The 112679-nt window shown below is 61.0% G+C and carries 96 protein-coding genes, 3 tRNA genes and 1 pseudogene (1 of these 100 running past the window's edge); 44 read left to right on the forward strand and 56 right to left on the reverse strand.

All coding sequences use genetic code 11. From position 1 onward, the window contains the following. The 3 genes from ACEN2R_RS06060 to ACEN2R_RS06070 form a co-directional block, all read right to left on the reverse strand. A protein-coding gene (locus ACEN2R_RS06060; protein ID WP_442040245.1) for a response regulator crosses the window boundary here: on the reverse strand, positions 1-75 show its 5' end (the start). It extends 309 nt beyond the left edge of the window; the window shows 75 of its 384 coding nt (coding positions 1-75); the start codon lies at positions 73-75; its stop codon lies off the left edge, out of view. Positions 76-100: 25 nt separating this feature from the next. After that, the gene (locus tag ACEN2R_RS06065) at positions 101-1738 is read right to left on the reverse strand and encodes an ATP-binding protein (protein ID WP_442040247.1); all 1638 of its coding nucleotides are present in this window, start codon (positions 1736-1738) and stop codon (positions 101-103) included. A gap of 201 nt (positions 1739-1939) precedes the next feature. After that, positions 1940-4759 (reverse strand): CHASE domain-containing protein, encoded by a 2820-nt coding sequence (locus ACEN2R_RS06070; protein ID WP_442040249.1) that lies wholly within the window; start codon positions 4757-4759, stop codon positions 1940-1942. A gap of 337 nt (positions 4760-5096) precedes the next feature. Between ACEN2R_RS06070 and ACEN2R_RS06075 the strand changes: the two genes are divergently transcribed. Both ACEN2R_RS06075 and ACEN2R_RS06080 read left to right on the forward strand, forming a co-directional pair. Beyond that, positions 5097-6386: a PQQ-dependent sugar dehydrogenase gene (locus ACEN2R_RS06075; protein ID WP_442040251.1), complete on the forward strand. Its 1290-nt coding sequence runs from the start codon at positions 5097-5099 to the stop codon at positions 6384-6386. A gap of 104 nt (positions 6387-6490) precedes the next feature. Further along, positions 6491-7111: a TIGR02466 family protein gene (locus ACEN2R_RS06080; protein WP_442040253.1), complete on the forward strand. Its 621-nt coding sequence runs from the start codon at positions 6491-6493 to the stop codon at positions 7109-7111. Positions 7112-7155: 44 nt separating this feature from the next. Here the strand turns inward: ACEN2R_RS06080 and purU are convergent, their stop codons facing one another. The 12 genes from purU to ACEN2R_RS06140 all read right to left on the reverse strand — a co-directional run bounded on the left by purU (position 7156) and on the right by ACEN2R_RS06140 (position 19795). Continuing rightward, positions 7156-8013 carry a formyltetrahydrofolate deformylase gene (gene purU, locus ACEN2R_RS06085; protein WP_442040255.1) on the reverse strand — a complete coding sequence of 286 codons (858 nt, stop codon included), beginning with the start codon at positions 8011-8013 and terminating at the stop codon, positions 7156-7158. A gap of 65 nt (positions 8014-8078) precedes the next feature. Beyond that, the gene (gene iolB / locus ACEN2R_RS06090) at positions 8079-8879 is read right to left on the reverse strand and encodes a 5-deoxy-glucuronate isomerase (protein ID WP_442040257.1); all 801 of its coding nucleotides are present in this window, start codon (positions 8877-8879) and stop codon (positions 8079-8081) included. After that, positions 8876-9088, reverse strand: a complete 213-nt coding sequence (locus tag ACEN2R_RS06095) for a hypothetical protein (protein WP_442040259.1) — start codon at positions 9086-9088, stop codon at positions 8876-8878. Before ACEN2R_RS06095 ends, iolB begins: the two co-directional genes overlap by 4 nt. Further along, positions 9088-9987 (reverse strand): myo-inosose-2 dehydratase, encoded by a 900-nt coding sequence (gene iolE / locus ACEN2R_RS06100; protein ID WP_442040261.1) that lies wholly within the window; start codon positions 9985-9987, stop codon positions 9088-9090. The genes ACEN2R_RS06095 and iolE overlap by 1 nt, the downstream gene beginning before the upstream one ends. Continuing rightward, positions 9984-11813: a 3D-(3,5/4)-trihydroxycyclohexane-1,2-dione acylhydrolase (decyclizing) gene (iolD, locus tag ACEN2R_RS06105; RefSeq protein ID WP_442040263.1), complete on the reverse strand. Its 1830-nt coding sequence runs from the start codon at positions 11811-11813 to the stop codon at positions 9984-9986. Before iolD ends, iolE begins: the two co-directional genes overlap by 4 nt. After that, a complete protein-coding gene (locus ACEN2R_RS06110; protein WP_442040265.1) occupies positions 11810-13723 on the reverse strand; it encodes a bifunctional 5-dehydro-2-deoxygluconokinase/5-dehydro-2-deoxyphosphogluconate aldolase in 1914 nt (637 codons plus the stop codon). The genes iolD and ACEN2R_RS06110 overlap by 4 nt, the downstream gene beginning before the upstream one ends. Positions 13724-13735: 12 nt before the next feature. Next, positions 13736-14740 (reverse strand): inositol 2-dehydrogenase, encoded by a 1005-nt coding sequence (iolG, locus tag ACEN2R_RS06115; protein WP_442040267.1) that lies wholly within the window; start codon positions 14738-14740, stop codon positions 13736-13738. 48 nt (positions 14741-14788) lie between these two features. Beyond that, positions 14789-15559, reverse strand: a complete 771-nt coding sequence (locus ACEN2R_RS06120) for an ATP-binding cassette domain-containing protein (RefSeq protein ID WP_442040441.1) — start codon at positions 15557-15559, stop codon at positions 14789-14791. Positions 15560-15586: 27 nt separating this feature from the next. Beyond that, positions 15587-16600: an ABC transporter permease gene (locus ACEN2R_RS06125; protein WP_442040269.1), complete on the reverse strand. Its 1014-nt coding sequence runs from the start codon at positions 16598-16600 to the stop codon at positions 15587-15589. A 119-nt stretch (positions 16601-16719) separates the two neighbouring features. Then, a complete protein-coding gene (locus tag ACEN2R_RS06130; RefSeq protein WP_442040271.1) occupies positions 16720-17664 on the reverse strand; it encodes a sugar ABC transporter substrate-binding protein in 945 nt (314 codons plus the stop codon). Between the two features lie 86 nt (positions 17665-17750). Next, complete coding sequence (locus ACEN2R_RS06135) at positions 17751-18545, reverse strand: TIM barrel protein (protein ID WP_442040273.1); 795 nt, start codon at positions 18543-18545, stop codon at positions 17751-17753. 218 nt (positions 18546-18763) lie between these two features. Then, positions 18764-19795, reverse strand: coding sequence for a LacI family DNA-binding transcriptional regulator (locus ACEN2R_RS06140; RefSeq protein ID WP_442040275.1), 1032 nt, complete (start codon positions 19793-19795; stop codon positions 18764-18766). Positions 19796-19929: 134 nt separating this feature from the next. Between ACEN2R_RS06140 and ACEN2R_RS06145 the strand changes: the two genes are divergently transcribed. From ACEN2R_RS06145 to ACEN2R_RS06160, 4 genes are all read left to right on the forward strand, one after another. Further along, on the forward strand, positions 19930-21009 hold the full coding sequence (locus tag ACEN2R_RS06145; protein WP_442040277.1) for a fatty acid desaturase family protein: 1080 nt from the start codon (positions 19930-19932) through the stop codon (positions 21007-21009). A gap of 48 nt (positions 21010-21057) precedes the next feature. After that, positions 21058-21372, forward strand: a complete 315-nt coding sequence (locus tag ACEN2R_RS06150; protein WP_442040279.1) for a MocE family 2Fe-2S type ferredoxin — start codon at positions 21058-21060, stop codon at positions 21370-21372. Positions 21373-21376: 4 nt separating this feature from the next. Beyond that, positions 21377-22576 carry an NAD(P)/FAD-dependent oxidoreductase gene (locus tag ACEN2R_RS06155; protein ID WP_442040281.1) on the forward strand — a complete coding sequence of 400 codons (1200 nt, stop codon included), beginning with the start codon at positions 21377-21379 and terminating at the stop codon, positions 22574-22576. 82 nt (positions 22577-22658) lie between these two features. Beyond that, the gene (locus ACEN2R_RS06160; RefSeq protein WP_442040283.1) at positions 22659-23399 is read left to right on the forward strand and encodes a 3-methyl-2-oxobutanoate hydroxymethyltransferase; all 741 of its coding nucleotides are present in this window, start codon (positions 22659-22661) and stop codon (positions 23397-23399) included. Positions 23400-23719: 320 nt separating this feature from the next. On the opposite strand, the gene ACEN2R_RS06165 is transcribed toward ACEN2R_RS06160, so the two are convergent. The 5 genes from ACEN2R_RS06165 to pdxH form a co-directional block, all read right to left on the reverse strand. Beyond that, a complete protein-coding gene (locus ACEN2R_RS06165; RefSeq protein WP_442040285.1) occupies positions 23720-27415 on the reverse strand; it encodes a vitamin B12-dependent ribonucleotide reductase in 3696 nt (1231 codons plus the stop codon). A gap of 522 nt (positions 27416-27937) precedes the next feature. Continuing rightward, positions 27938-28014 (reverse strand) — tRNA-Pro (locus ACEN2R_RS06170). Between the two features lie 51 nt (positions 28015-28065). After that, positions 28066-28539 (reverse strand): DUF192 domain-containing protein, encoded by a 474-nt coding sequence (locus ACEN2R_RS06175; RefSeq protein WP_442040287.1) that lies wholly within the window; start codon positions 28537-28539, stop codon positions 28066-28068. Beyond that, complete coding sequence (locus ACEN2R_RS06180) at positions 28536-29099, reverse strand: cold-shock protein (protein WP_442040289.1); 564 nt, start codon at positions 29097-29099, stop codon at positions 28536-28538. Before ACEN2R_RS06180 ends, ACEN2R_RS06175 begins: the two co-directional genes overlap by 4 nt. Positions 29100-29238: 139 nt before the next feature. Continuing rightward, a complete protein-coding gene (gene pdxH, locus ACEN2R_RS06185; RefSeq protein WP_442040291.1) occupies positions 29239-29844 on the reverse strand; it encodes a pyridoxamine 5'-phosphate oxidase in 606 nt (201 codons plus the stop codon). Between the two features lie 134 nt (positions 29845-29978). Here pdxH and fabI point away from each other — a divergent pair, with 134 nt between their 5' ends. From fabI to trpE, 6 genes are all read left to right on the forward strand, one after another. Then, positions 29979-30785: an enoyl-ACP reductase FabI gene (fabI, locus tag ACEN2R_RS06190; protein ID WP_442040293.1), complete on the forward strand. Its 807-nt coding sequence runs from the start codon at positions 29979-29981 to the stop codon at positions 30783-30785. A gap of 4 nt (positions 30786-30789) precedes the next feature. Continuing rightward, entirely contained in the window at positions 30790-31404 is a 615-nt protein-coding gene (locus ACEN2R_RS06195; RefSeq protein WP_442040295.1) for a LysE family translocator, read from the forward strand. 25 nt (positions 31405-31429) lie between these two features. Beyond that, the gene (gpt, locus tag ACEN2R_RS06200; protein ID WP_442040297.1) at positions 31430-31930 is read left to right on the forward strand and encodes a xanthine phosphoribosyltransferase; all 501 of its coding nucleotides are present in this window, start codon (positions 31430-31432) and stop codon (positions 31928-31930) included. Positions 31931-32080: 150 nt separating this feature from the next. Then, entirely contained in the window at positions 32081-33259 is a 1179-nt protein-coding gene (locus ACEN2R_RS06205) for an aminotransferase (RefSeq protein ID WP_442040299.1), read from the forward strand. Between the two features lie 62 nt (positions 33260-33321). Then, the gene (locus tag ACEN2R_RS06210) at positions 33322-35172 is read left to right on the forward strand and encodes a SurA N-terminal domain-containing protein (RefSeq protein ID WP_442040301.1); all 1851 of its coding nucleotides are present in this window, start codon (positions 33322-33324) and stop codon (positions 35170-35172) included. Between the two features lie 11 nt (positions 35173-35183). After that, on the forward strand, positions 35184-36695 hold the full coding sequence (gene trpE / locus ACEN2R_RS06215) for an anthranilate synthase component I (RefSeq protein ID WP_442040303.1): 1512 nt from the start codon (positions 35184-35186) through the stop codon (positions 36693-36695). Between the two features lie 117 nt (positions 36696-36812). Here trpE and ACEN2R_RS06220 read toward each other — a convergent pair whose 3' ends face one another. After that, the gene (locus ACEN2R_RS06220; RefSeq protein ID WP_442040305.1) at positions 36813-38255 is read right to left on the reverse strand and encodes a divergent polysaccharide deacetylase family protein; all 1443 of its coding nucleotides are present in this window, start codon (positions 38253-38255) and stop codon (positions 36813-36815) included. A gap of 123 nt (positions 38256-38378) precedes the next feature. On the opposite strand from ACEN2R_RS06220, the gene ACEN2R_RS06225 reads away from it, so the two are divergent. The 6 genes from ACEN2R_RS06225 (at position 38379) to lexA (ending at position 43270) form a co-directional block, all read left to right on the forward strand. After that, positions 38379-38984, forward strand: coding sequence for an aminodeoxychorismate/anthranilate synthase component II (locus ACEN2R_RS06225; RefSeq protein WP_442040307.1), 606 nt, complete (start codon positions 38379-38381; stop codon positions 38982-38984). Continuing rightward, positions 38981-40000: an anthranilate phosphoribosyltransferase gene (gene trpD / locus ACEN2R_RS06230; protein WP_442040309.1), complete on the forward strand. Its 1020-nt coding sequence runs from the start codon at positions 38981-38983 to the stop codon at positions 39998-40000. Before ACEN2R_RS06225 ends, trpD begins: the two co-directional genes overlap by 4 nt. Then, complete coding sequence (gene trpC, locus ACEN2R_RS06235; RefSeq protein WP_442040311.1) at positions 40000-40809, forward strand: indole-3-glycerol phosphate synthase TrpC; 810 nt, start codon at positions 40000-40002, stop codon at positions 40807-40809. Before trpD ends, trpC begins: the two co-directional genes overlap by 1 nt. Further along, positions 40809-41285, forward strand: coding sequence for a cyclic pyranopterin monophosphate synthase MoaC (moaC, locus tag ACEN2R_RS06240; protein ID WP_442040312.1), 477 nt, complete (start codon positions 40809-40811; stop codon positions 41283-41285). The genes trpC and moaC overlap by 1 nt, the downstream gene beginning before the upstream one ends. Next, the gene (locus ACEN2R_RS06245; RefSeq protein ID WP_442040314.1) at positions 41285-42457 is read left to right on the forward strand and encodes a molybdopterin molybdotransferase MoeA; all 1173 of its coding nucleotides are present in this window, start codon (positions 41285-41287) and stop codon (positions 42455-42457) included. The genes moaC and ACEN2R_RS06245 overlap by 1 nt, the downstream gene beginning before the upstream one ends. Positions 42458-42562: 105 nt before the next feature. Next, the gene (lexA, locus tag ACEN2R_RS06250) at positions 42563-43270 is read left to right on the forward strand and encodes a transcriptional repressor LexA (RefSeq protein WP_442040316.1); all 708 of its coding nucleotides are present in this window, start codon (positions 42563-42565) and stop codon (positions 43268-43270) included. Here the strand turns inward: lexA and ACEN2R_RS06255 are convergent. Next, on the reverse strand, positions 43264-45321 hold the full coding sequence (locus ACEN2R_RS06255; RefSeq protein ID WP_442040318.1) for a ComEC/Rec2 family competence protein: 2058 nt from the start codon (positions 45319-45321) through the stop codon (positions 43264-43266). The two genes, lexA and ACEN2R_RS06255, sit on opposite strands and share 7 nt — an antisense overlap. Positions 45322-45408: 87 nt before the next feature. Here ACEN2R_RS06255 and gltX point away from each other — a divergent pair, with 87 nt between their 5' ends. Together gltX and gltA are read left to right on the forward strand one after the other, a co-directional pair. Continuing rightward, positions 45409-46812: a glutamate--tRNA ligase gene (gltX, locus tag ACEN2R_RS06260; protein WP_442040319.1), complete on the forward strand. Its 1404-nt coding sequence runs from the start codon at positions 45409-45411 to the stop codon at positions 46810-46812. Positions 46813-46912: 100 nt separating this feature from the next. Then, entirely contained in the window at positions 46913-48208 is a 1296-nt protein-coding gene (gltA, locus tag ACEN2R_RS06265; protein ID WP_442040321.1) for a citrate synthase, read from the forward strand. A 64-nt stretch (positions 48209-48272) separates the two neighbouring features. Here the strand turns inward: gltA and ACEN2R_RS06270 are convergent, their stop codons facing one another. The 12 genes from ACEN2R_RS06270 to ACEN2R_RS06325 all read right to left on the reverse strand — a co-directional run bounded on the left by ACEN2R_RS06270 (position 48273) and on the right by ACEN2R_RS06325 (position 60365). Continuing rightward, on the reverse strand, positions 48273-49049 hold the full coding sequence (locus ACEN2R_RS06270; RefSeq protein WP_442040323.1) for an enoyl-CoA hydratase-related protein: 777 nt from the start codon (positions 49047-49049) through the stop codon (positions 48273-48275). An 83-nt stretch (positions 49050-49132) separates the two neighbouring features. Further along, on the reverse strand, positions 49133-49585 hold the full coding sequence (locus tag ACEN2R_RS06275; protein WP_442040325.1) for a cytochrome c-type biogenesis protein: 453 nt from the start codon (positions 49583-49585) through the stop codon (positions 49133-49135). After that, positions 49582-51555, reverse strand: a complete 1974-nt coding sequence (locus ACEN2R_RS06280) for a heme lyase CcmF/NrfE family subunit (RefSeq protein ID WP_442040327.1) — start codon at positions 51553-51555, stop codon at positions 49582-49584. Before ACEN2R_RS06280 ends, ACEN2R_RS06275 begins: the two co-directional genes overlap by 4 nt. A gap of 84 nt (positions 51556-51639) precedes the next feature. Further along, a complete protein-coding gene (locus ACEN2R_RS06285) occupies positions 51640-52065 on the reverse strand; it encodes a hypothetical protein (RefSeq protein ID WP_442040329.1) in 426 nt (141 codons plus the stop codon). Between the two features lie 115 nt (positions 52066-52180). After that, positions 52181-52372, reverse strand: coding sequence for a hypothetical protein (locus tag ACEN2R_RS06290; protein WP_442040331.1), 192 nt, complete (start codon positions 52370-52372; stop codon positions 52181-52183). Next, positions 52362-52889, reverse strand: a complete 528-nt coding sequence (locus ACEN2R_RS06295) for a holin family protein (RefSeq protein WP_442040333.1) — start codon at positions 52887-52889, stop codon at positions 52362-52364. Before ACEN2R_RS06295 ends, ACEN2R_RS06290 begins: the two co-directional genes overlap by 11 nt. Further along, positions 52880-53491: a holin-associated N-acetylmuramidase gene (locus ACEN2R_RS06300; protein WP_442040335.1), complete on the reverse strand. Its 612-nt coding sequence runs from the start codon at positions 53489-53491 to the stop codon at positions 52880-52882. Before ACEN2R_RS06300 ends, ACEN2R_RS06295 begins: the two co-directional genes overlap by 10 nt. Before the next feature lie 53 nt (positions 53492-53544). Continuing rightward, entirely contained in the window at positions 53545-54015 is a 471-nt protein-coding gene (gene ccmE, locus ACEN2R_RS06305; RefSeq protein WP_442040337.1) for a cytochrome c maturation protein CcmE, read from the reverse strand. A gap of 6 nt (positions 54016-54021) precedes the next feature. Beyond that, complete coding sequence (gene argC / locus ACEN2R_RS06310; RefSeq protein WP_442040339.1) at positions 54022-55050, reverse strand: N-acetyl-gamma-glutamyl-phosphate reductase; 1029 nt, start codon at positions 55048-55050, stop codon at positions 54022-54024. Between the two features lie 79 nt (positions 55051-55129). Then, positions 55130-55957, reverse strand: a complete 828-nt coding sequence (locus tag ACEN2R_RS06315; RefSeq protein ID WP_442040341.1) for a glutamate racemase — start codon at positions 55955-55957, stop codon at positions 55130-55132. A 1-nt stretch (position 55958) separates the two neighbouring features. Next, complete coding sequence (locus ACEN2R_RS06320) at positions 55959-56837, reverse strand: lysophospholipid acyltransferase family protein (protein ID WP_442040343.1); 879 nt, start codon at positions 56835-56837, stop codon at positions 55959-55961. 105 nt (positions 56838-56942) lie between these two features. Next, on the reverse strand, positions 56943-60365 hold the full coding sequence (locus tag ACEN2R_RS06325) for an indolepyruvate ferredoxin oxidoreductase family protein (protein ID WP_442040345.1): 3423 nt from the start codon (positions 60363-60365) through the stop codon (positions 56943-56945). Positions 60366-60522: 157 nt separating this feature from the next. On the opposite strand from ACEN2R_RS06325, the gene ACEN2R_RS06330 reads away from it, so the two are divergent. The 4 genes from ACEN2R_RS06330 (at position 60523) to grxD (ending at position 64553) form a co-directional block, all read left to right on the forward strand. Beyond that, a complete protein-coding gene (locus tag ACEN2R_RS06330) occupies positions 60523-61443 on the forward strand; it encodes a LysR family transcriptional regulator (protein ID WP_442040347.1) in 921 nt (306 codons plus the stop codon). Between the two features lie 276 nt (positions 61444-61719). Further along, positions 61720-63882: a phosphoribosylformylglycinamidine synthase subunit PurL gene (gene purL / locus ACEN2R_RS06335; RefSeq protein ID WP_442040349.1), complete on the forward strand. Its 2163-nt coding sequence runs from the start codon at positions 61720-61722 to the stop codon at positions 63880-63882. A 62-nt stretch (positions 63883-63944) separates the two neighbouring features. Beyond that, the gene (locus ACEN2R_RS06340) at positions 63945-64187 is read left to right on the forward strand and encodes a BolA/IbaG family iron-sulfur metabolism protein (protein ID WP_442040351.1); all 243 of its coding nucleotides are present in this window, start codon (positions 63945-63947) and stop codon (positions 64185-64187) included. Between the two features lie 3 nt (positions 64188-64190). Next, entirely contained in the window at positions 64191-64553 is a 363-nt protein-coding gene (gene grxD / locus ACEN2R_RS06345) for a Grx4 family monothiol glutaredoxin (RefSeq protein WP_442040353.1), read from the forward strand. 126 nt (positions 64554-64679) lie between these two features. Here grxD and ACEN2R_RS06350 read toward each other — a convergent pair whose 3' ends face one another. Further along, entirely contained in the window at positions 64680-65078 is a 399-nt protein-coding gene (locus ACEN2R_RS06350; RefSeq protein WP_442040355.1) for a cell division protein ZapA, read from the reverse strand. Then, positions 65078-65572: a hypothetical protein gene (locus ACEN2R_RS06355; protein ID WP_442040357.1), complete on the reverse strand. Its 495-nt coding sequence runs from the start codon at positions 65570-65572 to the stop codon at positions 65078-65080. Before ACEN2R_RS06355 ends, ACEN2R_RS06350 begins: the two co-directional genes overlap by 1 nt. Positions 65573-65778: 206 nt before the next feature. On the opposite strand from ACEN2R_RS06355, the gene tkt reads away from it, so the two are divergent. Together tkt and ACEN2R_RS06365 are read left to right on the forward strand one after the other, a co-directional pair. Continuing rightward, on the forward strand, positions 65779-67803 hold the full coding sequence (tkt, locus tag ACEN2R_RS06360; protein WP_442040359.1) for a transketolase: 2025 nt from the start codon (positions 65779-65781) through the stop codon (positions 67801-67803). 236 nt (positions 67804-68039) lie between these two features. Then, on the forward strand, positions 68040-68528 hold the full coding sequence (locus ACEN2R_RS06365) for a hypothetical protein (RefSeq protein ID WP_442040361.1): 489 nt from the start codon (positions 68040-68042) through the stop codon (positions 68526-68528). A 23-nt stretch (positions 68529-68551) separates the two neighbouring features. Here ACEN2R_RS06365 and ACEN2R_RS06370 read toward each other — a convergent pair whose 3' ends face one another. Next, positions 68552-69526, reverse strand: a complete 975-nt coding sequence (locus tag ACEN2R_RS06370; protein WP_442040363.1) for a DUF808 domain-containing protein — start codon at positions 69524-69526, stop codon at positions 68552-68554. 304 nt (positions 69527-69830) lie between these two features. Here ACEN2R_RS06370 and gap (ACEN2R_RS06375) point away from each other — a divergent pair, with 304 nt between their 5' ends. From gap (ACEN2R_RS06375) to gap (ACEN2R_RS06385), 3 genes are all read left to right on the forward strand, one after another. After that, a complete protein-coding gene (gene gap / locus ACEN2R_RS06375) occupies positions 69831-70835 on the forward strand; it encodes a type I glyceraldehyde-3-phosphate dehydrogenase (RefSeq protein ID WP_442040365.1) in 1005 nt (334 codons plus the stop codon). Positions 70836-70865: 30 nt separating this feature from the next. Beyond that, complete coding sequence (locus ACEN2R_RS06380) at positions 70866-71009, forward strand: hypothetical protein (protein WP_442040367.1); 144 nt, start codon at positions 70866-70868, stop codon at positions 71007-71009. A gap of 106 nt (positions 71010-71115) precedes the next feature. After that, on the forward strand, positions 71116-72117 hold the full coding sequence (gap, locus tag ACEN2R_RS06385; protein WP_442040369.1) for a type I glyceraldehyde-3-phosphate dehydrogenase: 1002 nt from the start codon (positions 71116-71118) through the stop codon (positions 72115-72117). Positions 72118-72168: 51 nt separating this feature from the next. On the opposite strand, the gene coaD is transcribed toward gap (ACEN2R_RS06385), so the two are convergent. The 3 genes from coaD to ACEN2R_RS06400 all read right to left on the reverse strand — a co-directional run bounded on the left by coaD (position 72169) and on the right by ACEN2R_RS06400 (position 74138). Further along, positions 72169-72663: a pantetheine-phosphate adenylyltransferase gene (gene coaD / locus ACEN2R_RS06390; protein ID WP_442040371.1), complete on the reverse strand. Its 495-nt coding sequence runs from the start codon at positions 72661-72663 to the stop codon at positions 72169-72171. Between the two features lie 81 nt (positions 72664-72744). Beyond that, a complete protein-coding gene (locus ACEN2R_RS06395) occupies positions 72745-73179 on the reverse strand; it encodes a CBS domain-containing protein (RefSeq protein WP_442040373.1) in 435 nt (144 codons plus the stop codon). Positions 73180-73241: 62 nt separating this feature from the next. Then, positions 73242-74138, reverse strand: coding sequence for a LysR family transcriptional regulator (locus tag ACEN2R_RS06400; RefSeq protein ID WP_442040375.1), 897 nt, complete (start codon positions 74136-74138; stop codon positions 73242-73244). Positions 74139-74236: 98 nt separating this feature from the next. Here ACEN2R_RS06400 and ACEN2R_RS06405 point away from each other — a divergent pair, with 98 nt between their 5' ends. The 6 genes from ACEN2R_RS06405 to ACEN2R_RS06430 all read left to right on the forward strand — a co-directional run bounded on the left by ACEN2R_RS06405 (position 74237) and on the right by ACEN2R_RS06430 (position 80196). Next, positions 74237-75739, forward strand: a complete 1503-nt coding sequence (locus tag ACEN2R_RS06405) for a CoA-acylating methylmalonate-semialdehyde dehydrogenase (protein ID WP_442040377.1) — start codon at positions 74237-74239, stop codon at positions 75737-75739. A gap of 152 nt (positions 75740-75891) precedes the next feature. Further along, positions 75892-76497: a L,D-transpeptidase gene (locus ACEN2R_RS06410; protein WP_442040378.1), complete on the forward strand. Its 606-nt coding sequence runs from the start codon at positions 75892-75894 to the stop codon at positions 76495-76497. 174 nt (positions 76498-76671) lie between these two features. Next, on the forward strand, positions 76672-77814 hold the full coding sequence (locus ACEN2R_RS06415; RefSeq protein WP_442040380.1) for an acyl-CoA dehydrogenase family protein: 1143 nt from the start codon (positions 76672-76674) through the stop codon (positions 77812-77814). Continuing rightward, positions 77811-78854 carry an enoyl-CoA hydratase/isomerase family protein gene (locus tag ACEN2R_RS06420; protein WP_442040382.1) on the forward strand — a complete coding sequence of 348 codons (1044 nt, stop codon included), beginning with the start codon at positions 77811-77813 and terminating at the stop codon, positions 78852-78854. The genes ACEN2R_RS06415 and ACEN2R_RS06420 overlap by 4 nt, the downstream gene beginning before the upstream one ends. Further along, a complete protein-coding gene (gene mmsB / locus ACEN2R_RS06425) occupies positions 78851-79726 on the forward strand; it encodes a 3-hydroxyisobutyrate dehydrogenase (protein WP_442040384.1) in 876 nt (291 codons plus the stop codon). Before ACEN2R_RS06420 ends, mmsB begins: the two co-directional genes overlap by 4 nt. A gap of 59 nt (positions 79727-79785) precedes the next feature. Then, complete coding sequence (locus ACEN2R_RS06430) at positions 79786-80196, forward strand: RcnB family protein (RefSeq protein WP_442040386.1); 411 nt, start codon at positions 79786-79788, stop codon at positions 80194-80196. Between the two features lie 144 nt (positions 80197-80340). On the opposite strand, the gene uvrA is transcribed toward ACEN2R_RS06430, so the two are convergent. From uvrA to ACEN2R_RS06465, 7 genes are all read right to left on the reverse strand, one after another. Continuing rightward, on the reverse strand, positions 80341-83199 hold the full coding sequence (uvrA, locus tag ACEN2R_RS06435; RefSeq protein WP_442040388.1) for an excinuclease ABC subunit UvrA: 2859 nt from the start codon (positions 83197-83199) through the stop codon (positions 80341-80343). A gap of 169 nt (positions 83200-83368) precedes the next feature. Beyond that, complete coding sequence (locus tag ACEN2R_RS06440) at positions 83369-84553, reverse strand: MFS transporter (RefSeq protein ID WP_442040390.1); 1185 nt, start codon at positions 84551-84553, stop codon at positions 83369-83371. A gap of 119 nt (positions 84554-84672) precedes the next feature. Further along, on the reverse strand, positions 84673-86067 hold the full coding sequence (gene lpdA, locus ACEN2R_RS06445) for a dihydrolipoyl dehydrogenase (RefSeq protein WP_442040392.1): 1395 nt from the start codon (positions 86065-86067) through the stop codon (positions 84673-84675). Between the two features lie 112 nt (positions 86068-86179). Continuing rightward, the gene (locus ACEN2R_RS06450) at positions 86180-86752 is read right to left on the reverse strand and encodes a DUF924 family protein (protein WP_442040394.1); all 573 of its coding nucleotides are present in this window, start codon (positions 86750-86752) and stop codon (positions 86180-86182) included. An 84-nt stretch (positions 86753-86836) separates the two neighbouring features. Next, a complete protein-coding gene (locus ACEN2R_RS06455; protein WP_442040396.1) occupies positions 86837-88093 on the reverse strand; it encodes an MFS transporter in 1257 nt (418 codons plus the stop codon). 71 nt (positions 88094-88164) lie between these two features. After that, positions 88165-89232: a tRNA preQ1(34) S-adenosylmethionine ribosyltransferase-isomerase QueA gene (gene queA / locus ACEN2R_RS06460; protein WP_442040398.1), complete on the reverse strand. Its 1068-nt coding sequence runs from the start codon at positions 89230-89232 to the stop codon at positions 88165-88167. Beyond that, positions 89229-92516, reverse strand: a complete 3288-nt coding sequence (locus ACEN2R_RS06465) for an AsmA-like C-terminal region-containing protein (protein WP_442040400.1) — start codon at positions 92514-92516, stop codon at positions 89229-89231. The genes queA and ACEN2R_RS06465 overlap by 4 nt, the downstream gene beginning before the upstream one ends. A gap of 104 nt (positions 92517-92620) precedes the next feature. On the opposite strand from ACEN2R_RS06465, the gene ACEN2R_RS06470 reads away from it, so the two are divergent. From ACEN2R_RS06470 to ACEN2R_RS06485, 4 genes are all read left to right on the forward strand, one after another. After that, positions 92621-93082: a peroxiredoxin gene (locus tag ACEN2R_RS06470; RefSeq protein WP_442040402.1), complete on the forward strand. Its 462-nt coding sequence runs from the start codon at positions 92621-92623 to the stop codon at positions 93080-93082. Beyond that, positions 93082-93897: a ferritin-like domain-containing protein gene (locus ACEN2R_RS06475; RefSeq protein WP_442040404.1), complete on the forward strand. Its 816-nt coding sequence runs from the start codon at positions 93082-93084 to the stop codon at positions 93895-93897. The genes ACEN2R_RS06470 and ACEN2R_RS06475 overlap by 1 nt, the downstream gene beginning before the upstream one ends. Before the next feature lie 210 nt (positions 93898-94107). After that, positions 94108-95448 carry a DUF5930 domain-containing protein gene (locus ACEN2R_RS06480; RefSeq protein ID WP_442040406.1) on the forward strand — a complete coding sequence of 447 codons (1341 nt, stop codon included), beginning with the start codon at positions 94108-94110 and terminating at the stop codon, positions 95446-95448. Next, on the forward strand, positions 95438-95941 hold the full coding sequence (locus tag ACEN2R_RS06485) for a bactofilin family protein (RefSeq protein WP_442040408.1): 504 nt from the start codon (positions 95438-95440) through the stop codon (positions 95939-95941). The genes ACEN2R_RS06480 and ACEN2R_RS06485 overlap by 11 nt, the downstream gene beginning before the upstream one ends. An 81-nt stretch (positions 95942-96022) precedes the next feature. Here the strand turns inward: ACEN2R_RS06485 and ACEN2R_RS06490 are convergent, their stop codons facing one another. The 4 genes from ACEN2R_RS06490 to ACEN2R_RS06505 all read right to left on the reverse strand — a co-directional run bounded on the left by ACEN2R_RS06490 (position 96023) and on the right by ACEN2R_RS06505 (position 101974). Next, positions 96023-96805, reverse strand: a complete 783-nt coding sequence (locus ACEN2R_RS06490; RefSeq protein ID WP_442040443.1) for a DUF2189 domain-containing protein — start codon at positions 96803-96805, stop codon at positions 96023-96025. Between the two features lie 82 nt (positions 96806-96887). Continuing rightward, positions 96888-98012 (reverse strand): peptide chain release factor 2, encoded by a 1125-nt coding sequence (gene prfB / locus ACEN2R_RS06495; protein ID WP_442040410.1) that lies wholly within the window; start codon positions 98010-98012, stop codon positions 96888-96890. Positions 98013-98076: 64 nt separating this feature from the next. Beyond that, positions 98077-100626 (reverse strand): penicillin-binding protein 1A, encoded by a 2550-nt coding sequence (locus ACEN2R_RS06500; RefSeq protein WP_442040412.1) that lies wholly within the window; start codon positions 100624-100626, stop codon positions 98077-98079. Between the two features lie 130 nt (positions 100627-100756). Further along, entirely contained in the window at positions 100757-101974 is a 1218-nt protein-coding gene (locus ACEN2R_RS06505) for an N-acetylmuramoyl-L-alanine amidase (RefSeq protein ID WP_442040414.1), read from the reverse strand. A gap of 254 nt (positions 101975-102228) precedes the next feature. Between ACEN2R_RS06505 and ACEN2R_RS06510 the strand changes: the two genes are divergently transcribed. Both ACEN2R_RS06510 and ACEN2R_RS06515 read left to right on the forward strand, forming a co-directional pair. Further along, on the forward strand, positions 102229-103572 hold the full coding sequence (locus ACEN2R_RS06510) for a M48 family metalloprotease (RefSeq protein WP_442040416.1): 1344 nt from the start codon (positions 102229-102231) through the stop codon (positions 103570-103572). Between the two features lie 15 nt (positions 103573-103587). After that, positions 103588-104337 carry a DsbA family protein gene (locus tag ACEN2R_RS06515; RefSeq protein ID WP_442040418.1) on the forward strand — a complete coding sequence of 250 codons (750 nt, stop codon included), beginning with the start codon at positions 103588-103590 and terminating at the stop codon, positions 104335-104337. Between the two features lie 87 nt (positions 104338-104424). Here the strand turns inward: ACEN2R_RS06515 and ispG are convergent, their stop codons facing one another. The 3 genes from ispG to hemA all read right to left on the reverse strand — a co-directional run bounded on the left by ispG (position 104425) and on the right by hemA (position 108203). Further along, the gene (ispG, locus tag ACEN2R_RS06520) at positions 104425-105570 is read right to left on the reverse strand and encodes a flavodoxin-dependent (E)-4-hydroxy-3-methylbut-2-enyl-diphosphate synthase (RefSeq protein WP_442040420.1); all 1146 of its coding nucleotides are present in this window, start codon (positions 105568-105570) and stop codon (positions 104425-104427) included. Positions 105571-105651: 81 nt separating this feature from the next. Continuing rightward, complete coding sequence (locus ACEN2R_RS06525) at positions 105652-106863, reverse strand: helix-turn-helix domain-containing protein (RefSeq protein ID WP_442040422.1); 1212 nt, start codon at positions 106861-106863, stop codon at positions 105652-105654. 116 nt (positions 106864-106979) lie between these two features. Further along, entirely contained in the window at positions 106980-108203 is a 1224-nt protein-coding gene (gene hemA, locus ACEN2R_RS06530; protein ID WP_442040424.1) for a 5-aminolevulinate synthase, read from the reverse strand. Between the two features lie 407 nt (positions 108204-108610). On the opposite strand from hemA, the gene ACEN2R_RS06535 reads away from it, so the two are divergent. Next, positions 108611-109984, forward strand: a complete 1374-nt coding sequence (locus ACEN2R_RS06535) for a M20/M25/M40 family metallo-hydrolase (protein WP_442040426.1) — start codon at positions 108611-108613, stop codon at positions 109982-109984. Positions 109985-110145: 161 nt separating this feature from the next. On the opposite strand, the gene ACEN2R_RS06540 is transcribed toward ACEN2R_RS06535, so the two are convergent. Together ACEN2R_RS06540 and ACEN2R_RS06545 are read right to left on the reverse strand one after the other, a co-directional pair. Next, positions 110146-110222: transfer RNA gene (locus ACEN2R_RS06540), tRNA-Asp, on the reverse strand. Between the two features lie 419 nt (positions 110223-110641). Beyond that, positions 110642-110717, reverse strand: a tRNA-Val gene (locus ACEN2R_RS06545). Positions 110718-110963: 246 nt separating this feature from the next. On the opposite strand from ACEN2R_RS06545, the pseudogene ACEN2R_RS06550 reads away from it, so the two are divergent. Continuing rightward, positions 110964-111128 (forward strand): annotated as a pseudogene (locus tag ACEN2R_RS06550) (DUF6538 domain-containing protein); the annotation flags it as partial. Between the two features lie 195 nt (positions 111129-111323). Beyond that, positions 111324-112373, forward strand: coding sequence for a tyrosine-type recombinase/integrase (locus ACEN2R_RS06555; RefSeq protein ID WP_442040445.1), 1050 nt, complete (start codon positions 111324-111326; stop codon positions 112371-112373). Positions 112374-112679 lie beyond the last annotated feature (306 nt).

Below are 112679 nucleotides of genomic sequence, written 5' to 3' on the forward strand. Positions count from 1 at the left end.
GCCGGACATTTCCAGCGACATCATGGCGATTTCCTGAATGTCCAGGTCGTCCTCTACATGCAAAATGCGCGTCATGGTTGCTCCCTTACAGATCAATCAACTATGCAGCGCGAGAGCTACCAGATGCAACCCCTTCGAGTAGCAACGGCAGCTCGAAGTAGAACTTTGTGCCGTGCCCGTCTTCGCTTTCAAAGGCGATCTGGCCACCATGGCTTTCGACAATCGCCTTCGCGATGCTCAGCCCAAGGCCGGTGCCGCCCGCCGCACGGCGATCATTGTTTTCGGCCTGTGTGAAACGTTCAAAAATCTTCGATTGTGCCTCTTTGGGAATGCCGTCGCCAAAATCCTGCACCGTGACACGGTAGCGATCATCAAGGGTCTCTACGATGACGTGCACCTCGCCGCCGGGGTTGGAGAATTTCGCGGCATTGGACAGCAGATTGTTCAAAACCTGCAAAATCCGATCTGGATCAAAGGTCGCCCTGGCGGTGCCTTGCAGCCCTTTTGTCACAATCCGCACGTCGAAGCGGTCGGCGAACTGCTGGTTAGCGATCACCGCCTCATTGACCACCGACACCAGATCGTTGGCTTCCATCCGAAATTCCATCTGGCCTGCGGCGATCTTTTCAAGGTCGAGAATGTCGTTGATAATCAACACCAGCCGGTCGGCATTTCGATGGGCAATTTCCAGCATTTTCCGTGATTTGTCGGTCAGATCACCGGCGGCACCGGACAACAGCAGACCCATCGCGCCCTTGATCGACGTCAAAGGCGACCGCAGTTCATGGCTGACCGTCGCGATGAATTCATCCTTGGTTCTTTCGATCGCGATCCGTTCGGACACATCGCGCAGAACCGCAACGCATCGCATATCGCCAAGTTCGGGCCGGATCAGTTGCAACGAAATGTCGAACGGAACGCCCCAGACGGAAATCGAGCCCTGGAACCGCTCGACCTTGTCATCGACAAGGGTTGCGATCTTTGCCCGGAATTCATCCGCGTCCAGATCGGGCACATCATCCACAAAGGTCTTCTGAAGGTAGGTCTGGCAATCATGGCCATGCCGTTTCATCGCGGCTTCGTTCATGTAGGTATAGCGCAGGGTCACAAGATCGAAGATATAGATTTCGTCCGACAGCTTATCCAGCATCATGCTGACATCGCGCTGTGCCGCATCCATTTTCGTCGAGGTGATATCGGTCCTGACAGAGATCGCCCCAAGGAAAACGCCACCATCCCCAAGGCGCGGCATGATTGTCGCGCGGGTCCAGATCGTGCCGCCGTCGCGGCGCAGAATCCGCGTTTCGCCCGACCAGGTATTACCCTTTTCCAGCTCTTGCCTGATATGGACAAAACGTTCGTTTTCGTCTTTCGGATACAGCACATCGGCGCTCTGTCCGATCAGTTCCCCCGGTGCGTAGCCCGTCGCCTCGGTGAATTTTTCGTTTGCATAGGTGATCCGCGCGTCCGTATCCGTCAGGGTTACAATCGCATGAGAGTTCAGCGCAGCCACTTCATGCGCAAGTTTAGAATGTTGTGTGGACAGGCTTCTGCGATCTGCGCGTGACCGCATCAACGACCAAAGCCCAAGCCCGAAAAGCGTTGTCGTCGACACCGCAAGCGATGACAGTGTCGAATGGAACTGGGTCGGCGTTAAGGTAAAAGCATGGGCGGCGGTCCCGCCTTGAAGACTGAAGAAGGCAATGCCCCCGAAAGAGTAATTTTTAAATAAATTCAACACTAAGCTTGCCTCTGTTCAGATGGGCAATCGCGCGCATTCAATACCGCATCTGCCGTTTCTCTAAGATCCTTGCCTCAATGCCAGGCCTCATTATCATCAATCTGCAAGCTCATGATGCCGGAACTATTGGCTATTTTCATGCTCGAAAAATGACCAAAACAAGACATCAAGGCCAAAGGAACGCCGCAGCCTTGCCGGTCAGCCTGCAACATTTTCCTGGGTGGCGCCCTCTGTCGCCTTCGGGCAGGTGAACCAGAACGATGTCGGGGCGCCCTTGACGCTGTCAAACCCGATTTGGCCGCCCATTTGCTCGATCAGCTGCCTGCAAATGCTCAGTCCCAGGCCGGTGCCACCCTTGGCCCGTGTATCGGAACTGTCGGCCTGCGAAAACGGCTGGAATATCTTGGCTCTGAAGGCGTCAGGCACCCCTGCCCCGTCGTCCCTGACCGAAACCTTCTGCATCGCGCCGTCGTCTTCGATGGTTATTCGGACCGTGCCGCCCTCGTCCGAGAATTTGCAGGCATTCGACAAAAGGTTGATGACAACCTGCGACACGCGGTTGCGATCAACCCAGGCCGGATCGCCGCGCGACTGTGTCTTGACCGATATATGGATCGCGCGTGCGGCGGCCGCAGGTCTGATCAGATGCACTGCGTCCTCGACAATTGCAGTCAGGTCTTCGGCCCGGAACGTAAAGTCTATATTCCCGGACGAGACCTTTTCCAGATCAAGAATGTCATTCACCAGATCAATCAGACGGTCCGTGTTGGTCAACGCAATTTCCAGCAGGCGTTCGCCCGATTTGGGTAGTTTGTCGCGCATCGTGCCCAGCATCAGCCCGATTGCCCCCTTGATCGAGGTCAGAGGCGTGCGCAACTCGTGACTGACGGTTGCGACGAACTCGCTTTTGATCCGCTCCACCTGCTTTTTCTCGGTGATGTCGTTGACCTGCGCGATAAAGACCTGCCCGCCGTTTCCAGGGTCGGTAACCCGCGAGATGCTGATCAGCCCCCAGGCCAGTTCGCCGTTCTTTTTCATGATCCGGTGCTCGCCCTGATAGGTCTCGGGGCTGTCGATGGTCAGCTTGGCAATGTTTTGCGCGATGACGTCATAGGCCTCGGGGAACACGATGTCCTGCGTCGACATATGAAGCAATTCGACCTCGGAATAGCCGGTCAACTGGCACATCGCGCCATTCGCGCCCACGATATGCCCTGTTGCCTCGAACTGCGCCATGCCAGCGGGGGCGTGGGCAAGAAGCATGCGGAACCGTTCTTCGCTTGCGTGCAGCGCATCGCGCGTTTCGCGAAGCGAGGTCACATCGGTCTGCGCCCCGACCAGCCGCAGCGGCGTGCCATCGGGGGCGCGTTCTACCACGACGGCATCGCACCGGTGCCACCGCCAGCCCTTGTCACCGAAGTCAATTCTGATTTCGGAAATGGAACGCTCTGTCTCGCCGCGCAGACAGGCGGCATCTGCCGCCTCCAGTTGCGCCCTGTCATCGGGATGAATCCGCCCGAAAAAATTGCTCTGGTTTGCGATGGTCATGTCACCGACGGGCAAATCCATCAGCGACCGCCAGGTGTCGGACACAACCGACACCCCCGTCACCAGATTGACGTCGAACACACCGATTTCGGCCCCTTGCAGCGCAAGGTTCCAGCGTCTCTCGGTCTCTTGCAGGTGCCGCGCACTGGCCTCTTGCTCTGTGACGTCCCGCGCAACGGCGGTATACCGCGTCTCTCCGGCGGCGGTGGACCAGGTGTTCATCTGCACATCCAGCATCAATGCAGACCCGGTCTTGGTCCTGCATCTGGCCGGCAGCGCGGTGCCCCAATGATCAGAGGTGTCCTGCGGAACCAGATGGTCAAACGGCAGGCCGCCCATTTCAGCAGCGGAATAGCCGAACAGACTCTCGGCGGCCTGATTGGAGCTGATGATTTCGCGGCTTTCATTCAACACAAAGATAGAAACCAAGGCGTTCTCGATCACCGACTGGTTCTCTTCCTCGCGCGAGGTCAGCTCTTTGGTTTTTTCATCGACAAGCGCGGTGGCAACCTGTTCCCTTTGATAGGTCAAAAGCAGAAACGCGCCGAAAAGACCGGTCAACCCGAAGCCGACAAGCAAAACGCCCCAGGCCGCCGCCCCTTGCACGGGGTGTTCGAAGGCCTCTGTGCTTGCCCATTCCAGCGTCCATTCCCGGCCGAATACCGAAATCACGGCCGTCCGCACAAGCGCAGAGGCATAGGCTGCACTGCCTGCGGGCCTGCTGTCATAGACAAGCATTCCGGCATCGGTGGTCCGGCCGTCATAAACCCTCAGGTCGAAATCAACCCCTTGGCTGAGCGTCAGCTGGTCCAGCACGCGGGCCCCGGTGAAGGGGGCATAAATCCATCCCACAAAGGCACCGCGGGTGCCATCTTGATTGGGAAACGCCTCATAATGTGGATACAACAGCAAAAACCCCGGAAGGTTCGTGCCATCCTGCACCAGATCAATCCGCCCCGTCAGGCGTGCGGTTCCGGTGGCCCGGGCCAGTTCGGCGGCGGTTCGTCGCTCTGCCTCGAAGGTAATATCCAGACCGACAGCAGGCGCGTTTTCCGCCAAAGGTTCGATGTATTTGACAACCATCTTTTCCGTCGAGGACGTGTCCGGATGGATCTTCAGATCGACGATGCCTGCCTCTTTTGTTTGCGCGATAAAGGCCTCTGTCTTGTCGTGGGCCACCGGAACGATCAGACCGATCCCGCTGATACCCGTCAGCTTGTTGCCGATATCCAGCGCGTCGACGTAAACCCGCCACTCGGCCAGATTGACATCCTCGGATGCCCCCAGAAAGCCGCTGATCCCGCCCAGACTTTGACGATAGCTTTGCAACCGCACCAGCAACGCGCCGCGGCTGTTGTCGATGATGCGCTGGAATGCGTTCTCCTGGCGTGCGGTCTCGAAGGATCTGACCCCCAGAAATGCGAAAACGGACAGGCTGACACAGGCGACAAACAGGGACAAATGCGCCATGCGCGACCTGGCTCTCACGCTTTAACACCAGTTATTTGCTTGCGCGCCATATGTATCCGAACCGTGCTGTTTGTTTCTAATAGATTTATTCCGGGCAGATTTGATTATAACCATAGGTTGTTTTGCGCGATAGCGAATTTTGAACAAGCCGCGGCAGTGTTGCGACAGTGTTGCATTCCCCGACGTATTGGTCGTGCAGCATGATCGCAACCAACATTCCACGCACCGTCAAGGCAATTAGGCGGCCCACAGAGGGCGGGTTGAAACACCGGAATTCGGCCTTTGCCTCGCTCTGGCGCTGCGCTAGGCTGGACCTGAAAAATCATCGGGGCATATCATGGACTTTCTGGCACGCGCGACGGCTATTGTGGGCGGCACAATGGTGCTACTCAGACGGATGGGGGCGCCCGACACACAGGCTGTCGGCACGACACCAACAATCCCAGAGGCAAAGAAACAGGGGATCATGACCCTGAAAATGCCCACCGCAAAAGGCTGGGCGCCGGGTCAGGTGCCGTCGGCGGCTCCGGGGCTCAAGGTCAATGCCTTTGCGTCGGATCTGCAACATCCGCGCTGGATCGAGGTGCTGCCGAACGGCGATGTTCTGGTCGCCGAGGCGCTGCAACAGGCCAGCCCGCCGAAAAACCTGATGGACCGCGTCACCCAGGCCACGATGCGCCGCGCCCGTGCGCTGGGGAACAGCGCCAACCGGATCACGCTGTGGCGCGACGAAGACGGCGACGGCGTGGCCGAAACCCGCAAGGTGTTTCTGGAAAACCAGAACCAGCCCTTCGGTATGGCGCTGGTGGACGGCACATTCTATGTCGGCAACACCGACGGCATCGTTGCCTTTCCCTACAAGGACGGCGACACCCGTCTGGCAGGTCCGGGCCACAAGCTTGTCGCGTTCAAGCCGGGCGGGCATTGGACCCGCAGCCTGATTGTCTCGCCCGACCGAACCAAAATCTATGCCGGTGTCGGATCGCTGACCAATATCGCAGATGACGGCATGGACGCCGAGGAAGGCCGCGCCGCGATCTGGGAGCTTGACCTTGCAACCGGAAAGGCGCGCATTTTCGCGTCCGGCCTGCGCAACGCCGTGGGCACGGCCTGGGAGCCGGAGACAGGGGCGCTGTGGACCGTGGTGAACGAGCGGGACGGCCTTGGCGACGAGACCCCGCCGGATTATCTGACCTCGGTGCAGGATGGCGGGTTCTACGGCTGGCCCTATTGCTATTGGGGCAAGACGGTGGATGACCGTGTGCCGCAGGATCAGGCGCTGGTGGATCGCGCGATCACGCCCGATTACGCGCTTGGTGGCCATACCGCGTCGCTGGGCCTCTGCTGGATGCCAGAGGGCACCCTTCCCGGCTTTTCTGACGGGATGGTCATCGGTCAGCACGGCTCCTGGAACCGCTCCACATTGAGCGGCTACAAGCTGATCTTTGTGCCGTTCGAAAACGGCCACCCGTCGGGGCCGCCCCGCGACATTCTGTGGGGATTTTTGTCTCAGGACGAAAAAGTATCGTTCGGGCGTCCGGTCGGTGTCACTATCGGCCCCGACAAGACCTCTTTGCTGATGGCCGACGATGTTGGCGATGTCATCTGGCGGGTCACCGGGGCGTAGCGCCCGAAGTTGGCGCAGGCGGGCGGCGTTCGGGGTGCATATCAATTCACGCCGAACGGGCCGGACTGCTTTGCGCGCCCCAAGGCGCTGGGGTAAGACGGGTCATGTCACAGATAGAATCACTTTTCGTCACCCGCCTGTACCGCGCCGCACTTGCCGAACTCGGCAAGGCGCCCGACGCGGCAGAGCTTGAAACCACCTGCCTGTCGATTGCCGAGGATGACGAGGCCGGACAGGACTGGTGCGAGAAACACGGCTATCCGGGCTATACCAGCTATGCCTCGCTGGATGATCTGGCCTGGCGGTTCCCGATCTTCAAGGATCTGGTCAAGGTGCTGGACAAGCATGTTGCGGCCTTTGTCAAAGACCTTCAGTTCGATCTGGGCGGCAAGAAGATCAAGCTGGATTCAATGTGGATCAACATCCTGCCCACAGGCGGCGTGCACACATCGCATCTGCATCCGCATAGCGTGATCAGCGGCACCACCTATGTCACGATGCCCACAGGCGCCAGCGCCATAAAGTTCGAGGATCCGCGGCTGGCGATGATGATGGCCGCGCCTGTGCGCAAGGCCAAGGCGCGGCCCGAATTGCGCACGTTTACCTATGTCGCCCCCGAAGCGGGCGAGGTTCTGCTGTGGGAAAGCTGGCTACGCCACGAGGTGCCGCTGAACATGGCCGACGAGGAACGGATCAGCGTCAGTTTCAATTACGCCTGGGGCTGAGGCGCGACAGGATCACCGCCGCGCCCATGCGCCGCCGCGTCGCTTCAGGTTCTGAACACCACGGTTTTGGTCCGGTTCAGCAAAACGCGGTCCTGCAAATAGTATTCGACCGCCCGTGCCAGAACACGCCGTTCAATATCACGACCCTTTTTCACCAGCTCATCGGGTTGGTCCGCATGGGAAATGCGCTCGACGTCCTGCTCGATGATCGGACCCTCATCCAGATCCTCGGTCACGAAATGCGCCGTCGCGCCAATCAGTTTGACCCCGCGCGCATGGGCTTGGTGATAGGGTTTCGATCCTTTGAAACCGGGCAGGAAACTGTGGTGGATGTTGATACACCGTCCCGACAGGAATGCCGAAAAATCATCGGACAGGATTTGCATATACCGCGCAAGAACCACCAGATCGGCACCTGAATCGGTGATCAACTGCTTCAACTGCGCCTCTTGCTGCGGCTTGGTTTCTTTCGTGATGGGGCAGTAATGGAAGGGAATGCCGTGAAAATCCAGCCCGACGAAACTTGTGGCGGGGTGGTTGGCGCAGATGCCGACAACATCCATTTCAAGTTCACCGATCCGGTGGCGATACAGCAAATCGGCCAAACAGTGATCGAACTTGCTGACCAGTATCATCACCTTCTTGCGCGCCGTCGGTGTTTTGAATCCAAAGTCGAGGCCATGCGGCCCGGCGACATCCCCAAATCCGGCCAGAACCGCGTCGAACCTGTCTTCGGCGACAAAATCAAAAGCGATCCGCATGAAAAAGTTGCCGGTGTCGGTGTCGTCGTATTGCTGTGCCTCGACAATATTCGCGCCACACTGCGCAAGAAACGTCGAGACAGCCGCAACGATACCTGCATGGTTCTTGCACGACAGCGTCAGAATATAGGGAGCACTCATGCTGGTTTGTCCAGTTCTGGGATAGGGTAAGGGGGGATGATCCGGCGTGCGGGCCTGACGCGGGGTTACTGGTCGCGCTCGTAGATCCAGTTGTGGTCGGGATGGTTCTGGAACCGCCATTTGCGGATCGGGCCGGCCATGACGTTCAGGTAATACATCTCGTAACCGTAGGGCACGCCGCAAGGGTGATGGCCGCGGGGCACCAGAACGACGTCGTGGTTGCTGACGGCCATCGTCTCGTCAAGGCTGCCGTCCTCGGTCCAGACCCGCTGGATGCCATAGCCCTGTGCGGGGTTCAGGCGGTGGTAATAGGTTTCTTCCAGATAGGTCATGTTCGGATAGTCGTCTTCGTCATGGCGGTGCGGCGGGTAGGACGACCAGTTGCCTTGCGGGGTGAAGACCTCTGTCACCAGCAGGCTGTCGGCGACATCAATGCCTTCCATGGCGATGTTGTTGATATAGCGCGTGTTGGCCCCCTGCCCGCGCGGGGTCAGTTCCGGCAGGTCCAGAACCCGCGCCGCATGGCCGCCTTTGCCCGGCGCAGTGCAGACCGCCAGCGTGCATTCGGTGGTGGCGGTGGCCGACCAGTCGGACCCGTTGGGAATATAGACGCAATGCGGCGGTGTGCGCTCGAACACATCCATCCGGTCGCCCAGTTCGCCGAAATCCTGATCGCCGGCGCCGATGCGGGCCTTGCCCTCGACCAGCACAAGTATCACTTCGGTGTCGCCCGTGGGTTCGGCGACGGTTTCGCCTTTGGCCAGACGATACAGCCCGAACCCGACATAGCCCCAGCCCGCATCATTGGCGGTGATGTCATGAACCTTGCCAGTGGTCCCCGAAGGTTTGCGCAGCAGGTCGGTCATTGGTCAGGGCCTTTCGCTTTATCGGTTTTCTGCCGGAACACAAAGAAGAACTGCCATGCGCAGTAAACCCCCAATGCCCCGAACAGGATCGCCCAGAACGGCTCGTTACTGCGGAGTTCCACAGCGCCCCACCCCAGACAGAACACGACGACCGCGATCCGCCGCCAAAGCGGTCGGAAGAACGGATGTTGCACATCAAGTATCTGCATCAGCTTTTGTCCAATCCGGCCCCTTTGGCCATCTCGCGCAGGGATTTCAGACCCAGCGACTGATAGTCGAACGGGTTGCGCAGGGCGGGGTCCTGCTCTGCCTCGATCACCAGCCAGCCGTGATAGCCCGCGTCCGCGGCGACCTTCAGGACAGCGGGAAAATCAACGCCGCCTTCGCTATCACCCGGCACGGTAAAGACGCCACGGCGCACGCCCTCAAGGAACGACAGCCCCTGTTCGCGCACCTCTGCCATAACCGAAGGACGCACGTTCTTGGCATGCAGATGCCCGACGCGGCCCGCGTGGCGCGCCAGAACCTCTGCCGGGTTTCCGCCGCCGAAATAGCAATGCCCCGCGTCGAACAACAGCTTGGTTGCAGGTCCGGTATTGGCCATGAACAGGTCGATTTCACCGGGCGTTTCCACGATGGTGCCCATATGGTGATGGTAAACAAGCGTCAGACCCTGCGCCTGTGTAAAGGCGGCAATCGCCTCGACCTTGGCACCGAACTCTGCCCAGCGATCCGTCGCCAGAACAGGGCTGTCCGCCAGCGGCGCGCTGTCCTTGCCGTGAATCGCATTAGAGGTCTCGCAAGCGATGCAAACGCTGCATCCCATCGCCTTCAGGCGGTCCAGATGCGGCTGCATCGCCACTTTCTGTTCCTCGACAGACAGTTCCAGCAAATCCAGCGAATACCACGCCGACACGAACCGCAGCCCGTGCGGGTCCAGCACCGCCTTCAGCGCAACCGGGTCCCATGGCATCTTGTGGCCATTCTCGATCCCGTCAAAGCCGATCTTGCCTGCTTCGGTCAGGCACTGCGCCAGCGGGATATCCGCGCCCAGCGTCTGGTCGTCGTCATTGGACCATGCAATCGGGTTTGTGCCGTAGCTAATCATCTTGCGTTACGCTCCTTTAGCGCGGCCTCGTAGGCGGTGCGCGCTGTGTTGACATCTTTGCGGACCGAGACCTCGGGCACCGCGACGTCCCACCATGTGCCACCGTCCGGCGTGCTTGGGTAGGGGTCTGTGTCGATCACCACGACAAACGGTCCCCTGACCGTTTTCGCGTGTTCCAACGCCGCCGAAAGTTCGGCGATGGATCCGGCCTTGACCGCCTCGGCCCCCATGGACGCGGCATGGGCGACAAAGTCGATATGGCTGGGCTGGGTATGATAGGAGTGGTCAAGCAGGTTGTTGAACTCTGCCCCGCCGGTGCCCATTTGCAGCCGGTTGATACAGCCGTAGCCACGGTTGTCGGTCAGGACGATGGTGATCTTGATCCCCATCATCACCGCCGTCGCCAATTCCGAGTTCATCATCATATAACTGCCGTCGCCGACCATGCAGATCACATCGCGATCGGGTTGGGCCATCTTGATGCCCATGGCACCGGCCATCTCGTAGCCCATGCAGCTAAACCCGTATTCCATATGATAGGCCCCGGCGCGTGGCGCTTTCCACAGCTTGTGCAGCTCTCCTGGCATGGTGCCTGCGGCGGACATCACGACCGTATCGGGGCCAGCGCTGCGTTGCACGGCACCGACGACCTGCATGTCGCTGGGCAAGGCCTTGGCGTCTGCCGGCGCGTCTGTCAGCGGGTCAACGGCGGCAAACCATTTGGTTTTCAACGTGCCATCGGGGGCTGGTGCCTTATGCCCGCCCAATGCCTCTGTTACCTCGGCCAGACCAACCAGCGCATCGCAATTCAGCGGCAGTGCGCCGTGTTTCACCGCATCATAGGCCGCGACGTTGATCGAGATCAGGCAGCGGCCTGCGGTCTGGAACAGGTTCCTGCTGCCGGTGGTGAAATCCTGAAACCGTGTCCCGACCCCGATCACTACATCGGCCTTTGCGCAGATCTCGTTGGCCGAGGCGGCGCCGGTGACACCAACCGGACCGAAGTTCAACGCATGGTCCCACGGCAGGGCGGATTTGCCCGCCTGCGTTTCGACGACCGGAATCCGGTGCGCCTCGGCAAAGTCGCGCAGGGCATCGGTGGCCCCTGCATAATGCACGCCGCCGCCTGCCACGATCACTGGCGTTTTGCCCGCCTTGATCGCCGCAACGACATCGGCCAGTTCCGCCAGATCGGGCCGGACCCGGCGCTGGCGCCAGACCTTGGGCGCAAAGAACGCGTCGGGATACTCATAGGCCTCGGCCTGAACATCCTGACAGAAAGCCAGGGTGGCCGGACCGCAGGCCGCAGGATCGGTCATCACCGCCATCGCGCGGGGCAAGGCGGTCAACAGCTGTTCGGGCCGCGCGATCCGGTCGAAATAGCGGCTGACAGGGCGGAAGCAATCATTGGCGCTGACCGTGCCATCGCCGAAATCCTCGACCTGCTGCAAGACCGGATCGGGGCCGCGATTGGCAAAGACATCACCCGGAATGAACAGCACCGGCAAGCGGTTCACATGCGCCAAAGCGGCGGCGGTCACCATATTGGTCGCCCCCGGCCCGATAGAGCTGGTCACAGCCATCGCGCGCTTGCGGTTCGACTGTTTGGCAAAGGCGATGGCGGCATGGGCCATGCTTTGCTCGTTCTGGCCGCGATAGGTCGGCAGCGTGTCGCGTATGCCATACAGCGCCTCGCCCAGTCCGGCGACATTGCCGTGACCGAAAATGCCCCAGACGCCCGCAAAGAACGGCACACCGTCCTCGTTCATCTGCACACTCAGATACCGCACCATGGCCTGTGCTGCGGTCAAACGGGTCGTGGTCATGCTGCTTGCTCCTTGGTGGCGGCGCGCGTCTTGTCCCAGACATCGCAAAGACGTTTATAGTTGGCGGCCATTTCGGCAATCGCATCGGCGTCGGACAAGGTATCCGTCATCCAGCGCTTTGCGACATCGCCAAAAATCGTGCGGCCCACGGCGAACCCCTTGACCAGCGGATACTTAGAGGCAACGGCAAAGCTGGCCTCCAGTTCGGCTGCGGGGGCATCAAGACCCAGCACCACAATCCCGCGGGTGTTCGGGTCGTTGCGGGTGATCGCATCCACCGCATTGCCCCAGGCCGCATCGGTCTTGAACGGCTCCAGCTTCCACCAGTCAGGGTAGACGCCGATATCGTAGAACCGCTGGATGATCCGGGCGGTGGTCATGTCGTCGACCGCGGCGACCTTTGACGGGATCACCTCCAGCAACAGCTCCAGCCGGTTGCGACGGGCAGAGGCGAACAGGCGTTTGACCGTTTCCTCTTGTTGCGCCTTCACGGCGTCGGTGTCGTCGGGGTGGTAGAAGCACAAGACCTTGACGACCTGATCCAGCGGCCATTCGCGCAATCCGCCAAAATCCGGCCCAATCTCGGGTTCCAGCGTCAGGGGGCGCGATCCGGGCCATTCGACCGGGCGACCGATCCACAACCCCTGCCCTTCGGCCTTGAACAAAGCGTCGCGGCCAAGCCGCCCGTCGCACAAAAGCCCGTACCCCTTGCGCCCGTCCGCGACCTGCGCGGCGGCGGCAAGGCACAGCGTCTTGAACTGGCCGATTTTTGCGATTGTCGCCCCCTGCATCGTTTCCAGCTGCATCCGGTGATCGAAGGCAAAAACCCGCATCAAGGACCAGTCGCCCTTGCGGTTCGTGGCCCAATGGATCTGCTCCAGCGCCGCATCATGGCGCAGTGCGGGTGTGACCACGCCGCGTTCCAGAAAGAACTGCAACTCCGCCCAGCTTGGATAGGCGGGGGTGCAGCCATGGCGCGAGACGGCGAAGGCCCCGCAGGCATTGGCATAGGTCAGCGCACGCGGCCAGGCCTCGCCATCCAGCCAGCCCTTCAGCAGCCCCGACATAAAGCCGTCGCCCGCGCCAAGCACGTTGAACACCTCGATCGGAAAACCCGGACCGCTTTCGCCCTGATCCAGCGTATCGGGGATCGCTGCAGTAAACGCCGCAGCCCCCATCGGGCCGCGTTTGCACACCAATGTGGCATCCGACACCGCCCGCACCGCGCGCAGCGCCGCGATGGTATCGGTGGTGCCGCCCGCGATGTGGAACTCTTCCTCTGTGCCGACGATCAGATCGAACAGCGGCAGCGTCTTTTGCAGTTTGGCGGTGACGGCCGCGCTCTCGACAAAGCGGCTTTCCCCGTCGCCGTGCCCCGCAAGCCCCCAAAGATTGGGGCGGTAATCAATGTCCAGCGCGGTTTGTGCGCCGGTTTCGCGGGCGATGCGCAGGGCCTTCAGCACGGCGGCCTCTGTTCTGGGGTTCGACAGATGGGTTCCGGTGACCACAACCGCGCGGGCCGATCCGACAAAGGCCGGATCAATGTCGTCCTCGCACAGCGCCATGTCGGCGCAGTTCTCGCGGTAGAAAATCAGCGGGAACTGCTCCTGATCGCGAATGCCAAGCAGCACCAGCGCGGTCAGGCGTTCGGGGTCGGTCTTGACACCTTGCACATCAACGCCTTCGCGCTGCAATTCCTCGCGGATAAAGCGGCCCATATGCTCGTCGCCGACACGGGTAATCAGGGCGGATTTCAGCCCCAACCGCGCCGTGCCGGCTGCGATATTGGTCGGCGATCCGCCGATATATTTCTCGAAACTTCCCATGTCCTCCAGCCGACCACCGATCTGTGCGCCGTAAAGGTCGACCGATGATCGGCCAATCGTAATCAAATCAAGCTTTTTGGTCATGGGATATTCCGATCAATCCAGAAGTTCGGACAGACGCACAACGCGCCCTTCGGCGACAGACAGCAGCGCCGCATCCGCCAACGCCAATGCGACAAGCCCGTCGTGACCGGTTGTGGGCGGCACCGACTTTTCCGTTACCGCCTTGACGAAGGCCGCGATTTCAGCGGCATAGGCGGCGGTGTAGCGGGTCATGAAAAAGTCCAGCAAGGGCGGGCGAGTGAATCCCTTGGCATTTGCCAACTCGATATTCACCTCGCGCATGTTTTCTGCGGCGACCATACCGTCAGAGCCCAGAACCTCGACCCGCTGATCATACCCGTAGGTCGCACGCCGAGAGTTGGTGATGACGCACTGGCGGCCCGATGCGGTGCGCAGGATGACATTGACGCTGTCAAAATCGCCCAGCTTGCCGATTTCGGGATCGACCAGAACCGAAGCGGCGGCCTGCACGGTTTCGATTTCTTCGCCCAGCACGAAGCGGGCCATGTCGAAATCATGGATCGTCATATCGCGGAAAATACCGCCAGAGCGCGAGATGTAATCACAAGGCGGCGCGCCGGGGTCACGGCTGGTGATTGTCACCATTTCGACCGCCCCGATTTCGCCCGCGTCTATTGCCGCCTTCAGCGCACCGAAATGCGGATCGAACCGGCGGTTGAACCCGACCATCAGGGTGGCTTTTTCCGCAGCGACGACCTTCAGGCATTCCTTGACGCGCTGAACGCTCAGATCGACAGGTTTTTCGCAAAAGATGGCTTTGCCCGCCCGCGCGAAACGCTCGATCAGGTCGGAATGGGTATCGGTGGGCGTGCAAATGACGACGGCGTCGACGTCAGCTGCCGCCTCGATCTGTTCGATCGTGCGGATATCGCAGCCGTATTCGCCTGCAACGGTCTGCGCCGCCGCCGCGACCGGATCGGCGATGGCGGTCAGAACCGCCCCGGATGTCGAGGCGATTGCCTTTGCGTGAACGCGCCCGATACGGCCTGCGCCTAGAACGCCAAAACGTAGTGTCATATGAGTGTCTTTTCTGGTTGGAGGCCCGCCGGTGCGACGCGCCGAAAATTATGCAAAGCTGGCTTCGGTCGTGTCGCCTTTGACACCTGTAATATAGGATACGATATCATTGCCATCGGTTTCATCAACCCGAAGCGAGGCCACAAGCCGGCCGCGGCGGAACACGATGATGCGGTCCACAAGATCGAACACCTGCCGCAGGTTATGGCTGATCAGGATCAGCGGAACGCCCTGCTCTTTCAGGGTGCGGATGATGTTTTCGACCTGTCCGGTTTCCTGAACGCCCAACGCGGCGGTAGGTTCGTCCATGATGATCAGTTTCGACGCGAAACTGGCCGACCGCGCAATGGCAACGCACTGGCGCTGGCCCCCCGACATGTTGCGGATCGCGTTGTTCAGATCGGGAATTTTCACCGCCGTCTTTTTCAGCGCCGCCTCTGTGGCCACCCGCATGGCGCGGCGGTCCAGAATGGAAAACGGCCCGAGATTGAGCAGGATCTTTTCGCGCCCCAGAAACAGGTTCGACGGCACGTCCAGATCATCGGCCAGAGCGAGGTTCTGGAACACCGTTTCGATGCCCGCCTCGCGCGCCGCGATCGGGCCGGTGAAATGCACCTCTTGCCCATCGAACCAGACCTTGCCCGAGGTGCGCTGTTCCACGCCGGTGATCTGCCGCACAAAGGTCGATTTGCCCGCACCGTTGTCGCCCACGATGGCAACATGTTCGCCCGCGCGCAGCTCGAAATCCGCGCCTTCCAGCGCATGAACCCCGCCATAACGCTTTGTCAGGCCCTCGGTCTTCAGGATGATGTTCTGCATAGTCATGATCTTGTCCTTTCCTGAACCTTAGCTGCCCGAAATCGCACGGCGCTTTTGACGCCAGACGTCGGCAACAACCGCAGCCACGATAATCACGCCCTTGATCATTTCCTGATAATAGGCGTCGAGACGCAGAAAGGTGAAACCGGATATGATAACACCGAATATCAGCATACCGATTGCCGTGCCTACGATAGACCCGCGCCCGCCCGCAAGCGACACGCCGCCGATCACCGCCATCGCAATGGCGTCCAGTTCGTACATCTGGCCCATGCCCGCCTGCGCCGTCAGACCCCGCGCGGCAATCACCATGCCCGCCAGACCGGCAAGAACGCCGGCAATCGAATAGACCAGCACCAAATGACGCTCTACCTTGATACCCGACATCCGCGCGGCATCGGGGTTGGACCCGATGGCGTAGGTGTGTTTGCCGTAAAGTGTGTATTTCAGGATCAGATGAAACAGCAGTGCGATGACAATAAAGATCGCGACGGGCATCATGCCCTTGCCGATAGCCGCAAAACCGTCGGTCGGAAAAGAGACCGGCTGCCCCTTTGTATACCATTTCGCCAGACCGCGCGCCGTGACCATCATGCCAAGTGTTGCAATGAACGGCGGGATCTTCGTGTAGGCGATCAACATGCCGTTCACGAACCCCGCGAACAGCCCGCAGCCAAGACCCACAACCAGCGGCACAATCACCGGAAGGTCGGTCAGGTTCGGATAGACCGCCCGCGGATAGGTGGACACCTGCGCAAGGCTCATCGCGATCATCGCCGTCGCCCCGACAATAGAACCCGAAGACAGGTCGATGCCGCCGGTGATAATCACCTGCGTCACGCCGATGGCGATAATGCCGATCACCGACACCTGAAGGATCATGATCGAAAGACGCTGGGTGTTCATCAGAAAGCTTTGGTCTTGAGTCATCCAGCCCAGAACCTCGAAGATCAGCGCGATGCCGATCAATCCGAGAAGCGCGTTAAGTTCTGCGGGCCAATACCGCTTCGGCTTTGGGGGTGTTTGTGTCGCAGTTGCCATGAAATGTCCCTGTCATATTCTTTCGGCCAACCAGACGCCCTAGAGCCGGTCCGCCCGCTTTTGGCAGGTTCGGGGCGCAAGGACATTCCCCCTGCGCCCCGTCCTGAATGCTTGACCTATCAGTTCTTGGCTGCGTATTCGGCCAGGTTTGCAGGGGTCACCAACTCGAACGGGATATAGACCTTCTGCGCAACCTCGGCACCCTTTGCGAGAGCAAGGGCCGCATCAAGCGCGCCTGCCCCCTGACCTGCCGCGTTCTGGAACACGGTCACGTCCAGTTCGCCTGCGGCCATCGACGCCAGGGCGTCTTGCGTGGCGTCAACACCGCCGACAATCATGTCATCCATCGAAATGCCTGCAGCTTTCAAAGCCTGAAGCGCACCCAGTGCCATTTCGTCGTTGTTGGCGACGACGGCGTCGAACTGGATCCCTGCGGACAGCCAGTTGGCCATCAGATCGGCCCCCTGTGTCCGCGACCAGTTCGCGGTCTGCTCTTCGACGATGGTCATGAATTTGCACTCGTCGGTTGTGATAACGTCATGTACGTCCTGGGTCCGCTGGCGCGCGGCCTGGTTCGACAGTTCGCCCATCATGACGATGATGTTTGCTGCGTCGCCTTTGCCCTTTTCCTTCAGCAGGCGGCAGATTTCCAGCGTTTCCAATGTGCCGGACTCGACCTCGTTCGATGCGACGAATGCCTGATTGTCGGGCAGCGTATCGACGTTGACAGGCTGGCGGTTGACATAGACCAGCGGAATTCCGGCGGCTTCTGCGGCTTGCGACATGGCGACCGTTGCGTCGGTGTCGACCGGGTTCACGATGATCGCGTCAACGCCGGACGCGATGAAGTTCTGGATCTGGTTCAACTGCTTGCCCACGTCGTTCTGCGCGTCTTCAACCTGAATATCGACGCCCGGCAGGGTGCCGGCATAATCCGTCATGCCGTTGCGCAGAACGGTCAGAAAGTTGTCATCGAACAGCGCCATGGAAACGCCGACGTTCTCTGCCATGGCAGCCGTTGACAACAGCGAAGCAAGGCCAGCGGCCACAAGTGTCTTTTTCATTGTATTCCTCCCGATATGGTGTCCGGCTCACCACAATTGATTTTTCCGGAAGCCCGTTGAGGGCGTTGCAATCATCGTTGCCCGTTTCAGGCGGCCTTGGCGGCCAAACGGCTGGCGATGAAATCGAAGGACCGCGACAGCTCTGCTTTCGGGTCGGTAAAGGCGTGAACAACAGGCGAGAACGGCTCGAACGAGATCGGTCCGGTATATCCGGTGGCCATCAGCGCCTCGATCTGGTCGATGTTACCCAACCGGTCCTGCGCATCCACCAGAAGGCGGTGCGCATCCTGCATGTCCGATACCCGCACCGCGCCGTCTGTGACGCCTGAAATATGCACGATACCAGTATGTTCGGGAAACAGCGGACCGCCCCCCGCAAGATGATGATGGAACGTGTCATGGACCAGTTTGAACTGACCGGCGGCATCCATCGCCTCGATCGCATCAACCGCTTCGGATTTGTAGCGCAGCGCGCAAACCTCGAAACCAAGCGGCTCTACCATGCCGATCAGGTTATACTCTTGCAAAAGCGGTTTCAGTTCCCGCAGGGCAACCCGAAGGTTTGCCTGACGCTCGCCGTTGCCCATGCCCAGCCCGTCATTGCGCGGGATCAGGCTGACGGCCTCTGCCCCGCAGGCCGATGCGATTTCCATCAACGCCCGCGCCTCTTCGCGTTTTTCGTCGGACCAGTCGTTGAACCGCTTCACCTCGGCCAGGGCAAGGATACGCACGCCCGCCTTTTTCGCGGCCCCGCGCACCGCTTCGGGGCTGTCGCCGTCGAACAAGGCGCCGGGCAGATCATTGCGGAACTCTACCCCGACGCAACCCAGCGCGGCGGCCAGATCAAGAAATGCGTCGTAGCGCATTGCCGGTGCAGTCATGTGATTTAGTGCTTTGGGCAGCATGGCTACCGTCTCCTCCCGTGACACCGCGTCTTGCGGTCGCGCCCTACGACCTGAAGCCGCACAACGCTATTGGGGGGAAACATGGCCGAGGCCCCGATGTTGGGTCAAGACGGCGGCAATCATTCGGTATCATAGATGAAATATTTCCCATCATGTAAATGATGTTTTTCTATCAAGCAGAGAGCCCCTGACCCCTAGATGGATTCCGGCAAGGATATATGCGGCTCCAGAAAATGCTGGCTTGGGACCAAAGAGCCTTCGCCCAATTTCGCCTCGGTCATCAGCCGCACAAGATCCCTGCACAGCAACGGCAAGGGCGTGCTGCCGACCATTGTCACATAGCGGTCGAACAGGGCAGTGCGCGATTCCGGCGTCAGTTCGTTCACCACAAGCGCCACCTGCCCCGGTTGCCGGACCTCGCGCAAAGCGGAAAATGCCCCCTCCATCCCGCCACCGGCAAGATATATGCCCACCAGATCCGGGTGCCGCGACAACAGATCCAAAGTGGCCTCGTAGGTCAGCAAGCGCGTTTCCAGATTGACCAAAGTGTCCAGCAACTGGAACTGCGGCATGGATTCGCGGAAATAGCTGCGAAAGCCGGCCTCGCGCATTTCATGCCCGTGCCAGCGATGCCCGCCGACAAAAATGGCGATCTTTCCGGGCTTGCGCGCCGCAGTGGCCAGCATCCACGCGGCAACCCTGCCGACCTTCAAGTTATTGAGACCAATGTAGTTTATCCGCTCTCCTTGCGCGAAGTCGGACAACAGGGCGAAGGTGGGAATGCCGCTTGCCTTCAAATCCCGCACCGCCTCGGAGGTCAGGTGATGGTTGACCGCCGTCGCCGCGACAGCATCGACGCGCCCCTTCATGGACAGCAATATCTCTGCAACATCTGTCGGCGATTGAGAGGTCGAGAATTCGATCACCGCGCGGCCCCGGATGTTGGGTGCATTGCGCACCGCGTGTTCGATTTCGGCCGCGAAGTTACGATAGAACGCCTGCTTTTCCTTTTGCAGAACAAAGCCGAAGCGCATTTCCGGCAGATCGCCGCGCAGACGCTGTTCGATCAGATTGGTCGCGTGATACCCGATTCTATGGGCCGCGTCAGAGACCCGCCGCGCCGTTTCCTCGCGCACTTTAAGGCGGCCGTTCAAAACCCGGTCCACTGTTGCGACGCTGACGCCCGCCTCTTTCGCAATATCGTGAATCGTCGGTCTGCCAGCCATGATGCCCCCTGATGATGTAAAGCTATCATTTACGATGATCAATATTGATGGATATTGACTGAAATTCAATCCCCCAATCTGGTCACACGATAAATGCCCCCCTATCGTCGCCTTCAAAGACGGGAGGGTCCGAGATGACGAAACGTGACTACAGTATGCTTGGGAAAGACGCGCAGCGCGCGGTAGAGACAGGTCTGTCTGCGGCCGAATGGTATCACACCGATGTCCCCCGCAAAGAGATGAAGGCGCTGATGCAGCGCAGCAATGGTCCGGCGATTCGCGACAGCATCGTGCTGTTCGGATTGATGGCCGCCTTTGCCGCAGCGGGCGTGACCTTGTGGCCCTCGTGGTGGTCCGCACCGTTCTGGCTGGCCTACGGGGTGCTTTACGGGTCGGCAATGGACAGCCGCTGGCATGAATGCAGCCACGGCACGGCGTTCAAGACCGGATGGATGAACGACATCATCTACCAGATCGCCAGCTTTATGATGGTCCGCAATCCGGTGTCATGGCGGTGGAGCCATGCGCGGCACCACACCGATACCGTTATCGTCGGTCGCGACCCCGAGATCGTCGCGATGCGCCCGCCCGCCCTGATGCGGATCGTGCTGAACCTGTTCGGGATTGTGGATGCGGTGAATGGCTGGGCGCGCATGCTGCTGAACGCAAGCGGACGCCTTGACCCCGAAGAGGCCACCTATATTCCGGATACGGAAAAACCCAAGGTCATTTCGGTCGCGCGTCTCTGGGTTGCGATCTATGCCGCTGTCATCGCGCTGGCGCTTGCGACCCAGTCAATCCTGCCATTGATGATTGTCGGCCTGCCCCGGCTTTACGGCGCCTGGCACCATGTCATGACCGGCGTTCTACAGCATGCGGGGCTGGCCGATAACGTGCTGGACCATCGCCTGAACAGCCGCACGGTTTACATGAATCCCGTCAGTCGGTTCATCTATTGGAACATGAATTACCACGTCGAACACCACATGTTCCCAATGGTGCCCTATCACCGTCTGCCAGAGCTGCACGCGCGGATCAAGGCAGACCTGCCCGCCCCGAACACCTCGATCTGGCAGGCCTACAAACAGGTCATACCCGCCCTGAAGCGACAGCTCTCTTACGAGGATTATTTCCTGAAACGGGATCTGCCAGCGACGGCAAAGCCCTATCGCGACGATTTTCACCAGACCGCGCTTGGCGTGCCCGCAGAATAAATGCCCCAAAAACACCGAAGAAACGCCGCACAACAAGGACAGACGACTATGACCAACTGGATCGAAGCCTGCGCAACCGACGACATCGACGAAGAGGATGTCATCCGCTTCGACCACGGCGGCAGGACCTATGCAATCTACCGCAGCCCGGAGAATGGTTTTTTCTGCACCGACGGGCTTTGCACCCATGAAAACGTGCATTTGGCCGATGGACTGGTCATGGATTACGTCATCGAATGCCCGAAACATAACGGCCAGTTCGACTATCGCAGCGGCGAGGCAAAACGCGCGCCGGTCTGCGTGAATTTGGGAACCTATCCAACCAGAGTCGACGGCGACCGCGTTCTGATCCAGGTTGCCTGAGCGTATGGACCGGATTTGCATCATCGGTGCGGGCGTGTGCGGCACCCGCGCCGCCTTTGCCCTGCGCGAGGCCGGATTCGCCGGTGACGTAATGCTTGTGAGCGCAGAGGCAGGTTTGCCCTACGACCGCCCGCCGTTGTCAAAGCCGAACGCGCAGGGCGGATTTCTGACAGAGATCGCGACGGCGGACAGTCTTGAAAAGGCTCGCATAACCTTGCTGTCCGGCGTCACTGTCACCGCGATTGATCGCCCGAACGCGTTCATCGCCCTGTCGGATGGCAGCAGTCACACCTATGACAGGCTGTTGCTGGCAACCGGCGCAACACCGCGTTCCTTATCTTGCGACCCGCAGGGCCATGCCCTGATGATGCGCACGAAAGACGACGCAGACCGGATCTATACCCGCGCACAGTCAGCATCCCGTGCCGTCATCATCGGTGCCGGCCTGATCGGGCTGGAACTTGCCGCGGAACTGCGCCGCCGCGACATCGCCGTGACCGTCGTTGAAATGGCGCCGCGCGCCCTTGGTCGGGCCGTGCCGGACGCGACGGCGGACAGGATCGTGGCCCGCCACCGCAACGCCGGTGTTGAATTCCGATTCGATGCCGGGATTGAAAGCATAGCGGCCGGTTCCGTGACCCTGAGCGGCAACGAGATCCTGCCTGCCGATCTGATTGTCGCCGCCGTTGGCGTGATCCCAGACACAGCCCTTGCCGAGTCGGCGGGTCTGGCCTGCGCAAACGGCATCACCGTATCCGCGACTTTGGCCACAAGTGATCCGCGCATTTTTGCCGCCGGAGATTGCGCGAATTTCGATCATCCCGACCTTGGGCAGATCCGGCTTGAATCGTGGCGGAATGCACAGGACCAAGGCGGTTGGGCCGCGAAAGCCATGCTGGGCGCGGATGCCCCCTTTCGCCAGACCCCGTGGTTCTGGTCCGATCAATACGAACTTGGCCTTCAGATCACAGGGCACCCCGACCCGCAGAACACCGCAACGATCCGCGATCTTGGGCAGGGTGCGACCATCACGTTTTTCAGCGCGCCGGATGGCACCCTGACCGCAGCCGTCGGTTTAGGCCCCGGTAATGCTGTGGCCAAGGATATCCGGCTTGCCGAGATGATGATCGCCCGAAGCTCCACACCGTCACCCGACGACCTTGCAGACCCATCCGTGACCCTCAAGACCTTGTTGCGGTCTTAGCGCGGCACGATAAAGGAAAGAAAAATTGGCCCTATCCAGAATGACCGTCGCAGATGTGCGTGCCCTGAAAGGTAAACGGCAAATGACCATGCTTTATGTCGAAACGCTTGACGAAGCCCGCGCAGCGGCAGCCGCAGGTATCGACATGTTGTCGATCATCGCGCCGCTCTGGACGCCGGAAATGCGTCAGGCAGCGGGCAATTGCTTTGTGCAGGTAGGCCTGCTGTATGGCGAACTGGTCACAACCGAAGATTACCTGCGGGCGGCCCATGCCGCTGTCAGGATCGGGGGCGACTGCGTGTATTGCGCCGCAGGGCTGACCACAGTTGCGGCCCTCGCCCATGAAGGGATTCCCGTTGTCGGGCACGTCGGCCTTATCCCGTCCAAATGCACATGGACCGGAGGGTTCAAGGCTGTCGGCAAAACGGCAGGTTCGGCCCTGTCGGTCTGGAACGACGTAAAGGCGCTTGAAGATGCGGGGGCCTTCGGCGCCGAATTCGAGGTGGTCCCGTCGCGCGTCGCCTCTGAAATTGCGAGACGCAGTTCGCTGGTCTTGTTGTCCATGGGGGCCGGTGCCGGCGCAGACGCCCAGTATCTGTTTGCCGAAGACGTATTGGGCTGCACCCGCGGCCATCGCCCGCGCCATGCAAAAACCTATGCCGATTTCGCAACCGAATACGAAAGGCTTCAGGCAATGCGAATTGCCGCGTTTTCGACGTTCCGCGCAGAGGTAGACACCGCGCTTTATCCCGGTGCGGAACATCAGGTTCAGATAAGCGATGCCGAATTCGACGCGTTCATGGCGCAATTCGAATCCGCCTGATAAAGCACGGGGGGCCTGAAGGTTTCAGAATATCTTCAGGCTCTGCAAAAGGCGCGCGGGTGACTTCGCAACAACCATGCCGCCAAACAGAAGAAGGGGCCCCCGAAGGGACCCCAGTTTCGCAAATCAGGCTCATTCTCTGTACCGCCCGGTTTTCTGCCTGCGGCCTGATCGGCGTCAAGGGCGAGCGCACCCGCCCCGGAACTCGTATTCACTTATCCCCGAAGGCTCTCCGAAATATCGAATTCAGGACCACCCCGCGCGCCTTGTTTTCATAGCCCCGGACAATCTTTGCCCCGACCTACACCAACCCCAATTCGTCAGCTACATCCGCTAGTGCCGCCGCAGGTGTTGCACTTCATGCAGGTGCCGTTGCGCACCAGCGTGTAGTTGCCGCACTCGCCGCAGGCCTCACCCTCATAGCCCTGCATCTTGGCCTTGACCCGCGCATCCATCGAAACGGTGCCCGAACTGATCGACGTCGTAGACACGGACGATACAGAGGCCCCTATCTCTGGCACCAGTGTTTGCAGGCTTGCCATCGGGTCCATAGCGGTATCGAAGGCCACCGCGTTCATGCTCATTCCACCCTGGAACACCATCAGTTCCTGTGGAACCCGCTTGCGCAGGTAGCCGGTAGAGCTGATCTGGCGCAGCACATCCAGCGACTTGGACGCGGCACTTTCGCTGACTTCGCCAAAGTTGCGCTTGCCCTCTTCCTCGCCACGGCCCAGATCGTCGAACGTGGCGCCTTGCGGCTGGACATGGGCCAGATCGGTGCGATCCAGATAGGACACGGCCAGTTCGCGGAAGATATAGTCAAGGATCGAGGTCGCGTTCTTGATCGTCTCGTTGCCCTGAACCATGCCAGCCGGTTCGAACTTGGTAAAGGTAAAGGCGTCGACGAATTCTTCCAGAGGCACGCCGTATTGCAGACCGACCGACACCGCGATGGCGAAATTGTTCATCATCGCGCGAAAGCCGGCGCCCTCTTTGTGCATGTCGATGAATATCTCGCCAAGCTGGCCGTCCTTATACTCGCCGGTGCGCAGGTAAACCTTGTGACCGCCGACGATGGCCTTCTGGGTATAGCCCTTGCGCCGCTCGGGCAGCTTTTCGCGGTGCGATTTGATGATTTCCTTGATGATGATTTTTTCGACTATCTTCTCGGCCATCACCGCCGCTTTTTCGTGGTTGGACCCGTTCAGCATGATCTCTTCGGCGTCTTCGTCGTCCTCGACAAGGGACGCGGCCAAAGGTTGCGACAGTTTCGATCCGTCACGATACAGCGCATTCGCCTTGATCCCCAGCGACCAGCTCAATTCATAAGCCTTCTGGCAATCCTCGATCGAGGCGGTGTTCTGCATGTTGATCGTCTTGGAAATAGCGCCGGAAATAAACGACTGCGCGGCGGCCATCATATAGATGTGGCTGTTCACGCTGAGAAAGCGCTTGCCCGTTTTGCCGCAGGCGTTGGCGCAATCGAAGATGCTGTAATGCTCGGTTTTCAGGAACGGCGCGCCTTCCAGCGTCATCGTGCCGCAAACATGATCATTCGCCGCCTCGACTTGCGCGCGGGTGAAACCAAGGTGCTTCAGCAGATCAAAGGTCGGGTCGTTCAGCTTGGTCGCGGGAATGCCCAGCGTGCCGGTGCAAAAGTCCTCGCCCAGCGTCCACTGGTTGAACACAAAGCGGATATCAAAGGCGGATGGCAGCGCCGCCTCGATCTTTTCCAGTTCTCTCGGGCCGAAACCATGACCGATCAGCGCGGTGTGGTTGATGCCGGGCGCGTTGCCAATGGTGCCATGCCCCACGGCATAGGCGACGATTTCCTCGATCTGGGCCGAACCGTAGCCCTGCTTTTCCAGGGCGGCCGGAACCGACTGGTTGATGATCTTGAAATAGCCGCCACCGGCCAGCTTCTTGAACTTCACCAGCGCAAAGTCGGGCTCGATGCCGGTGGTGTCGCAATCCATGACCAGACCGATGGTGCCCGTCGGGGCGATGACCGACACCTGCGCGTTGCGGTAGCCGTGTATCTCGCCAAGGCGCAGCGCCTCGTCCCAGCTGGTTTTTGCCAGCGCGATCAGACGTTTGTCGGGGCAGTTCGCGTGGTCAAGCGCGACCGGCTTTATTTCCAGCGCCTCATAGCCCTCGGTTTTGCCATAGGCGGCGGTGCGGTGGTTGCGGATGACGCGCAGCATGTGCTCTTTGTTGCGGGCATAGCCCGAGAACGCGCCCAACTCGCCCGCCACTTCGGCAGAGGTCGCGTAGGAAACGCCGGTCATGATCGCGGTCAAGGCACCGCAAAGCGCCCTGCCCTCGTCGCTGTCATAGCTGTAGCCCATGTTCATCAACAGGCCGCCGATGTTGGCATAGCCCAGACCCAGCGTGCGGAAATCGAACGACCGCTGCGCGATTTCCTTTGACGGGAACTGCGCCATCATCACCGACACTTCCAGTGTCAGGGTCCAAAGGCGGGTCGCATGCATGTAGTCCTCTGCCTGAAACACGCCGTCCTTCAGAAAGGTCAGCAGGTTCATCGACGCAAGGTTACAGGCGGTATCGTCCAGGAACATGTATTCCGAACACGGGTTCGATCCGCGGATCGCGCCGTCTTCGGGGCAGGTGTGCCAGGCGTTCACGGTGTCGTGGTACTGGATGCCCGGATCGGCACAAGCCCAGGCGGCGTGGCCGACCTGTTCCCACAGATCGCGGGCGGAAATGGTTTTGGCGACCTTGCCATCGGTGCGGCGGATCAGTTCCCATGGGGCGTCGTCCTTGACCGCCTTCAGGAAGGCATCTGTCACGCGGATCGAGTTGTTAGAGTTCTGGCCGGACACGGACGAATACGCCTCGGAATCCCAATCGGTGTCATAGGTCGGGAATTCGATGCTGGTGTAGCCCTGCTTGGCATAGTCCAGAACGCGCTTGACGTAGGTTTCAGGGATCGCAACCTTCTTGGCGCCCTTGATCGCGGCCTTCAGGGTTTCGTTCACCGATGGGTCAACCGCGTCTTCGGCCTTGCCGTCCCATGCTTTGATCGCGGCGAAGATTTCGTTCAGGTGCCGCTCGTGCATCTTGGAACCGGCGACGATAGAGGCCACCTTTTGCTCTTCGATGACCTTCCAGTTGATGAAGGCTTCGATGTCGGGGTGGTCGGCGTCGATGATCACCATCTTGGCCGCGCGACGGGTTGTGCCGCCCGACTTGATCGCGCCCGCCGCACGGTCCCCGATTTTCAGAAAACCCATCAGGCCGGATGATTTGCCGCCGCCCGACAGTTTCTCGCCGTCCGCGCGCAGCGACGAGAAATTGGTGCCGGTGCCAGAGCCGTATTTAAACAGCCGTGCCTCGCGGACCCAAAGATCCATGATGCCGCCGTCGCCGACCAGATCGTCCTTGACCGACTGGATAAAGCAGGCGTGCGGCTGCGGATGCTCGTAGCTGGACGCGGATTTGGTCAGTTTCTCGGTTTTGAAATCAACGTAGTAGTGACCCTGCGCCGGACCGTCGATGCCGTAGGCCCAGTGCAGGCCGGTGTTGAACCACTGCGGGCTGTTCGGTGCGGCGCGTTGCGTCGCCAGCATATAGCGCATCTCGTCGAAATAGGTGCGGGCATCTTCCTCGGTGGTGAAATAGCCACCCTTCCAGCCCCAATAGGCCCAGGCACCGGCCAAACGGTCGAACACCTGACGGGCCGAGGTCTCGCCGCCGAAGCGATCCTCTTCGGGCAAGTCGGCCAGGGCCTCTTCGTCCGCGACATACCGCCAAAGGAATTCCGGCATACCCTTTTCCCTGATCTTTTTCAGAACAGCCGGAACACCTGCCTTGCGGAAATATTTCTGGGCTATGACGTCGGATGCGACCTGGGACCAGCCCTCTGGGATCTCGACCTGATCAAGGCGGAAAACGATGGTTCCGTCAGGATTGCGAATCTCGGAAGCCGTGGTCGCGAATGGAACATCTGCATAAGCGCCCGCACCCGATTTCGTGAAATTACGTTCGATTTTCATAGCATCTGCCCCATCGCAAATTTTTTTCTACAGTTCGCGGTTCACATCTCGACGGACGATTGCACCGCACTCTGCCGTATCTTCAAATTCATGGCCCTTGTGGCGGCAATTCCTTCGCCGGGCGCGTCCCGTCCTATGACCGGCCGCTTATATCAGGGTCTATGTTTTAAAGTTTGGCAACCACAACATTTAGTGGCGTCATATCCAGCAAACACAAACTGGCGTAGTTTGCCCTATCTGGTCAACGGAAATATTGAACGGAAATGTGATTATTGGTGATTGACCAAGGCCGATTATTCTGACCCGCCCCGAACTGGATGATTCACCCCTGTGGATGGTTTCAAACCCGCAGGCCAGAGGCGGCAAACGCCACATGGCATTTTCCATTTGGTCAGGTCTGGTTACGGGATTTTGTTGACGTGATCGCGCACCAGCACGGCGCCCACACGGGGGTGGATCGATACACAACTACCAAGGTGGATCTGTTTTATTCTGTGCTGCATAAAAGCAACATCAGAAGGGTGGTCGGGGCGATAGGATTCGAACCTACGACCTACGGTTCCCAAAACCGCCGCGCTACCAGACTGCGCTACGCCCCGCTCACAGCGTCCTAATACGCACAGATTATCCGGATGAAAAGCCCTAACCGACTATTCTTTTTCACAAGACCAAATTGCTTTGTCCTGCGCAAAGGCCGGATGCCGGATTACAGCGCCTTCGGTGATGCCAAGCGCCCCGGAAAGGCCGCCGTTTATCTCTAGAACTGCAAAAATCCCGTCGCCGCCGTCGATCGGTGTCAGATCGTGCGGCACGGCATTGGAATGGACGCGGCGCACCCGGCCGTCCGGCCCGGCAAAAATCATATCAAGGGGAATCAATGTGTTCTTCATCCAGAACGCCACGGCCTGTGGCCGGTCATAGACGAACAACATGCCAGAGCTTTTCGGCATCGTCGCGCGGTTCATCAAGCCCAAGGCCCGTTCGCCCGCGTCATCGGCGATTTCGACGTTGAAGCGGACCAGCCCCCCCGCGCCCCGGATATCCACCCGCGACAGCGCACAATCCGACGCCCCGACAGAGGTTGCACAGAACAAGGTACACAGAACCACAAAACCGAACTTCATTCGTTTATGACAGCCTCGTTCGCAACCGGCGCATCGACATGACGGATCGCCGCGTCCCAGCTTAGCACATAAACGGCCATGCGGCCCCGCTGTCCGTCAATCACACGCAGGCAGACCGCCTCGCCCGGTTGCAAATCCGCAAAGCCGGAACTGCGCAAAACCTCTGCGTGGATGAACACATCTTCGGCTTTTCCGTAAACATTCGCAAAGCCGAATCCCTTCGCCTTGTCGAACCACTTGACCCGTGCGGGCACAATTGGAATCAGGTCAAGCTCGGCTGGGGACAGATACGCCATGTCCTCCATCTGGTTGGACAAGGTCACCGGCGGATCAATCCGAAGGACTTCAACAGCTTGCATGCCGCGATCCGTCTTTTGCACTGAAATCTCTATTCCGGTCGCATCCGCGATCGAACTTTGGCCAAAATTCCTTAGAACATTGGCGTGCAGCAAGATATCCGGCCCGCCCTCGCTGGACACGACAAAGCCGAATCCCTTTGAGGGGTCGAACCATTTTACCTGTCCGTATACGGTCTTTATGTCTAAATTCTCGGTTGTCATGTCTACCCGCTGATTGTGCGAAACAAGTTTACTTTTCGATCAATCGTTACTCAGGCCACCTGCACTGTGTTTACTGACAAAACCGACGATGCAAGTGGAAAACCGCTGCATTAATGCCAGTCCGCCGTGTCATTGCGGCTCAAGGGTTGAGCCTCTCTACATCCCAGTCATCCACAACACTGTCGCGGGACCATTTGAATCTGTCATGCAAACGGAACGCTCCGTCTGCCCAGAACTCTATTTCAACGGGCCTTATCCGTATACCTCCCCAAAAGGGTGGTCTTGACGGGTTCGTCCCTTTCGTTGCCGTTATCTTAGCAACTTCGCCAAGCAGCGCCGCACGCGACCGCAAAGGTCTGGATTGTTTTGATGCCCATGCCCCGATCCTGCTTTGCAGCGATCGGGACGCATAATAGGCATCCGCAAGCGGCCCGTCTTCCTTTTCGACAAGTCCACGCACACGGATTTGTCGACGCAGTGACTTCCAATGAAGAACAAATGCCGCTTTCCCGGAGGTCAACACCTCGCCTGCCTTCACGCTCTCATAATTAGTATAGAACACAAAGGCTTCAGGCTCAATCTCCTTCAACAGCACCATCCGCACGTTTGGCAATCCGGCGGCATCGACGCTTGCCAAAGCGATGGCATTGGGGTCGTTCGGCTCTGTTGCCTCTGCCTCGGCCAACCAGGCGCGCGCGATCTCGAAAGGGTCGTCGCCCGCGAAAATACCACTCCGGTCGGCCATTGATTTCTCCTGAGTTCCGGTGCCTGGGGCACGCGTTTCGAATAGCGACATCGCTACATCTGTCGCCGCACTTGAAGCAACCCGATCTATCGCCTAAACGTCACGTCAACACTATCGTGACTTAGGGGCGGCGAATGTCAATGAAACTGATGGACGGAAAACGCGGGCTGATTATGGGCCTTGCGAACGACAAGTCGATCGCATGGGGCATTGCCCGCGCGTTGGCCGATCAAGGGGCCGAGCTGGCGTTTTCCTATCAGGGCGAACAACTGCTGAAACGGGTGACCCCGCTGGCCGCCGAAGTCGGGTCCGATATCGTCGTGGAATGCGACGTGAACGACGAGGCATCGCTGGACGCGCTGTTCGCGACCTTGCAGGAAAAATGGGGCAAGCTGGACTTTGTCGTGCACGCCATCGGCTTTTCCGACAAGAACGAGCTGCGCGGGCGTTACGTTGACACCAGTCGCGCCAACTTCAACATGTCGATGGACATCTCTGTCTATTCCTTCACAGCAGTCGTGCAGCGTGCGGAAAAGATGATGACCGACGGCGGGTCCTGTCTGACCCTGACGTATTATGGTGCCGAAAAGGTCATGCCGCATTACAACGTCATGGGCGTCGCCAAGGCCGCGCTGGAGGCATCGGTCCGTTATATGGCCGAGGATCTGGGTAAGAAGAATATCCGTGTGAACGCGATTTCGGCGGGCACGATCAAGACGCTGGCCGCATCGGGCATCGGTGACTTCCGCTATATCATGAAATGGAACGAGTATAACTCGCCCCTGCGGCGCACCGTGACAACAGAGGAAGTCGGCAAATCCGCACTGTATCTGCTGTCGGATATGTCCTCGGCGGTGACGGGCGAAGTGCATCATGTGGATTCGGGGTATCACGTCGTCGGCATGAAAGCCGTTGACGCCCCCGATATCGAAAAGGGCTGATCCGGTGACGCTGGCCGCCTTTCTTGCTGTTGCAGTCCTGCACCTGATGGCGGCCATCAGCCCCGGCCCCGCCGTTTTGATGGCGGCACGCACCGGCGTCACCGAAGGGCTGCGCACCGGCGCGTTTCTTGCGGCGGGCATCGGTGTCGGCGGCGTGATCTGGGCGGCGGCGGCGCTGTTCGGTCTGGCGCTGGTGTTTCAGGTCGCGCCCGCGCTTTTGTGGGCGCTGAAGATTGCCGGTGGGATCTACCTGATCCGCATGGCCTATGGCATGTGGCGCAATGCCGATACCCCGCTGGATATGGGTGCCGCCAACCGCCTGCCACGCTCTGCGCGATCGGCATTTCGCCTTGGCGTCATGACCCAGCTTGCCAACCCCAAACCCGCGATCCTGTTCAGCGCGATCTTTGTCGGAACCGTCCCCGCGGGCACCTCTCCTTGGGTGATCGCCGCCCTTCTGACCGTGGTGTTCCTGAACGAGACCCTGTGGAATATCGCGGTCGCCCGTCTGTTCTCGTTCGAGCGCACGCGGCGCGGCTATATCAGTCTTAAATCCGTCATCGACCGTGCCTTTGGCGGGCTTCTGGCCCTGCTTGGCCTGAAAATCGCAGCCACTTAAACCAAAGTTCCCTCTGGAGATCACCATGACAGACCGCCTGCCCCACGAAAAAGGCTTTCACATCAGCTGGGATCAGATCCACCGCGACAGTCGCGCGCTGGCATGGCGGCTGGACGGGCATGGTCCGGCAGACGGCGGATGGAAAGCGGTTGTCGCCATCACCCGTGGCGGCATGGCCCCCGCGATGATCGTCGCGCGCGAACTGGACATCCGCACGGTTGATACGATCAGCATCAAATCCTACGACCACCAGTCGCAAGCGGATGCCAGCGTCCTGAAATACCCCGACGAAAAGATGATGGGCGACGGCACCGGCATCCTGATCGTCGACGATCTGGTGGACAGCGGCAAAACCCTTGAAATCGTGCGCGGCCTTTACCCCAAGGCGCATTTCGCAACCGTCTACGCCAAGCCAAAGGGCCGCCCGATGGTCGATACCTTTATCACAGAGGTCAGTCAGGACACCTGGATATTCTTCCCCTGGGATATGGCGCTGCAATACGTCGAACCCTATCGCGGCAAATAGGCCAGCGTGGCTGCGACAGGGAAACGCAGATCATCGGCGACGGTGCGGCATGATCCGCCCGAATGCCGACAGGATATCCTGATCGCCGGGCCTTTCCCTGCCCGGACCCCGCTGCTAGGCTGAGCGCACCCTGACCTTATGCGTGGCCCCATGACATTCACATTGAACCCCCGTTTCGCCGCTACCTTTCCGCCCCCCGTGATGGAGGCGCGCCGCTGGCTTGACGGGGTCATTCATCCCGACGACCGCCCGCTGATCAACGTCAGTCAGGCCGCGCCGGTCGCCCCCCCGCCCGAAGCGTTGCGTGCCGCGATGGCGGACGCGCTGATGACGCAACCCGAAAGCCATCTTTACGGCCCCGTCCTTGGCCTGCCCGCCCTGCGCGCGCGCGTGGCCGACGAATGGACCCGCAGCTATGGCGGCACGGTTCAGGCGTCGCAGGTCGCGATCACCTCTGGCTGCAATCAGGCCTTTGCGGCGGCGATTGCCACACTAGCGGGAGACGGAGATGAGGTTATCATTCCAACCCCTTGGTATTTCAACCATAAAATGTGGCTGGACATGCAGGGCATCCACACTGTTCCGCTGGCAACGGGCGACAGTCTGCTTCCCGACCCGGACGCGGCAGAGGCGCTGATCACGCCGCGCACACGCGCGATTGTCCTTGTGACCCCGAACAACCCCGGCGGCGTCGAGTACCCGGCGGGCCTTGTCCACGCCTTTTATGACCTTGCGCAAAAGCACGGGCTGGCGCTGATCCTTGATGAAACCTACCGCGACTTCGACAGCCGCACCAGCGCGCCGCATGATCTGTTCAGCGACCCCGACTGGGCCGACACGCTGATCCAGCTTTACTCGTTCTCCAAGGCGTACCGGCTGACCGGCCACCGAGTGGGTGCGATGACCGCCAGTGTGAAACGGCTGGCCGAGGTCGAAAAGTTTCTGGATACGGTCACCATCTGCCCCAGCCAGATCGGCCAGATCGGCGCGCTTTGGGGGATGGAAAACCTCGGCCAGTGGCTGGCCGGCGAGCGGGCCGAAATTCTGGACCGCCGCGCCGCCATGGCCGAAGGATTTCCCGCGCTGGACGGCTGGCGCCTTCTGGGCTGTGGCGCCTATTTCGCCTATGCCGAACATCCCTACGACCTGCCCTCGAACGAGGTGGCGCAACGGCTGGTCGGGGCTGCCGGCCTTTTGATGCTGCCCGGCACCATGTTCATGCCCGAAGGCAGCGCCGGGGGAAAACGCCAGATGCGCATCGCATTCGCCAATATCGACCGCGCCGGCGTGCAAGAGCTGTTCCGGCGATTGTCGAACCTTTCGATCTGACGCTTGCCCCCCGGACCCGCGCAGCATAAACATCACCTTGGTAAAACAGGAAGGGCGTCAGCATGGCCAAAAGCCTTGGCAAGAAAAGCGGCAACATCTTGGTGTGGATCCTTATGGTCCTGCTTGTGGTGGGTCTTGGGGGCTTCGGCGTCGGCAATTTTGGCGGCGCGGTCCAGACGATCGGCAAGGTCGGCGATCAGGACATCACCACCGGCGCCTATGGCCGCGAACTTCAGCAGGAAATGCGCGCGATAGAAGCGCAGACCGGCCAGTCCATGACCCTTTCGCAGGCGCAGCAGTTCGGCATAGATCAGGCCGTGATCCAGCGTCTTGTGTCCAATGCCGCCCTAGACGACGAGGCCAGGACGATTGGCGTATCGGTCGGCGACGAAAAGGTCCGCGAGCAGGTTCTGGCAATCCCGGCCTTCCGCAACCTTGACGGCAGCTTTGACCGCGACGCCTATCGCCAGTCATTGTCCCGCGCCGGAATGACAGAACCGGAATTCGAGGCCGGCATCCGCAGCGACACCACACGCAGCCTGATGCAGGGCGCAGTCGCGGGCGGCATCGTGCCCGCGGACACTTATATCAACACGCTTTTGTCCTATGTGGGCGAGCGCCGGAGTTTCACCTGGGCAAGGTTCGACGACAGCACCCTGCCAGAGCCGATTGCGGCACCGACGCAGCACCAGCTGACCGCCTATTACACCGCCAACGCGCCGCAGTTCACCCTGCCGGAGTCCAAGCGCATCACCTATGTGTGGCTTGCGCCAGAGATGATACTGGACAGCACACCAGTCGACGAGGACGCGCTTCGCGCCCTTTATACCGAGCGCCGCGATGAATATCAGCGCCCCGAGCGCCGACTGATCGAACGTCTGGTCTTCCCGACCGAGGAAGACGCGACCGCCGCAAAGGCCCGCCTTGACGATGGCACCGCCGATTTTGACGCTTTGGTGGCAGAACGCGGACTGAAAATAGACGATATTGACCTGGGCGACCTTGCGCAGGGCGATCTTGGCGCGGCCGGTGACGCGATTTTCGCGCTAACCGAACCCGGCGTCGTCGGCCCGTTGCCGTCAAGTGTCGGACCGGCGCTGTTCCGCATGAACGGCATCCTTGCCGCCCAGAACACCAGTTTCGAACAGGCCCGCCCCGATCTGGTCGAAGAATACGCCATCGACGCCGCCCGCCGCCGCATCGACGGCGAAATAGAGACCATCGACAACCTGCTGGTTGGCGGTGCGACACTGGAAGATGTGGCAAAGGAAACCGACATGCAGGTCGGCACCATCGACTGGTATGACGCCATGAAGGACGGCATCGCCGCCTATGACACCTTCGCCGTTGCCGCCGCAAACCTGACCGGGGATGACTACCCCGTCGTCACCCGGCTGGACGATGGCGGCATCTTCGCGATGCGCCTGGACGACACCATCCCCCCCGCCCTGCAACCGATGGACAAGGTCCGCGATGCGGTCGTCGCCGGCTGGCAGACACAGGAAACCGAAACCCGTCTTGACGCGCTGGTCACCACCCTGATCCCGCAGATCAAGGATGGCGCGGACATCGCAGGCTTCGGCGTCACCGCCACAGTCGAGACCGTCATGACCCGCGATGCCTTTGTCGAGGGCACACCGGCCGACTTTATGGTGCAGGTGTTCGACATGGCGCAGGGCGAGGTCCGCAGCCTGAAGGGCGATGGCGCGGTGTTTGTGGTCAAGCTGGACGCGGTTATGCCCGTCGATCCGGCCAATCCGGATATGGAAGGGGTGAAAACCGCCCTGACCACGCAATCGGCACAAGGCATCGCACAGGACACATTTGAATTCTTCTCGCGTGCGCTGACCGCAGAGGCCGGCATCACGCTTGATCAAGCGGCGATCAACGCCGTTCACGCCCAGTTTCCGTAAAGACGTATACAATGGCCCTGACCCCAAGTTTTGACAGTTTCGAGGCCGGATATTCCGCTGGTCGCAATCAGATCGTCTATACCCGCCTTGCCGCCGATCTGGATACGCCGGTCTCCTTGATGCTGAAACTTGCGGGGGCCCGCAAGGACAGCTTCATGCTGGAATCGGTGACCGGAGGCGAGGTGCGCGGGCGCTATTCCATCGTCGGGCTGAAGCCCGATCTGGTGTGGCAGTGTCACGGCACCGTCGCCCGCCTGAACCGTCAGGCCCGCTTTGACGAGGACGCCTTTGTCACGCAGGACGCCGCGCCGCTGGACGGCCTGCGCGCGCTGATCGCCGAAAGCCGGATCGACATGCCAGACGACCTGCCCGCCAGTGCGGCGGGCCTGTTCGGCTACCTCGGCTACGACATGATCCGCCTTGTGGAACATCTGCCCGATGTGAACCCCGATCCGCTGGGCCTGCCCGACGCGGTGATGATGCGCCCCTCGGTGATCGCGGTTCTGGACGGCGTCAAGGGAGAGGTCATCATCGTTTCCCCCGCCTGGGTCGCCAGTGGTCTTGGCGCACGCGCGGCCTATGCGCAGGCCGCAGAACGCGTGTCAGACGCGCTGCGCGATCTGGAACGGAACGCTGCGGGCGAAACCCGCGATCTGGGCCAGATCACGCCGACAGAGCCGCCCGTGTCGAACTTCACCCCCGATGGCTACAAAGCTGCGGTGGAAAAGGCCAAGGACTACATCCGCGCGGGCGACATATTTCAGGTGGTGCCCAGCCAGCGCTGGACGCAGGCCTTCACCCTCCCCCCCTTCGCGCTCTATCGCAGCCTGCGGCGCACCAACCCCTCGCCGTTCATGTTCTTCTTCAACTTCGGCGGTTTTCAGGTGGTCGGCGCCAGCCCCGAGATCCTTGTCCGGGTCTTCGGCTCGGAAATCACCATCCGCCCGATCGCGGGCACAAGGCCCCGCGGCAAAACCCCCGACGAGGACCGCGCGCTGGAAGCAGACCTGCTGGCCGACAAAAAGGAACTGGCGGAACATCTGATGCTGCTGGATCTGGGCCGCAATGACACCGGCAAGGTGTCAAAAATAGGCACGGTCCGCCCGACCGAACAATTCATCGTCGAACGCTACAGCCATGTGATGCACATCGTGTCGAATGTGGTGGGTGAACTGGCAGACGATCAGGACGCGCTCGATGCCTTTTTTGCAGGCATGCCCGCAGGCACCGTATCCGGCGCCCCCAAGGTCCGTGCGATGGAAATCATCGACGAGCTGGAACCCGAAAAACGTGGCGTCTACGGCGGCGGCTGCGGCTACTTCGCGGCGAACGGCGATATGGACATGTGCATCGCCCTGCGTACGGCGGTGATCAAAGACGAAAAGCTTTATATCCAGGCAGGCGGCGGCGTCGTCTACGACAGCGACCCCGAGGCCGAATATCAGGAAACCGTCCATAAATCGAACGCGATACGCCGCGCCGCCGAGGATGCAGGGCTGTTCGCCCGCAACGGCAACGCCTGATCCGGTCAAAAGAAACCGCCGTTTTCTTTGTTCCTTAAATATACACGCGCGAAACGCAAAAACACGAGCCCCCGCGCCAGCGGGGGCGAGACAAAGGGAATGGCGCGGAACGCGCCGCTATTTTGTCGAAAGAACTGCTGACACGGGCGCCATCACCACACCGCCGGCGCGCTCGTCGACACCCCATTCCAACACCGTTGTGATCGTATCCGGATAGGTATGGCCGATCACGATTACCCCCCCTTCCTGACCTGCACGGAACGCAGCCTGATCCAGCGCGCGGCGCAATACGTCGGGGGCGGGTTTGTCATTGTCCACCGACCGGAAAATCAGCGCGGTCTTGACGCCTTCGCGCTTGGCCTCCTGCTGGGCCGAATTCAGCCCCTTGGGAAAGGTCACCAGACCGTGACCGCTCGCGACAAGGATCTGCGCCAGTTGCTTCGCAAGGTCGCGGCTCTTCTGCACGGCGCTGACCGGAACATCCAGAACGCCGACCGCATCGGGGATCATCGACAGATAGGACTGGAACGCCACCTCCAGATCGGCGGGCATTGACCCTTCGGGCAGGTTGGTCAGGATCAAGACCTCGGCCCCCGCCGCGCGGTAAAAGGCGGCGGCCTCGGCGGCATCTGGGCGGACGGGATCAATCGCGATGGTCAGTGCGAAGGGAAATGCCTTCAGCGTCGCGGCGTCGGGTCTCGGCTCTCCCATGTCGATCAGGACGACCGACATCAGCGGGCCATCCTCTGTCGGCTCGAACGCCACAGAATTGGCGATCAATGCCGGCACGGCGCCATTGTCAGCCACCTGCCCCGCACCCGCAGGCGCATCGCCGATCCGCGGAAGACGGTTTGTCAGGACACCGGGGGCAAGATCGCCGATCCCCGGCGCGGGCGTCAGAACACCTGTTGGTGGCGCGGGGGCCTCCGGTGCGGTCCCGGCGTTCTGATCCGGTGTCACGGCAGGCTCTGTTTGTGGCTCGGGAAGCGGGGCGGTCTGCGGCGTTTCAGCAGTTTGCGGTGTTGGCGCAGGCTCCGGCTCTGGCGCAGCCGCTGGCTCTGGCTCTGGCGTGATCTTTACGACAGGTGCCGCAGGGGTCGCGGGCACCTCTACCCCCGGCGCAACGGGCGCATCGGTGGCGGGGGCATCGGGGGCCATTGCCTGCGGGCTGGGCAAGACCGGCTCTTCGGGTGCGGTGTCTTGCGGCAGATTGGGGGCGACAATGTCCGGCGTCTCCAGCGCGGGCACCATCGGTGCGTCGGGCTGGTTGCCGGGCGCCGTATCGGCGACGGGCGCTGATGTCGCGCCCGTTGTCGGGGCTACGGTCGGGGCCACGGCGGGCATGCTGGTTGCGTTTGTGTCATCGGTCGGCGCGGGCATCTGGGGGGGCGTATCGGCGCTGTCGCCCGAAAACCCTGTGTCCGGCACCTCGACTTTGGCCGGCTCTGGGGGCGTCGATGACAGCAACCGAGGCTCCGCCCCCATCAACGAGGCCACCGCCGCGACAACGACCGAGACGACACCGCCCCACAGCATCCCTGAAAACAATCCTCGTGCCACCGCTCTCTCCGTCTTTTAGGTCTTGATTCACGCCGGCTTGGCCTTGACCCTAAGCGCCAAGCCTGAACATGTATACCGCGACAATCCCTCGGGTTCACCCCTTAGTTAACGAAAGACGGGATCATGCTGCTTCTGATCGATAATTACGACAGTTTCACTTATAATCTAGTGCATTATCTGGGCGAATTGGGCGCAGATGTGGTTGTGAAACGCAATGATGCGCTGGATGTGCAACAGGCGATGGCGCTGAACCCGTCGGCAATCGTGCTGTCCCCCGGTCCTTGCGACCCTGCGCAGGCGGGTATCTGTCTGGCACTGACCGCCGCCGCCGCCGAGACAAAGACCCCGCTTCTGGGCGTTTGTCTGGGGCATCAGACGATTGGCGAGGCGTTTGGCGGCAAGGTTGTGCGCTGCCACGAGATTGTGCACGGCAAAATGGGGCAGATGCACCACGCGGGCAAAGGCATGTTCAGGGGGCTGCCCTCGCCGTTTCAAGCAACGCGCTATCACTCGCTGGTGGTGGAACGAGAGAGCCTGCCCGACTGTCTGGACATCACCGCCTGGCTGGAGGATGGCACGATCATGGGCCTGCGTCACAAGACCCTGCCGATCGAGGGCGTGCAGTTCCACCCCGAAAGCATTGCGTCCGAACACGGGCACCAGCTTTTGAAAAACTTTCTTGATTCTGTGCCTGATTTTGTGCCTGATTTTGTGAAGGTTCCCGCATGAGTGACGCGCTTAAACCCCTGATCGGGATCGCCGCAGACCGCCCTCTGACCCGCGCCGAGGCGGTCACCGCCTTCGAGGTTCTGTTCAACGGCGAGGCGACGCCTGCCCAGATCGGTGGCCTGTTGATGGCGCTGCGGGCGCGGGGTGAAACGGTGGACGAATTCGCCGCCGCCGCCGCCGTCATGCGCGCGCGCTGCAACAAGGTTGACGCCCCTGCCGGTGCGATGGACATTGTCGGCACCGGCGGCGATGGCAAGGGCACGCTGAACATTTCCACCGCGACGGCCTTTGTCGTGGCGGGCGCAGGCGTCACCGTGGCCAAGCACGGCAACCGCAACCTGTCATCCAAGTCGGGCGCGGCGGACGCGCTGGGGGCGATGGGGATCAAGGTGATGGTGGGGGCAGAGGTTGTCACCCGCGCGATCAACCAGATCGGCATCGGGTTCATGATGGCCCCGATGCACCACCCCGCGATGGCGCATGTCATGCCCGCGCGGACCGAACTGGGCACGCGCACGATCTTCAACATCCTCGGGCCGCTGACCAACCCTGCGGGCGTCACGCGCCAGTTGACCGGCACGTTTTCCCGCGCGCTGATCCGGCCGATGGCGGAAACGCTGTTACAGCTCGGCTCTGAAAAGGCGTGGCTTGTGCACGGGGCAGACGGCACGGACGAGCTGTCGATTGCGGGCGTCTCCTGGGTTGCAGAGCTGAAGAACGGCGCCGTGACCGAATTCGAGATTACCCCCGCCGATGCCGGTCTGCCGGTGCATCCCTTCGAGGCCATTCTGGGCGGCACGCCACAGGAAAACGGCATTGCCTTCGGCAAGCTACTGGCGGGCGAGGGATCGGCCTACCGCGACGCGGTCCTGCTGAACGCCGCAGCCGCGCTATTGGTTGCGGACAAGGTGCGTTCCTTGCCGGAAGGTGTTGAACTTGCGGCACAAAGCATTGACAGCGGTGCGGCAAAATCCAAAATCGAACAGCTTGCAAAACTAACGACAGAGGCCGCGTGATGAGTACAATTCTGGACAAAATCAAAGCCTACAAGCTGGAAGAGGTCGCCGCCCGCAAAGAAAAGCGCCCCCTGTCGCAGGTCGAGGACGCCGCGCGCGCAGCCCCCGCCACGCGCGGCTTTGCCAAGCACCTGATCGACGCCACCAACAACGGCTATGGCCTGATCGCCGAGATCAAGAAAGCCAGCCCCAGCAAGGGCCTGATCCGCGCCGATTTCGACCCGGTCGCCCTTGCCAAAGCCTATGAGGCCGGTGGCGCGACCTGCCTGTCGGTGCTGACCGACACGCCAAGCTTTCAGGGGGCCGACGACTATCTGACCGCCGCGCGTGACGCGGTCAGCCTGCCCGCCCTGCGCAAGGATTTCATGTATGACACCTATCAGGTCGCCGAGGCCCGCGCGCTGCATGCCGACTGCATCCTGATCATCCTTGCCTCTGTCGACGACGCGCAGGCGGCAGAACTGGAACAGGCCGCGACAGACTGGGGCATGGACGTTCTGATAGAGGTCCACGACGAGGCGGAGCTGGAACGCGCCGCCTTGCTGAAATCGCCGCTGATCGGGATCAACAACCGCGATCTGAACACCTTCGAGACCTCGCTTGATACGACCCGCCGGCTGGCCCGGCTCGCCCCCGAGGACCGCACGCTGGTGTCCGAAAGCGGGCTGAACACGCCCGAAGATCTGGCCGGGCTGGCCAAATACGGTGCCCGCGCCTTTCTCATCGGGGAAAGCCTGATGCGGCAAGCCGATGTCGAAACCGCAACGCGCAAGCTGCTTGCCAATCCATTGACCGCAAGGGGCATGTGATGTCGGGCCTGACCCATTTTGACAATGATGGCCATGCACATATGGTCGATGTCTCGGACAAGGACGTGACCAGCCGCACCGCCATTGCGCGAGGCTGCATCAAGATGTCCGCAGAAACGCTTGAAATCATTACCGAAGGTCGCGCCAAAAAGGGCGATGTTCTGGGTGTGGCACGTCTGGCGGGCATCATGGGGGCCAAGCAGACCTCTGCCTTGATCCCGCTGTGCCACCCGCTGCCGATCACCAAGGTCGCGGTTGATCTGGTGCCGGACCCGTCGCTGCCCGGCGTATGGATCGAGGCAACCGTCAAGACCACCGGCCAGACCGGCGTCGAGATGGAGGCGCTGACCGCTGTGACGGTTGCGGCCCTGACCGTTTACGACATGGTCAAGGCCGTCGAGAAAAGCATGGTGATTTCCGACGTTCGTCTGGTGATGAAAGAGGGCGGAAAATCGGGCCGGTTCGAGGCCGAGTGATGATCACCGTCTCGCAGGCCCTGTCCCATGTGTTTGATCTGGTCCGCCCTCTGGACATCGAACATGTGCCCCTGGCGCAGGCGGCTGGCCGGACTTTGGCCGCCCCCCTGACGGCCACGCGCAACCAGCCGCCCTTTGCGTCCTCGGCGATGGATGGCTACGCGGTGCGCAACGTGGATGTCGCCGCCGGTGCCGTCCTGCATGTGATCGCAGAGGCCGCCGCCGGTCACGCCTTTGACGGGGTCGTCGGTGCCGGACAGGCGGTGCGCATTTTCACCGGTGCGCCCGTGCCTGCCGGGGCAGATCGCATTGTGATCCAAGAGGATGTCACACGAAGCGCAGAGACAATCACCATTGTGCAAAGCCTTGACGCCGCGACCCATGTGCGCCCTGCCGGTGGCGACTTCACCGTTGGCCATACCCTGACAGCGCCGTGCGTGTTGGGGGCAAATGACATGACCCTGATCGCCGCGATGAACATCGGAATAGTGCCGGTCACGCGCCGCCCTGTCGTGGCCCTGATCGCCACAGGCGACGAATTGGTCATGCCCGGAGAGGCCCCGCGCGACGACCAGATCATCGCATCGAACTGCTTCGGCCTGAAGGCGATGATAGAGGCAAACGGCGGTATTGCACGCATCCTGCCCATCGCCCGCGATACCGGCGCCTCGTTGCGGATGGCGTTCGATCTGGCCGCCAGCGCCGACCTGATCGTGACAATCGGCGGCGCGTCGGTGGGCGACTATGACATCGTCAGCACCGTCGCCACGGATCTGGGCATGGAACGGGCGTTCTACACAGTCGCGCTGCGCCCCGGAAAACCGCTGATGGCGGGCCGGATCAACGGGATTCCGATGATCGGGCTTCCGGGAAACCCCGTATCTTCAATGGTTTGCGGTCACATCTTCATCCGTCCCGTGCTTGACGTCATGCGGGGCCTGCCCGCCCGAGCAACCCCGCGCGTGGCGCTGCCACTTGCGCGGCCCCTATCCGCCAACGGCCCGCGCGAACACTACATGCGCGCCCATGAGGCTGACGGCGCTGTCACGGTTTTTGACCGGCAGGACAGCTCTCTTATGGCGGTTCTGGCAGGAGCCAACGTGCTGGTCGTGCGCCCTGTGGGCGACGCGGCGCGGGTGGCGGGCGATCTGGTGGATGTGATCCGCCTGTAAATCGGGCCCGATCCATGACCGTTGACATAAAACGGGAACAGGGATAGAACATACCCCGAACGCCGGACTGATCGGCCCACGCAATCTGACCGAAGGATGCAGGACATGCTGACCAAGAAACAGCTGGAATTGCTGAAGTTTATCGACAAACGCGTGCAGCGTGACGGCGTCCCGCCCAGTTTCGACGAAATGAAAGAGGCGCTAGATCTGCGGTCCAAATCCGGCATCCACCGCCTGATCACGGCGCTGGAGGAACGCGGGTTCATCCGCCGACTGGCTCACCGCGCCCGCGCTCTGGAAATCATCAAGCTGCCCGATGCGATGGGCGGCGGTGCCGCTGTCACCGAAAAAGCGGGCTTTACCCCGCGTGTGATCGAGGGGGACCGCCCCGCGCCGCGACGCGACGCCCTGCCGATCGAGACTGTCGATGCGATCGAATTGCCGGTCATGGGCCGCATCGCTGCCGGCACCCCGATCGAGGCGATCAGCGAGGTCTCGCATAATATCGCCGTGCCGGGCAGCATGCTGTCAGGCAATGGACACCACTATGCGCTGGAGGTCAAAGGCGATTCGATGATCGACGCGGGGATCAACGACGGTGACGTTGTGGTGATCCGCGAAACGAACGTGGCCGACAACGGCGACATCGTTGTCGCACTTGTCGAAGGGCACGAGGCGACGCTGAAACGGTTCCGCCGCAAGGGTGACGCCATCGCGCTGGAGGCGGCGAACCCTGCCTATGAAACCCGCGTTTTCCGTGGGGATCAGGTCAAGGTGCAGGGGCGTCTGGTTGGGTTGATCCGCACCTACTGACGCCTTTGCGGAGTATTCCAGAGGCGGCGACCGGCCGCCTCTTTTGCTGAGACCAATCGCAGTGCGCCGCCCGTGTCATATGCCGCCAATGCGCCCGATTTTCGCAAGGTTGCAGCATCCCAAAGGGTGCAATTGCCTGCGGTGTCCGGGCGCGGGTCGATCTTTGCGGCGGTGAAAATCCAGATACCGTCGCGGCACAGTTCCTCCGCCCGCGCCACCGCGCCTTTTCCCGACAGATGCACAATGCGTTGCAACCCGATGCGGGCCTCGAACCGGCCTTTGGCCGATTGCGGCACTCCGCGCTCGAACGCGGCCAGTTGCGTGGCGGGATCGCCGTCATCCTCCAGCCAGTTGTCGGCGGAAAATCCGTCACCCTTTGGTTTGCTCAACACGCGCCCCTGATCCGTCAGCACCCCCACCAGCCCGCCTGTCCCGGACACCAGCAGCATCGGGCGCTCCGTCTGCACCCAAAGCCCCAAAGCCACAGCGACAGCCAAGACCCCGCCCCAGCGCAACCACCCCTGCCACAGGATAAGCCAGAGCATCCCCAACGCGAAGACCGGCAACACCGCAGCAGCCGGGCTGACCACCTGCGACACGGCCCCGTCCAGATGCGCAACATACCGGGCAACGCCCAGAATCCACACCAACCCCCAGCGCATCACCTCAAGCGCGAGCCAGGCCAACCCAAAGGGTGCAAGGCAGGCGGCAACCACGGCGGCGGGAATCACCACCGCGCCCATCAACGGCACCGTCAGCAGGTTGGCCAGCAGGCCAAAATGCGAAATCTGGTTGAAATGGGCGGCGGCGATGGGGGCTGTCGCCGCCCCCGCCACAGCCGAGGACAGCACAACCGCCACCAAGGGCCGCAGCACCGCGGGCAGACGTGGCCGATCCCGTCCCCGCAGCGCACCGAACACCGCGACAAGCGCCGTAGTCGCGGCAAATGACATCTGGAACCCCGGTCCGATCAAGGCCTCGGGGTGGAGCAGCAGAATGATCAGCGCGGCGATGGCCACCCCCCGCAGGGTCAATGCGCGGCGGTCGGCCAGAACCGCACCCAGCATGACCGCGACCATGACAAAGGCGCGTTCAGTGGCAACATTGCCGCCCGACAGCGCCAGATAGCCCGCCGCAGCGACCAAAGCGACACCGGCGGCCAGCTTTTTCACCGGAATACGCAGGGCCAGGGGCCGGAACAGGCTCAGGCCATAGCGCAGCGACCCAAAGATGAACGCCGTCAGCAACCCCATATGCAGCCCCGAAATGGCCAAAAGATGCGCCAGGTTCGACGCCCGCAGATCGGCAAGGGTGGCTTGCGACATACCAGAGCGGTCGCCGGTCATCAGGGCGGCGGCAAAGGCGCCCTCCTCCTCTGGCATGGCCGATTGAACGGCCGCGCTGAGGCGCAGGCGCAAGCGATGTATCATCAACCCCGCGCGCCCCTGTTCGGCAGGTGCCAACACCAGCGCCGGCGTGCGGGAATAGCCGACCGCGCCCAGCCTTTGGAACCAGGCCATGCGTTGGAAATCGAACCCGTAGGGGGCGACCGGACCGGCGGGGGGCGACAGATTGGCGGTCAGGATCACCGTCAGCCCCGGTTCCGCAGATAGCCACGACATATCGCCGTGCAAGGTGATGCGCACACGTGCGGGCGTTCGGTCCGGTGCCAGATTGTGCAAAACCACGCGATCCAGCGTCAGGCGCGGCTGGTCACTGACAGAGCGGTCGATCGCGACGATCCGCCCCTCGACCGGACCGTAGTAGCGATAGCCAAGCACAGGGGCCGCGACATGGTTGGCCCGAAATCCGGCCAGACACACACCCGACAAGACCAGCCCGACCCCAAGGCACAGCGGAAAGACCTGCGGACCACAGAAACGGGCGGCAATCCCCAGACACAGCAGCGCGGCCCCGATCATCAGCCATCCGGTTGCAGAGGGGTCGCCCGCAAGCGAGAAATACGCACCGATGCCAATGGCAAGGCAGACCGGCACCCATGGAAACAGATGCCCGCGCTGCGCCAGAATCACCCCCATGGGATGCCTCATATCGTCGCCACCCTTGTTCTTACGAGACCCGTTCGTTAAACCTGCGGCAACGTTATTCCCCCTTTAGTTAGCCGAAGGTTAATACCTATGTCCGATACCCCCGTTGTCACCCGCTTTGCCCCGTCACCCACGGGCTATCTGCATATCGGGGGGGCGCGGACCGCGCTGTTCAACTGGCTTTACGCCCGCGGGCGCGGCGGCAAGTTCCTGCTGCGGATCGAGGATACCGACCGCGAACGCTCTACCCCCGAGGCGACAGCGGCCATTCTGCGCGGCCTGACATGGCTTGGGCTGGACTGGGACGGCGACGCGGTCAGCCAGTTCGAGGGCCGCGACCGCCACGCCGAAGTTGCGCATGAAATGCTGGCGCGCGGACACGCCTACAAGTGTTTCTCGTCGCAGGACGAGATTGCCGCCTTTCGCGAGGCGGCACAGGCGGCGGGAACATCGACCATGTTCCAAAGCCCCTGGCGCGACGCCGATCCGGCAAGTTTTCCCGATGCGCCCTATGTGGTGCGCCTGAAAGCCCCGCGCGACGGCCAGACCATCGTCGAGGACCGCGTGCAGGGAACGGTCACCTTCCAGAACGAACATCTGGATGACATGATCTGTTTACGATCCGATGGTACACCGACCTATATGCTGGCAGTTGTTGTGGACGATCATGATATGGGTGTGACGACCGTGATCCGCGGCGACGATCACCTGTCCAATACCGCGCGCCAGATTCTGGTATATCGCGCAATGGATTGGGATATTCCGGTTTTTGCCCATATCCCGCTGATCCACGGGCCAGACGGCAAGAAGCTGTCGAAGCGCCACGGCGCGCTGGGGGTCGAGGAATATCAGGCGATGGGCTATTGCGCCGCCGGCATGCGCAATTATCTGGCCCGATTAGGTTGGAGCCATGGTGACGACGAGTTCTTTACCACCGAGCAGGCGATGGAATGGTTCGATTTCAATGGAATCGGAAAATCACCCGCCCGGTTCGATTTCAAAAAGCTCGAAAATGTCTCGGGTCAGCATATCGCCGTGATGGACGATGCTGCACTGCTGCATGAATTGGAGGGGTATCTGGCGATCAATCAGCAACCCGCCCTGACTGGCACACAAAAAGACGGGCTGCTGCGCGGCATGTATTGCCTCAAGGAACGCGCCAAGACAATGCCGGAACTTATTGAAAAGGCGTATTTTATTCTTGCCACACCATCAGTGGAGCGGGACGCGAAGGCCGAAGCGGCGCTTGATCCGGTATCCCGTGGTATACTGGCGGAATTGACGCCGCACCTGCAAAATGCTAGCTGGAACCGTGAAACGCTTGAGGCTATCGTGGCCCAAGTTGCAGATGCTCATGGCACAAAGCTTGGCAAACTTGCGCAGCCCTTGCGGGCCGCCCTGGCTGGCAGGTCGGTGTCACCAAGCGTTTTCGACATGATGCTGGTCCTTGGACGCGACGAGACACGCGCGCGCCTTGCAGACGCAGCCGCCTGAGACACGGGGAGCCCTGAAAAACAGGGGTAATCCGCCTCTCGGCACCGATGATATATCAACCGTCGCAAACCGTGCGACGGTTTTAGCAAGAGGGACTGATATGGCTGATACCCCAAGAACCGCAACCCTGACGCTGGATGGCAAGACCTACGAATTGCCGATCCATTCGCCAACCGTTGGCCCCGATGTCATCGACATTCGCAAACTCTACGCGCAAGCGGGCGTGTTTACCTATGATCCCGGCTTCACCTCTACTGCGGCCTGTGATTCGACGATCACCTATATCGACGGCGATATCGGAGAGTTGCTGTATCGTGGCTATCCCATCGAACAGCTGGCAGACAAATCGCATTATCTAGAAGTGTGCTATCTTCTGCTATACGGCGAGCTTCCAACCCCCGAAGAAGCCGAAAAGTTCGAAACGCTGGTCACTCGCCACACCATGGTGCACGAACAGATGCACATGTTCTTTCGCGGGTTCCGCCGCGATGCGCATCCGATGGCCACGATGGTCGGTGTGGTCGGCGCGATGTCCGCATTCTATCATGACAGCACCGACATCACCGATGAATACCAGCGCGAGGTTGCGTCCATTCGCATGATCGCCAAGCTGCCGACGATTGCCGCGATGGCCTACAAGTATTCGATCGGCCAACCCTTCGTCTATCCGCGCAACGATCTGGACTATGCTTCCAACTTCCTGCGCATGTGTTTCTCGGTTCCCGCCGAGGAGTATGAGGTGGACCCGATCCTGTCCCGCGCAATGGACCGGATTTTCACCCTGCACGCTGACCACGAGCAGAACGCATCGACATCCACGGTGCGGCTTGCCGGGTCATCGGGCGCCAACCCCTTTGCCTGCGTCGCGGCCGGTATCGCCTGTCTTTGGGGTCCGGCCCACGGCGGCGCAAACCAGGCGTGCCTGGAAATGCTGCGCGAAATCGGCACCGTCGACCGTATTCCCGAATTCATCGCCCGCGCCAAGGACAAGGACGATCCGTTCCGCCTGATGGGCTTTGGTCACCGCGTCTACAAGAACTTCGACCCCCGCGCAAAAGTGATGAAGGAAAGCGCCGACGAGGTGCTGGGTCTTCTGGGGATCGAGAACAACGAGACGCTGAAGGTTGCCAAGGAACTGGAGCGTATCGCGCTTGAGGATCCGTACTTCATCGACAAGAAGCTGTATCCGAACGTCGATTTCTATTCGGGTATCATTCTGGACGCGATGGGCTTTCCCACCTCGATGTTCACGCCGATCTTTGCGATGAGCCGCACTGTTGGCTGGATTGCACAGTGGAAAGAGATGATTGCCGATCCACAGTTGAAAATCGGGCGGCCCCGGCAGCTTTATATGGGCGATACCGCCCGCGATTATATCGACGTCGAAAAACGCTGAAAAGTGAAGGGCCGCCCCGGAGGGCGGCCTTTTTCTTTGGATATTTAAGCCAAAAAGACGGGGATCAACGGCCTTCGAATTGTGCCGGGCGCTTTTCCAGAAACGCGATGACGCCTTCCTTGAAGTCCCGCGTCTGGCCGCAGTCGCCCTGCAACTTTGCCTCGAGCGCCAACTGCTCGTCGAGGGAGTTGTTGAAGGACTGACGCAGCGCGGCTTTCACATTCCGGTAGGCCACTGTTGGCCCTTTGGCCAGTTGCGTCGCACGGCCGAACCAATGCGTATCAAACTCTTCGTCGGGCACGGAGTCCCAGATCATGCCCCAGTCGCTGGCTTGATCCGCCGAGATTTTATCGGCGAACAGGGCGGCGCCCATCGCCTTGGCAAAGCCGACCTGGCGCGGCAACCAATAGGTGCCGCCCGCGTCGGGAATCAGGCCGATCCGGGTGAAAGCCTGCGAAAAGAACGCACTTTTGCAGGCAATGACGACATCTGCGGCAAGGGCAAGATTGGCCCCTGCCCCGGCGGCTGCGCCGTTTACCGCAGAAATGGTCGGGATGGAGCAATTGAAGATCGCGTCAAGCATCGGGACATATTCGTCACGCAACGTGCGTTCCAGATCAATGTCGGCGGCATTGGCGCGGTCGCCCAGATCCTGACCGGAGCAAAAGGATTTACCCTTGCCGGTGATCACCAGAACACGGGCGGTTTTCTCTGCCTCTTTCACCGCATGCAGAATTTCGGCCCGCATCTGGGTGTCGAGGGCGTTCATCACCTCGGGGCGGTTGAGGGTCAGGATGCCGATGTTGTCGCGCACCGCAAATCGGATGGTTTTGTAATTCATTGCTTCCGTTCCTTGTCCGGATCAGGGGGCCGGTTGCCCACAAGGATAGTGAACCGTTCCGTTTAGGAAAGGGAAACCGAGCGTCACTGCTCAAGTATTTTTTTAAGCTGCGACGCTTCATCAAGCGAAAGCGCTGCAATCGGGGTTTCGGCCGTATTGCGCCTGCGGCGCACATAAAGCCCGGCAACACCAAGCCCGAGGATCAGCATCACAGGCCCCGCGATCCAGAGCACGATGTTAGAGCCGGATACAGTGGGACGCAGCAGGACATATTCGCCGTAGCGGTCAACGATAAAGGCGATGGCCTGTTCGTCGCTGTCACCCGCCGCAATGCGTTCGCGCACCAGAAGGCGCAGGTCGCGGGCCAGTTCGGCATTGGATTCGTCGATGGACTCGTTTCGGCAGACAAGGCAGCGCAGCCCTTTGGACAGGTCGCGCGCGCGGGCCTCCTGCACCGGATCGGTCATCATCTCGCCCGGTTGCACGGCAAAGACAGGCGATGCCATAAGGCACAGGATCAGGACAAGGCGCTTCATTCGGCAGGCACCGCCTTGATCGCGGCCTTGCGGGCGCCGGCAGCCACACGGTAGCGCCGGTCGGTCAAGGACAGAACCCCGCCTGCGGCCATGACGATGCAGCCGAACCAGATCCAGAAGGCGAAGGGTTTGATATAAGTTCGCACGGCCCAGCTGCCATCAGCCTGTGGATCACCGATCACCAGATAGACATCGCGCAGCACTGTCGTGTTGATCGCGGCCTCTGTCGTGGGCATCGCCGATACGGGGTAAACGCGCTTTTCGGGGAACATGGTGGCGACCACGGTACCGTTCCGGCTGATCGTCATCTCTGCCATGGTCGTGATGTAGTTCGGGCCATTCTTGCGTTGAACATCCACCAGACCGATATCGAATGCGCCAACCGTATAGCTGTCGCCGATGCGGGCCGTGCGGATGTCTTCCTGTTGCCAGGCCGTCAGCGCCGAGATGCCAAAGATCGTCAGGCCAAGTCCCGCATGGGCCACGGCCTTGCCCCAGTCGGCACGCGGAAGGTGCATCAACCGGCGTGCTCTGGACATCAGCGACCCGCGACCGGATCGCACCATGAGCTCGACAGCCGCCCCAAGAACCGTCCATGTTGCCAGAACGATCCCGACAGGCGCAAGGATCGACCGACCGGTCTGCATGGTCCACACGAATGCGCCCAGCACGATCGACAGAACCAACACGCCCCACAATGGCCGCATCGAACGGGTCAGGCTGGCGCGTTTCCACGGCAGGAGCGCACCAAGTGGCAGTAAACAGGCCAGTGCCACCATGAAGGGGGTGAAGGCCGCGTCGAAAAACGGCGCCCCGACCGACAGTTTGCGGTCAAACAGCAGCTCTGCGAACAGGGGCCAGATGGTGCCGATGAACACCACAAAGGCTGCAACGGCCAGCAACACGTTGTTGACGACCAGCGCGCTTTCGCGACTGACAAGGGAAAAGACGCCCTTCGCCTCCATCGCGCCGGCACGCAGGGCATACAGCATCAAGGCACCGCCCATAAAGATGCCAAGGATCATCAGGATGAATACCCCGCGTTCGGGGTCATTGGCAAAGGCGTGGACGGACGTGATCACCCCCGACCGGACGATGAACGTGCCAATCAGCGAGAACCCGAAGGCAAGGATCGCCAGCAGGATCGTCCAAGCCTTCAGCGCCTCGCGTTTTTCCACCACGATCGCCGAATGTAACAGCGCAGCGGCGATAAGCCAGGGCATGAAACTGGCATTTTCGACTGGGTCCCAGAACCAGAAGCCGCCCCAACCCAGTTCGTAATAGGCCCACCAAGACCCAAGCGCGATGCCGACCGTCAGAAACAGCCAAGCGGTCAGGGTCCAGGGGCGAACCCAGCGGGCCCAGGCGGCATCGACGCGCCCCTCGATCAGGGCGGCAACGGCAAAGCTGAAGCTCATCGAAAGGCCGACATAGCCAAGATACAGGAACGGTGGGTGAAACGCCAAACCGGGGTCTTGCAACAGCGGATTCAGGTCCTGCCCGTCAAAGGGTGGCACAACCAGACGCAGGAACGGGTTTGATGTGAACAGGATAAAGGCCAGAAAGGCGACGGCAATGCTGGCCTGAACGCCCAGAACACGGGCGCGCAGGGCGGGCGGCAGGTTGCCCCCAAACCACGCACACAGCGCACCATAAAAGGTCAGGATCAACACCCACAACAGCATAGAGCCTTCGTGGTTGCCCCAGACCCCGGTGATTTTATACAGCATCGGCTGCGCCAGGTTCGAGTTGTTGACGACCAGTGACAGCGAAAAATCATCCGTCACAAAGGCATACATCAGCGATGCAAAGGAAAACCCGACCAGCAGGAACATCGCGGTGGCTGCGGGCTCTGCCACGGCCATCCAGGACTGCCAGCCCTTATGGGCTCCGACAAGCGGTGCGATTGACGCCACAAAGGAAATGGCGAAGGCAAGGGCGAGGGCAAAATGACCGAGTTCTGTAAACATGCGCCAAATATAGACCGAACCCCGACCTGCGCAATTGGTATTACGCACCCGCGACACTGATGCACAGCCTCGATCACACAGGTGTTATCGCAGCCCCAGCCACAGCCCCCCCGACACCAGCGTCGCAAGCCCCACAGGCACCCAATGCCCGCGATTGTCCGCAACAACAGCGGCCCAGATCACCCGGCTGTGAATGGCCGCGCCGCCAAGATAAACCGCCAGCGGCACGAACAACAGGCGGTTGCCCGACATCCACACAGGCTGACCCAGAAGGGCATAGACATACCACCACCCCATGATCAGCGCGGCCCCCGCCCAGCCGAACACCATCCCAAGCGCCAAAGGCGTTGCCCGTTGCAGCCAAAGCCACAGAAATGTCAGCGCGATCCAAAACGCCATCAACGTCAAGACGCCGTATCCGATCAGATAGGCCGCAGCATATCCACACCGGGCCGACACCAGAAACAAAGCCACCACAGGCAACAGAAAACCGAATATCGCCTGTTTCATGGATTCAGCATCTCCCTGACCGCGCGGTCCAGATTTTCGGCCGCGGATGTGTTGCGGCGGATCGCATTGCGCAGCCGCCTGTTGCCGAGAAAGTCCAGAAAAGCCCGCCAAAGCCTCATTGCGACACCCCGCTGCGCGGCAGCCGCTCGCGGATCATGGTTGTCATCTCGATCAGCACCTCGGTATTCTTGTTCAGGACATCGCGCGTCACCTGATCCTTTTGCAAATCGCGGTAGAGCAGGTAGAACACCAACATCACCCAAGGCCCGTTTTCCGACACCAGCGTCACCCAGACACTATCGGGCATTCTGCGCCCTCCAGTCCAAAAGGGCCGCGTTGGCATCGGGCGCATGGTTCGCCCCGAGATCCGACAGGACAGCAAGATTGGCCGTCACCTGCGGCACCAACGCCATGGTCTGTGCGACAGAGCGTTGAAACTCCTGCCCTTTTACCTGATACCGTGCGCCGAAATAAAACGACACGATCGCCCCCATCAGCCACCACAGCGGTTCCGGCACCAGCGCCAGACCCTGCATCCGGCTGGCAAACCACACAGGATCGACCATCGCCGCCCCGAACAGCCCAAGCGTGCCAAGCGCCAGCATCGGGCGCGGCAGACGGTTCACGCCATCCATGAACCGATCAAACCCGCCCTGACGCGGAGCGGCGAATTCCGCCCCGAACTGCCCCAGGGCCCCGGTTCGCGCATCTGCCTCGCGGGTGGCGGCGAATTCGGCGTTTTCGCGGAACACCTGCGCGGTTTCCACGACCACATTGTGCCCGCCGCCGAAAAGCGCAGTGAAAATGCTGCCAATCACGCCCATGCCGACACCCTTGCGCGATGCTGCGCCTCTGTCAGATGGTATTTCGGGGCGATGAACTCTTCTGCGCGGGTGATCCAGCCGCCCTTGCCCCCGTCGCGCCGCCGCGCATATTTCCGGCTGGCGGGGCGGGCATCGGCCAAAGCATAGTAATAGTTGCGCCGCGCAATGCCGTAGGCGTCGGCCAGATGATCCGGTGCCAGATCAAAGGCCAGGCCCGCAGCCAGCGCCGTTTTCGGCCCGATCACACCGTCCGCCGTCAGGCCCCGCCCCATCTGGATCAACAGGCGCTGCAACACCCGAACGGCGCCCGCGCCCGCGTTGACATACATGTCAAACACAGACGGTTGCAGTGCCTCTGGCAATAGATCCAATCGCGGGGTCTGGAAATAGTGGCGGAGGAAAATGTCAGACGCCTGCGCCCGCGTCAGCGCCTTCAGGTCGGCCACCGAGACCTTGCCGTCGCCGTTTGCATCAAGACCAAGTGCCGCCAGCGTGCGCAACGTAACACCGTATTTTGTCGGGCCACCCGGGTCAGATGGATCATTCACAAAGCCACCCTCGCGGGCGACAATCTGGTCAGCGATATCGCGAACTGAAATCAAAGCGGGCCTCCCAAGGCATGAGAATTCTCATGTGGAAGGCTGCTTAACTCCGGTTAATTAGTTGCTGCCTCGGCGTTCGGGGTGGCGTTCGGGTCGATGTAGACGCCCTGATCCTTCAGCGCGTCGATGACCTCTTTCGGCATATAACTTTCGTCATGTTTCGCAAGGATTTCAGTCGCTTGGAATGTGCCGTCAATGTAGCGCCCCGTGCCGACCATACCCTGACCCTCGCCGAAAAGATCCGGCAGGATGCCTGTAAACGATACAGGCACCACGGCCCCGCCGTCGGTCACGCTGAAAGTGACGGTCTCTCCCTGACCGCGCACGATAGAGTCGTCCGCGACCAGACCGCCGATGCGGAACACCTCGTTCGGGGGGGGTGGGGCTGCAATGATCTGGCTGGGCGCACGAAAGAAATTGATCCCGTCGCGCATCGCATAACCGATCAGCGCGGTTGACAGGCCAAGGGCCACAACCGCCAGGGCGATAATCTGTATTCGTCTTGTTTTTTTCAATCCGCGCATGATGTTTTACGGGAACAGCGGGGCCATCATCAGCCCCCGTGTTTCCGCCTCTCCCAGCATAAGGTTGGCATTCTGCAACGCCTGACCGGACGATCCCTTTGTCAGGTTGTCCAGCGTCGCGATTACGATTGTCCGACCGGGCATGCGGTCCGCCACCACGCCGATATGGCAAAAGTTCGACCCGCGGATATGGCGGATCGACGGATGCTCGCCCAGCGGCAGCACCTGCAAGAACGGCTCTGTCGCGTAGCGGGCCGCCAGCGCCTGATGGATCGCGCCCGCCTCGCCATGAACATAGACCGTCGCAAGGATACCGCGGTTGGCGGGGATCAGATGCGGGGTGAACTGCACTTGAACCGGACGACCGGCAATCGCCGAGAATTCCTGATCGAACTCTCCAAGATGGCGATGCACACCGCCCACAGAATAGGCATGCGCCCCTTCGGACAGTTCCGCATGCAGCAGGTTTTCCTTCAACGACCGCCCCGCCCCCGACACAGCCGCCTTCAGGTCGATGATGATATTGTCCAGATCTATCACCCCCGCCTCGATCAGCGGGCGCAGCGCGAACTGGCCCGTCGCAGCGTTGCAACCGGTGCCGGCCACAAGACGCGCACCGGCAATCTGGTTGCGGTAGAATTCAGTCAGGCCGTAAACGGCCTCTTTTTGCATCTCGGGTGCGGCGTGCGGTTTGCCGTACCATTTCTCGTATGCGGCAGGGTCGCGCAGCCGGAAATCAGCCGACAGATCGACGATCTTCAGATGGCGCGGCAGCTCTTTGATGACGGCCTGACTGGTCGCATGGGGCAAGGCACAGAACACCAGATCGACATCGTCAAACCGGATATCCTCGATCATCTGCAACCGTGGCAGATCCAGATGGCGCAGATGCGGAAACACGTCGCGGTATTCCATGCCCGCCTTGCGGTCGCCCGACAGCGCCACAATTTCCATCCCGCCATGGGTCGAAATCAGTCGCACCAATTCCGCGCCCGTATAGCCGCTGGCCCCCAGAATCGCGATTTTATGCGTCATGATTTTCTCCGGCTTTTGTCTGAGTGGAATGTAGGAAACCTGCGGCGGGTTTCAAAGGCCGTATATCGCCGCAGGTCAATTATGTCGCTGCGGGATAGGCCGCCTCGAAGTCGATCTTGCGTCGCAAGAACTGGGTGGCCTTGTTTGCAACGCGTGCAGGATCACCCGTCGTCAGGAATTTCGACTCTGTTCCGGTGCCCAGCATTTCGGGGCGTCGCGCCAGATAGTCGGCCAGGCTTTCGGCCACCAGATTGGCCTGCGAATACACCGATACATCCGGCCCCAAAGCCGCGCGAAAGATGTCTTCCATCAGCGGATAATGCGTGCAGCCCAGAATGGCCGCCTCGGGTTCCGGCATCCGGCGTTGCAGTGCCTCGACATGGCTGCGCACAAGCGCCTCTGCCAGCACCATATCGCCCTGCTCGATCGCATCGACAACGCCGCCGCAGGGCTGCGCCTCGACATCGACGCCGATCGCGCGATAGGCCAGTTCGCGCTGGAACGCGCGGCTGGACACGGTCGCGGGCGTCGCAAACAGCGCCACATGCTTGACCGACACCTCGCGCGGCGGGCTGTTGTCGCCCCACTGGCGTTCGGTCAGCGCCTCGATCAGGGGCACGAATACTCCCAGAACGCGCTTGTCCTTCGGGATCCAGGTTTCCTGCATCCGCTTCAGCGCGGCGGCCGAGGCGGTGTTGCAGGCAAGAATCACCAGATTGCATCCCTCGTCCCACAACCGCTCTGTCGCGGCACAGGTCAGGTTGAAAATATCGTCCGGCGTGCGCACCCCGTAGGGCGTGTTGGCATTGTCGCCAAAATAGACAAAAGGCACATCCGGCAAGCGCCGCTGCACCGCGTCCAGCACGGTCAACCCGCCCAAACCACTATCGAAAACGCCCACCGCCATGTCAGGTCCTGTATTTCTGCTCGAACTCGTAGCCGTAGTCATAAGACTTCAGCGGCACGGGCGATAGGTCATACGTCGAACGGCGCAAAAAATCCATCATCGCCTTGGGGTCTTTTGCCCGCAGCGCCAGTTCGTCCGGCGGGATCGGTGTGCCGATGACCACCCGAACGGGTTCGTCGATGCGCGAGCGGAACTCTTTTATCAACAGCCCAAGCCGCAGTGTGGAATGCAAATGGCTTGCCATCTGGAACAGCCGGCTGTTGTGCCCCTCGAAATAGACCGGCACCACGGTCGCCCCTGATTTCGCCACCATCTTGGCGGTAAACTTGCGCCAGCCGGGGTCCATCGGGCGGGCAAAGGGCGTGGCCGCCGTAGACACGGTGCCGCCCGGAAATATCCCCATCGCCCCACACTCCGCCAGATAGCGCAGCGCCTCGGCGCGGGTTTCAAGGTTCTGCCGCACCGCCTCTTTTGTCTCGTCAAAGCTGATCGGCAGGATGATCTTGTTCAACTGCTCTGCCTTGCGGAACACATGGTTTGCCAAAATCCGGAAATCACCACGCGCGCGGCTCAGGATATGGCCCATCATCAGGCCGTCCAGAATGCCGTAGGGGTGGTTGGCGATCAGGATCAGCGGGCCGGTTTTCGGGATATTATCCAGACTGCCGCCGACAACCTCAAGGCTCAGGCCATAGCGTTCCACCATGACCTCCCAGAAATCGCGCCCCTGCTCTACGTCGATCTCGTAGCCCGCAGCGCGCTTGATCAGGCGCAAGCGTCCGGTCGCATTCTCCAGAACACGGATCAAGGCCCGCCCGCCCCGCGTCGCGGCAGAGCTGGCGTAACTGATCTCGCGCGCAACCTCTTTCCGGTTTGTCATCCGCCGCCCCCTTGCAACGCCCCGCCACCCGAACCCTGGACCCATGGCGGGGCGTCTATATCGGTTTAACCGTTCTGCCTAGTCTATATGACAGTCCGGTGACGCCTACTCTGCCGCGTGCTTTACCGTCTCGACGCCTGCGCGAAATTCCGCCAACAAAACCTCTCGCTGCTTTGCCGCGTCGCGCTGGTTCGCATCCTTCACAGGACCGAATCCGCGAATTTTCAGCGGCAGCGCGGCAAGCGACACGGCCGCGTCCATCCGCGCAGGCGTCAGGTCGCGCAGCACCTCTGCCATATCCGCCTGGTATTGGCGGATCAGCGCACGCTCCATCCTGCGCTCTGCGGTGTAGCCAAAGGGGTCAAAGGGCGTTCCGCGCAGGCGCTTCATCTTCGCCAGATAGGGGAACAGCCGCATGATCCAGCCGCCAAAGGCGATCTTTTTTGGCCGCCCGTCTGCGCCTGTCCGGCTGATAAGTGGCGGCGCAAGGTGGAACGACAGCTTCAGATCACCGTCGAATTCCTCGCGCGCTTTGGCTTCGGTCGATTGCAACAGGCGCGCCACCTCGTATTCGTCCTTGTAGGACAACAGCTTGTGATAGCCCAGCGCGACCGCCTCTTTCAGGCGTGGCGCATCAATGTCGTCCACCAACCTGCGATACCGTTCGGCCAGCCGCGCCGATTGATACGCCGTCAGATGCGCGATGCGGAACGCGATTGTGTCCTCGATCGTATCCGGCTTTTCGATTGACACAGGGTTCAACACCTTGTCCGCACGGTCAGGATAAAGCGCCGCCCAGCGCCCCAGTTCAAACGCCCGCGTGTTGCCCTCGACAGCCGCCTTGTTCAATTCTATTGCACGGATGATCGCCTGATGGGACAGCGGCACCCAGCCCTTCTGCCACGCGGCCCCGAACACCATCATGTTCGAATAGATGGAATCCCCCAGAAGCGCCTTTGCGAGGCTCGTGGCATCGAACATCTGCAACCGGTCCTGCAACCGCGCCTGAAGCGCAAGGGTCAGCCGGTCCACCGGCAGCTTGAACTCGGTGTCGCGGGTGAAATCGCCGGTGATGATCTCGTGGCTGTTGACCACCGCGCCCGTCTTGCCGGTTTTCATCAACCCGATGGTCTTGGCACCGGCACTGACCACCAGATCGCCGCCGATCACCACATCTGCCTCGGCCGTGGCCACACGGATCGCGCTGATGTCGGCGGGGGCATTTGCCAGACGGCAATGGATATGCACCGCGCCGCCCTTTTGCGCCAGACCCGCCATCTCCATCATGCCGGCCCCTTTGCCGTCGATATGCGCGGCCATTGCCATGATCGCGCCGATGGTAACAACGCCGGTGCCGCCGACGCCGGTGATCACCACATTATGGGTGCCATGGATCACGGGCAACTCGGGCATCGGCAGATCGGGAATATCAACCCTGACGCTCGCCTCCTTGCGGATTTTTGCGCCTTCTATGGTGACAAACGACGGGCAGAACCCTTTGACGCAACTGTAATCCTTGTTGCAGGACGACTGGTCGATCGCCCGCTTGCGGCCCAGCTCCGTCTCTACCGGCACGATGGACACGCAGTTCGACTGCACCCCGCAATCGCCGCAGCCCTCGCAGACATCGGTGTTGATAAAAACCCGCTTGTCGGGATCGGGGAAGGTGCCGCGCTTGCGACGTCTGCGCTTTTCGGCGGCACAGGTCTGCACATAGACAATGGCAGACACGCCTTTGAAATGGCGGAACTTCTTTTGCACCGCCTCGAAATCCGCCCGCTCGTGGGTTTCCACATCTTTCGGGAACAGGCTCAGATCCGGTGCTTCTTTCTCGTCATAGACGACGGCGATGTTGCGCACCCCCATCGCCTTGATTTCCGCCACAATTCGCGGCGCGTCCAGCCCGCCTTCGTTGTGCTGCCCGCCGGTCATCGCGACCGCATCATTATACAGGATCTTGTAGGTGATATTGGTGCCCGCCGCCAAAGCCGCCCGAATGGCCAACAGGCCAGAGTGGTTATAGGTGCCGTCCCCGATATTCTGGAACACATGATCGCGGGTCGAGAAGTTGGACTCCCCCACCCAGTTGGCGCCCTCGCCCCCCATCTGGGTAAAGCCCACGGTCTCTCTGTCCATCCACTGCACCATATAGTGGCAGCCGATCCCGGCATAGGCGCGCGACCCCTCCGGCACCTTGGTGCTGGAGTTGTGCGGGCACCCCGAACAGAAATACGGCAACCGCGCCGCGATCTCTGTGGCGTTATCCGATGTCTTGGCCTCGTCCAGCAACCGAAGCGCGGCGGCAAGGCGCTCCGTACCGATCCCCTCGTCCTGCAAGATGCCGCCGATCTTTTGCGCGATCATCACCGGCTCCAGCGCGAACCGCGTCGGGAACAGCTCTTCCCTGCGGCCCTCCGAATGCTCGTCCCCCTTGTGCCAGCCGTAAACGCGGCGCCCGTTGCGATCGTCAAAGATCGCCTCTTTGACCTGCACCTCGATCAGCTTGCGCTTTTCCTCGACGACAACGATCAGGTCCAGCCCCTCGGCCCAATCGTGAAAGCCCGCCATATCCATAGGCCAGACCTGCCCCACCTTGTAGGTGGTGATCCCCAGACGCGTTGCTTCGTCCGCGTCCAGCCCCAGCAGTTGCATGGCATGCACCAGATCCAGCCAGTTCTTGCCCGCCGCGACAAACCCGATCTTTGCCCCCGCCTTGCCCCATACCCGCTTGTCCATCTTGTTCGCGCGCGAAAACGCCTCGGCTGCGAAGCGCTTATAGTCGATCATCCGCGCCTCCTGGGCCACGGGCGTGTCGATCAGCCGGATGTTCACCCCACCCTCGGGCATCGGCACATCGGGCGTCACAAAGCTCATCCTGTCGGCAGAGCCATCGACAACTGCCGTGGCCTCTACCGTGTCCTTCATCGTCTTCAGCCCGACCCAGACGCCGGCAAAGCGCGACAGGGCAAAGGCATAAAGCCCGTAATCCATGATTTCCTGGACACCGGCGGGCGACACGACCGGCATGTAGGCATCCACCATCGCCCAGTCCGACTGGTGCAACGTGGTCGAGGATTCGCCCGTGTGGTCGTCCCCCATCGCCATCACGACACCGCCGTGTTTTGACGATCCCGCCATATTGGCGTGGCGCATCACATCGCCGGACCGGTCAACGCCGGGCCCCTTGCCATACCACAGGCCAAAGACACCGTCGTATTTGCCCTCTCCGCGCAGCTCTGCCTGCTGGCTGCCCCACAGGGCGGTCGCGGCCAGATCCTCGTTCAATCCGGGACTGAAGGTGATCTGCGACGCCTCGAGATCGGCGCGGGCCTGCATCATCTGCAAATCAACCGCCCCCAGGGGCGAGCCGCGATAGCCTGTCACATATCCTGCGGTATTCAGTCCGGCGGCCACGTCGCGGGCGCGCTGCATCAGCATCAGCCGCACAAGGGCCTGCGTTCCGTTCAGCAATACCGGCGATTTTTCCAAATCGAACCTGTCATGCAAAGACACATCCTGCCTACTCATTGCGCACCTCCCTACGTAATCAGCCTGAAATCAGTATAGGTCAAAACAACTGACCTACAAATCAATTCTGCGGGACAAAGTCCGTTTGCCTTTGCACACCGCGATCCGATAAGAAAACGTCATGTTAGCGTAGCGATTTTATGTGATATGGGACAATATGGACTGGGATAAGCTAAGAATATTTCATGCGGTCGCGGACGCGGGCAGCCTGACGGCGGCCGGTGACACCCTGCACCTGTCCCAATCTGCGGTCAGCCGACAGATCAGGGCGCTGGAAGAATCACTGAACACAACGCTGTTCCACCGCCATGCCCGCGGATTGATTCTGACCGAACAGGGCGAATTGCTGTTTGATGCGACCAATGCCATGGTCAGACGCCTTGATACCGCCGCCGCCCGCATCCGCGACAGCGAGGAGGAGGTGTTCGGCGAATTGCGCGTCACCACCACCACCGCTTTCGGCACCCTGTGGCTGGTGCCCCGACTGCCCGCGCTTTATGCGAAATACCCCGACCTCAAGATCGACCTGATGCTGGAAGAGCGGGTTCTTGACCTGCCCATGCGCGAGGCCGACGTCGCCATTCGCATGAAAGAACCATCGCAGGCCGACCTGATCCGCCGCAAACTGATGAATATCCAGATGCGCCTCTACGCCACGCCCGAATATCTGGAGGCAAACGGCACCATCCAGACCATGAGCGATATCTCGACCCACCGCCTGATTTGCCAGAACATCGGCAGCGCGCAGGTCGCTGCGGGTGCGTCCCTTGTGCAACAGATCCTATCCTATGATGTCCGGTCCACCCTGACGGTGAACAACTACTTCGGCGTGTTGCAGGCTGTTCTCAGTCATCTCGGAATCGGTGTCCTGCCCGACTACGTAACAGAGGATTTCCCGCAACTGGTCCGGCTTTTGCCAGATACAGAAAGTAACGAAGTGCCTGTTTTTCTGGCATATCCCGAGGAATTGCGCCAATCAAAGCGCATTGCAGCGTTTCGCGACTTCGTAACCGAAGAAATAATTGCACGACGTAAAAAGTTGCGTGACGATCAGGCCAACGAACAAGCAAACGGGTGACGCGGCGCAGCTATGCATGAATTGCATAGCGGCTATGCTGCGCTTGCGGCGAATTGCGCCTTGATCGAACGGGGAACACAGCCTAGTTCAAATGGCGAAGGTGAGACGCAGATGCGCCTCCTTTCATACCTCCCTGTTGGACTTTAGGCCGAGCTTTGTCTCGGCCTCTTTTTTTGTCCAACGCCTTTTTGCAATGATGATGATATGGCATTGGGTCTTCCCCCGAACCGGCCCTTGGCTTATGAGATGCGCCAAGATGTAAAGGGATGCTCTCACATGCAAGAACTAGCAATCACCGAAGACCTTATCGCAGCGCACGGCCTGAAGCCGGATGAATACGCGCGGATCCTCGAGATCATCGGTCGTGAGCCGACCTTTACGGAACTTGGCATCTTCTCTGCCATGTGGAACGAGCATTGTTCCTACAAGTCGTCGAAGAAATGGTTGCGCACCCTGCCCACCACCGGCCCACAGGTCATCTGCGGCCCCGGCGAAAACGCGGGCGTCGTCGATATCGGCGACGGTCAGGCTATCGTATTCAAGATGGAATCGCACAACCACCCCTCCTACATCGAACCCTATCAGGGCGCGGCAACAGGCGTCGGCGGCATCCTGCGCGATGTCTTCACCATGGGCGCGCGCCCCATCGCCGCGATGAACTCTTTGTCGTTCGGCGAACCCTCACACCCCAAGACCCGCCAGCTGGTCAACGGGGTCGTCGCGGGCGTCGGCGGCTATGGCAACTGCTTTGGCGTGCCCAATGTCGGCGGCGAAGTCCGCTTTCATGCGGCCTATAACGGCAACTGTCTGGTCAACGCCTTTGCCGCCGGTCTGGCCGATGCCGACAAAATCTTCTATTCGGCGGCCTCGGGCGTCGGTATGCCCGTTGTCTATCTCGGGGCCAAAACCGGCCGTGACGGGGTTGGCGGCGCCACGATGGCCTCTGCCGAATTCGACGATACCATCGAGGAAAAGCGGCCCACAGTGCAGGTCGGTGACCCCTTCACCGAAAAGCGCCTGATGGAGGCGACGCTGGAACTGATGAAAACCGGCGCCGTGATCTCGATTCAGGACATGGGCGCCGCCGGTCTGACTTGCTCTGCGGTGGAAATGGGCGACAAGGGCAATCTGGGCGTGCGTCTGAACCTTGACGATGTGCCCGTGCGCGAAACTCACATGACCGCCTACGAGATGATGCTGTCCGAAAGCCAGGAGCGGATGCTCATGGTCCTCAACCCCGCCCTGGAGGCAGAGGCAAAAGCCGTGTTCGACAAATGGGATCTCGACTTTGCCATCGTCGGCGAAACCATCGCCGAAGACCGCTTTATCATCATGCACGGCAATCAGGTAAAGGCCGACCTGCCGCTGAAGGCGCTGTCGGGCACCGCCCCTGAATATGACCGCCCATGGGTCGAAACACCGCCCGCAGGCGATCTGGCCCCGGTGCCGGAAATCGACGCGGTTGATGGTTTGCGCGCGCTGATTTCCTCGCCCAACTACGCCGCCAAGAACTGGGTGTTCGAACAGTATGACCACATGGTAATGGCCGACACCGTGCGCGCGCCCGGCGTCGGCGCGGGCATCGTGCGCATCCACGGCACCCCAAAGGCCGTCGCCTTTACCAGCGACGTGACCCCGCGCTACGTCAAGGCAAACCCCTTCGAGGGCGGCAAACAGGCCGTGGCGGAGGCATATCGCAACCTGATCGCCGTCGGCGCGCGCCCGCTTGCCACGACCGACAACCTGAACTTCGGCAACCCCGAAAAGCCGGTCATCATGGGTCAGTTCGTCGGCGCGATCAAAGGCATAGGTCAGGCGGTCACCGCGCTCGACATGCCCATCGTGTCGGGCAACGTGTCGCTTTACAATGAAACCGACGGTACCGGCATCCTGCCCACCCCCACCATCGGCGCAATCGGCCTATTGGACAACATCGACACCGACCTGATCTCTGGCCTGCCGAAAAACGGCGATCTGGCGATCATGATCGGCGAGACACTGGGCCACCTTGGCCAGTCCGCCCTTCTGGCAGAGGTGTTCAACCGCGAAGACGGCGACGCACCGCATGTCGATCTGGACGCCGAACGCAAGCATGGCGACTTCATCCTCGCCAATCGCACGCTTTTTTCCGCCTGCACCGACCTGTCGGATGGCGGCCTCGCACTGGCCGCCTTCGAGATGGCCGAGGCCGCGGGCATCGGCCTCCACATGGAACCCGCCACCACCGCGCAGTATTTCGGCGAGGATCAGGCCCGCTATCTGGTCGCCTGCACTTTCGATCAGGCCGAGGCGCTGATGGTCGCCGCAAGCGCCGCTGGCGTGCCCGCATCGACCGTCGGCCGGTTCACTGGCCATACGGTCAAGCTGGGCACCTCCGAGGCGCCTATGGCAGAGCTGTCGCAGATCTTCCGCAGCTCTTTCGCCGCAACCGTCGCCTGACCTTGCAGGACGGCCCGCGCCGCCCTACATTTCTGTGACAGTACCAAAGGACATATGCACCCATGGCGATTGAAGCCCACGACATAGAGGCCCTGATCCGCGAAAGTTTTCCTGACGCGAAGATCGCGATCACCGATCTGGCAGGCGACGGAAACCACTACGCGGCAGAGGTGATCGACGCCTCGTTCAAAGGCATGAACCGCGTCCAGCAACAACGTGCGGTCTATGCCGCGCTCAAGGGGAAAATGGATGGCGCCAATGGCGAACTCCATGCCCTGGCCCTGACAACCAAAGCACCGGAGTAAACCATGACCGACGCAACCGATACGATCAAGGCAACCGTCACCAATAACGACGTCGTTCTGTTCATGAAGGGCACCAAGACAATGCCGCAGTGCGGCTTCTCGTCCAAGGTCGCCGGTGTTCTGAACTATATGGGCGTGGAATTCGCCGATGTGAACGTTCTGGCCGATGCCGACATCCGTCAGGGCATCAAGGATTTCTCGGACTGGCCGACGATCCCCCAGCTTTACGTCAAAGGGGAATTCATCGGCGGCTGTGACATCATCACCGAAATGACCCTGTCGGGCGAACTGGACGCGCTGTTCGAACAGCAAGGCGTCGCCTACGACAAGGTCGCCGCCGACAAGATCCGCGAAGCAAACGCTTGAACGTGGCTCCGCCTCCGGCGGGGATATTTCAAGAACAAAGAAAGAAAGGGCCCCTTCCGCATCCGGACAGGGGCCCTTCTCTTGTCATTCTTCTCGGCAAAAATACTCAAAAAACACGGGCAGGGATCAACCTGCCTTCAACCGGTCTTCCATCGCTTCGGCCAAAGCCTCGGCACGGGCCGCGATTTCCGCCATCGTGTCGGTGACGACATCAGGGATCACCGCTACTTCGATCCGTTCCGGCGCGGGGGCGGGACGGTTCCGAAGCTCTTCGATCAACTGTGCCTGCGCTGTCAGTTTTGCCTCGAACTGGCGCAACTGCTCTTCCAGTCCGGCGGTCTTATCCGCCAGCATCAGCCCCGACATCAACAACATCCGCGCTTCGGGGATGCGGCCGACCTGTTTCAGCAGGACATCCGCCTCTACATCCAGAAGCTTGGCTGCGGAATGCAGGAAATGCTCTTCGCCATCCTGACAGGCGACCGAAAACGTCCGCCCCCCGATGTGAATATCGACGTCAGCCATTACGCGCCCTCTCCGACCAGCGGTTTCAGTTCCGACAGGATCGCGTCGATCTCGTCACGGTCTGCGGTGCGCACGGCGCGCAGCGCCTCCAGTTCCGTCAGCATCGCCTTGTTGATCAGATGCGGATCGGCCAGCCCTTCCGCATTCGCGGTGCGCAGCGCCTCGTTGTTGTGGCGCAGCTGGTCATTGACCCGCGACAGGCGCGCGACATCCGCCTCAAAGGTGGCAAGCTGGGCGCGTTGACGCTCGATCAGCTTTTCGTTTTGCTGCATCAACGTATCCTGCTTTTCCTTGATCGCCTTGACCCGCTCGGTCAGCTGCGCATTCGCCTCTTTTTCCGCCGCAAGCGCCTCTTGCAAGGCGGCCATCGCCGCGCTGCTGTCGTCGGCCACGGGTGCGGCGGATTCTGGCGCATCAGCGGCCGTTTCCATCGCTCGCCCGATCCGCGCCAAAGCGTCGGTGATGCGACGTTCCAGATCTGCAATCTCGCTCATATCTGTGTGTCCCTGCTCGTTTCGCCGTATGCGTGCGGCCTCTGTGGGTCGGGGCGCGAATCGCAAACGGCACTCTCGACCCAAAGTTTACCTAAAGCCAAAGCCAATTGCGCCCCCTTTCCGCCCAATGGGTTATGCGCGGCGCTTGAACTCTCCTGTCAGGCTGGTATCACCGCCGCAAGCCTAATTCCCGACCCAAAGGACACATGCCCGTGGATATCCAGTCGTTGCAGAAAGACCACCCCGATCATTGGAAAAAAGCCGCCGCCATCCGCGTCTTGACGCTGGATGCCGTTGCCGCCGCGAATTCCGGCCATTCCGGCATGCCGATGGGCATGGCCGATGTCGCCACCGTGCTGTTCGAGAAGCACCTGAAATTCGACGCCGCCGCCCCGAACTGGCCCGATCGTGACAGGTTCATCCTGTCTGCGGGTCACGGCTCCATGCTGATCTATTCGCTGCTGCATCTGACCGGCTATGCCGATATCACCCTTGGCCAGATCAAGAACTTCCGCCAGTGGGGCGCCAAAACGGCCGGTCACCCCGAATTCGGCCATGCCGCGGGCATCGAAACGACGACCGGACCGCTTGGTCAGGGCCTTGCCAATTCCGTGGGCTTTGCCATCGCCGAGGAAATCCAGCGCGCACATTACGGCAAGAAGATCGTCGATCACCACACCTATGTGATCGCGGGCGACGGCTGCCTGATGGAGGGCGTCAGTCAGGAGGCAATCGGCCTTGCCGGCAAGCAGGAATTGTCCAAGCTGATCGTGCTGTGGGACGACAACGGCATCACCATCGACGGCGCCGTGTCGATTTCCGACGTCACCGATCAGAAGGCGCGCTTTGCGGCATCCGGCTGGACCGTTCTGTCCTGCGACGGCCATGATCCGGTCGATATTGACCGCGCCCTGACCGCCGCCAAGACATCCACAAAGCCGACGATGATTGCCTGCAAGACCCATATCGCGCTTGGCTCTTCGGCGCAGGACACGTCCAAGGGGCACGGCGCCCTGACCGACGCGAAACTGATCGCCGACACCCGCGCCGCCTATGGCTGGACATGGGGGCCCTTCGAAATCCCCGCCGACGTGAAATCCCAGTGGGAGGCCATCGGCAGCCGCGGCGCCAAAGGCCGCCTCGAATGGGAGGCCCGCTTTGCCGCCCAATCCGAAAGCAAACAGGCCGAGTTCAACCGTGCCTATGCGCTTGATGCACCCAAACGCCTTGGCGCAACGATCAAGGCGCTCAAGCGCCAGATCTCGGAATCCGCCCCTTCGGTCGCGACCCGCAAATCGTCCGAAATGGTGCTGGAGGTCGTGAACCCCCTGATGTCCGAAACCGTCGGCGGTTCTGCCGACCTGACCGGCTCTAACAACACCAAGACCAAGGATCTGGGCGTTTTCGGCCCCGACAACCGCAAGGGTCGCTACATCTACTTCGGCATCCGCGAACATGGCATGGCGGCGGCGATGAACGGCATGGTGCTGCACGGCGGCATGCGGCCCTATGGCGGCACGTTCATGTGCTTTACCGACTATGCCCGCGGCGCGATGCGCCTGTCGGCCCTGATGCAGATCCCGACCGTTTATGTCATGACCCATGACAGCATCGGCCTTGGCGAAGATGGCCCGACCCACCAGCCGGTCGAGCATCTGGCAATGCTGCGCGCCACCCCCAACACCTATGTGTTCCGCCCCGCCGATACGGTCGAAACCGCCGAAGCCTGGGAAATCGCCCTGACCAGCAAAACCACGCCTTCGGTTCTGGCCCTGTCGCGTCAGAACCTGCCGACGGTCCGCAAAGACCACAAGAACCGGAACCTTGTGTCGCAAGGTGCCTATGTTCTGGCCGACGCCGAAGGCAAGCGCGAGGCGATCATCATGGCCACCGGATCCGAGGTTGAAATCGCCCTTGCCGCCCGTGACCTGCTTCAGGCCGAAGGCATCGGCACGCGCGTCGTGTCCATGCCCTGCTGGGAGCTGTTCTCGGAGCAGGACGAAGCCTACCGTCGCCGCGTTCTGCCCGGTGGCCCGGTGCGGGTCGCCGTCGAGGCCGGCATCCAGTTCGGCTGGGATCGCTGGTTGACCGGCGAGCGTGGCAAGAACGGCAAGGCGGGTTTTGTAGGCATGACCGGATTCGGCGCGTCAGCCCCTGCCGAGGTGCTGTATGAAAAGTTCGGCATCACCGCAAAGGATGTGGCCGAAAAGGTCAAATCCCTGATCGGCTAAGGCAACCTTTGAGATGAACCACAAAGGCGGCCCCGTTGCGGGCCGCCTTTTTCATGCCTGACGCAGATCGCGGCGCGGTGCCGGGGATACAAACAGGGACCAAACCCTTTCGCAGATGCGTTCTGCTTTTGGTTGTATTGCCTGTGAAAATCATCTAACGTAATTGAATTAATTGAATTAATTGAATTAATTGAATTCTATTAAAGATCGCGTTGTTTACAATAATGATGATTTCCTTGGCTTTTTCACCTTTCGTGAATTTTGATCCCTATGACATGATCCGTCAGGTTGCACACCCGTTTCACGGACAGGCTGGCGCCTCGATCATGCTGGTCGTGTTCCTTGGCATGATCGCCCGCCCGATTTTCATTATCGTGATGGTCTCAATCCGCATGAAATCCCCGCTTGACGGTAAGGGCAGCGGGCAGTTGATCATGATGGCCATCGGCGCTTTGGGTGCGGCGGCGGTGCTGGCGGGCGGCAGCGTGTCTGCCGGGTCGCGCCTGAAGGAAAGCATTTTTAATCCCGTTGTGGTCATGATGGGGCGCAGCGATACCTGCGATCCCGAAACAATCGACTCGTGCCGCGAGGTCTTTGTGCGCGGGGCGCAGGTCTGGGCCAATCCGGGCGACTGGTTGCCCTCCGAAGGGACATGGCCGATGACCGCGCCGGCTATCCCCGCGCCGCCTGCGCCCCTACCGCCCGAGGCCGCGATGCCTTTGTGACACCGCAGGCCAAGGCGGCAGCGTTATCCTCTGGCCCGCGCGAACAGACCCGACACCGCCGACCACGCCGGCACAATCGCCCATGCCGCAACAGGGATCAGCGCCAGCCCCAGCGCCAGCCCGAACACCCCGTCCATCGCCGCCTTGGCGGTCCACTCCACCGCAGCCCCGGCCTGCGGCACAAGATGACCGACCGCAACCGCCCAGTCATGGATGTGGTGACCCAGCCAGCCCGCGCCCAGTTCTTCCATCCCGTGCACCACGATAGACCCGCCAACCCACAGCATCGCGGCGGTTCCCACCCATGTCAGCCCGATCAGAAACCCAGGCATGCCACGCACAATCCCGCGCCCCGCAGCGCGTGTGGCACGCAGCCGGCCCGAGACGCTCATCAACAGGCCCAGATCATCCGCCTTCACGATCAAGGCGACACTGCCGTAGACCGCGATCGTGATCCCGATCGCAACAATTGCCAGCGTCACCGCTTCCTGCACCAGTGAACTGGCGGGAATCGCGGCAAGCGCGATGGTCATGATCTCTGCCGACAGGATAAAGTCGGTCTTGATCGCCCCTGCGATCTTTTCTTCTTCCAGATGCGCGGGGTCGTCCGGCCCCAGACCGACGGTATCGGGATGGTGGGCATCCGGAAACAGCTTGTGCGCGACCTTTTCCGCACCTTCATAGCAAAGATAGCCACCGCCCAGCATCAACAGCGGCGCAATCAGGCCGGGCGCAAGGTTGGACAACAGCAAACCGGCGGGCAACAAAAAGATCAACTTGTTCTTGATCGACCCCAGCGCAATGCGCCCGACAATCGGCAGTTCCCGCTCTGCCGAAAAGCCATGCACATATTTCGGTGACACGGCGGCATCGTCGATCACCGCCCCCGCCGCCTTCGCGCCAGCCTTGGCCGCCTGCCCGATCACATCATCGACCGAACTTGCCGCAATTTTTGCAATTGCAGCCACATCATCCAACAGCGCCAACAAACCGCTCATACCAGCAACCCTCTTGTTATGTCGGACGCACCCTAACGCCGGGCGCGGATGATACAAGACCCTGCCACCATCGCGGTGATTCTGTCCCAAAGGCATTTTCAGAGCCACAGACGCCGCCCGCGCCATGATGAGGCGCATTTCGTATACCACCGCACACAATCCCCCGCCAAATGTTGGCGCTAACGGTCCGGTTTTGCGCTAACATGTTGATAGATATTCGATTTTTCCTTGGTGCCCGCAGTCAGGATTGCTAAGAGACGCCAAGGCAACCAGATCGCGCCAGATCACCGGAAGGAACCGCATCATGACCGTCACCGTAGGGATCAATGGCTTTGGCCGCATCGGACGCTGCACCCTTGCCCATATCGCCGAAAGCGGTCGCAACGATGTTCAGGTGGTCAAGATCAACGCCACAGGCCCGATCGAAACCAACGCGCATCTGCTGAAATACGACAGCGTGCATGGCCGCTTCGGCGGCGAGGTGCGGGTCAAGGGCAACACCCTTGATCTGGGCCGCGGCCCGATGGAGGTGATGTCCACCTACAACCCCGCAGAACTGGACTGGTCCGGCGTCGATGTGGTGCTGGAATGCACCGGCCAATTCAACGACGGCCTGAAATCCGCCATCCATCTTGAACGCGGCGCGAAAAAAGTCCTGATCTCTGCCCCCGCGACCAATGTGGATCGCACGGTCGTCTACGGCGTCAATCACCGGCAACTGGTCTCGACCGATCGCATGGTGTCGAACGGGTCCTGCACCACCAACTGCCTTGCGCCACTGGCCAAGGTGCTGAACGACGCCATCGGCATCGAGCGCGGCATCATGACAACGATCCACAGCTACACCGGCGACCAACCCACGCTGGACCGTCGCCATCCCGACCTCTATCGCGCCCGCGCGGCAGCAATGGCGATGATCCCCACATCGACAGGCGCCGCAAAAGCACTGGGAGAGGTCCTGCCGGAACTGGCGGGCAAACTTGACGGCACCGCAATGCGCGTGCCCACCCCCAACGTCAGCGCCGTTGACCTGACATTCGAGGCCAGCCGCGACACATCCGTGGAAGAGGTCAACGCGATCATGCAGGCCGCAGCCAACGGCTATATGGGCGCGGTCCTGTCCTACGACCCCGAAGCCAAGGTCTCGATTGACTTCAACCACACTCCGCAGTCATCTATCTTTGCCCCCGACCAGACCAAAGTTGTGGGTGGCCGCACCGTTCGCGTGCTGGCATGGTATGATAACGAGTGGGGATTCTCCTGCCGGATGGCTGATGTGGCCGCCGCAATGGGGCGCCTCCTGCATTAAGGAGATCGGGGCCACGCCCCTGCGCCACATATGACCGACCGTATCGCACTTGTTCTTTTCCTCTTGATTGCCGTGGTTTTCGCCGCCGATCTTCTGGTGTTCCACTGGGGCATGACGCTGTTTCTGGCGCGCAAATTTGTCGCCCTGACCCAATGGCTGGCGTTCTGGCGCTAAGTCGGCGTCGAGGCGGTTGACCTTTTTCCAAAAATCGCGATGTTAGCGTTAACAGCGCGGGCCGCCAAATCATCGCCCCGCTTTGCTTTTGGAAAAGGGGCGCACTATGTCTGTCAAAGTAGCTATCAACGGCTTCGGTCGCATCGGCCGCAACGTCTTGCGGGCGATCATCGAAAGCGGCCGCACCGACATTGAGGTCATCGCGATCAACGATTTGGGTCCGGTTGAAACCAATGCCCACCTGCTGCGGTTCGACAGCGTCCATGGCCGCTTTCCCGCAACCGTCACCACAACCGCCGACTCGATTGATGTCGGTCGTGGCCCGATCCGCGTCACCGCCCTGCGCAACCCCGCCGACCTGCCATGGGCCGATGTCGATATCGTGCTGGAATGCACAGGCATCTTTACCGACAAGGACAAGGCAAAGATCCACCTTGAAAACGGCGCAAGCCGCGTTCTGGTCTCTGCCCCATCAAAAGGCGCTGATAAAACAATCGTTTACGGCGTAAACCACGACACACTGACCGCCGAAGACCTGATCGTATCAAACGCCAGCTGCACCACGAACTGCCTGTCTCCCGTGGCCTATGTCCTGAATGAAACCATCGGGATCACGCGCGGGTTCATGACGACAATCCACAGCTATACCGGCGACCAGCCCACGCTCGACACAATGCACGGCGACCTTTACCGCGGCCGCGCCGCCGCCCTGTCGATGATCCCGACCTCGACCGGGGCCGCCAAGGCCGTTGGTCTGGTGCTGCCCGAACTGAACGGCAAGCTGGACGGCGTGGCGATCCGCGTGCCGACGCCCAATGTCTCGGTTGTCGATCTGACCTTCGAGGCTAGCCGCGAAACGACGGTCGCCGAAATCAACGCCGCGATCAAAGCCGCCGCCGACGGCAAGCTGCGCGGCATTCTTGGCTATACAGAGGTCCAGAACGTCTCGTCGGACTTCAACCATGACCCCCATTCATCGATCTTCCACATGGACCAGACAAAGGTCATGGATGGCACGATGTGCCGCATCCTGTCGTGGTATGATAACGAATGGGGCTTTTCCAACCGCATGGCTGACACCGCCGTTGCGATGGGCAAGCTGCTGTAATCAAAGGCTTCTGCAAAACGAAGGACCCGCGCCCAACCGGCGCGGGTTTTTTCATGCCCGCCGTTTGTTGATCAACGCCTCGTTCACGGCGGGCGGTACGAACTTCGATACATCCCCCCCCAGCCGGGAAATCTCTTTCACCAGCTTGGAGGCAATCGCCTGATGCCGCGCCTCGGCCATCAGGAACACGGTCTCGACCGATGAATCCAGCACGCGGTTCATGCCAACCATCTGATATTCATACTCGAAATCGGCCACAGCCCGAAGGCCACGAATGATGATTCCGGCTCTGACATCATGGGCGCAGTCAATCAGCAGGTTCTCAAACGGATGGGCCACAATCTCGGTTCCGGTTGCTTTTGACAGTATTGCACATTCCGCCTCGATCATCGCGACACGCTCTTCCAGCGTGAACAGCGGCCCCTTGTCGCGGTTGATCGCCACGCCAATGACCAGCCGGTCAACAAGCGCCGCCGCCCGCTTGATGATATCAAGATGGCCGAGAGTGACCGGATCAAAGGTTCCGGGATAGAGTCCGACACGCATGGGCGCCTCCGTTATGTCCAGAGCACGCAACAATATTGCGCAACGGTTTGCAAGTCGATTTTCCGCAGGCAGCCTTGCGGCCTAGTGGCCCATGATCATCCCTTCAAGCGCCTCTTTCTCCATCGACAGCTCTGACAGGCGCGCCTTGACCACGTCGCCGATGGAAATCAGCCCGATCATCTCGTCGCCCGCCATCACCGGCATGTGGCGGAACCGGCCCGCTGTCATCTGTTCCAGCACCACGTCATTCGACTGGTCGGCGGTGCAACTGACCAGCTTTGCAGTCATAAGATCGTCGACCGTATCCGACATGCAGCCCACGCCGCGACGGCCCAGTTCCCGCACGATGTCGCGTTCTGACAGAATTCCGATGGGCTTTTTGCCATCGGCAGAGACGATAAGCGCACCGATCCGGCGGCTGGACAGGATTTCAGCCGCGGCCGCCACGGATGTTCCAGGTTTGATCGTGATAACGCCCTCGTCGGCCTTGGATTTCAAGATCTGGTGGACCAGCATAGCAAAACCTCCCTAACGCCATACACTTATCCTGCCAGCGTCGCCCCAAGTGGCGGTGTCTGTCAAGCATGGCGTTCCAGCCGCGCCACCTCGCGCTTCATCCCCTGTGCCAGAAGATCGGCAAAGCGGTTCAACCGCTCGACCCGTCGGTCGTCGATATGCCGGATCAGGTAAAAGCTGCGGCTCAGCGACACGGTCCCGGCCAGCACCTTGCGTAGACCCGGCGCGGTGGGCATCGCAAAGTCGTGCACAATGCCAAGCCCCGCGCCCTGTCGCACCCAGTTGAACTGCACCGACACCGAATTCGACGCCAGCGCCACGCCCTCGACCCCCAGTTCGGCCAGATAATCCAGCTCTTTGTCGAAAATCATATCGGGGATATAGCCGATGATCCTGTGCCCCTTCAGGTCCGCCAGCGTTTCAATCGGCGGGTGTTGCGCCAGATAGTCCTCGGATGCGGCCAGATGCAGCCGGTAATCGGCCAGCTTTTGCACTGTCAGCCGCCCTGCCGTCGGCTGCGATACCGCAATCGCCATATCGGCCTCGCGCTTGGACAGGTTGAACACCCGCGGCAGCGCCACGATCTGCACCTCAAGTCCCGGATTTCCCTCACATATCTCGGCGCAGACCTGCGGCAAAAGATAGTTCGCCGCCCCGTCTGGCGCACCGATGCGGATTGATCCGGTCAGCGTGTCCGCCGCCCCCCGCACCTCCTCGATCGCCGCCGCCATTGCCTGCTCCGCCTGCGTGCCCCGCTCCATCAGGCGCTCTCCGGCGTCAGTCAGCGCATAGCCCTGCGGCGACTTCAGGAACAATGCCGCCTGCAACCGGTCCTCCAGCCGCTGCACCCGCCGCCCCACCGTGGCCGGGTCCAGCCGCAGCGCCTTTCCCGCGCCCGACAGGCTTTCCGCCCGCGCCACGGCAAGGAAAATCCGCAGGTCGTCCCAATGATCCGCCATGTCATACCTGTATTTTTGCAAAACCCTTTTGGTAAACTGCCGCTTTTCCACCCAGAAATGCAAGACTAAGGTAATGCAAATTCAATGGAGGACGCGATATGACCACCGAACTGACCCATTACATCAACGGCAAGCACGTCAAAGGCACCTCGGGCCGCTTTGCCGATGTGTTCAACCCCGCAACCGGCGAAGTGCAAGGACGCGTGCCGCTGGCGTCCGCATCCGAACTGGATCACGCCGTGGCCGAGGCCGCAAAGGCGCAGGTCAAATGGGGTTCCACCAACCCGCAGCGCCGCGCCCGCGTGATGATGGAATTCGTCCGCCTTCTGAACCGCGACATGGATAAGCTGGCCGAGGCGCTGTCGCGCGAGCACGGAAAAACCATCCCCGATGCCAAGGGCGACATCCAGCGCGGCCTAGAGGTGATCGAGTTCTGCATCGGCGCGCCGCACCTGCTGAAGGGAGAATTCACCGACGCCGCAGGCCCCGGCATCGACATGTATTCCATGCGTCAGGCCCTGGGCGTTGTTGCAGGCATCACGCCCTTCAACTTTCCCGCGATGATCCCGATGTGGAAATTCGGCCCCGCCCTTGCCTGCGGCAACGCCTTCATCTTGAAACCGTCAGAGCGTGATCCGTCCGTGCCGTTGATGCTGGCCGAACTGATGTCCGAGGCCGGCCTGCCCGATGGCGTGCTACAGGTCGTCAATGGCGACAAGGAAGCGGTCGATGCGATCCTTGACAACGAAACCGTTCAGGCCATCGGCTTTGTCGGCTCGACCCCAATCGCGCATTACATCTACTCGCGCGGCTGTGCGGCCGGCAAGCGCGTCCAGTGCTTTGGCGGCGCCAAGAACCACATGATCATCATGCCCGACGCCGATCTGGATCAGGCCGCCGACGCGCTGATCGGTGCCGGTTATGGCGCGGCGGGCGAACGCTGCATGGCGATCTCTGTCGCCGTGCCCGTGGGCGACGTAACGGCGGATGCCCTGATAGAGCGTCTGATCCCGCGCATCGAAAAGCTTAAGGTCGGGCCATACACTGCGGGCGACGACGTCGACTACGGCCCCGTTGTGACCGCCGCCGCCAAGAAAAACATCCTTGGCCTTGTGCAGTCCGGCATCGACCAGGGCGCCAAGCTTGTCGTCGATGGCCGCGACTTCAAACTACAAGGCTACGAAGACGGCTTCTTTGTCGGACCGCACCTCTTTGACCACGTCACCACCGACATGGACATCTACAAAAAAGAGATATTCGGACCGGTCCTGTCCACCGTCCGCGCCAAAACCTACGAAGAGGCGCTGGCCTACGCGATGGACCACGAATACGGCAACGGCACCGCGATCTTTACCCGCGACGGCGACACCGCCCGTGACTTTGCATCGCGGATCAACATCGGCATGGTCGGCATCAACGTGCCGATCCCCGTGCCCTTGGCCTACCACACCTTCGGCGGCTGGAAGAAATCCGGCTTCGGTGACCTGAACCAGCACGGCCCGCACTCGTTCCTGTTCTACACACGGACAAAGACGGTCACCGCGCGCTGGCCCTCGGGCATCCGTCAGGGCGGCGAGTTCAACTTTAAACCCATGGACTAACCCCACCGCGCCCCGGCCTGACCGCCGGGGCGCATCCCGCCGTTTTCGACACAAATTCGTGAGAACGAATGCATATCCCCTCTCTTGTGTTAACCCCACCGCGTCTTACTGGTATGAAGGACGCGTCGAACCATAAAAAGAGGCCGAGGCATATGACAAATATTACCCGCAGAAACGTGTTTTTCACAGGTCTGGCCGCATCCGCCCTGCCCTTGCTTGCACCCTCCGTGCTCCGCGCCCAATCCGCGATCCTTGATCAGGCCGACGCCGCTGCTGCCGCCGCAGAGGATACGATCCGCCGCAACATCTCCAGCTTCAAAACCCAGGACTGGCGCGACCATTTCGAAACCCTCGGCGTGGCAAGCATCGTCTGCGACACCAAATCCCGCGCCCTGCATTACTGGAACCACGACGGCACCGATTACCGCATGTATCCGACAACCGTGCCGATGACCGATGACCTGACGCGCCTTGGCTATACAGAAATCGTGCGCAAAAAGGTCGGCCCGACATGGACCCCGACCCCCAGCATGCGCGAAAGGGATCCGAACCTGCCCGACATGCTGCCCGCAGGCGGCGAAAACCCCCTTGGCACCCATGCGATGTATCTGACATGGCCCGCCTACCTGATTCACGGCACCTACGACACGCGCAAGATCGGTCGCCGGTCGTCGTCGGGCTGCATCGGCCTCTACAATGAAAAAATCGCAGAACTGTTCGAAATTACGCCGATCGGCACCCAGGTCCGTCTAGTCTGACCGCCCTGTCAGCGCGTGCATTCGGGCGGCCCATCGGGTCGCCCTTTTTGTTTGATAAACACCGCGTCCCGTCCACTTTGACGCACCAGAATGTGCCACAATGCCTTGTAAACCACGCGCTGACGTGACTTAATTAAACATGCGTTCAATTCTGGTATTTCGGGAGGAAACCCCTTGGATTTCGCACTGACAGAAGAACAGACCGCCATTTTCGACATGGCATATGACTTTGGCCAACAGCACATCGCGCCTCACGCCCGCCAGTGGGAAAAAGACGGCACAATCCCCAAAACCCTCTGGCCCCGACTGGCCGAACTCGGGTTCGGCGGGCTTTATGTGTCCGAAGACAACGGCGGCTCCGGTCTGTCGCGCCTTGATGCCACCCTCGTCTTCGAGGCCCTGTCGATGGCTTGCCCCTCTGTCGCGGCCTTCCTCTCGATCCATAACATGTGCGCGTCGATGATCGACCGCTTCGGGTCCGACGACCTGAAATCGCGGTATCTCGACGCCGCCCTCAGTATGGAAAAACTGTTCAGCTACTGCCTGACGGAACCCGCATCCGGCTCCGACGCGGCCTCTCTCACCACCCGCGCCACGCGCAGCGATGACGGGTTTTCCCTGACCGGAACAAAGGCGTTCATCTCGGGTGGCGGCTATTCCGACGCCTACATCGTCATGGCCCGCACCGGGGGCGACGGCGCAAAAGGCGTGTCAGCCTTCGTCGTCGATGACGGTGCAAAGGGCCTCAGCTTTGGCGGGCTAGAGGATAAGATGGGCTGGCGCAGTCAACCGACCCGTCAAGTACAGTTGGACAATTGCAACATTTCTGCGAACAACCTGCTGGGAGAAGAGGGTCAAGGTTTCACATATGCGATGATGGGCCTCGATGGAGGCCGCCTGAACATATCTGCCTGCTCGTTAGGGGCGGCGCAATCCGCCCTGACCCAAACGTTGATCTACATGGGCGACCGAAAGGCCTTTGGCAAATCCATCGACCAATTTCAGGCGCTGCAATTCCGTCTTGCGGATATGGAAATCGAAATGCAGGCCGCCCGCATCTTTTTAAGGCAAGCCGCATGGAAGCTGGACAATGGCACCTCCGACGCCACCATGTTTTGCGCCATGGCCAAAAAGTTCGTCACAGAAACCGGCAGCAACACCGCCGACCAATGCCTGCAACTGCACGGCGGCTACGGCTACCTTGCCGACTACGGCATCGAGAAAATCGTCCGTGACCTGCGCGTCCACCAGATCCTCGAAGGCACGAACGAGATCATGCGCGTGATCGTCGCGCGCCAGATGCTGGCCAACAGATGAGCGATATCAGCCTCCGCAAGGACGGCCAGATTGGCCACATCACCCTGACCCGCCCGCAGGCGCTGAACGCGTTGACCTATGACATGTGCCTTGCGATCGAGGCCGCCATCGACACATGGCGCACCGATGACAGGGTGCGCATGATCCTGTTCGATGCAACCGGCGATCGCGCCTTCTGCTCGGGTGGCGACATCGCCGAAATCTATGCCACGGGCACCAAAGGCAATGATGCCTACGCGCAGCGGTTCTGGCGCGACGAATACCGCCTGAACGCCAAACTCGCCCGCTACCCAAAACCCGTCGCGGCCCTGATGCAGGGCTTCACCATGGGCGGCGGCGTCGGGCTTGGCTGCCACGGATCGCACCGCGTGGTCTGCGAGACCAGCCAGATCGCCATGCCCGAATGCACAATCGGCCTGATCCCCGACGTTGGCGGATCGCTTTTGCTGGCCCGCGCACCGGGTCGCTTGGGTGAATACCTTGGCACCACGGGCACCCGCATGGGGCCGGGCGACGCGATCCATGCGGGTTTCGCGGACCACTACATCCCGCAGGCCGACTGGCCCGCGCTGACAGAGACCCTGATCGGCACCGGCGACAGCACGGCCATAACCCGCGCGGCGCTAACGGCCCCCGACAGCCCCCTCGCCGCGCGGCAAACCGGCATCGACGCGATCTTCGATCTGCCCAGCCTCGCGGACATCGTCCATGCCGCACAAGCGGGCACCTCCGACCTCGCGATATCCGCGGCCAAGGCGCTCGCGCGAAACTCGCCCCTCGCCATGGCCTGCGCGGTTGACCTGATCCGCCGTGTCCGCGAGGCCGGCACAATCGAGCAGGCGCTGGAGCTTGAATACCGCTTTACCCACCGCGCGCTGAAACAGTCGGACTTCCTCGAAGGCATCCGCGCCGCGATCATCGACAAGGACCGCGCCCCGAAATGGCGCCACACAGGCCCGCAGGCGGTCACCCCCGACGACATCGAAACCATGCTGGCGCCTCTTGGCCCCGACACCCTGATCTTGGAGACACCAAAATGAACATCGGATTTATCGGTCTTGGCAATATGGGCGCGCCCATGGCCGCCAATCTGGTCGCCGCAGGCCACAGTGTCACCGGGTTCGACCTCAGCGCGCCCTGCCCCGAAGGCGTCGCCAGCGCCGCAACCGCCGCCGAGGCTGCAACCGGCCGCGATGCGGTCATCACCATGCTGCCCAATGGCGCGATCCTGCGCGTCGTCGCCGCCGAAATCATCCCCGTCATGGCCAAGGGTGCGGTGTTCGTAGATTGCTCGACCGTCGATGTGGACAGCGCCCGCGCCGTGGCACAACTCGCTGAAGATGCAGGGCTTCTTGCCGTGGATGCCCCCGTGTCTGGCGGCATTGGTGGCGCGGCAGCCGGCACATTGACCTTCATGGCAGGCGGGTCCGACGCAGGGTTCGCCAAGGCCAGACCGCTGTTCGACATCATGGGCCAGAAGGCCGTGCATTGCGGCCCCTCGGGCAATGGTCAGGCCGCCAAGATCTGCAACAACATGATCCTCGGCGTCACCATGATCGCCACCTGCGAGGCCTTCGCGCTGGCCGATAAACTGGGCCTCGACCGCCAAAAGATGTTCGACGTCGTCTCGACCTCGTCCGGCTCCAGCTGGAGCATGAACGTCTATTGCCCCGCCCCCGGCGTCGGCCCGACCTCTCCGGCAGACAATGGCTACAAACCCGGTTTCGCCGCCGAACTGATGCTCAAGGACCTGCGCCTCAGCCAGCAGGCAGCCAAGGCCGTCGACGCCGACACCCCCATGGGGCAGGCCGCAGCCGCACTTTATGAGACCTTCGTCGAGACCGAGGGCGGCAAGGGCATGGATTTCAGCGCCATGCTGCCCCGTTTTGAAAAGCGCCATCGCCCCGATTGATCCGGCGGATACCCGCGCATGGCAGGACGGCCGCGTTGCCAACGTGGCTGCCTTGCCCCATGCCTGATGTACCCCGGCAAAAAGGAACATCCGATGCGCCTGATTTCACTAACACTCGCGGCCTTGATTGGCGCGACCTCTGTCACCGGTGCCATAGCCGATGGCAAAAAGAACGACCACAAGCGCGACAAACACCGATCGGAACACAGCGACAGGTTTTGCCCCCCGGCCTTGCGAAAAAACACAACGGCTGTACGCCGCCGGGTCAGGCAAAGCATCGCTACCATGTCGGCGAAAGGTTCCACGACGACGACACCTACGACCATATCCGCGATCCCGACCGCTACCGGCTGCCGCGACTGGGCCAAAATGAACGGTACTACCGCATCGGAGATACCTTCGTGCGGATCGACCGCGACACGAAAGTCGTCCTTGATCTGATCACAGCTGCCAGCCGGGTGCTGAACTAGAGCGGGTTACATCCACACAAACCCAAGAGTTTCAGTATTCGCCGAGCCTTACGGCGAACTTATGATTGAAATTTGATACAACACGCTCAAAGCCGCTGCGCGGCGGATTAATGCCTGCCTTTTGAACCAGCGCAACACCCGGTATTATTCCGCCGCGACCTTCCGCCCTGCCAGCATGTCCTTCAGATACCGCCCCGTGTGCGATGCATCGACCTCTGCCACCTGTTCAGGGGTGCCCGTGGCCACGATCTCGCCACCGCCGTCCCCGCCTTCGGGGCCGATGTCGATGATCCAGTCGGCGGTCTTGATGACGTCCAGGTTATGCTCGATCACGATCATCGAATTGCCCTGCTCCACCAGATGATGCAGCACCTCCAGCAGTTTTTTCACGTCCTCGAAATGCAGCCCCGTCGTCGGCTCGTCGAGAATATAGAGCGTGCGCCCCGTGGACCGCCGCGCCAGCTCTTTCGATAGCTTCACCCGCTGCGCCTCGCCGCCTGACAGGGTCGTCGCCTGTTGCCCGACCTTGATATAGCCAAGCCCGACCTGCATCAGCGCGTCCATCTTTTCGCGGATGCTTGGGACCGCCTGGAAAAAGCCCTGCGCCTCTTCGACCGTCATATCAAGAACGTCGGCTATGCTATTGCCTTTGAACCGTATTTCCAATGTTTCGCGATTGTAACGCTTGCCCTTGCAGGTCTCGCATTCGACGTAGACATCCGGCAAGAAATGCATCTCGATCTTGATGACGCCGTCGCCCTGACAGGCCTCGCAGCGCCCGCCCTTGACGTTGAAGCTGAACCGCCCGGGCTTGTATCCGCGCGCCTTTGATTCCGGCAGTCCCGCGAACCAGTCGCGGATCGGGGTGAACGCACCGGTATAGGTGGCGGGGTTCGACCGCGGCGTGCGGCCGATCGCGCGCTGGTCGATGTCGATCACCTTGTCCAGATGCTCCAGCCCCTTGATCGTCTCGCAGGGCGCGGGCGTCTGGCGCGCGCCGTTCAGGCGCATGCTGGCGGTCTTGAACAGTGTCTCGATGGTCAGCGTCGATTTCCCGCCGCCCGACACGCCGGTGACGCAGACGAACTTGCCCAACGGGAAATCGGCGGTCACCTCTTTCAGGTTGTTGCCGGTCGCCTTGACCACAGTGATTTTCTTTTTGTTACCCTTGCGCCGCATCGCCGGCACACCGATCTCGCGCGCGCCCGACAGGTATTGCCCCGTCAGGGACGCAGGATCGGCCATCACCTGCTCGGGCGTTCCATGCGACACCACGCGCCCGCCGTGCACACCGGCCCCCGGCCCGATATCAAACACGTAATCCGCCGCGCGGATCGCCTCTTCGTCGTGTTCCACCACCAGCACCGAATTGCCCTGATCGCGCAGGTTCTTCAGCGTCTGCAACAGCCGGTCGTTGTCGCGCTGGTGCAACCCGATGGACGGCTCGTCCAGCACATAGAGAACCCCTGTCAGCCCCGATCCGATCTGGCTGGCCAGCCGGATCCGCTGGCTTTCGCCCCCCGAAAGGGTGCCGGCATTGCGTGCCAGCGTCAGGTAATCCAGACCGACGTTGTTCAGGAACCCCAGCCGTTCGCGAATTTCCTTGAGGATCGCCTGAGCGATCTCGTTTTTCTGCTTGGTCAGGGCCTCTGGCACGCCAGAACACCAGTCGAACGCCTCACGGATCGACATCTGCACCACTTCGCCCGCGTGCAAGCCACCGATCTTGACCGCCAGCGCCTCTGGGCGCAGACGGTAGCCGCCGCAGGTGCCGCAAGAACGGTTGTTCTGGTAGCGCTCGAACTCTTCGCGGATCCAGGCGCTGTCGGTCTCGCGGTAGCGGCGCTCCATATTCGGGATCACCCCCTCGAAGGTGCGGGTCACCTGATAAACACGCCCCCCCTCGTCATAGCGGAACAGGATTTCCTCCTCGCCAGAACCATACAAAAACACCTGCTGCACATGGGCGGGCAGATCTTTCCACGGGGTATTCTTGTCGAACGCGTAATGTTTTGCAATTGCTTCAATGGTTTGCAGGAAATAGGGCGATTTGCCCTTCCGCCAGGGCGCCAAGGCCCCGTCATACAGCTTCAGCGCGGAATCGGGCACCACAAGCCGCTCGTCAAAGAACAGCTCTACCCCCAATCCGTCGCAGGACGGGCAGGCCCCGAAGGGCGCGTTGAACGAAAACAGCCTTGGCTCGATCTCGGGGATGGTAAAGCCCGACACCGGGCAGGCGAATTTCTCGCTGAAGGTAAGGCGCTCCGGCTCGCCTTCGGCGGGGGCCGTTTCCAGCACGCAAATCCCGTCGGCCAGATCCAGCGCCGTGCGGAAACTGTCGGCAAGCCGCGTCTCCAGCCCCTCGCGGACGACGATCCGGTCCACGACCACGTCGATGTCGTGGCGGAACTTCTTGTCCAGCACCGGGGGCTCGTCCAGATCGTGAAATGCGCCGTTGACCTTGACCCGCTGAAAGCCCTGCTTGCGCAGATCAAGGAACTCTTTCTTATACTCGCCCTTGCGGTCGCGCACGATCGGCGCCAGCAGATATCCGCGCGTCCCCTCCTCCATCGCCATCACGCGGTCAACCATGTCCTGCACCTGCTGCGCCTCGATCGGCAGGCCGGTGGCGGGGCTGAACGGCGTGCCGACCCGCGCGAACAACAGGCGCATATAGTCGTAAATCTCGGTCACGGTGCCGACGGTCGACCGCGGGTTCTTGCTGGTGGTCTTTTGCTCGATGGAAATCGCGGGGCTAAGGCCGCTGATATGGTCGACATCGGGCTTTTGCATCATGTCCAGAAACTGCCGCGCATAGGCGGACAGGCTTTCGACATAGCGGCGCTGCCCTTCGGCATAGATCGTGTCAAAGGCCAGCGAGGACTTGCCAGACCCCGACAGCCCCGTGATCACAACCAGCTGGTTGCGCGGAATATCCACATCGATGTTCTTCAGGTTATGCTCGCGCGCCCCGCGCACCTCGATGTTCTTCTGCTCGGCCATGATCTACCTCTTAACGGTCCGGTCATACTTAGGCGCTCGGGCCCGAGTCTCCAATCGAAAAATGAGAACACTTGGGGAACATGGGCGATAGATTGCGATTCAGATGGAATTAATCGCGGAATTTCCGCGCCACCGGCCCGATCTGCCCGATGTTTGCGTGGCGGGCAGATCAGAACCGCTGCCGCGCCCGCCGCCGCTTCAGCCATTCATGCGCCAGCACGCCGCAAAGGCACAGCGGCAGGGCGAACAGCACAACCCCGTGCAGCCCCGCCCCCGCGATAAACAGCGCCAGAACCGGCGTTCCGCAGGTGGTGCCGACATTGCCCAGTTGCGCCACCGCCCCCGCCGCCCGCGCACGGGCATCAGCATTGGCGTTCAGTTCGGGGATGGCGGCGAAACTCGCGCCCTGCACCAACCCGAACAGCGCCGCGATCAGGATCGCAAGCACCGCCACCACCGCGCCGAAATCGGCAAAGGCCCACAGCAGCACCAAAAGCACTGCGGCGCAGCCAAAGCCGGTCTGCGCCAATGTCACCGCCGAGATATACCGCAGGGCATAGACCCCCAGTGTCAGGGACACCGCGATGCTGGCCAAGGGCATCGCGGTGGCCACAAAGGCCCGCGCGCCGGGGTCCACCAGTTGCGGCAAGAAGGTCAGCAGCGCGACATACATCAGCGTGTAGAACATGAACCCGATGGCCGGTGCCGCCACGCGGTCCGACCGGTAAATCGCCACGTGTTGCGCGATCAGGCCCGAAAGGGTCAAAGGCGCCGATGGCACAACCCGGACCATCCCACGCGGCAGGATCACCCAAAGGATCGCCGCAAAAACCGCCATGTAAACCGAATGCGCCGCGAACAGCGCCTGCGGCCCCCGATCCTCGACCAGCGGCAGGCCAAGCCAGGCCACCATCGAAAACGACACCCCGAAAAAGCTGGCCCAAAGGGTCATCGTCAACGCCTGATGCCGCTTCGCGCTGGCCTCTGCGATCAGAGTCGGGGCCGCCACGACGACCGCCAGATGCGACATCCCCTCGATTGCGCGGCTGACCATCATCAGGGCAAAGGGCGGCAAGGTCGATTGGTAGGCTGAAATCACCGCCCCCAGCACCATCGCCGACACCAGCACCCGCCGATACCCGATCCGTTGCACCAGCACCCCCGCCGTCGCGCCGAACACAATGCCCACGACCCCGACCAGCGATACCATCAGCCCGATGCCCGGCCCGACCGACGGGTAAATCACGCCAAGCGCCGTGAACATCACGCTGATCTTGGCGAATTGCGCCGCTGCCCCAAGGCCCGCCCCCCAAAGCGCCAGAACCAGCCAGAAATGCGTCCGAGTCTGTGTCATATCCCATGACCTACCCCGTGCGACTGCCCCCCGCCAGATGCAAAACAGGCGGCCCATTGGACCGCCTGCCTGTCTGTATGCTTTATGCATCGGTTGTGCATCAGATGTGCACGCCGGTTCTACATGTGTATAACGCGGCCATAGGCGTCCAGAACGCTTTCGTGCATCATCTCGGACAGGGTCGGATGCGGGAAGACCGTGTTCATCAGATCCTCCTCCGTCGTTTCCAGCGCGCGTCCGATCACGTAGCCTTGGATCAGCTCTGTCACCTCTGCGCCGATCATATGCGCCCCCAGCAGTTCGCCGGTTTTCGCATCGAATATCGTCTTGATCATGCCTTCCGGCTCTCCCAGTGCGATGGCCTTGCCATTGCCGATAAAGGGAAAGCGTCCGACCTTGATATCAAAGCCTTTTTCCTTGGCTTTCGCCTCGGTATAGCCGACCGATGCCACCTGCGGATAGCAATAGGTGCAGCCCGCAATCGCCTCTGGCCGGACCGCATGCGGATGGCCGCCCGCGATCAGTTCGGCCACCATCACGCCCTCGTGGCTGGCCTTGTGCGCAAGCCATGGCGCGCCCGCGATGTCGCCGATGGCATATACCCCGTCAACGCCGGTGCGGCAGTATTCGTCGACCACAACATGCGTCCGGTCGATCTTGATCCCCAGGGCCTCCAGCCCCAGATTCTCAACGTTCCCGACAATGCCCACCGCCGAAATCACCGTGTCGAAGTCCTGCGTCGTGACCTTGCCACCCACCTCGATATGGGCGGTCACTTTGCCAACGGCGCGGTCCAGTTTCTTGACCGTCGCCTTCTCCATGATCTTCATGCCCTGCTTGACAAAGGACTTCTTGGCAAAGGCGGAAATTTCCGCATCTTCGACCGGCAGGATGCGGTCCATGACCTCGACCACGGTCGTATCCGCGCCCAAGGTGTTGTAAAAGCTTGCGAATTCAATACCGATGGCACCCGATCCGATCACCAGAAGCTTTTTCGGCATCCGCGATGGCGTCAGCGCGTGGCGGTAGGTCCAGACCAGATCGCCGTCCGCCTCAAGGCCCGGCAATTCGCGCGCACGCGCGCCGGTGGCAAGGATGATGTTCTTGCCGGTCAGTTCCTCTGTGCCCTTTTCGGATGTGACGCTGACCTTGCCCTTGCCGCCCAAAGTGGCCACGCCCATAAAGGTTGTGACCTTGTTCTTCTTCATCAGGTGGCTGATCCCGCCCGACAATTGCGCCGCCACCCCCCGAGAGCGTTTGACGACGGCAGGCAGGTCATAGCTGATGCCATCCGCCTTCAGGCCGAACTCTTTCGCGCGGTGCATCAGGTGGAACACCTCGGATGACCGCAGCATCGCCTTTGTCGGGATACAGCCCCAGTTCAGGCAGATGCCGCCCATATTTTCGCGCTCGATGATTGCAACGCTAAGGCCAAGCTGCGCGCCGCGGATGGCAGCAACATAGCCCCCCGGACCCGCACCGATTACAATCATGTCAAACGAGGTGGCTGCCATCTGTTCTGTCTCCGTTTAAAATTTAGTTTAGCCTTAAACTAAATTGCTTCGCGCATCAATAGTGCCCCTGCAAACAGCAAAGGCACACAGCATTGCAGCCACCCGAAGGGGCCTAAGCCTCGATCGACTGCACCACAGCACCGTATCCGCCCGATGCCAGATAGGCGGATTCGGGGGTGGATAAAGGACGGTGCAGCGCCTCGTTTCTTGTGGGGAAACGGCCAAAACGCCGGATCACTTCGCGGTGGGCCCGGGCATGCAAAAGGTTGCTGGTGCCGGTTTCCGGCATCCGCGTCTTGAACAGGCGCACGCTGCGCTCCTGATCGGTCAGACATTCGGAATGCATCAGGGGCAGATAAAAGAACTGCCGCTCCGGTTCTGGCACCTTCAGATCCCAGTTCCGCTCTATCGCGGTTTTGGCTGTCGCGCGCGCCTGATTGTCGCTGGCAAAGGCATCCGCCGTCCCGCGAAACATGTTGCGCGGAAACTGGTCCAGAAGGATGACCAGCGCAAGCGTCCCGCGCGGATCAGCCATCCAGGTTTTGAATCCCGACTTGCGCGCGGTATGCCACGCATCCTCGAACTTCTCTTTCACTTGGGCATCAAGGGCCTCCCCGCCCGCGTACCACCCTTTTGGACCAACCTCGTTGATCCAGTAGTCCAATACTGCCTCCGGGTTCAGCATCGGATTCTCCTCCCTGGCTGTTGGTCAATTCCCCCCTGGAACACCTGAGCGTCCCAGACCAGAACCCTTTTGGCAAGCCAAAGCTTAGGTCTGCCCGTCCTTATGTGCATCTTCGTCGATGGCGGATTCTATCGCCACCTCGACCGCGACCGACGTGGCACTTGGCGCCACGGCCGTATAGGTGCTTTGCTCGGCGATGCCGCGTGATTTGCGGCGGGTCATCCGGTAGGCCGCATAGGCCGCCAGCGCCAGCATCAGGAAGGTCAGCAAAACAAAGAATCCCTCGGGGCCGTAGATGTCCATCATCCAACCGGTGATCAACGGGCCGGCAATGGCCCCAAGCCCGTTGATGAACAGCATTCCGCCCGACGCGGCAGCCATATCATCATGTTCCAGAAAGTCGTTTGTATAGGCCAATAGCAATGAATACAGCGGGTTGGACGTGCCACCGATCAAAAACGCCGTTGTCAGAAGCATCACAAAAGACCCGCTATAGACAAAGGCCACCGCAGAGGCGACGCCGCCGAAAAAGGCCGTTGCAAGGATCAGTTTGCGGCGGTCCATCCGGTCCGATAGCCAGCCGATCGGATATTGGCACAGCAGCGCCCCGATATAGATCGACGACACAAAGGCGGAAATCTGCGGGATGCTAAGGCCAGCCAATGACCCGTAAACCGCAGACATGCCGAACTGCGCCGAATAGACCCCGCCCAGCAGAAACATCCCCACGCACCCCAAAGGCGAGATGGTGTAAAGCCGCCGCAGCGACATCGGTTTTGTCGTGGCAAAGGCCGGTGTCGGATTGACCGACAGCAAAATCGGCGCGAACGAGATAGAAACAAGCACCGAGGGGATCACGAACAGGATAAACCCCGACGGATCGCCCAGCGTCAATAGCCCCTGCGCGGCGACGATACCGAACATCTGCACGATCATATAAAGCGACAGCGCCTTGCCCCGGTTCTCGTTCGAGGCGGCGTTGTTCAACCAGCTTTCGGCGGTCACATACACACCGCAGAAACAAAACCCGATCATCATCCGCCCGATGGTCCAGGCATAGGGGTTGGCCAGCGTCGGATAAAGGATCAGGATCGCCGAGATGAACGACCCAAGTGCTGCAAACACCCGGACATGGCCGACGCGGCGGATCAGTTCGGGGGTCAGGCGACTGCCGCCCAGAAACCCGACGAAATAGGCTGACATGACAAAGGACATCGACAGGGTCGAAAACCCCTCGATGCCGCCGCGAATACCAAGCAACGTGCCTTGCAGGCCGTTCCCGACCATCAAAAGCATAATGCCCAGCAAAAGTGGCCATGAACTTCCCAATACTTGTAACATGCGCGCTCCGGTTTCCGTCAGGTTTCAACCTGGACGCAACCCTATCTGGAATGACGCGCAGGCGCGACCCTTCAACGACCGCTTTTGCCCTTTGGCAGCAAAAGCGACGCGTCACCATAAGAAAAGAAGCGGTATCTGTTGGCAATCGCGTGATCGTAGATGTCCCGCATCCGGTCTTGCCCCATCAGCGCGGACACCAGCATCATCAGCGTCGATTTGGGCAGGTGGAAGTTGGTCATCAGCGCATCCGCAACCCGGAAAACATAGCCGGGGCGAATGAAAATATCGGTCGTGCCCTGCCACGCGGCCACCCTGCCATCCGCAAGCGCGGCACTTTCGATCAGCCGAAGCGCGGTTGTGCCCACCGGGATGACCCGACCGCCTGCCGCCCTGGTCGCGTTGATCTCGGCGGCGGCGGCGGCGGTCACCTCGCCCCATTCGGCGTGCATCTTGTGTTGGCTGACATCATCGACCTTGACCGGCAGGAACGTGCCGGCCCCCACATGCAGCGTCACCTGCGTAAAGGCGACCCCCTTGGCGCGCAGCGCGGCCAGCAAGGCCTCGTCGAAATGCAGCGACGCGGTGGGGGCGGCCACGGCACCCGGCGTCAGGGCGAACACGGTCTGATAGTCCTGATTGTCCTGCGCATCGGCGGCGCGTTTGGCCGCGATATAGGGCGGCAGGGGCATCGCCCCCGCCTGCATTAGCGCCGCATCGAAATCATCGCCGGTCAGGTTGAACCGCAAGATCCCCGTGCCGTCGTCCCGTCCCTGCATCAACGCGGACAGGTCGGCGGAAAAGACCACGACCTCACCGTCCCTGACCTTTTTCAGCGGCTTGACCAGCGCAGTCCAGGTGCCGTCGCCGCGCGGCTCCAGCAGGGTCACTTCGATCCGTGCGCGGGTCAGCCCCTCGGCCCCGTCGCGGGCGCGGGTGCCCGACAGACGCGCGGGAATGACCTTTGTGTTGTTCAGTATCAGCCGGTCGCCCGCTCCCAGATAATCGACCAGATCGAACGCATGGCAATCGGTCATGGCATCGGGCGTCGCCACAAGCATCTTCGAGGCGCTGCGCGGCCTGGCGGGGCGGGTTGCGATCAGGTCTTCGGGCAGGTCGAAATCAAAGTCGGACAGTTTCATCGGGTCACTTCTGGTGGTGCGCGGCGGAATATTTCCCGGAACATGCCGGGGGTGAAGATCGACAGCGGGTTGACGCTGACAGACGGGTCGGATGCCGGGCCCTTCATGGTGAAGTTGAACCCGAACAGCCCCTCGCCCTTGCGGGTAAAGATGCTGCCGATGCCATTGAGCAGATAGATCGGGGATACAACCCCCTGCATGTCCATTTTTTTCGAAACCAGATCGAAAAACCCGTCCATCGACAGACCCAGCGACGCCCCCGTCGCGCTGCTTTGCGTGACGGTAACGGACGTCGGCGTCATGCGGAACCCGGCCTGAACATCGTTGAACATCAACCCGTCGCCGTTCATCTGTTCCAAAAGCCCCACAACGCTGATCGCGCTCAGCAGTTCGGCCATGGCCGACGCCCCGCGCACAGAGATATTCTTGCCCGTCAGCCTGCCGTCATAGGTGCCCGCCTCGCGGCGCGGCACAAGCGTGAGGTCCATCGCCCCGTCAAAGGCCTTTTCGAACAGCCCCGCCGACCGCATCACGCCGCCCGCATCATCCGAGGTGATGCGGATCGCGGTTCCCTCTTTCGACGGGGCAAGCGCCCCCGCGACCGGCGCACCGCCATTGACCCGCGCGGTGAAATTGCCGTTGAACCCGCCGTTGGTGCCGAAATTGCCCCGCATGTCGGTCAGGCTGATGCCCTCGGACACCACCAGCCTGTCCAGCGCGATCCCGATCGGGCCGCTGGCATCGGCCCCGCCAGCGCGCCGCGAAAAGGTTGTCTTGCGAATGTCGATGATGCCCCCCTTGACAGAAACGCCCACAGGGCGGCCCCTGCCCCGGCCAACCAGATCCACCGGCGCATCCAGCCATCCGCCGATCTGGACGCGGGAAAGCCGCGCGACCTTCAGCCCGCCGTTCGCGTCAAGATCGACGCGGCCGCTGGCCTTCAGCCCCGCCACATCCACATCAATCGAGTTGATCTGCGGCGGCGTTCCCAAATTCCCAGACACAGCCAGCCGCCCCTTGGCAGCGGGCGGTTTTGCCCATCCCAGCGCCGGAATGCGCAACCCGACACGGTTCAGATCTGACACCAGTGAAAACGCAGGCGCCTGGCCGCGCACAAGGTCGATCGCGATTGTGCCTTCGCCCACTCCGGTCACGCTACCCTTGGGCAACCCGATACCGAAATCATCGACAAAGGTCTGCGACAGCGCCACGGTTCCCTCGACCCGGCTTTTCCCCTTGCCCTCGGGGCCGAAGTTTTGCCGCCATGCGGCACGCACCGGCACCCGGTCAACCTTGCCCGCGCCCTTGACTGTCAGACCGGACCGGTCCACCGTGACCGCCAGTTCCGGTGCCGTTAGAACATGCCCTTTGACAAGCTTGTCCGATCGCACGGCCGTCAGGACGGCATTGGCCTGATAGGTCACCTCCTCGATCGGCACTCCCTTTTGCAATGCCACCTCGATCTGCGCGGTGATTTTGGCGCGCCCTTCGGTTAGATCAACGGGCTGCTGCGCCTTGCCGATAAAGTTGAACGGCGCCTCGTCCAGAATGGACATGGCTGCGGTGATCGTGCTTTCGCTGACAACGCTGATCCGGCTGATCGCGGGTTTCCGGGTCACATCCGGGATCATAAACACCGACCCCGCGACATTCAACGCGCCACCCTGCCGGGCTGGCACCTCTCCCTTGTCCAGAACCATCGTGTAGGTCTTTCCCTCGATCGTCGCATAGCCGTGACCGCCCTGCACCGTCGGCAGGGTTTTCAGGAACTTCACCTCGGCATCCGAAAATTCATACCCCAGCGACAGGCGCGGGGCCTCGTTCGGCCTGAACCGCACCGCGCCCTTGACGTCGAACAGCAAACCGGTGCGCACGTTCGTCGAAATCCACTCGCGGGTTTTGGGCACCAACCCGGCAGGCCAAAGCGCCAGAAGGCGGTCATGCTGGATCGCGTTCAACCTGACATCCAGCGCCGCATCCCAGCCTTCGGGGGCGGCGAACACCTTGCCCTTGGCGCGAAGTTCCCTGTCGCCATCGGTCAGAACCAGCTGACCGACATCCATCGTGAACGGATCAAGGCGCAGCCGGAAATCCAGCGCGCCTTCGTTGAATGTTACGGGCTCCTCGAACATATCCGGCGGGTTGACCAAGACATCGGTGAACCGCACCTGCCCCAACAGCGCCTGCGGCCAGCCCTCTTTCATCTCGCGCAGATAGGCCTTTCCCTCGGCCTTGATCCGCGCCGCATCGGTGACGACTGACAACTCGTTGAAGGCGATCATCTGGATCAGCGGATCGTAGGAAAAATAGGCCCGCCCCGACGAGAACCCCACCGGCTTTGTCCCCTTCGTCGGCTGCACCACGCCTTTGCCGATATCCAGCGTCCCGTTCAACGTTCCCAACTGGCCCGCGTCATTGACCGCCACCCGCAACGCCCCAGAAATCGGCGCGTCAAGCACGGCAAGCCAGCTCAGCGCCGGGGCCTGCGCCGCCAGTTCGGCGGCAGGCACATTGTGGATCGTCGCACCCAGAGTCGCCGACGGCGATCCGGTATCCGTCTGAAACGTGAAGGCCGCAGTCGATACTGTGCCGCCGTCGCCCAACAGATCGAACCCGACGCGGATCGACAGGTTCCGGTCCAGCTTGTCCAACGACATGCCCCCACCCTCGACCTGCCATGTCTTGCCGGTCCGCGCGTCCGCCAGACGGATATTCAACTGCTCGACCTCGACCAGTTCCAGCGCGGTCAGCGCGGGCACACCAAAGGCATGATCCACCGCCTCGAGGACATCGACGATAGAACCGGTGAACCCGGCCGGCGCCGCCAGATCGCCAAAGGACAGGTCGAACTGGCCCGACTTCAGCCGTCGCAGCGCCACATCGGCCCCGAACAAACGCAGGGTCTTTGGCCGGATCTGCCCCTGCATCAGCGCGGGCATCGAAAAACGGGCGCGAATATCGCTGAGGCGGGCCAAGGGCTGTTCGGCGCCGTCGAACACCACCACATCGCGCAATTGCAATCTTGGGGTCCAGTCATCCTCGATCCGGACGGTGATCGACCCAAGCGTCACCGCGCCCCCCGCCATCGACGCGCTCATCCGCGTCTCGACGCGCGTGGTCACACAATCCGGAAGCCTGACCGGATGCGCCTTGACCGCGAACAGCGACACCGCAACCGCCGCCACTATCAGCGCCAGTTTGAACCGCAGCACGACCCAGATGTGACGCCAGCGCAACCGCCGCTTTCGCCGTTCTCGATCCGGTGATTTACTGCTTTGGGTCATCCGCCTCGCCATATTCGGGCGCGATCGGCGCCTCTTGCCTTTATCTATCAAAGTTTTGCGCTAAAACAGAAGTCAACAAATGCGATAGCAAGGATCACAAGACCATGATCGACCAAGGCCAGACCGCCCCCGACTTTACTTTGCCCCGCGATGGCGGCACCGACATCACCCTGTCCGCCCTGCGGCCAAAGGCCGTCGTGCTGTATTTCTATCCCAAGGACGACACCAGCGGTTGCACCGTCGAGGCGCTGGATTTCACCGCACAGGCGGCCGCGTTCGAGGCGGCAGGGGCCGTCGTGATCGGTGTGTCGAAGGACACAGTCGCCAAGCACGACAAATTCGTGGCCAAGCATGGACTGGGCATAGCGCTTGTGTCCGACGCGGATGGCACCCTGTGCGAGGACTATGGCACCTGGGTTGAAAAACAGATGTATGGCAAAACCTACATGGGGATCGAACGGGCGACCTTTCTGATCGACGGCACCGGCATGGTCGCCCGCGTCTGGCGCAAGGTCAAGGTCGGCGGACATGTGGACGAGGTGCTTGAGGCCGTGAAGTCCCTGTGATGAAGCCCTTGACCGACATGGCAGTCGAGGTGCTGAACACCGCCGATGGCCGCGCAAAAACCGCCCTGTCGCGCACATACGCCGCCCTGTGGCAGGCCGCGCGCGCCGATGGCACGGTGCCGCCCATCGGCACCGCCACGCCGCCCATGCAGCCCGCCCGACCGGCCCTGCCCGAGCTGCTGGCGCCGCGCGACGTGCCGCGCCGCCGCCCCGGCACCCCCGAGGGCCGGATCGCGCTTTTGCATGCCGTCGCCCATATCGAACTGAACGCGGTGGACCTGCATTGGGATATCATCGCCCGCTTCGGCCATGTGCCGATGCCGGTCGGGTTCTATGACGACTGGGTCAAATCAGCCGACGAAGAATCCAAGCATTTCAATCTGATGTGCGACTGTCTTGAGGCAGTCGGCAGCCACTACGGCGCGATGTCGGCCCATGCGGGCATGTGGCACGCCGCCGAAGACACCGCCGGCGATCTGATGGGGCGACTGGCCGTGGTCCCCATGGTGCTGGAGGCCCGCGGCCTGGACGTGACCCCCGGCATGATCGAGGTGTTCCGCAAGGCGGGCAACACCCGCGCCATAGACGCCCTTCAGGTGATCTATGCCGAGGAGGTGCACCACGTGGCCTACGGATCGAAATGGTTCCACTTTCTGTGTGGCCGCCATGACCTTGATCCCAAAGTGGTTTTCCACGATCTGGTGCGCCGCTATTTCCACAGCACGCTGAAGCCGCCGTTCAACGAGGAAAAGCGCGCAGAGGCGGGAATACCGCCGGATTTCTATTGGCCCCTGACAGAGGATGCCGCGCCGTGACAGGGCGGGCGCAGGCCAATCGTTAACCACATGCAACGCATATAGGCGAAATCTCGCCGGTATCGGCGCCGTTTCGCCGTGCAACCCAGTGCAAATGCTCAAAAATGTTGCGGGATTGGCGACCTGCCGTTAATCACGACCCAAGTGTCTTGGTGCGGGGACGTCCAAGGCACTTTATCGTATGGGGATGAGGCAACCGGGGCAGAACTATTGAAATCGCGTATCGCACACAAACTGAATGTCGCATTAGAGCGTCATCTTCCAGAACAACGGCTTTTTCTAAGATCAGATCATGAAACCCGGTTTATCCGGCTTTATCCCGTCACACAGGCCATCGCCCTGACGGGAAGTGCGCTTGTTGTCGCCTGGACGATCATCGCGACGGCCATCCTTTTGATGGACAGCATCGGGGCCGGCAATGTCCGCGAACAGGCGAAACGCGAGCAATTCACCTACGAGGCACGGCTGAACGCGCTGTCGCGGGAACGGGACAAGCGCGCCGAAGAGGCAAGCGCAGCCCAGCAACGCTTCAGCGTCGCGCTGGAGCAGGTCTCGGTGATGCAGTCCAGCTATCTGGCCTCCGAAGATCGCCGCAAAGAGCTGGAAACCGGGATCGAGGTGATCCAGAAGACCCTTCAGCGCGTTGTCAAAGAGCGCGACGGGGCACTTCAGGAAACCGACGTTCTGACCGCCCAGCTGGAAAGCACCACAGGGTCCGCCCGCACCGACGCAGGCCGCGCCGACGATATCGAAGGCACTGTCGATTTCCTGACCGCAGCCCTTGATACCACCGCGCAAGAGCGTGACCAAATCGCCTCGGACGCTGCCGAAGCCTTTCAGGAGGTGCAAGAGTTGGAACACGAGGCGCGTCTGGTGGAGGACCGCAACAACAAGATTTTCGGCCAGCTGGAAGAGGCCGTCAGTGTCTCGCTTAGCCCGCTGGACAAGATGTTCCGCGCCGCCGGCATGCCCACAGACCGGATTATCGAAGAGGTGCGCCGCGGGTATTCCGGCCAGGGTGGCCCGCTGACCCCCATCGCCTTTTCGACCAAAGGCAACCCGTTGGACATCGACAGCCTGCGTGCGAATGCGATCATCGGGTCGCTCGACAAGATGAACATGTATCGCATCGCCGCCGAAAAAGCGCCCTTTGCCATTCCCGTCAAATCGGCATTCCGGTTCACCAGCGGGTTCGGCGTGCGCCGTGACCCGATCACCGGCGGATCGCGGATGCATTCAGGCACAGATTTTGCCGGCGCGCATGGCACTCCGATCTATGCGACCGCCGACGGTGTCGTGACACACGCAGGGTGGTCATCGGGCTATGGTCGCCTTGTGAAGATCCAGCATCAGTTCGGAATCGAAACCAGTTACGCCCATCAATCCCAAATCCGCGTGAAGGTTGGTCAAAGGGTCTCGCGTGGCGACCGGATAGGTGATATGGGAAACACTGGCCGGTCTACCGGCACGCATTTGCACTATGAGGTGCGCGTGGGCGGCAAGCCCGTAAATCCAATGGTTTATATCAAGGCAGCGAACGATGTTTTCTAAAAGCAGGATCAACGAGCCCGGCCCGAAACAGGCTGATTCAGAGACGGCAAAGACCCCCGAGGCGCCCGTGTCAAAGCCGATGGGTGACTTCACCCCATCCGCGCCCAAGGCAAAGCCCCCCGCATCGGTTTTGTCCTCTGACCTGACGATCACCGGCAACCTGAAGACCACCGGCGACATCCAGGTCGAAGGCACCATAGAGGGCGACATTCGCGCCCATCTTCTGACCGTCGGCGAAAGCGCCACTGTCCGGGGCGAGGTCATTGCCGACGACGTTGTGGTCAACGGCCGCGTCATTGGCCGCGTTCGTGGCCTGAAGGTGCGCCTGACATCGACCGCACGTGTCGAAGGCGACATCATCCACAAGACAATCGCAATTGAATCGGGCGCCCATTTCGAAGGCTCGGTCCAACGTCAGGACGACCCGCTGAACAACGGCACGACCAAGCCTTTGCCAGCGATCCCTGCGGCGAAAGATCCAGCGAAAAGCTAAGATCGCCGGATATCAGAATTCAGGGCGTCAGAGGCAACTCTGGCGCCCTTATTCGTTAGTAAACCGGGGAACGTCGGGGTTCTACACCTCGAAATACAGCGCCCTGCGATACAGGTGCCAGGTGGCGTGCCCAAGCACCGGCAGAACCACCAGAAGCCCCAGAAAATAGGGAACCATCCCGATCAGCAGCAGCACCATAACGATGGCCCCCCACAGGATCATCATCGGCAGGTTCGCGGTCACCGTCTGGAAACTGATGATCATGGCGGTGACGAAATCCAGTTCCTTGTCCAGCAACAACGGCAGGCCCATCACGGTGATCGAAAACGTCAGCGCCGCCAGCAACCCGCCCACAACCGACCCGACAGCAAGCATCGTCAGCCCGTTGGGCGTCAGGAAGACGTCAAAGGACGATGTGATATTGGTCATCGTGCTCAGCCCGAGAAACAGCGCGAAAATCATGTGGCCGATGAAGAACCAGAACATGAAGATCAGGATGATAATCGCCGAAAGCGCCGGAATCTGCCGGTCTTTCTGGTGAAGGACAACGCCCAGGACTTCTTTCCAGTGGGGTTTTTCCAGCGCTTCCAGCTTGCGGCTGACCTCGTAAAGGCCGACCGCCGCGAATGGCCCGATCAGCGGAAATCCGAAGGCCGCGAACACCAGCCATGACGTCTGTCCGGTGAACGCCGTCAGCCGCCAAAGCAACAGACCGCCCGCGACATAGATAATGCTGAAGAACAGCCCGAATTCCGGTGCGGCGCGAAAATCACGCAAACCCGCCATCAGGGATGAGGTCAGATCGACGAACCGGATCTTGCCGATGTCAGGCAAGGCCGATGCGGCCGGTAAAGATGTGTTCATCACGGATCAGCTCCTCCCAAAGCTCGCGCGTCGGCGGAGTGTCGCGCGTCGGGGCCCGTGACGTCAAGGGGGCTGCGCCCTGCTATTCGCCCTGTGCTTCGGCGCGGGATTTCCCTGCGACGTCCTTGGCCAGCGTCGCGGCCATGAACTTGTCCAGATCACCGTCCAGCACGCCCTGACTATCCGAGGTTTCCACCCCTGTGCGCAGGTCTTTCACCATCTGGTAGGGTTGCAGGACATACGACCGGATCTGGTTGCCCCAGCCCGCGTCGCCCTTCGCATCATGTTGTTCGTTGATCGCCGCATTCCGGCGATCCAGTTCCATCTGGTACAGCCGCGACTTCAGCGCCTTCATCGCGATGTCGCGGTTCTGGTGCTGCGACTTTTCAGAGCTGGTCACGACAATACCCGTGGGAAAATGGGTGATCCGCACCGCAGAGTCGGTCGTGTTGACGTGCTGCCCGCCCGCCCCCGATGACCGATAGGTGTCCAGACGGATGTCGTTCGGCGCGACCTCGATTTCGATGTTGTCGTCGACAACGGGGTAGACCCAGACAGAGCTGAACGAGGTGTGACGCCGCGCGGCACTGTCATAGGGAGAGATGCGCACAAGCCGATGAACCCCCGATTCAGACTTAAGCCAGCCATAGGCATTCGGCCCGCTGATCTTGTAAGAGGCGGACTTGATGCCCGCTTCCTCGCCTGCGGATTCAGACTGAAGCTCTACCTTGTAGCCCTTCTTTTCCGCCCAACGAACATACATCCGCGCCAGCATACTGGCCCAGTCGCATGATTCCGTGCCGCCGGCACCCGCATTGATTTCAAGGAACGTGTCGTTGGCATCGGCTTCGCCGTCAAGCAGCGCCTCCAGCTCTTTCTCGGCGGCCCGCTTGGCCAGCGTTTTCAGGGCCTCTTCGGCGTCCGCGATGATACCGGCATCGCCTTCCATCTCGCCCATTTCGATCAGCTCGATGTTGTCGGACAGTTCCTGCGCGATGCCCTTGGCTGTCTCTACGGCATCGACAAGGGTCTGACGCTCTCGCATCAGTTTTTGTGCCTTTTCGGAATCGTTCCACAGGTCGGGATCCTCGGCCATGGCGTTGAACTCTTCAAGACGGTGATCGACCGTCTCCCAGTTCAGCCGCTGGCGCAGCAGGGCAATCGACTTTTCGATCGCATCGACCGTGTTTTGCGTGTCTGCACGCATGACTTGCACCCTTGGATATTGTTTCAGACCTGCCTGATACCAACCCTGCCCCGTCGCGGCAAGGTCAGTATAGGCCACCAGAGGAAAGCGTTCCGAAGGTCGCCTTTTTCGGGATCTTCGCAACGCCGCCGGACGAGGTGCGCACCGACGTCGTGGACTGGCTGTCGGTCTCGCCGTTGCTGAACAGTTGCAGGTCCGACCCCATGGCAAAGCCGCCGTCAAAGGTGATGCCGAACATGGGGTCTTCGCCATCGCGGAAATATTCGGCGACGACGTTGTCCCCGGATGCGCCGTCGGACAGGCGGGCACCGGTAAACCGGTCGATATTGATGAAATGCCCCCCCGGAGGAACCTCAAACCGGCCACCACCGTATTTCTGGATCGCCTTTGTCATGAAGTCCGTGAAAACCGTGCCGCACAGGTTGCCGCCATAGGCATGGGCCCCCATAGATCGCGGCTGGTCATAGCCGATATAGCAACCCGCCACGATGTTCGATGTGAACCCGATGAACCAGGCATCCTTGTTGTCGTTCGTGGTGCCGGTCTTGCCCGCGACGGGCACCGGCAGCCTGACGGAGCTTGCTGCGGTTCCGCGCTGCACAACGCCTTCCATCATCGAAGTCAGCTGATAGGCCGTGATCGCGTCGATCACACGCTCGCGGTCGGAAATGATCGTGGGTGCGCGGCCTGAGGGCAGGTCGGCGGTGCCGCAATCAGCGCAGGTGCGGGTGTCATGGCGGTAGATCGTCTTGCCATACCTGTCCTGCACGCGGTCAACCAAGGTCGGCTCGACCCGCTCGCCGCCATTGGCAAACATCGCATAGGAGGCGACCATTTTATAAAGCGTGGTCTCTTCGGCCCCCAAAGCGTTGGACAGGAACGGGTTCATCCGGTCATAGACCCCGAACCGCTCGGCGTAGCGGGCGACGCTTTCCATCCCCACTTCCTGCGCCAAACGCACGGTCATCAGGTTCCGCGACTGCTCGATTCCGGTGCGCAACGGCGTCGGGCCATAGAACTTGTTCGACGAGTTCTTCGGTGTCCAAAGCCCCTGCGCCGTCTCGACCTCGATCGGCGCGTCGATCACGATCGTGGCGGGCGTATAGCCGCTGTCCAGCGCCGCCGCAAACACGAATGGCTTGAAGCTGGAACCGGGCTGACGCGCGGCCTGCGTGGCGCGGTTGAACACGGAATGCTGATACGAGAACCCGCCCTGCATGGAAATCACGCGGCCCGTGTCCACGTCCATCGCCATAAAGCCACCCTGAACCTCTGGCACCTGCCGCAGGGTCCAGCGCACGAATGACCCGTCGCTGTCTGCGGTCATCCGGCGGACGTGGACAATATCGCCGACGCTGACCAGATCGCCCGCCACCTGCGCCTTTTTGCCCAGACGCCCGTCACCCTGACGTTTGCGGGCCCATTGAACGTCCTTTGCCGGAATCCAGTGGCCGTCGGCGTCATCCTCGACGCCCTCGATGCCAATGCGGGCGTCATTATCGCCCACTTCCAGCACCACCGCGACAGACCAGCCCTCGATGTCGCGGGCGATTTTGACATCCGCCAGCGCGTCTCGCCATGTGTCAGCGGTCAACGACTCTGGCGGAAGAACCTTGTTCGTGCCGCGCCAGATGCCCTGCCCGCGGTCAAAGGTTTCCAGACCCGTGCGCAAGGCCTTTGCTGCCTCTGCCTGCATTTCGGGATCGACGGTCGCGCGGATCGTCAGACCACCGGAAAAGAATTCGTCCTGCCCGAAATCGCGGCTCAGCTGGCGGCGGATTTCGTCGGTGAAATAGTCGCGCGGCGGCAGCGCCTGCTTGAACCCGCCGTAATCGCCGTTCTGCACAGACATCAGCGGCGATGCGATCGCCGCGTCATAGGCCTGTTTTGTCAGATACGAGTTCTGGAACATCTCGCGCAACACGAAGTTCCGCCGCTCTGTCGCGCGCGTTTTCTCGCGGACGGGGTGGTAGGTCGACGGGGCCTTGGGCAGCGACGCAAGATACGCCGCCTCTTGTGGTTCAAGGTCGCTCAACGTCTTGTTGAAATAGGTCTGCGCAGCAGCGGCCACGCCGTAACTGTTCTGCCCCAGAAAAATCTCGTTCAGATACAGTTCCAGAATTCTGTCCTTGGACAGGGTCTGTTCAAGCCGTGTTGCAAGGATCAGTTCCTTGATCTTCCGCTCGGCCGAACGGTCGCCGGACAACAGAAAGTTCTTCATCACCTGCTGGGTGATGGTCGAGGCGCCGCGCACGTTCTTGCCGCGACTGGCGACCGCATCAATCGCCGCCGCGATTATGCCGCGGGCATCATAGCCCTTGTGGGTGTAAAAGTTTTTGTCTTCGGCAGAGATGAACGCATCCTTGACCAGATCGGGGATCTCGTCAGAGGGTGCGAACAGCCGCCGTTCCGTCGCGAATTCGTCGATGATCTGCCCTTCGCCCGAATAAATCCGGCTGATCGTGGCAGGCGTATACTGCGCAAGCTGCTCGTGGTTGGGCAGGTCGCGGCCATACATCCAGAAGATCGCGCCAAGGGTGAACGCAGCCGCAAAGACCGCGATGGTCAACCAACTGAAGATAGCGCCGATAAATGAGAATATAGCCCTGATCACAAAGAAATCCTTACCCGTTTGACGCACTATATACGCATCCCGTGCGGCAGGGTCAAAACGAGTCCCGCCGAATTCGGCCAATTCACGCCATGTTTTCCGTCACGTTTAGGCGAGACCGGGGCCACACCGCCTACTGGCGCAACAATCCCGCCTCGGCAGCGTCGCTGACGGCCCAGGATTGCAGCGCCTGCCTGATCCCCATGATTGCGCGCGCGCGCCATTCCGGCGTTTGCAGGTTCTTGATGTCCTGCGGGCTGGACAGAAACCCGACCTCGATCAGGACCGATGGAAAATCGGGAGCCTTGAGCACGGAAAACCCGGCGGACAGGCGCGGTCGCTTGTGCATCCGCCCGATGGAATCGCGCAATGATCTGACCAGATGATCCGCCAGACTGTCGGATCGCGGGGTCGTGTCGCGCCGCGCCATTTCCATCAGCACCGAGGCGATCACGTCATCCTGTTCGGTCAGGTCGATGCCCGCCAGCAGATCGGCGCGGTCATGGCGCTGCGCCAACAATTCGGATGCCTCGTCCGAGGCGCTGCCCGACAAGGTATAGATCGTCGCCCCCGATGCGCCGCCTTCGGCCAGGGCATCGGCGTGCAGCGACAGAAACACATCGGCACCCGCCGCGCGGGCCAAGGTGATGCGGGTTTCCAGCGGAACAAAACTGTCATCCTCGCGGGTCAGCGTCACCTCGAAATTGCCCGCACGAACAAGCGCCTCCTTCAGCTCCAGCGCGAACCGCAGCATCAGATCAGCCTCGGTCAGGCCGTCACGCTCTGCGCCCGGATCAACGCCGCCATGCCCCGGATCCAGCACAACCTGCAACGGGCGGTCGCCCCTTTGCCGTGCCTTGGGGGCCGGAACATTGGCCGGTTCGGGCAGATCCCATTCGGGATCGCGGGGGGCGCCGGTTTTGGCGGCAAACCCCTCGGCGCTGACATCGCCGAGGCGCAGGGTGACCCGCGCCTTGCCCGTCGCGGCATCTGTCGCCATACGGGCCGTGACCAGCGCCATCGGCCCCGCAAGGTCCACAATCATCCGCGACCATCCGGGCCGGAACGTGCCAAAGCGCACGCCGGTCGCATGGGTGGCCTGCAACAGCGCCTCGGGCGACAGACCAGTCCAGTCCACTTCGCGGAAATCAACCACCAGCCGCAGTGGGTCGGCCAGCGTAAACACGCGGTATGGAACCGCCTGTGTCAACGCCAGATCCACCACCAGCCCGCGCCGCGCATCCGTAATCGACGACCCTGCAGGGTCGATGCGGGCAAGGCCGGAAAACCCCTGCCCATGGGCCGTGGCCCCCAAGATCAGGGTCAGGAAAATCACAAGAAAACTGCGCATCGGCCTCTGGTCCTTTTTTCCCGCACTATAGGCCAAACCCCCGCCCCATGAAACGGGCATCTTGCGCCCCCCCGTGCTGCGCCATCATGACGGCTGGATTGATTGGCCCGCCCCGGCACCGGGAATGTCGCACCCGCCGCACCCTGGGCAGCCATCACAATGAAGGGATCAATCCCCACGCGCCTTGAACTCCGCATGTCCGCCTCGTTAGACTGGTCGTGCTGGCGTTGTCCCAGTGCTGACAGGGCAGGTCAATGGCAGTTGGATCACCTTTTAGATGCATCATCGCGGCGGCCGTTCTCTGGGCCGCGGCCGCCTTGCCCGCATCGGCGCAGGGCCTGATCCGCGACGCCGACATAGAACGTGCCCTTGATGAACTGGCCCGCCCGATGATCTCGGGCGCGGGCCTGAGCCCTGCGCAGATCAATGTTCTGGTGATACAGGACAGCGGATTGAACGCCTTTGTCATCGACGGGAAAAACATATTCGTCACCTCGGGCCTGATCCTGAAGCTGAAGCGCGCCGAACAGCTGCAATCCGTTCTGGCGCATGAGGTGGCCCATATCGCCAACGGCCATATCATGCGGCGCGCCGTGAACACCCGCAACGCGAATACCGCCGCGGGCATCGGCGTCGCGTTGGCCGCAGCCGCAGGACTTGCGTCGGGCAACGGGCGGGCTGCAACGGGTCTGGCGCTTGGAACCGCAGGTGCCGCGCAACGCCTGTTGCTGTCGCATACGCGGGCCGAGGAATCCTCGGCGGATCAGGCTGGCATCCGGTATATGGCCGATGCGGGCGCCGACCCCGCCGCCATGCTGGAGGTCCTGGACATCTTTCGCGGTCAAGAGGCGCTATCGGTCGTGCAACAGGACCCCTACGTGCTGTCCCACCCCCTGTGGCGTGACCGCCTGCGCTCGGTCGAAGGATATGCCGCCGCCTACAAGACCCGCGCAAAGACCAACCCGCAGGCCGACTACCTCTTTGCCCGCGCCCAGGGGAAACTTGGCGCGTTCCTCCAGAACCCCGCTGCCACCCTGCGCAAGATCAAATCAGCCGATGCCCCGGATATCGCCCTGATGCGCCGCGCCGTGGCAACGCACCGCAAGCCGGAACCGGCCGAGGCGATCAAACTGGCCAACGCCCTTGTCGCGATGGCCCCGAAAGACGCCTATTATCAAGAACTCCGGGGGCAGATCCTGCTGGAATCCCGTAAATTCCCCGAGGCGGTCGCAGCCTATGCAACCGCCGTCGCCCTGTCGCCCAAACAGCCACTGATCCTTGCGGGCTACGGGCGGGCCTTGCTGGCGCTTGGCACCAAGGACGGGAATTCAAAGGCGCTTGGCGTGCTGGAAACCGCCCGCGCCCGCGACCCCTTCGATCCGCGTCTGCTGCGCGATCTGGCGGTGGCCTACGCCAAGGCGGGGCAAAACGGCATGGCCTCGCTGGTCACCGCCGAACGCTATGCCCTGAATGGCCGGCTGAAAGACGCCAGCACACATGCCACCCGCGCATCCGGATTGTTGCCGCGCGGATCAAGCGCTTGGCAAAGGGCGCAAGATATGATGTTGACTGCTGCCGATGCAGCAAAAATAAAATGAACGGAGACTGAACGCATGACTCGCCTGACCCTTGTCGCAGCTTTCGCGGCCCTGACCCTCGCGACACCCGCGCTGGCCTTTGATGTGACGGCGATGACCGACACGGAACGCGCCGCACTGCGCGCGGAAATCCGCACCTACCTTGTGGAAAACCCCGAGGTACTGGTCGAAGCGATCAACGCGCTTGAATCCCGTCAGGCAGAAGCACAGGTCAATGGCGACCAGACGCTGGTCGAGGTCAACAAGGACGCGATCTTTGACGACGGGTATTCCTGGGTCGGCGGCAACCCGGATGGCGACCTGACCCTGGTCGAGTTCTCGGACTACCGCTGTGGCTATTGCCGCAAAGCCCACCCCGAGGTCGCGGAGCTGGTCGCAGGCGATGGCAACATCCGCTACATCATCAAGGAATTCCCGATCCTCGGGCCGCAATCGCTGCTATCTTCGCAATTCGCCATAGCCGTCAAACAGATCCACGGCGACGACCTCTACAAACAGGCCCATGACGCCTTGATCACCCTGCGCGCCGACGCGACCCCTGAAAGCCTTGCAAAACTCGCCGCTGACCTTGGCCTTGATCCCGCGCCTGTGCTGGCCGCGATGGCGGGGCCAGAGGTGGCAAAGGTAATCGACGACACCCGCGCATTGGCCAACCGGCTACAGATCAACGGCACACCGACCTTCGTGATGGCAGACCAATTGCTGCGCGGCTATGTGCCACTCGAGGGCATGCAACAGATCGCTGCCGAGATCCGCAAACAATAGAACAAAGGGGCTGCACATCCTGCGGCCCCCTTGCCGTTCTTCCTTCTGAAAATATCCGCGCCGCAGGCATCCGGCCCGCAGGGCGGATTATTCAGCAGCCTCAGCTTCGGTGGCCGCCGCCTCGATCTGAGCCGCCTCGATCTGCGCCGCCTTCGCTTCGCATTGCTCGACGATGTGGTCGACCATCTGCTCGTTCGACAGCTTGTGGCTTTGCTTTCCCGCCAGATAGACCATGCCGGACCCGGCCCCGCCGCCCGTGAACCCGACGTCGGTCATCAGCGCCTCGCCGGGGCCATTCACCACGCACCCGATGATCGACAGCGACATCGGCGTCTTGATATGGGCCAGCCGGTCTTCCAGTGCCGACACCGTCTTGATCACGTCGAACCCCTGCCGCGCGCAGCTGGGACAGGAGATGATCGTGATCCCGCGGTGCCGCAACCCCAGCGATTTCAGGATCTCATAACCGACCTTGACCTCTTCCACCGGATCGGCGGACAGGCTGACGCGGATCGTGTCGCCAATACCCATCCACAAAAGGTTGCCAAGGCCGATGGCCGATTTGATCGTCCCCGACGTCAGCCCGCCCGCCTCGGTGATGCCAAGGTGGATCGGCGCATCGGTGGCCTCTGCCAGTTGCTGATAGGCCGCGGCGGCCATGAACACGTCGGATGCCTTCACGCTGATCTTGAACGCGTGGAAATCGTTGTCCTGAAGGATCTTGATATGGTCCATGCCGCTTTCGACCATCGCGTCGGGGCACGGCTCGCCGTATTTTTCCAGCAGGTGGCGTTCCAGTGATCCGGCGTTCACGCCGATGCGGATCGAACACCCGTGATCGCGCGCGGCCTTGATGACCTCTTTCACCCGCTTCTCGTCGCCGATATTGCCCGGATTGATCCGAAGACAAGCAGCCCCCGCCTCTGCGGCCTCGATCGCGCGTTTGTAGTGGAAATGGATATCGGCCACGATCGGCACCGGGCTTTCGGCGCATATCTCGCGCAGAGCGCGGGTGCTGCTTTCATCGGGCGTCGAGATGCGGACGATATCCGCCCCTGCTTCGACACAGGCCATCACCTGCGCCAGCGTCGCCCTGACATCCGAGGTATCGGTATTGGTCATTGTCTGCACCGCAATCGGCGCATCGCCCCCGACAGGGACGTTCCCAACCATGATCTGGCGGGATTTGCGGCGGTAAATATTGCGCCAGGGGCGAACGTGGTTCAGCGACATGGAACATGGCCTTTTATGTCTATCGGGCGTTACGTCCTAGATAGACCCTGACCAGACCACTGGCAACGCGGAACGCGGTGATTATTCCGTGACCGGCACGGTTTGCGCCTGTGCGACATTCACGATCTTTGCCAGATCGGAATCCGTTGCGATATCGGCCACGGTATAGGCGCCTGTCAGCATTTCGGGCGACAGCGCGACATTCTTGGCGGTCGATGTGCCTGTACCGGCGGGACCATAGGTTTGCCCCGCTACCTTGAAATAGACCGAACCGGAGTTGCCCGCGCGCAGCATTGGCGGCTCTTCGCTTTTCGGAAGGGCGTATTCTTCGCCCGCATCAAGGATTTTCTCGAAGATCACCGTGCCATCGGCACCACGAACCCGCACCCACGCGGGGCGCACGGCAAGAAGGATCACGTCAGCCGCCTGCGGCTCGATGACCTGAACGGCGGGCCCGGCTGCCGGCACGTCATCCGACGCGGCCACCAAAGAGACAAGCCTGTCCCGGCCTTCGACAACAAACGCACCCGACGCGGATGGATCAAGCGCCGCAATCGGCCCGTCACGGGCCACCAGAACGGGCACATCCAGCGCCTGCGGACGGTAAAGACGGTCCATCGCCTCGATCGCCGGCGCCTCGAACCCGGCAGATGGCGCGGTTGGCCCGTTGATACCAGCGGCAAGGGCGATTTCTGTCCCGCCCAGCGGGTCAAGATCCGACGTCACGCCCGGAGCCTGATCAATGGGAGAGAGTTGAACCTTTTGCACTTCCTGCAACACGGCCCATCCGCCGTAGCCAAGCCCGCCGATCAGCATCAACAGCACCGCGACAGACCCCAGCGCACCGGGTTCGATATTGGCAAAGACTTTCTGTTTGCGCGGCACGAAGGTCGCGTTGGGATTGGCAAAGGGGTCTCGGTCATCGTTCGACCGATAGGTCATCTTCGCAGGCTTTGGCGAAGATGCCATCGCCGACATCCCGTGCGCGGTGGCAAAGTTGCCCTCTTCGCAGAATTTCGTATAGGCCCATTCGGGATCAATCGTCAGATACCGCGCGTAGGACCGCACATATCCAGCAATGAACCCCGGTGTTTCAAAGGCCAGGGGGTCGGCGTTCTCGATCGCGGCAATATAGGCTGCCTTGATCTTCAGCTCTCGCTGGACGTCCAGCAGGGATTTTCCAAGGGTGGCACGCTCGCCGCGCATGATGTCGCCAAGCCGCAGATCGAAATCGTCAAAGCCCTTCGGCTCTGTGACTTCTGCTATCTTAGGCGCAAAAATACGCCCGATCATATGATCTGCCCGGTATAAGCCACTGCATGTCCCCAACTGGCTGACGATTCGAAGATGTGCCAACCTATTAAGCGAACATTACCATAGCACAAGGCGATTTGCACCCGTGGAAAGGCCTACCCCGCAAGGTCGGCACGATTCAGCGCACATTGCGCCCACAGACTGTCCATCGCCTTGACCAACCGGTCCATTTCACCGCCCTGATGAACCGGTGACGGGGTAAAGCGCAGGCGCTCGGTGCCGCGCGGGACGGTTGGAAAATTGATCGGCTGGACGTAGATTCCGAAATCCTCCAGCAGGCGATCGGACAGCATCTTGCACTTGACCGGGTTGCCCACATGAACGGGCACGATGTGGCTGCCGTGGTCAATGATCGGCAGGCCCTGCGCCTTTAGCCGCATTTTAAGAATGCGCGCCTGAAGCTGCTGTTGATCCCGCAATTCCTGATGCGTTTTCAGATATTTGACCGATGCCGCAGCCCCGGCCGCAATCGCGGGCGGCAACGAGGTGGTAAAGATGAAACCGGGCGCATAGGACCGGATCGCATCAACCATCCTGGCACTGGCCGCGATATACCCGCCCATCACGCCATACGCCTTGGCCAATGTGCCGTTGATGATGTCGATGCGGTGCATCAGCCCGTCACGCTCTGCAACCCCTGCCCCGCGCGGGCCATACATGCCCACCGCGTGAACCTCGTCGATATAGGTCAGCGCGCCGAATTCATCGGCCAGATCGCAAATCGCCTCGATCGGGCCAAAATCGCCATCCATCGAATAGATCGATTCAAAGGCGATGACTTTTGGCGCATCGGGGTCAAGCTTTTCCAGCAGCGCGCGCAGATGCGCCACGTCGTTGTGCCGGAAGATATGCTTTTCCGCGCGCGAGCGGCGAATCCCCTCGATCATCGAGGCATGGTTCAGCTCGTCCGAGAGGATGATCAGACCGGGAAACAGATGCGGTAGCGTCGAAAGCGTAGCGTCATTGGCGATATAGGCAGAGGTAAAGACCAGCGCCGCCTCTTTCTGGTGCAGGTCGGCCAGCTCAGCCTCGAGGCGTTTGTGATAAACGGTCGTGCCGGAAATGTTCCGCGTCCCGCCAGACCCCGCGCCGGTGGCGTCAAGTGCCTCGTGCATCGCGGACAGCACCTCGGCGTTCTGGCCCATGCCAAGGTAATCGTTGCCGCACCAGACCGTGATCGGCTGCTGCTCTCCGTCGGGACGGCGCCATTTGGCCTGCGGAAAGGCGCCTTTCTGGCGCTCGATATCAATAAAGGTCCGGTACCGGCCTTCGTCGTGTAGTCGCGCAATGGCCGCATCAAGCTTCGCGTTATAATCCAAGCGAAGTCCTCCCTAACAAGTTTCTCTACGGGCCGGACCCCGCGTCTGCATGCATATAAATGCATATGTCGTATCAGGCGAGGCTACAAATTGCCGCGACCCCGCGAAATGATCCATATCAAGCGGATGCAATAACCTTGCAGGCGCGTTTTTCGATATGCGCGGCACCATCGTTGCAGGCCGTCGCGTCATGGTTCCTTCGGCAAGGCAACCAGACGAATCACCTGGATGCCCCTGTCCCGCAGAAAGGGCCGCAACAGGCCCTCGGCCAAGCCCCCGCCCGGTTTTCCGTTCCACGGACCGCAATGCCCCGATCCTAACGCGCCTGTCTCAGGCTGACCACCCCACTGGACACGGCCCCACCGCCTGATACGCTCTGCGCATATCCCATTGCAGGAGCTTGCCCAATGTCCCTTGACGCCGTCCTGACCCGCATCGACCAGGATCTTCCCGAAGCCACCGACCGCCTGCTGGACCTGCTGCGGATCCGGTCCATCTCCACCGACCCGGCGTATCAGGCTGACTGCGTCGCTGCCGCCGAATGGCTGGTGCGCGACCTGACAGATCTGGGCTTTGATGCCGGCGTAAGGCCGACAACCGGCCACCCGATGGTTGTCGCGCGATCAAAGGGGCCGGGGCGGCATGTGCTGTTCTATGGACACTACGATGTGCAGCCGGTCGATCCGCTCAACCTGTGGAACCGCGATCCCTTTGATCCGGCAATCGAGGACACCGCAAAGGGCAAGGTCATACGCGGGCGCGGCGCGTCCGATGACAAGGGCCAATTGATGACATTCGTTGAGGCGTGCCGCGCCTGGAAGGCGGTTCACGGCTCCCTGCCCGGCAACCTGACAATCTTTTTCGAAGGAGAAGAGGAATCCGGTTCACCCAGCCTGATCCCCTTTCTGATCGAGAACAAAGAAGAGCTGAGCGCAGAGGTCGCCCTGATCTGCGATACCGGCCTGTTCGAGTCGACCTCTCCCGCGATCGTCACGATGCTGCGGGGATTACTGGGCGAGGAGGTTGTGATCAAAGGCCCGAACAAGGATCTGCATTCCGGCATGTACGGCGGCGCGGCGATGAACCCGATCCGGGTTCTGTCACGGATCATCGCGGCCCTGCATGACGATACGGGCCGGATCACCGTGCCGGACTTCTATGACGGCGTGACCGAACTGCCCGATGCCATTCGCGCCCAGTGGCAGAACCTTGCCTTTGACCATGCCAGATTTCTTGGAGATGTCGGGTTGTCACAGCCTGCGGGCGAACAGGACCGCACCCCGCTGGAAATGATCTGGTCGCGCCCGACCTGCGAAGTGAACGGCATCTGGGGCGGCTATACCGGCGACGGGTTCAAAACCGTCCTGCCATCCGAAGCGCATGCCAAGATCAGTTTCCGCCTTGTCGGAACACAGGACCCGCACAAGATCCGGGACAGTTTTCGCGCCTTTGTCCGCGCAATGCTACCGCCCGACTGCGAGGTTGAATTCCACGACCACGGCGCCAGCCCGGCCAGCCAGATGGAAATCAGTGACCCCGCCTTTGAGATCGCCCGCAAGGCGCTGACCGAAGAATGGGCGCGGGCTGCGTCTTATGTCGGATGCGGCGGATCAATTCCCATCGCGGGGTATTTCAAAAGTATCCTGGGTATGGATTCGATGCTGTTGGGGTTCGGCAAGGACGATGACCAGATCCATTCTCCGAACGAGAAATATGATCTGGAAAGTTTTCACAAGGGAATCCGCAGCTGGGCGCGCATCCTGTCTGCCCTTGAGGACTGATGTTTGCCATTCTTCTCGGTTCAAATACTCTCGCGCGAAGCGCGTAATATCCTTTTCAAGGATCTTGCCTGCGGCGCGGATATTTTCAGAACAAAGAAGGGCAAAACAAAAGAAAGCTGGCCCTGTGAGGGGGCCAATTTCTTTACCGGTAAAAGTAAAAGTGGCGCGGTTGACGGGGCTCGAACCCGCGACCCCCGGCGTGACAGGCCGGTACTCTAACCAACTGAGCTACAACCGCTAATGCCCACCCGAGGTCTCGCCTCAAGCGTGAGGTGCGTAATATGCACCATTGCCACGACCGTCAAGCGCCAGATAGCGCTAATTTCAACTCTGTGAAAAAGAATGAAGTCAGAGCGGCGCTCATTGGCGATCAAACGCGCATTTCTGCTTTGGCAAAGGCCCCATTAAGTCCTGTTCGGCCCGCCCGCCCCCTGATCCGTCAGGATCAGGGGGCATTCTCGCGCCCCGGAACCGATGTTTGTGGAATCACCCAGAAACGCCAGATGAATTATGAACTGTCGACGCAGGCGATCTGGACGGGACGCGCGCAGGACCGCGCTGATGGCCCATGCCTTTTGTGTGGTCGCCTGTCGCATATCGTGCAGACGCGTTCGACTGGCATGGCCACACGGTATGTCCGGATTGAAAGGCGGTAAGTGGTGGGTAATGACGGGCTCGAACCGCCGACATCTTCGGTGTAAACGAAGCGCTCTACCAACTGAGCTAATCACCCACTGACGCGCTATTAGCCCGAAGCGCGGGGCGCATGCAACCCCTTTAAAGACAAAAAGCGCACCAATTTTCATGGTGCGCTTTTCAGGAATGAGGTGGTGGGTGATAAGGGATTACAAACCAAGCAGTCACTTTCCCCAATGTTTGTTGACAATCAGATGGTTACGGATGAAATATTGGTCTGAATGGTTGGTCTGAATGGGGTTTGATCGTGGCAGGAAAAAGCAATAAGGGTGCCCAGCGCCGCATGACGCTGAAGGGCCAAACATGGTGGTTCAAGCGTGACATTCCGCACGATTGCCGCGCTGTCCTTGATGGAAAGACCGCTTGGCTGCGGAGCCTTGAAACTGCAGATGTGCGGATTGCTCAAGGGCGGCGGGACATTCTGGAGATAGAGACGGGCCGCATGTTTGCAGACATCCGCGCTGGCAGATGGAAAGGCCCAGCGGGGCCATCAGCAAGTGATCGTGGCAACCTTTGGAGGGAGGCCTTGTCGGCCCTTTCAGTGGGCCATGAGGCTGACACAGACCAAGTTGGATCAAGGCAAAGTAGAACCCCAACTAATGAGGAACTCCAATTGGGATGGTCACTTACGCCGGAGGAGGCTGTGCCAGATGATCTGGAGATTGCGAGACACGCAGAGGAAGCCGAGAGGGAAGCCTTTCGCGGGGCACCCAAGCGGGCCTATGAGGATGCCTTACTGGCGCATGTTCCGGTTGACCATTTTCTTGATGCCTATTTCAACGGAGCAAAGCTGGCACAGAAGACTAAGAATGCGCGTCGCGGGCTTATCAACCAGTTTGCCCGATGGTGTGTTGAAGAGAAGCTGACACTGGACCGAATAGACCGCCGCATCATAGGGCGATACGTCACGCAACGAATTGACGCCATGCATCCAACAACGGCCTATGCACATCTGATCGCCCTAAGACATTACTGGGTTTATCTTCATGCCCGTGGCCATATCTCAAACGGGGATGACAAAGGGGGGGCATGGGTCGGCCAGCAAATCAAAGACAACAGCAGGAGGGTAGAACGTGGCAGCCAAGACACTGAACGTCCGTTCACTGCGGAAGAGGTCATCACGTTGATACACTCCCCCTACCCTGTTCGTCAAAGGCCAGAGTTTCAGGAGCAAATCATGGACGCCTTAAAGATGTCGCTCCTCTCTGGAATGCGGATGGCTGAGGTGCTGACTTTGTGGGCTGGAGAGGTGCATGATGGCGTGTTCGACATCCAGCAGGGCAAGACCGACGCGGCAGCACGGAGGGTGCCAATCCATCCTGACCTCGTTGAAATTGTTGAACGAAGGACTAAAGGCAAAGGACCGGAGGAATGGCTATTCCATGAGCTACAGAATGAGCGTGACGCTGGCGATACATTCGGCAAGAGGTTCCACCGTTACCGTCTGAAGCTGGGCGTAGACGATAAGCATGCTGACAGGCGAAGGAGTTTGGTCAACTTCCATTCAGCCCGTCGATGGTTCGTACAGTCAGCCCGAGATGCGGGGCACCCAAGTGAAACCGTCGGGGACGTGGTGGGGCACGTTCCAAACAAGAGGGACATCACTTTTGGAGTCTACACACGGGGAGCGTCTGAGGCCCACAAACGGCAATGCGTAGAAAGCTTGAAGTTGCCCATAGCCGAGGCCCCCTAGCGGAGCATGTGCCCCGCCCAAGATGCCCTGCGTCTAGGTCAGGTATTGCGGCTCAATTTGATATATCCAAGCTGAATAGCCTGCCGAAAAGGCATCTGCCCGAAGCCCTGAGCGGTAAGGTCTAGTCGCCCCCCCAACCACCTAGTCGGCTGAACTTAATGCCCGCGTCATACAAAGCCTCCTCCACATTTGGGGGGTCAACCTTATCAGCAGACATGGCAAAATCTTCGTATCCGTCCGGTCTGACTGCCCTGCCTGCGTGATGGAGTGGGTGATAGTGTCCACCAAAGAAGTGGACATCTTGAG

The sequence above is a fragment of the Pseudogemmobacter sp. W21_MBD1_M6 genome, from assembly GCF_052119585.1.
In the GTDB taxonomy this organism is placed as follows: domain Bacteria; phylum Pseudomonadota; class Alphaproteobacteria; order Rhodobacterales; family Rhodobacteraceae; genus JBGQOJ01.

What these genes read in the sequence shown, in the direction of transcription:
- ACEN2R_RS06465 (WP_442040400.1), bottom strand. Translation starts at nt 92,516, where the DNA reads ATGACCCAAAGCAGTAAATCACCGGATCGAGAACGGCGAAAGCGGCGG.
- ACEN2R_RS06225 (WP_442040307.1), top strand. Translation starts at nt 38,379, where the DNA reads ATGCTGCTTCTGATCGATAATTACGACAGTTTCACTTATAATCTAGTG.
- ACEN2R_RS06270 (WP_442040323.1), bottom strand. Translation starts at nt 49,049, where the DNA reads ATGAATTACAAAACCATCCGATTTGCGGTGCGCGACAACATCGGCATC.
- ACEN2R_RS06510 (WP_442040416.1), top strand. Translation starts at nt 102,229, where the DNA reads ATGGCAGTTGGATCACCTTTTAGATGCATCATCGCGGCGGCCGTTCTC.
- tkt (WP_442040359.1), top strand. Translation starts at nt 65,779, where the DNA reads ATGCCCGTGGATATCCAGTCGTTGCAGAAAGACCACCCCGATCATTGG.
- ACEN2R_RS06075 (WP_442040251.1), top strand. Translation starts at nt 5,097, where the DNA reads ATGGACTTTCTGGCACGCGCGACGGCTATTGTGGGCGGCACAATGGTG.
- ACEN2R_RS06145 (WP_442040277.1), top strand. Translation starts at nt 19,930, where the DNA reads ATGACGAAACGTGACTACAGTATGCTTGGGAAAGACGCGCAGCGCGCG.
- fabI (WP_442040293.1), top strand. Translation starts at nt 29,979, where the DNA reads ATGTCAATGAAACTGATGGACGGAAAACGCGGGCTGATTATGGGCCTT.
- ACEN2R_RS06080 (WP_442040253.1), top strand. Translation starts at nt 6,491, where the DNA reads ATGTCACAGATAGAATCACTTTTCGTCACCCGCCTGTACCGCGCCGCA.
- ACEN2R_RS06155 (WP_442040281.1), top strand. Translation starts at nt 21,377, where the DNA reads ATGGACCGGATTTGCATCATCGGTGCGGGCGTGTGCGGCACCCGCGCC.
- ACEN2R_RS06135 (WP_442040273.1), bottom strand. Translation starts at nt 18,545, where the DNA reads ATGACTGCACCGGCAATGCGCTACGACGCATTTCTTGATCTGGCCGCC.
- ACEN2R_RS06515 (WP_442040418.1), top strand. Translation starts at nt 103,588, where the DNA reads ATGACTCGCCTGACCCTTGTCGCAGCTTTCGCGGCCCTGACCCTCGCG.
- iolD (WP_442040263.1), bottom strand. Translation starts at nt 11,813, where the DNA reads ATGACCACGACCCGTTTGACCGCAGCACAGGCCATGGTGCGGTATCTG.
- ACEN2R_RS06380 (WP_442040367.1), top strand. Translation starts at nt 70,866, where the DNA reads ATGACCGACCGTATCGCACTTGTTCTTTTCCTCTTGATTGCCGTGGTT.
- ACEN2R_RS06255 (WP_442040318.1), bottom strand. Translation starts at nt 45,321, where the DNA reads ATGAGGCATCCCATGGGGGTGATTCTGGCGCAGCGCGGGCATCTGTTT.
- ACEN2R_RS06485 (WP_442040408.1), top strand. Translation starts at nt 95,438, where the DNA reads ATGTTTTCTAAAAGCAGGATCAACGAGCCCGGCCCGAAACAGGCTGAT.
- purU (WP_442040255.1), bottom strand. Translation starts at nt 8,013, where the DNA reads ATGAGTGCTCCCTATATTCTGACGCTGTCGTGCAAGAACCATGCAGGT.
- ACEN2R_RS06455 (WP_442040396.1), bottom strand. Translation starts at nt 88,093, where the DNA reads ATGTTACAAGTATTGGGAAGTTCATGGCCACTTTTGCTGGGCATTATG.
- iolB (WP_442040257.1), bottom strand. Translation starts at nt 8,879, where the DNA reads ATGACCGACCTGCTGCGCAAACCTTCGGGGACCACTGGCAAGGTTCAT.
- ACEN2R_RS06450 (WP_442040394.1), bottom strand. Translation starts at nt 86,752, where the DNA reads ATGCTGAACCCGGAGGCAGTATTGGACTACTGGATCAACGAGGTTGGT.
- gltA (WP_442040321.1), top strand. Translation starts at nt 46,913, where the DNA reads ATGGCTGATACCCCAAGAACCGCAACCCTGACGCTGGATGGCAAGACC.
- purL (WP_442040349.1), top strand. Translation starts at nt 61,720, where the DNA reads ATGCAAGAACTAGCAATCACCGAAGACCTTATCGCAGCGCACGGCCTG.
- ACEN2R_RS06395 (WP_442040373.1), bottom strand. Translation starts at nt 73,179, where the DNA reads ATGCTGGTCCACCAGATCTTGAAATCCAAGGCCGACGAGGGCGTTATC.
- ACEN2R_RS06525 (WP_442040422.1), bottom strand. Translation starts at nt 106,863, where the DNA reads ATGATCGGGCGTATTTTTGCGCCTAAGATAGCAGAAGTCACAGAGCCG.
- gpt (WP_442040297.1), top strand. Translation starts at nt 31,430, where the DNA reads ATGACAGACCGCCTGCCCCACGAAAAAGGCTTTCACATCAGCTGGGAT.
- argC (WP_442040339.1), bottom strand. Translation starts at nt 55,050, where the DNA reads ATGACGCATAAAATCGCGATTCTGGGGGCCAGCGGCTATACGGGCGCG.
- uvrA (WP_442040388.1), bottom strand. Translation starts at nt 83,199, where the DNA reads ATGGCCGAGCAGAAGAACATCGAGGTGCGCGGGGCGCGCGAGCATAAC.
- ACEN2R_RS06110 (WP_442040265.1), bottom strand. Translation starts at nt 13,723, where the DNA reads ATGACCAAAAAGCTTGATTTGATTACGATTGGCCGATCATCGGTCGAC.
- moaC (WP_442040312.1), top strand. Translation starts at nt 40,809, where the DNA reads ATGTCGGGCCTGACCCATTTTGACAATGATGGCCATGCACATATGGTC.
- ACEN2R_RS06160 (WP_442040283.1), top strand. Translation starts at nt 22,659, where the DNA reads ATGACCATGCTTTATGTCGAAACGCTTGACGAAGCCCGCGCAGCGGCA.
- ACEN2R_RS06165 (WP_442040285.1), bottom strand. Translation starts at nt 27,415, where the DNA reads ATGAAAATCGAACGTAATTTCACGAAATCGGGTGCGGGCGCTTATGCA.
- ACEN2R_RS06130 (WP_442040271.1), bottom strand. Translation starts at nt 17,664, where the DNA reads ATGAAAAAGACACTTGTGGCCGCTGGCCTTGCTTCGCTGTTGTCAACG.
- ACEN2R_RS06410 (WP_442040378.1), top strand. Translation starts at nt 75,892, where the DNA reads ATGACAAATATTACCCGCAGAAACGTGTTTTTCACAGGTCTGGCCGCA.
- ACEN2R_RS06320 (WP_442040343.1), bottom strand. Translation starts at nt 56,837, where the DNA reads ATGACAAACCGGAAAGAGGTTGCGCGCGAGATCAGTTACGCCAGCTCT.
- iolG (WP_442040267.1), bottom strand. Translation starts at nt 14,740, where the DNA reads ATGACACTACGTTTTGGCGTTCTAGGCGCAGGCCGTATCGGGCGCGTT.
- ACEN2R_RS06490 (WP_442040443.1), bottom strand. Translation starts at nt 96,805, where the DNA reads ATGAACACATCTTTACCGGCCGCATCGGCCTTGCCTGACATCGGCAAG.
- ACEN2R_RS06430 (WP_442040386.1), top strand. Translation starts at nt 79,786, where the DNA reads ATGCCTGATGTACCCCGGCAAAAAGGAACATCCGATGCGCCTGATTTC.
- gap (WP_442040365.1), top strand. Translation starts at nt 69,831, where the DNA reads ATGACCGTCACCGTAGGGATCAATGGCTTTGGCCGCATCGGACGCTGC.
- ACEN2R_RS06330 (WP_442040347.1), top strand. Translation starts at nt 60,523, where the DNA reads ATGGACTGGGATAAGCTAAGAATATTTCATGCGGTCGCGGACGCGGGC.
- ACEN2R_RS06150 (WP_442040279.1), top strand. Translation starts at nt 21,058, where the DNA reads ATGACCAACTGGATCGAAGCCTGCGCAACCGACGACATCGACGAAGAG.
- ACEN2R_RS06205 (WP_442040299.1), top strand. Translation starts at nt 32,081, where the DNA reads ATGACATTCACATTGAACCCCCGTTTCGCCGCTACCTTTCCGCCCCCC.
- ACEN2R_RS06120 (WP_442040441.1), bottom strand. Translation starts at nt 15,559, where the DNA reads ATGCAGAACATCATCCTGAAGACCGAGGGCCTGACAAAGCGTTATGGC.
- lexA (WP_442040316.1), top strand. Translation starts at nt 42,563, where the DNA reads ATGCTGACCAAGAAACAGCTGGAATTGCTGAAGTTTATCGACAAACGC.
- mmsB (WP_442040384.1), top strand. Translation starts at nt 78,851, where the DNA reads ATGAACATCGGATTTATCGGTCTTGGCAATATGGGCGCGCCCATGGCC.
- ACEN2R_RS06370 (WP_442040363.1), bottom strand. Translation starts at nt 69,526, where the DNA reads ATGAGCGGTTTGTTGGCGCTGTTGGATGATGTGGCTGCAATTGCAAAA.
- ACEN2R_RS06355 (WP_442040357.1), bottom strand. Translation starts at nt 65,572, where the DNA reads ATGAGCGAGATTGCAGATCTGGAACGTCGCATCACCGACGCTTTGGCG.
- pdxH (WP_442040291.1), bottom strand. Translation starts at nt 29,844, where the DNA reads ATGGCCGACCGGAGTGGTATTTTCGCGGGCGACGACCCTTTCGAGATC.
- ACEN2R_RS06180 (WP_442040289.1), bottom strand. Translation starts at nt 29,099, where the DNA reads ATGACAACCGAGAATTTAGACATAAAGACCGTATACGGACAGGTAAAA.
- gap (WP_442040369.1), top strand. Translation starts at nt 71,116, where the DNA reads ATGTCTGTCAAAGTAGCTATCAACGGCTTCGGTCGCATCGGCCGCAAC.
- ACEN2R_RS06210 (WP_442040301.1), top strand. Translation starts at nt 33,322, where the DNA reads ATGGCCAAAAGCCTTGGCAAGAAAAGCGGCAACATCTTGGTGTGGATC.
- ACEN2R_RS06340 (WP_442040351.1), top strand. Translation starts at nt 63,945, where the DNA reads ATGGCGATTGAAGCCCACGACATAGAGGCCCTGATCCGCGAAAGTTTT.
- ACEN2R_RS06475 (WP_442040404.1), top strand. Translation starts at nt 93,082, where the DNA reads ATGAAGCCCTTGACCGACATGGCAGTCGAGGTGCTGAACACCGCCGAT.
- ACEN2R_RS06175 (WP_442040287.1), bottom strand. Translation starts at nt 28,539, where the DNA reads ATGAAGTTCGGTTTTGTGGTTCTGTGTACCTTGTTCTGTGCAACCTCT.
- iolE (WP_442040261.1), bottom strand. Translation starts at nt 9,987, where the DNA reads ATGATTAGCTACGGCACAAACCCGATTGCATGGTCCAATGACGACGAC.
- ACEN2R_RS06275 (WP_442040325.1), bottom strand. Translation starts at nt 49,585, where the DNA reads ATGAAGCGCCTTGTCCTGATCCTGTGCCTTATGGCATCGCCTGTCTTT.
- ACEN2R_RS06470 (WP_442040402.1), top strand. Translation starts at nt 92,621, where the DNA reads ATGATCGACCAAGGCCAGACCGCCCCCGACTTTACTTTGCCCCGCGAT.
- ACEN2R_RS06505 (WP_442040414.1), bottom strand. Translation starts at nt 101,974, where the DNA reads ATGCGCAGTTTTCTTGTGATTTTCCTGACCCTGATCTTGGGGGCCACG.
- prfB (WP_442040410.1), bottom strand. Translation starts at nt 98,012, where the DNA reads ATGCGTGCAGACACGCAAAACACGGTCGATGCGATCGAAAAGTCGATT.
- ACEN2R_RS06295 (WP_442040333.1), bottom strand. Translation starts at nt 52,889, where the DNA reads ATGGGCGTGATTGGCAGCATTTTCACTGCGCTTTTCGGCGGCGGGCAC.
- trpE (WP_442040303.1), top strand. Translation starts at nt 35,184, where the DNA reads ATGGCCCTGACCCCAAGTTTTGACAGTTTCGAGGCCGGATATTCCGCT.
- coaD (WP_442040371.1), bottom strand. Translation starts at nt 72,663, where the DNA reads ATGCGTGTCGGACTCTATCCCGGAACCTTTGATCCGGTCACTCTCGGC.
- ACEN2R_RS06285 (WP_442040329.1), bottom strand. Translation starts at nt 52,065, where the DNA reads ATGAAACAGGCGATATTCGGTTTTCTGTTGCCTGTGGTGGCTTTGTTT.
- ispG (WP_442040420.1), bottom strand. Translation starts at nt 105,570, where the DNA reads ATGTCGCTGAACCACGTTCGCCCCTGGCGCAATATTTACCGCCGCAAA.
- lpdA (WP_442040392.1), bottom strand. Translation starts at nt 86,067, where the DNA reads ATGGCAGCCACCTCGTTTGACATGATTGTAATCGGTGCGGGTCCGGGG.
- ACEN2R_RS06125 (WP_442040269.1), bottom strand. Translation starts at nt 16,600, where the DNA reads ATGGCAACTGCGACACAAACACCCCCAAAGCCGAAGCGGTATTGGCCC.
- ACEN2R_RS06140 (WP_442040275.1), bottom strand. Translation starts at nt 19,795, where the DNA reads ATGGCTGGCAGACCGACGATTCACGATATTGCGAAAGAGGCGGGCGTC.
- ACEN2R_RS06245 (WP_442040314.1), top strand. Translation starts at nt 41,285, where the DNA reads ATGATCACCGTCTCGCAGGCCCTGTCCCATGTGTTTGATCTGGTCCGC.
- ccmE (WP_442040337.1), bottom strand. Translation starts at nt 54,015, where the DNA reads ATGCGCGGATTGAAAAAAACAAGACGAATACAGATTATCGCCCTGGCG.
- ACEN2R_RS06315 (WP_442040341.1), bottom strand. Translation starts at nt 55,957, where the DNA reads ATGGCGGTGGGCGTTTTCGATAGTGGTTTGGGCGGGTTGACCGTGCTG.
- grxD (WP_442040353.1), top strand. Translation starts at nt 64,191, where the DNA reads ATGACCGACGCAACCGATACGATCAAGGCAACCGTCACCAATAACGAC.
- trpD (WP_442040309.1), top strand. Translation starts at nt 38,981, where the DNA reads ATGAGTGACGCGCTTAAACCCCTGATCGGGATCGCCGCAGACCGCCCT.
- ACEN2R_RS06290 (WP_442040331.1), bottom strand. Translation starts at nt 52,372, where the DNA reads ATGCCCGATAGTGTCTGGGTGACGCTGGTGTCGGAAAACGGGCCTTGG.
- ACEN2R_RS06325 (WP_442040345.1), bottom strand. Translation starts at nt 60,365, where the DNA reads ATGAGTAGGCAGGATGTGTCTTTGCATGACAGGTTCGATTTGGAAAAA.
- ACEN2R_RS06440 (WP_442040390.1), bottom strand. Translation starts at nt 84,553, where the DNA reads ATGACACAGACTCGGACGCATTTCTGGCTGGTTCTGGCGCTTTGGGGG.
- ACEN2R_RS06350 (WP_442040355.1), bottom strand. Translation starts at nt 65,078, where the DNA reads ATGGCTGACGTCGATATTCACATCGGGGGGCGGACGTTTTCGGTCGCC.
- gltX (WP_442040319.1), top strand. Translation starts at nt 45,409, where the DNA reads ATGTCCGATACCCCCGTTGTCACCCGCTTTGCCCCGTCACCCACGGGC.
- ACEN2R_RS06420 (WP_442040382.1), top strand. Translation starts at nt 77,811, where the DNA reads ATGAGCGATATCAGCCTCCGCAAGGACGGCCAGATTGGCCACATCACC.
- trpC (WP_442040311.1), top strand. Translation starts at nt 40,000, where the DNA reads ATGAGTACAATTCTGGACAAAATCAAAGCCTACAAGCTGGAAGAGGTC.
- ACEN2R_RS06095 (WP_442040259.1), bottom strand. Translation starts at nt 9,088, where the DNA reads ATGCAGATACTTGATGTGCAACATCCGTTCTTCCGACCGCTTTGGCGG.
- ACEN2R_RS06280 (WP_442040327.1), bottom strand. Translation starts at nt 51,555, where the DNA reads ATGTTTACAGAACTCGGTCATTTTGCCCTCGCCCTTGCCTTCGCCATT.
- ACEN2R_RS06400 (WP_442040375.1), bottom strand. Translation starts at nt 74,138, where the DNA reads ATGGCGGATCATTGGGACGACCTGCGGATTTTCCTTGCCGTGGCGCGG.
- queA (WP_442040398.1), bottom strand. Translation starts at nt 89,232, where the DNA reads ATGAAACTGTCCGACTTTGATTTCGACCTGCCCGAAGACCTGATCGCA.
- ACEN2R_RS06405 (WP_442040377.1), top strand. Translation starts at nt 74,237, where the DNA reads ATGACCACCGAACTGACCCATTACATCAACGGCAAGCACGTCAAAGGC.
- ACEN2R_RS06070 (WP_442040249.1), bottom strand. Translation starts at nt 4,759, where the DNA reads ATGGCGCATTTGTCCCTGTTTGTCGCCTGTGTCAGCCTGTCCGTTTTC.
- ACEN2R_RS06535 (WP_442040426.1), top strand. Translation starts at nt 108,611, where the DNA reads ATGTCCCTTGACGCCGTCCTGACCCGCATCGACCAGGATCTTCCCGAA.